The organism is Acetobacter pasteurianus (genome assembly GCF_009914215.2).
GTDB classification, from domain to species: Bacteria; Pseudomonadota; Alphaproteobacteria; order Acetobacterales; family Acetobacteraceae; genus Acetobacter; species Acetobacter pasteurianus.
Genome location: NZ_CP039846.2, coordinates 2,565,172 through 2,680,514 on the forward strand (window position 1 = coordinate 2,565,172; position 115,343 = coordinate 2,680,514).

92 protein-coding genes and 1 riboswitch (2 of these 93 only partly in view) are annotated in these 115,343 nt (G+C 50.3%); of the genes, 57 read left to right on the top strand and 35 right to left on the bottom strand.

The window, feature by feature from the left end; genetic code table 11:
* A protein-coding gene (araD, locus tag FCN51_RS25335; RefSeq protein WP_310256719.1) for an L-arabinonate dehydratase crosses the window boundary here: on the bottom strand, positions 1-7 show its beginning. It extends 1,781 nt beyond the left edge of the window; only the first 7 of its 1,788 coding nucleotides appear in the window; the start codon lies at positions 5-7; its stop codon lies beyond the left edge, outside the window.
* Between the two features lie 127 nt (positions 8-134).
* Between araD and FCN51_RS25340 the strand changes: the two genes are divergently transcribed.
* The 3 genes from FCN51_RS25340 (at position 135) to FCN51_RS25350 (ending at position 4,496) form a co-directional block, all read left to right on the top strand.
* Positions 135-1,043: a LysR substrate-binding domain-containing protein gene (locus FCN51_RS25340; protein WP_310256723.1), complete on the top strand. Its 909-nt coding sequence runs from the start codon at positions 135-137 to the stop codon at positions 1,041-1,043.
* A gap of 154 nt (positions 1,044-1,197) precedes the next feature.
* The gene (locus FCN51_RS25345; RefSeq protein ID WP_310256726.1) at positions 1,198-2,565 is read left to right on the top strand and encodes an MFS transporter; all 1,368 of its coding nucleotides are present in this window, start codon (positions 1,198-1,200) and stop codon (positions 2,563-2,565) included.
* 95 nt (positions 2,566-2,660) lie between these two features.
* The gene (locus tag FCN51_RS25350) at positions 2,661-4,496 is read left to right on the top strand and encodes an alginate export family protein (RefSeq protein ID WP_259330866.1); all 1,836 of its coding nucleotides are present in this window, start codon (positions 2,661-2,663) and stop codon (positions 4,494-4,496) included.
* A gap of 65 nt (positions 4,497-4,561) precedes the next feature.
* Here the strand turns inward: FCN51_RS25350 and FCN51_RS25355 are convergent, their stop codons facing one another.
* Positions 4,562-5,848 (bottom strand): MFS transporter, encoded by a 1,287-nt coding sequence (locus FCN51_RS25355; RefSeq protein ID WP_310256729.1) that lies wholly within the window; start codon positions 5,846-5,848, stop codon positions 4,562-4,564.
* A gap of 407 nt (positions 5,849-6,255) precedes the next feature.
* On the opposite strand from FCN51_RS25355, the gene FCN51_RS25360 reads away from it, so the two are divergent.
* From FCN51_RS25360 to FCN51_RS25445, 18 genes are all read left to right on the top strand, one after another.
* The gene (locus FCN51_RS25360; RefSeq protein ID WP_310256732.1) at positions 6,256-8,802 is read left to right on the top strand and encodes a TonB-dependent receptor; all 2,547 of its coding nucleotides are present in this window, start codon (positions 6,256-6,258) and stop codon (positions 8,800-8,802) included.
* 233 nt (positions 8,803-9,035) lie between these two features.
* Complete coding sequence (gene tauD / locus FCN51_RS25365; RefSeq protein WP_310256735.1) at positions 9,036-9,980, top strand: taurine dioxygenase; 945 nt, start codon at positions 9,036-9,038, stop codon at positions 9,978-9,980.
* A gap of 21 nt (positions 9,981-10,001) precedes the next feature.
* Positions 10,002-11,297, top strand: a complete 1,296-nt coding sequence (locus FCN51_RS25370) for a lipase family protein (protein ID WP_456304872.1) — start codon at positions 10,002-10,004, stop codon at positions 11,295-11,297.
* A gap of 30 nt (positions 11,298-11,327) precedes the next feature.
* The gene (locus FCN51_RS25375) at positions 11,328-12,104 is read left to right on the top strand and encodes an ABC transporter permease (protein WP_012812993.1); all 777 of its coding nucleotides are present in this window, start codon (positions 11,328-11,330) and stop codon (positions 12,102-12,104) included.
* The gene (locus FCN51_RS25380; protein WP_310256743.1) at positions 12,101-12,847 is read left to right on the top strand and encodes an ABC transporter ATP-binding protein; all 747 of its coding nucleotides are present in this window, start codon (positions 12,101-12,103) and stop codon (positions 12,845-12,847) included. The genes FCN51_RS25375 and FCN51_RS25380 overlap by 4 nt, the downstream gene beginning before the upstream one ends.
* A 51-nt stretch (positions 12,848-12,898) precedes the next feature.
* A complete protein-coding gene (locus tag FCN51_RS25385) occupies positions 12,899-13,849 on the top strand; it encodes an aliphatic sulfonate ABC transporter substrate-binding protein (RefSeq protein WP_310256746.1) in 951 nt (316 codons plus the stop codon).
* A gap of 178 nt (positions 13,850-14,027) precedes the next feature.
* Positions 14,028-14,534 (top strand): RNA polymerase sigma factor, encoded by a 507-nt coding sequence (locus tag FCN51_RS25390; RefSeq protein ID WP_081273965.1) that lies wholly within the window; start codon positions 14,028-14,030, stop codon positions 14,532-14,534.
* Between the two features lie 134 nt (positions 14,535-14,668).
* Entirely contained in the window at positions 14,669-15,646 is a 978-nt protein-coding gene (locus tag FCN51_RS25395) for a FecR family protein (protein ID WP_310256752.1), read from the top strand.
* A 125-nt stretch (positions 15,647-15,771) separates the two neighbouring features.
* Entirely contained in the window at positions 15,772-18,231 is a 2,460-nt protein-coding gene (locus FCN51_RS25400) for a TonB-dependent siderophore receptor (protein WP_310256755.1), read from the top strand.
* A gap of 195 nt (positions 18,232-18,426) precedes the next feature.
* Positions 18,427-18,960 carry an RNA polymerase sigma factor gene (locus FCN51_RS25405; protein ID WP_064776496.1) on the top strand — a complete coding sequence of 178 codons (534 nt, stop codon included), beginning with the start codon at positions 18,427-18,429 and terminating at the stop codon, positions 18,958-18,960.
* A 120-nt stretch (positions 18,961-19,080) separates the two neighbouring features.
* Complete coding sequence (locus FCN51_RS25410) at positions 19,081-20,055, top strand: FecR family protein (protein ID WP_310256757.1); 975 nt, start codon at positions 19,081-19,083, stop codon at positions 20,053-20,055.
* A 183-nt stretch (positions 20,056-20,238) separates the two neighbouring features.
* Positions 20,239-22,845, top strand: a complete 2,607-nt coding sequence (locus tag FCN51_RS25415) for a TonB-dependent siderophore receptor (protein ID WP_310256759.1) — start codon at positions 20,239-20,241, stop codon at positions 22,843-22,845.
* Between the two features lie 403 nt (positions 22,846-23,248).
* Positions 23,249-24,487: a PepSY-associated TM helix domain-containing protein gene (locus FCN51_RS25420; protein WP_310256761.1), complete on the top strand. Its 1,239-nt coding sequence runs from the start codon at positions 23,249-23,251 to the stop codon at positions 24,485-24,487.
* Positions 24,484-24,735, top strand: coding sequence for a hypothetical protein (locus FCN51_RS25425; RefSeq protein WP_310256764.1), 252 nt, complete (start codon positions 24,484-24,486; stop codon positions 24,733-24,735). Before FCN51_RS25420 ends, FCN51_RS25425 begins: the two co-directional genes overlap by 4 nt.
* Positions 24,732-25,481 (top strand): tonB-system energizer ExbB, encoded by a 750-nt coding sequence (gene exbB / locus FCN51_RS25430; protein ID WP_310256767.1) that lies wholly within the window; start codon positions 24,732-24,734, stop codon positions 25,479-25,481. Before FCN51_RS25425 ends, exbB begins: the two co-directional genes overlap by 4 nt.
* Positions 25,482-25,486: 5 nt before the next feature.
* Complete coding sequence (gene exbD, locus FCN51_RS25435; RefSeq protein WP_310256770.1) at positions 25,487-25,960, top strand: TonB system transport protein ExbD; 474 nt, start codon at positions 25,487-25,489, stop codon at positions 25,958-25,960.
* Entirely contained in the window at positions 25,957-26,814 is an 858-nt protein-coding gene (locus tag FCN51_RS25440; protein WP_004449406.1) for an energy transducer TonB family protein, read from the top strand. The genes exbD and FCN51_RS25440 overlap by 4 nt, the downstream gene beginning before the upstream one ends.
* A 48-nt stretch (positions 26,815-26,862) precedes the next feature.
* Positions 26,863-27,378: a Fur family transcriptional regulator gene (locus FCN51_RS25445; protein ID WP_004449411.1), complete on the top strand. Its 516-nt coding sequence runs from the start codon at positions 26,863-26,865 to the stop codon at positions 27,376-27,378.
* Positions 27,379-27,399: 21 nt separating this feature from the next.
* Here FCN51_RS25445 and FCN51_RS25450 read toward each other — a convergent pair whose 3' ends face one another.
* Positions 27,400-28,605 carry an MFS transporter gene (locus FCN51_RS25450; RefSeq protein ID WP_310256777.1) on the bottom strand — a complete coding sequence of 402 codons (1,206 nt, stop codon included), beginning with the start codon at positions 28,603-28,605 and terminating at the stop codon, positions 27,400-27,402.
* A 331-nt stretch (positions 28,606-28,936) separates the two neighbouring features.
* Between FCN51_RS25450 and FCN51_RS25455 the strand changes: the two genes are divergently transcribed.
* Positions 28,937-29,398: a YbaK/EbsC family protein gene (locus FCN51_RS25455; protein WP_310256780.1), complete on the top strand. Its 462-nt coding sequence runs from the start codon at positions 28,937-28,939 to the stop codon at positions 29,396-29,398.
* Between the two features lie 20 nt (positions 29,399-29,418).
* Here the strand turns inward: FCN51_RS25455 and FCN51_RS25460 are convergent, their stop codons facing one another.
* Positions 29,419-30,216: an AraC family transcriptional regulator gene (locus FCN51_RS25460; protein WP_310256783.1), complete on the bottom strand. Its 798-nt coding sequence runs from the start codon at positions 30,214-30,216 to the stop codon at positions 29,419-29,421.
* Between the two features lie 92 nt (positions 30,217-30,308).
* Here FCN51_RS25460 and FCN51_RS25465 point away from each other — a divergent pair, with 92 nt between their 5' ends.
* Entirely contained in the window at positions 30,309-30,695 is a 387-nt protein-coding gene (locus tag FCN51_RS25465; protein ID WP_310256786.1) for a nuclear transport factor 2 family protein, read from the top strand.
* Between the two features lie 60 nt (positions 30,696-30,755).
* Here the strand turns inward: FCN51_RS25465 and FCN51_RS25470 are convergent, their stop codons facing one another.
* Complete coding sequence (locus tag FCN51_RS25470) at positions 30,756-33,062, bottom strand: Hint domain-containing protein (RefSeq protein ID WP_310256789.1); 2,307 nt, start codon at positions 33,060-33,062, stop codon at positions 30,756-30,758.
* A 500-nt stretch (positions 33,063-33,562) separates the two neighbouring features.
* Here FCN51_RS25470 and FCN51_RS25475 point away from each other — a divergent pair, with 500 nt between their 5' ends.
* Both FCN51_RS25475 and FCN51_RS25480 read left to right on the top strand, forming a co-directional pair.
* Entirely contained in the window at positions 33,563-34,444 is an 882-nt protein-coding gene (locus tag FCN51_RS25475; protein WP_310256792.1) for an amidohydrolase family protein, read from the top strand.
* Between the two features lie 91 nt (positions 34,445-34,535).
* On the top strand, positions 34,536-35,756 hold the full coding sequence (locus FCN51_RS25480) for an MFS transporter (RefSeq protein WP_310256794.1): 1,221 nt from the start codon (positions 34,536-34,538) through the stop codon (positions 35,754-35,756).
* Between the two features lie 94 nt (positions 35,757-35,850).
* Here the strand turns inward: FCN51_RS25480 and FCN51_RS25485 are convergent, their stop codons facing one another.
* Complete coding sequence (locus FCN51_RS25485; RefSeq protein WP_310256797.1) at positions 35,851-37,998, bottom strand: AsmA family protein; 2,148 nt, start codon at positions 37,996-37,998, stop codon at positions 35,851-35,853.
* A 304-nt stretch (positions 37,999-38,302) separates the two neighbouring features.
* Here FCN51_RS25485 and FCN51_RS25490 point away from each other — a divergent pair, with 304 nt between their 5' ends.
* From FCN51_RS25490 to FCN51_RS25510, 5 genes are all read left to right on the top strand, one after another.
* Complete coding sequence (locus tag FCN51_RS25490) at positions 38,303-39,733, top strand: DUF2252 domain-containing protein (RefSeq protein WP_310256801.1); 1,431 nt, start codon at positions 38,303-38,305, stop codon at positions 39,731-39,733.
* A gap of 173 nt (positions 39,734-39,906) precedes the next feature.
* Positions 39,907-40,488 carry a TetR/AcrR family transcriptional regulator gene (locus FCN51_RS25495; protein ID WP_003624510.1) on the top strand — a complete coding sequence of 194 codons (582 nt, stop codon included), beginning with the start codon at positions 39,907-39,909 and terminating at the stop codon, positions 40,486-40,488.
* On the top strand, positions 40,485-40,814 hold the full coding sequence (locus tag FCN51_RS25500) for a DMT family transporter (protein ID WP_003624509.1): 330 nt from the start codon (positions 40,485-40,487) through the stop codon (positions 40,812-40,814). Before FCN51_RS25495 ends, FCN51_RS25500 begins: the two co-directional genes overlap by 4 nt.
* Before the next feature lie 47 nt (positions 40,815-40,861).
* Positions 40,862-41,956, top strand: coding sequence for an efflux RND transporter periplasmic adaptor subunit (locus tag FCN51_RS25505; RefSeq protein ID WP_310256810.1), 1,095 nt, complete (start codon positions 40,862-40,864; stop codon positions 41,954-41,956).
* Positions 41,953-43,461, top strand: coding sequence for an efflux RND transporter permease subunit (locus FCN51_RS25510; RefSeq protein ID WP_310256813.1), 1,509 nt, complete (start codon positions 41,953-41,955; stop codon positions 43,459-43,461). Before FCN51_RS25505 ends, FCN51_RS25510 begins: the two co-directional genes overlap by 4 nt.
* On the opposite strand, the gene FCN51_RS25515 is transcribed toward FCN51_RS25510, so the two are convergent.
* Positions 43,451-44,247 (bottom strand): IS5 family transposase gene (locus tag FCN51_RS25515; protein WP_197051022.1). Its coding sequence is split into 2 segments (ribosomal slippage): positions 43,451-43,908 and positions 43,908-44,247, totalling 798 coding nucleotides; the frame shifts between segments, so codons are not numbered across the junction. The genes FCN51_RS25510 and FCN51_RS25515 overlap by 11 nt on opposite strands.
* A 92-nt stretch (positions 44,248-44,339) precedes the next feature.
* On the opposite strand from FCN51_RS25515, the gene FCN51_RS25520 reads away from it, so the two are divergent.
* The gene (locus FCN51_RS25520; protein WP_310258511.1) at positions 44,340-45,842 is read left to right on the top strand and encodes an efflux RND transporter permease subunit; all 1,503 of its coding nucleotides are present in this window, start codon (positions 44,340-44,342) and stop codon (positions 45,840-45,842) included.
* 53 nt (positions 45,843-45,895) lie between these two features.
* The gene (locus FCN51_RS25525) at positions 45,896-47,290 is read left to right on the top strand and encodes an efflux transporter outer membrane subunit (protein ID WP_310258514.1); all 1,395 of its coding nucleotides are present in this window, start codon (positions 45,896-45,898) and stop codon (positions 47,288-47,290) included.
* A gap of 19 nt (positions 47,291-47,309) precedes the next feature.
* Here FCN51_RS25525 and FCN51_RS25530 read toward each other — a convergent pair whose 3' ends face one another.
* Genes FCN51_RS25530 through FCN51_RS25555 form a run of 6 tightly spaced genes read right to left on the bottom strand, consistent with a single transcriptional unit; the run spans position 47,310 to position 54,642 of the window.
* Positions 47,310-48,626 (bottom strand): Hsp70 family protein, encoded by a 1,317-nt coding sequence (locus FCN51_RS25530; protein WP_310256816.1) that lies wholly within the window; start codon positions 48,624-48,626, stop codon positions 47,310-47,312.
* A gap of 45 nt (positions 48,627-48,671) precedes the next feature.
* Positions 48,672-49,319 carry an SOS response-associated peptidase gene (locus tag FCN51_RS25535; RefSeq protein WP_310256819.1) on the bottom strand — a complete coding sequence of 216 codons (648 nt, stop codon included), beginning with the start codon at positions 49,317-49,319 and terminating at the stop codon, positions 48,672-48,674.
* Between the two features lie 20 nt (positions 49,320-49,339).
* Complete coding sequence (locus FCN51_RS25540; protein WP_310256822.1) at positions 49,340-50,095, bottom strand: DUF72 domain-containing protein; 756 nt, start codon at positions 50,093-50,095, stop codon at positions 49,340-49,342.
* Positions 50,096-50,124: 29 nt separating this feature from the next.
* Positions 50,125-51,885 carry an ABC transporter ATP-binding protein/permease gene (locus tag FCN51_RS25545; RefSeq protein WP_310256825.1) on the bottom strand — a complete coding sequence of 587 codons (1,761 nt, stop codon included), beginning with the start codon at positions 51,883-51,885 and terminating at the stop codon, positions 50,125-50,127.
* The gene (locus FCN51_RS25550; protein ID WP_310256827.1) at positions 51,815-54,142 is read right to left on the bottom strand and encodes a TonB-dependent siderophore receptor; all 2,328 of its coding nucleotides are present in this window, start codon (positions 54,140-54,142) and stop codon (positions 51,815-51,817) included. The genes FCN51_RS25545 and FCN51_RS25550 overlap by 71 nt, the downstream gene beginning before the upstream one ends.
* A gap of 59 nt (positions 54,143-54,201) precedes the next feature.
* Positions 54,202-54,642 carry a DUF2946 family protein gene (locus FCN51_RS25555; RefSeq protein WP_124306074.1) on the bottom strand — a complete coding sequence of 147 codons (441 nt, stop codon included), beginning with the start codon at positions 54,640-54,642 and terminating at the stop codon, positions 54,202-54,204.
* A gap of 327 nt (positions 54,643-54,969) precedes the next feature.
* Between FCN51_RS25555 and FCN51_RS25560 the strand changes: the two genes are divergently transcribed.
* On the top strand, positions 54,970-55,272 hold the full coding sequence (locus tag FCN51_RS25560; protein WP_087636268.1) for a hypothetical protein: 303 nt from the start codon (positions 54,970-54,972) through the stop codon (positions 55,270-55,272).
* Between the two features lie 51 nt (positions 55,273-55,323).
* Here FCN51_RS25560 and thiD read toward each other — a convergent pair whose 3' ends face one another.
* A complete protein-coding gene (thiD, locus tag FCN51_RS25565; protein WP_310256834.1) occupies positions 55,324-56,127 on the bottom strand; it encodes a bifunctional hydroxymethylpyrimidine kinase/phosphomethylpyrimidine kinase in 804 nt (267 codons plus the stop codon).
* A 61-nt stretch (positions 56,128-56,188) separates the two neighbouring features.
* A riboswitch (TPP riboswitch) is annotated at positions 56,189-56,308 on the bottom strand.
* A gap of 175 nt (positions 56,309-56,483) precedes the next feature.
* Between thiD and FCN51_RS25570 the strand changes: the two genes are divergently transcribed.
* Positions 56,484-57,026: a GNAT family N-acetyltransferase gene (locus FCN51_RS25570; protein ID WP_310256836.1), complete on the top strand. Its 543-nt coding sequence runs from the start codon at positions 56,484-56,486 to the stop codon at positions 57,024-57,026.
* 105 nt (positions 57,027-57,131) lie between these two features.
* Here FCN51_RS25570 and FCN51_RS25575 read toward each other — a convergent pair whose 3' ends face one another.
* The 4 genes from FCN51_RS25575 to arfB all read right to left on the bottom strand — a co-directional run bounded on the left by FCN51_RS25575 (position 57,132) and on the right by arfB (position 68,045).
* Positions 57,132-58,472 carry an amidohydrolase family protein gene (locus FCN51_RS25575; RefSeq protein WP_310256840.1) on the bottom strand — a complete coding sequence of 447 codons (1,341 nt, stop codon included), beginning with the start codon at positions 58,470-58,472 and terminating at the stop codon, positions 57,132-57,134.
* Positions 58,473-58,537: 65 nt separating this feature from the next.
* The gene (locus tag FCN51_RS25580; RefSeq protein WP_310256843.1) at positions 58,538-67,096 is read right to left on the bottom strand and encodes a GH36-type glycosyl hydrolase domain-containing protein; all 8,559 of its coding nucleotides are present in this window, start codon (positions 67,094-67,096) and stop codon (positions 58,538-58,540) included.
* 51 nt (positions 67,097-67,147) lie between these two features.
* Complete coding sequence (locus tag FCN51_RS25585; RefSeq protein WP_310256845.1) at positions 67,148-67,363, bottom strand: hypothetical protein; 216 nt, start codon at positions 67,361-67,363, stop codon at positions 67,148-67,150.
* 241 nt (positions 67,364-67,604) lie between these two features.
* Positions 67,605-68,045 carry an alternative ribosome rescue aminoacyl-tRNA hydrolase ArfB gene (gene arfB, locus FCN51_RS25590; RefSeq protein ID WP_012812954.1) on the bottom strand — a complete coding sequence of 147 codons (441 nt, stop codon included), beginning with the start codon at positions 68,043-68,045 and terminating at the stop codon, positions 67,605-67,607.
* A gap of 161 nt (positions 68,046-68,206) precedes the next feature.
* On the opposite strand from arfB, the gene katE reads away from it, so the two are divergent.
* Positions 68,207-70,342: a catalase gene (gene katE / locus FCN51_RS25595; protein WP_310256847.1), complete on the top strand. Its 2,136-nt coding sequence runs from the start codon at positions 68,207-68,209 to the stop codon at positions 70,340-70,342.
* 60 nt (positions 70,343-70,402) lie between these two features.
* Here the strand turns inward: katE and FCN51_RS25600 are convergent, their stop codons facing one another.
* Positions 70,403-70,759, bottom strand: coding sequence for a winged helix-turn-helix transcriptional regulator (locus FCN51_RS25600; protein ID WP_310256850.1), 357 nt, complete (start codon positions 70,757-70,759; stop codon positions 70,403-70,405).
* Between the two features lie 113 nt (positions 70,760-70,872).
* Here FCN51_RS25600 and FCN51_RS25605 point away from each other — a divergent pair, with 113 nt between their 5' ends.
* Together FCN51_RS25605 and FCN51_RS25610 are read left to right on the top strand one after the other, a co-directional pair.
* Complete coding sequence (locus tag FCN51_RS25605; RefSeq protein WP_310256853.1) at positions 70,873-72,009, top strand: alkene reductase; 1,137 nt, start codon at positions 70,873-70,875, stop codon at positions 72,007-72,009.
* Entirely contained in the window at positions 72,006-73,376 is a 1,371-nt protein-coding gene (locus FCN51_RS25610) for an NAD-dependent succinate-semialdehyde dehydrogenase (protein ID WP_310256858.1), read from the top strand. Before FCN51_RS25605 ends, FCN51_RS25610 begins: the two co-directional genes overlap by 4 nt.
* Before the next feature lie 71 nt (positions 73,377-73,447).
* On the opposite strand, the gene nhaA is transcribed toward FCN51_RS25610, so the two are convergent.
* Both nhaA and FCN51_RS25620 read right to left on the bottom strand, forming a co-directional pair.
* Entirely contained in the window at positions 73,448-74,680 is a 1,233-nt protein-coding gene (gene nhaA, locus FCN51_RS25615; protein ID WP_310256861.1) for a Na+/H+ antiporter NhaA, read from the bottom strand.
* 100 nt (positions 74,681-74,780) lie between these two features.
* A complete protein-coding gene (locus tag FCN51_RS25620; protein ID WP_310256863.1) occupies positions 74,781-75,965 on the bottom strand; it encodes a lipase family protein in 1,185 nt (394 codons plus the stop codon).
* Positions 75,966-76,101: 136 nt separating this feature from the next.
* Between FCN51_RS25620 and FCN51_RS25625 the strand changes: the two genes are divergently transcribed.
* The 3 genes from FCN51_RS25625 to shc all read left to right on the top strand — a co-directional run bounded on the left by FCN51_RS25625 (position 76,102) and on the right by shc (position 79,626).
* Entirely contained in the window at positions 76,102-76,683 is a 582-nt protein-coding gene (locus FCN51_RS25625; protein WP_310256866.1) for a TetR/AcrR family transcriptional regulator, read from the top strand.
* A gap of 170 nt (positions 76,684-76,853) precedes the next feature.
* Complete coding sequence (locus tag FCN51_RS25630) at positions 76,854-77,408, top strand: TetR/AcrR family transcriptional regulator (RefSeq protein WP_003624473.1); 555 nt, start codon at positions 76,854-76,856, stop codon at positions 77,406-77,408.
* A 55-nt stretch (positions 77,409-77,463) separates the two neighbouring features.
* Entirely contained in the window at positions 77,464-79,626 is a 2,163-nt protein-coding gene (gene shc, locus FCN51_RS25635; protein WP_310256875.1) for a squalene--hopene cyclase, read from the top strand.
* Between the two features lie 76 nt (positions 79,627-79,702).
* Here shc and FCN51_RS25640 read toward each other — a convergent pair whose 3' ends face one another.
* Together FCN51_RS25640 and FCN51_RS25645 are read right to left on the bottom strand one after the other, a co-directional pair.
* Complete coding sequence (locus FCN51_RS25640; RefSeq protein WP_185332840.1) at positions 79,703-80,401, bottom strand: hypothetical protein; 699 nt, start codon at positions 80,399-80,401, stop codon at positions 79,703-79,705.
* A 28-nt stretch (positions 80,402-80,429) separates the two neighbouring features.
* Complete coding sequence (locus FCN51_RS25645) at positions 80,430-81,527, bottom strand: YeiH family protein (RefSeq protein ID WP_310256881.1); 1,098 nt, start codon at positions 81,525-81,527, stop codon at positions 80,430-80,432.
* 54 nt (positions 81,528-81,581) lie between these two features.
* Here FCN51_RS25645 and FCN51_RS25650 point away from each other — a divergent pair, with 54 nt between their 5' ends.
* Positions 81,582-82,481: a LysR family transcriptional regulator gene (locus tag FCN51_RS25650; protein ID WP_310256884.1), complete on the top strand. Its 900-nt coding sequence runs from the start codon at positions 81,582-81,584 to the stop codon at positions 82,479-82,481.
* Positions 82,482-82,507: 26 nt separating this feature from the next.
* Here the strand turns inward: FCN51_RS25650 and FCN51_RS25655 are convergent, their stop codons facing one another.
* From FCN51_RS25655 to FCN51_RS25670, 4 genes are read right to left on the bottom strand one after another with little or no spacing between them, the layout of a single operon-like run.
* The gene (locus tag FCN51_RS25655) at positions 82,508-83,959 is read right to left on the bottom strand and encodes a TolC family protein (RefSeq protein ID WP_310256887.1); all 1,452 of its coding nucleotides are present in this window, start codon (positions 83,957-83,959) and stop codon (positions 82,508-82,510) included.
* On the bottom strand, positions 83,960-85,087 hold the full coding sequence (locus FCN51_RS25660; RefSeq protein ID WP_124306054.1) for an ABC transporter permease: 1,128 nt from the start codon (positions 85,085-85,087) through the stop codon (positions 83,960-83,962).
* Entirely contained in the window at positions 85,087-87,822 is a 2,736-nt protein-coding gene (rbbA, locus tag FCN51_RS25665; RefSeq protein ID WP_310258518.1) for a ribosome-associated ATPase/putative transporter RbbA, read from the bottom strand. The genes FCN51_RS25660 and rbbA overlap by 1 nt, the downstream gene beginning before the upstream one ends.
* A complete protein-coding gene (locus tag FCN51_RS25670) occupies positions 87,822-88,805 on the bottom strand; it encodes an HlyD family secretion protein (protein ID WP_310256890.1) in 984 nt (327 codons plus the stop codon). Before FCN51_RS25670 ends, rbbA begins: the two co-directional genes overlap by 1 nt.
* A 413-nt stretch (positions 88,806-89,218) precedes the next feature.
* Between FCN51_RS25670 and FCN51_RS25675 the strand changes: the two genes are divergently transcribed.
* From FCN51_RS25675 to FCN51_RS25700, 6 genes are all read left to right on the top strand, one after another.
* Complete coding sequence (locus tag FCN51_RS25675) at positions 89,219-89,494, top strand: SelT/SelW/SelH family protein (RefSeq protein ID WP_456304873.1); 276 nt, start codon at positions 89,219-89,221, stop codon at positions 89,492-89,494.
* A 583-nt stretch (positions 89,495-90,077) separates the two neighbouring features.
* Positions 90,078-90,788, top strand: a complete 711-nt coding sequence (locus tag FCN51_RS25680) for an energy transducer TonB (RefSeq protein WP_012812946.1) — start codon at positions 90,078-90,080, stop codon at positions 90,786-90,788.
* Positions 90,789-90,857: 69 nt separating this feature from the next.
* On the top strand, positions 90,858-91,871 hold the full coding sequence (locus FCN51_RS25685; RefSeq protein WP_014457254.1) for a MotA/TolQ/ExbB proton channel family protein: 1,014 nt from the start codon (positions 90,858-90,860) through the stop codon (positions 91,869-91,871).
* 33 nt (positions 91,872-91,904) lie between these two features.
* On the top strand, positions 91,905-92,324 hold the full coding sequence (locus FCN51_RS25690; RefSeq protein WP_003627566.1) for an ExbD/TolR family protein: 420 nt from the start codon (positions 91,905-91,907) through the stop codon (positions 92,322-92,324).
* A gap of 54 nt (positions 92,325-92,378) precedes the next feature.
* Positions 92,379-92,819 carry an ExbD/TolR family protein gene (locus FCN51_RS25695; RefSeq protein ID WP_012812288.1) on the top strand — a complete coding sequence of 147 codons (441 nt, stop codon included), beginning with the start codon at positions 92,379-92,381 and terminating at the stop codon, positions 92,817-92,819.
* Between the two features lie 88 nt (positions 92,820-92,907).
* Positions 92,908-94,500 carry a gamma-glutamyltransferase family protein gene (locus tag FCN51_RS25700; protein WP_310256905.1) on the top strand — a complete coding sequence of 531 codons (1,593 nt, stop codon included), beginning with the start codon at positions 92,908-92,910 and terminating at the stop codon, positions 94,498-94,500.
* Here FCN51_RS25700 and guaD read toward each other — a convergent pair.
* Positions 94,497-95,819 carry a guanine deaminase gene (guaD, locus tag FCN51_RS25705; RefSeq protein ID WP_310256908.1) on the bottom strand — a complete coding sequence of 441 codons (1,323 nt, stop codon included), beginning with the start codon at positions 95,817-95,819 and terminating at the stop codon, positions 94,497-94,499. The two genes, FCN51_RS25700 and guaD, sit on opposite strands and share 4 nt — an antisense overlap.
* A 4-nt stretch (positions 95,820-95,823) precedes the next feature.
* Positions 95,824-96,726: a LysR family transcriptional regulator gene (locus FCN51_RS25710; protein WP_003624361.1), complete on the bottom strand. Its 903-nt coding sequence runs from the start codon at positions 96,724-96,726 to the stop codon at positions 95,824-95,826.
* Between the two features lie 156 nt (positions 96,727-96,882).
* On the opposite strand from FCN51_RS25710, the gene FCN51_RS25715 reads away from it, so the two are divergent.
* Genes FCN51_RS25715 through xdhC form a run of 8 tightly spaced genes read left to right on the top strand, consistent with a single transcriptional unit; the run spans position 96,883 to position 106,206 of the window.
* Positions 96,883-98,301 (top strand): NAD(P)-binding domain-containing protein, encoded by a 1,419-nt coding sequence (locus FCN51_RS25715; protein ID WP_310256916.1) that lies wholly within the window; start codon positions 96,883-96,885, stop codon positions 98,299-98,301.
* 27 nt (positions 98,302-98,328) lie between these two features.
* Positions 98,329-99,222: an allantoinase PuuE gene (puuE, locus tag FCN51_RS25720; protein ID WP_310256919.1), complete on the top strand. Its 894-nt coding sequence runs from the start codon at positions 98,329-98,331 to the stop codon at positions 99,220-99,222.
* Complete coding sequence (uraD, locus tag FCN51_RS25725) at positions 99,219-99,728, top strand: 2-oxo-4-hydroxy-4-carboxy-5-ureidoimidazoline decarboxylase (protein WP_310256922.1); 510 nt, start codon at positions 99,219-99,221, stop codon at positions 99,726-99,728. Before puuE ends, uraD begins: the two co-directional genes overlap by 4 nt.
* On the top strand, positions 99,725-100,057 hold the full coding sequence (gene uraH / locus FCN51_RS25730; protein ID WP_003624352.1) for a hydroxyisourate hydrolase: 333 nt from the start codon (positions 99,725-99,727) through the stop codon (positions 100,055-100,057). The genes uraD and uraH overlap by 4 nt, the downstream gene beginning before the upstream one ends.
* Positions 100,058-100,060: 3 nt before the next feature.
* Positions 100,061-101,521, top strand: a complete 1,461-nt coding sequence (locus tag FCN51_RS25735) for a nucleobase:cation symporter-2 family protein (RefSeq protein WP_310256927.1) — start codon at positions 100,061-100,063, stop codon at positions 101,519-101,521.
* A gap of 36 nt (positions 101,522-101,557) precedes the next feature.
* The gene (gene xdhA, locus FCN51_RS25740) at positions 101,558-103,039 is read left to right on the top strand and encodes a xanthine dehydrogenase small subunit (protein WP_310256930.1); all 1,482 of its coding nucleotides are present in this window, start codon (positions 101,558-101,560) and stop codon (positions 103,037-103,039) included.
* Positions 103,032-105,377 carry a xanthine dehydrogenase molybdopterin binding subunit gene (gene xdhB / locus FCN51_RS25745; RefSeq protein WP_310256933.1) on the top strand — a complete coding sequence of 782 codons (2,346 nt, stop codon included), beginning with the start codon at positions 103,032-103,034 and terminating at the stop codon, positions 105,375-105,377. The genes xdhA and xdhB overlap by 8 nt, the downstream gene beginning before the upstream one ends.
* Before the next feature lie 13 nt (positions 105,378-105,390).
* Entirely contained in the window at positions 105,391-106,206 is an 816-nt protein-coding gene (xdhC, locus tag FCN51_RS25750) for a xanthine dehydrogenase accessory protein XdhC (RefSeq protein ID WP_310256936.1), read from the top strand.
* A gap of 4 nt (positions 106,207-106,210) precedes the next feature.
* On the opposite strand, the gene FCN51_RS25755 is transcribed toward xdhC, so the two are convergent.
* From FCN51_RS25755 to FCN51_RS25775, 5 genes are read right to left on the bottom strand one after another with little or no spacing between them, the layout of a single operon-like run.
* Positions 106,211-107,566, bottom strand: coding sequence for an AtzE family amidohydrolase (locus tag FCN51_RS25755; RefSeq protein WP_310256939.1), 1,356 nt, complete (start codon positions 107,564-107,566; stop codon positions 106,211-106,213).
* Entirely contained in the window at positions 107,563-107,751 is a 189-nt protein-coding gene (locus FCN51_RS25760) for a DUF4089 domain-containing protein (RefSeq protein WP_003624342.1), read from the bottom strand. The genes FCN51_RS25755 and FCN51_RS25760 overlap by 4 nt, the downstream gene beginning before the upstream one ends.
* Before the next feature lie 12 nt (positions 107,752-107,763).
* Positions 107,764-108,168, bottom strand: coding sequence for an oxalurate catabolism protein HpxZ (gene hpxZ, locus FCN51_RS25765; RefSeq protein WP_003624340.1), 405 nt, complete (start codon positions 108,166-108,168; stop codon positions 107,764-107,766).
* A gap of 17 nt (positions 108,169-108,185) precedes the next feature.
* Positions 108,186-109,427: a pyridoxal-phosphate-dependent aminotransferase family protein gene (locus FCN51_RS25770; RefSeq protein WP_310256948.1), complete on the bottom strand. Its 1,242-nt coding sequence runs from the start codon at positions 109,425-109,427 to the stop codon at positions 108,186-108,188.
* 2 nt (positions 109,428-109,429) lie between these two features.
* Complete coding sequence (locus tag FCN51_RS25775) at positions 109,430-110,755, bottom strand: allantoate amidohydrolase (RefSeq protein ID WP_310256951.1); 1,326 nt, start codon at positions 110,753-110,755, stop codon at positions 109,430-109,432.
* 329 nt (positions 110,756-111,084) lie between these two features.
* On the opposite strand from FCN51_RS25775, the gene FCN51_RS25780 reads away from it, so the two are divergent.
* Positions 111,085-113,424, top strand: coding sequence for a TonB-dependent receptor (locus tag FCN51_RS25780; RefSeq protein WP_012812932.1), 2,340 nt, complete (start codon positions 111,085-111,087; stop codon positions 113,422-113,424).
* A 62-nt stretch (positions 113,425-113,486) separates the two neighbouring features.
* Positions 113,487-114,860 (top strand): 8-oxoguanine deaminase, encoded by a 1,374-nt coding sequence (locus FCN51_RS25785; RefSeq protein ID WP_310256956.1) that lies wholly within the window; start codon positions 113,487-113,489, stop codon positions 114,858-114,860.
* Positions 114,861-114,880: 20 nt separating this feature from the next.
* Here the strand turns inward: FCN51_RS25785 and FCN51_RS25790 are convergent, their stop codons facing one another.
* Positions 114,881-115,343 carry the 3' portion of an isopenicillin N synthase family dioxygenase gene (locus FCN51_RS25790; protein WP_310256959.1) on the bottom strand. It continues 668 nt past the right edge of the window, so only the last 463 of its 1,131 coding nucleotides appear in the window; the start codon falls outside the window, past its right edge; its stop codon occupies positions 114,881-114,883.

The following is a 115,343-nucleotide window of genomic DNA, read 5'->3' on the forward strand; positions in this document are numbered from 1 at the left end:
TGCGCATGCTTCCTTATTGTTGATCTTGATGCCCATTGTGCTGGCGCGACAGGTATTTATTGTCGCAGTTAGGGCGCGCAGATCTCGGAATGTCCAGATTAGATACGGCATGGATTGAGACAGGATTGATATTGATGCTTCAGCTCACACAGGTTCGGTGCTTCGTAGCTGTTGCGGAAGAGCTTCATTTTGGGCGAGCTGCCGCGCGTCTGAACATGACGCAACCGCCACTTAGCCGACAAATCCAGCTTCTGGAGCATTCCTTGGGTGTTGAGTTACTGGAGCGTACCAGCCGCGTGGTAAGATTAACCCAAGCAGGTTCTGTCTTTTTGAAAGAAGGGCGGCGATTATTACGAAATGCCGAAGATGCAGCCCTGGCTACACGCCGTGCAGGACGCGGCGCATTGGGGCAGATTGCCATAGGTTTTACGCCCGGCTGTAGTTATGATTTTTTGCCACGCCTGATTGCGGCTTTGCGTCACCATTACCCTGATGTTGAGCTTATGCTTGAAGAAATGATTACGCGGGATCAGCTTTCAGCCCTTGCATCACGCCGGATTGATGTTGGTTTTATCCGCCCCCATTTTGATGCACCCGATATCGAACGACGCCGCATTATCAAGGAGCCTATGTTAGCGGCCATTCCTGAAGATCACCCGCTGGCTTTGCTGGATGTTATTATGCCTTCAGATTTGGAGGGACAGGAGATGATTATGTATTCTGTGCTCGGAGGGGGGTATTTTCACGACCTTGTGCACAGGCTTCTCATCAGCTCTGGTATCCAGCCCAAACTGATCCATCACCTGACGCAAATTCATGCCGTCATGTCTCTTGTTAAAACAGGCATGGGGGTGGCTTTGGTGCCCCAGTCAGCCTCGCGTTTGGGAATCAGCCGTGTGGTTTATCGGGAGCTTGGCTTTGGCAAGGACATATCTGCCGAACTTTTTATGGCATTCCGCTCTGATGATTCGAGCTTGGCTTTAGGCAATATCACCAACGTGGTGACGCATCTTGTTGAGGGGCAAGAACCCTCATCTTTCTAAACGATGCATGCCTTGTATTGATTTATTTACAGATTGTTTTTGACGTCTCCCCTGCATGAAGCGTTGTGTTTTGCTCAGGATAGTAGCGTTCCGACATGCCCTCAGCCGAAATTGGTGCTGAGTGTTCCGGACCTGCATCAAGGGAGGATACAGCGTGAATATAACAAAAGGGTCGTTAGAAACCCCACCTGCCGGATTCCCATCAGATATCGCCCGCAGTGAGCGGCGTACTGTGGTGCGTTACTTTGTTCTCGCATTTCTGTTTACCATCACCGCAATTAACTATGGTGATCGCGCAACACTGGGCATTGCAAGATCAAGCATTTCAGCAGATCTGGGCCTTAGCCCTGTTTCTATGGGGTATATTTTTTCTGCCTTTGGTTGGGCCTATGTGCTTAATCAGGTTCCTGGTGGGTGGTTGCTGGATCGTTATGGCTCCATCCGTGTATATGGTGGCAGCCTTTTGGCGTGGTCGCTTTGTACATTGGCCATTGCGGGTACCGGGCATGTGCCAAACAGTTGGGCATTTCCGGTATTATTCCTTCTATGGGCAGGGCTTGGGCTGGTGGAAGCTCCAGCATTCCCGGCCAATAGCCGTATTACATCAAGCTGGTTTCCTACAGCCGAAAGAGGGCTGGCAACATCCATCTTTAATTCGGCGCAATATGTTGCCGTTGCCTTCTTTGCACCTTTGATGGGATGGGTTACGCAGCGCCTGGGTTGGGAATACATCTTTGCCATGATGGGCCTTTTGGGCGTGCTGCTGGCCATACTCTGGCTTGTAACAATGCGGCCGCCTGCAAAGCATCCAGCCGTAAGCAATGCGGAGCTGACCTATATTCGGGAAGGGGGCGCACTTGTTGATATTGATGATAGAACCAAACAGACGAAACAAAAACTGACCGGCAAACAAATTCAGTTTATGCTAACTGACCGCACCTTGTTAGGTGTTTACGGTGGGCAGTATTGCATTAACGTTATTCTCTACTTCTTTCTAACATGGTTTCCATCCTATCTCCATCAGGCTCGCGGGTTGTCTCTTACCCAAACCGGTTTTGCAGCAAGTGTGCCAGCCTTATGTGGTTTGCTGGGGGCCATTATTGGAGGAGCCATGTCAGACAGACTGCTCCGTGCTGGGCGCTCGGCAAGCTTTGCTCGTAAAGCACCTTTTGTTATCGGTATGGGGCTGGCTTCAACCCTTTGTTTCTGTAATTTTGTTCAGTCACCACTTGTGATTGTTGCAATCATGTCGCTTGCTTTCTTTGGTAAAGGCGTGGCAGCAATTGGTTGGGCAGTTATTTCTGATATTGCCCCAAAGGAAGTGCCTGGTCTGGCGGCCGGAATTTTTAATGGCATCGGGAATGTTGCCGGTATCGTAACGCCAATTGCTATCGGCTACATTGTAGCACTTACGGCTTCTTATAACGGTGCATTACTGTTTGTTGCTGTGCATTGCTTGATAGCAATTCTGCTTTATCTGTTTGTTGTTGGAAAAATCCGACGTCTCATCTTGCCTGCCTAAAATAATACTCACAAAGCTTTCCCTTTCATGACTAAATTTATGTGCAAAGGGAAGGCGCATCTTGTCGACAAAAACAAAAATATAAGGATGTCGTCATGAGTGGTCGAGGAATCTTCTTTCGTGCTGGAAAGCTTTCCTATTTTACACCAGCAGTGTCCTTTCCTTGGGTGTTTTTTGCACCTTTTTGCCTCATCATAGGTGAGAGGTGTAGTTTGTTTCTTGATAGTGCTCTGGCAGAGACATCTCCCCCCAGCACACAACTTCTTCCCGCTGAAACACCAAAGGCCGAGGTTGCAAAACCAGTTGGCAGGAAAAGCAATTCCACATCTTCGAATGCTATTTCAAAGAACAAGGCTGCGTTATCACAGAACAGTCAAAACTCTGCTACTTCGCCTCGTAAACTGACGAAAAATCAATTACTGCCACCACTCACGTCTCGTCCTGAACTGTATGGGCAACCAGAAGCATTAGGGCTACATCCGTTACCTAGTGCCTTGCTACATCAAGGCCCGTGGGGTGTATTCAACACCAATTCCGGTGCCGCAGCGGGTTTTGGAACAGTTGCATACTATGCGGTCGCGCGATGGGCCGAAGATTGGTCGAACCTGCGCGATAAACGCAATCATATTGATGCAATGGATGCATTAAAATATATTCCCTTCAATGATCAAGGGGATATTTACCTTTCACTGAGTGGCAATTTCCGCCACCACGGTTTTTATGATCAGAACGCAGGATTGGGGGCTACAAAACGTTCTCCATCTTATCGCTCCAACTTACGTTTCAACCTTGGCGCAGATCTGCATTTAACAGAGCACGTTCGCCTTTATGGTGAATTGATGAGTGGTGAGGCTGGAGGGATCAATTATTATGGGTATACTGGCCGTTGGCGTAGTAAAATTGATCTACACCAAGCTTTTTTGGAAATAAAAGGGCGGATACTTGGCGCAAGAACCGGTGTTATGATTGGCCGTTATAAGTTTCTTGATGCGCCGGCCTATTTTACGGGCGGAAGCGTATATCCATCTATCCCGTTTTCCTGGAACGGTGTGAGAGGATATGCTTTTTGGAAGCGGTTTCGGGTTGATGTTTTCGATCTCACGCAGACGAATGAACTACCTCTTAAACCGTTTGCAGATACAGTCGGGTGGCGGAACCGGCTTTTTGGGGCCTACACGTCTTACGCTGTGCCCGAATTTCGTTTTTTAGATAAAAAAAGCCAAATTTTTGCAGATGCCTTCTATCTTGGCTTTATTGTTGATGATAGTTCTCTGGCTGCAGCGCACGGAAATACAACAGGTTCGACGCACCGTGATACACCTGGCACGCGTATCTGGGGAAATGCAGGCCCGATTGAGTTTTCCGTTGGGGGCATGTGGCAGGGGGGCACGTTCAAGCAGGCAAATAATGGGCCATCCCGTGGTGTGAATGCGTGGTCTGTTAACGCTCAGGTATCATGGCGCTTTAGCCGTTGGTGGGGAAAGCCATCATTTGGTGTACAGTTTGATGATGTTTCGGGTGGAGATTACCGCACAAGCTCTACCAGCACATGGGGCGGATTTCTCTCTCCTTACTCACCATCTGCCTCTTATCTTGATTTAAGCACCTATTTTAACATGCAGAACGTTATCAGTGCAGGCCCGCTTGTAACACTCACCCCCACCAGCAATACATCGCTGCAGCTAAAATCCCCTGTCATGTGGCGTAACAGTGCTTACGATGGCATATACCCACAATCTACAGTTGCCTTTCCATATCGCCCACATGGGCATTATACGGGAACACTGCCTCAGGCGAGTTTTAACTGGCGTCCCACACGGCATGTAAGCTTTAGCTTAGAAGGGGAATACGTTTTTCTTGGTCGCAACGTAAGACATTCAGGGGCGGCACAGGGGGCTTATGTTCAAAGTAACCTGGAACTAACATTTTAAAAATATATATCAAAGGAAAGTATGTATTAGATACTTTCCTTTGACTTTTCATCAAACATAAATATTCAAGTAATTTTTTCTGAGTAAATCATATTGAAAATCATAAAAAAGAGTAAAAAGCATGCTCCGGCAGGAATAAGCATGGGAAGATCAGCGCTTCCACTCCAATGACGAACCCACGCTACCAAGTTTTGTCCCAGAAATGCTCCAAATCCTCCCACAGATGTAATTGTAGCAATGCCTACGGCAGCCTTGGCATCTTTTAAAAATCTAGACGGGAGAACCCAAAGGCAGGGGAGTAGAACATAAATGCATGGTCCGCCCAAACTTAATAAAACAAAGCGATAGACGTTATTATGTAAAAAGACGGAAGATAGAAAACATGCCATGCCAATAACAGAGGCTGCCAGCATTGCATAAAGTGGACGGTCTCCTTTTCTCACGGCAGGGACTAAAAAAATCAACGCAAATGTTGCTAATAAATAGGGTATTGCATTTAAAAACCCATTTGCTGTGTATCCAACTCCAAATTCCTTTACCAAGGAAGGCAACCAGTAACTCAGCCCATAACTGGCTATAGAAATTAACATAAAACAAATAGAAAGTTTTATAACGCGAATATCAAATATAACACTAAGAGTATTTGTATTCTGGGGCGTATTGTGAACAACCTTTTCTCGTTCTGCCTCAAGTGTGTCAATAAGCCAGTTTTTTTCTTCTGGATTGAGAAATTTTTGCTTTTCAGGACGTTCTGGAAGAAAGAAAAACACTAAAATGGCTAAAATAATCGGGAAAATTCCTGTTACCAGAAAAATTATTTGCCATCCAGAAAGAGATGCCCAGCCATTCTGGCTCAGAAGCCAACCACAGATTGGCCCACTCAGCATATTACCGACACTGCTCGCCAGTGTGAAATATCCCATCATCCGAACGCGATGTTGGGAAGGGAACCATAATGAGAGGTAATATATTATTCCGGGGTATAGACCAGCTTCTGCTGCCCCCAAAAAGAACCTTAAAATATAAAACATTAATGTACTGCTTGTGAAGGCAAGTAATATTGTAATAATTCCCCAAGAAATTCCAATTCTGGCAATCCATTTGGATGCGCCAAATTTATGGAGCAATATATTGCTGGGGATTTCAAAAATCATATAACCAATAAAAAATAATGAAGCAGCCGATGCAAAAACTGTTTCACTCACATGTAAGTCCGTCATCATTTGTAATTTGGCAAATGCAATGTTCTGGCGGTCTATATATGCTCCCAGGTAGCATGCAGTAACCAATGGCAATATGCGCCATGCCACTTTATTTACAACAATGCTTTCAGTTATTGGTATATTGGGCATGCTTTCCTCTATTTTTATCTGGTTTCGAGGGGTCTCAACACATGCTGAACCAGCGTGGCTTGCGTTCATGCAACATTTCAACAAACGTATGATATTAAAAAGAGTTTTTAATATTATTGAAAATAAATAGGCAGAAAGAATTCTGGGTTATATCTTCCAAAAGGAAAGACTTTCACCAGATCCGCGATATTCCTGCCAAGGAAACAGAACAGACGACTTAGGCTGAAGATGCAACCACAATCACCTGCATCTTCAGCAAGAGCTGCTGTGCTTATAATTAAACTATTTATTTTAGTTGTTTATTAAAAATATTATTTCGAATCGTATTGACTCAAAAACAACGATATGACGGATATATAGTGGTTTGAATTAACAACTAAACAAAATAGTTATTTTTGGAGCCATTTATGAGCGCAGTCAGAACTCCGGCGTTTAAGTCCGTAGCAGACAGATCATCTCTTGATCTGCTTTCTCGCCGATTTCTGTTTTGTTCTGCCGTGCTTATTTTGGCATCAAGCTGGTTAGAAAAAACTGCATCCGCGCGTACAAATGCAGAAATGCAGAATGTTACAAGCAGTAAACTCCCCATGCCACGTGCTACTAAGCGGCAGGGGCCTACGCATGCCCATAAACCTGCGGCTGTTAGCCCGGTAGAATCTGTGCGTTCGGAAGCCGTGAGCGTGCATGGTGCCATCAGTACAAGCCGACGACAGATTTTGAAACGGCAAAATGATCCTGTATCTGTAACAACAGTAACAGAAAAAGATTTGCAAACGCATCAGATTACCAATCTGCCACAAGCTACAAAACTTTTGCCTTCCGTTTCACTTCAAGTGTCTAATCCCCGTAATACAGCCATAAATATCCGTGGGTTAGGTAATTTCAGTTCTACAGCCCAAGATGGGCTAGAGAATGGCACCGCAGTGTATATTGATGGCGTTTATCAGACACGCCCCGGTGCGGTGCTGGGAGATATTAGTGATCTAGCCGGAATAGAGGTGCTTAAAGGGCCACAGGCTACACGCGGTGGTATAGATAATGATAGTGGCATTATAAATATAACAACATTGGCACCATCTTTTAAAAGGCAATACACAGTAACGGGGGATTATGGCAGCTATAATACAGCTAATATCCGTGTGCGCGCCACTGGTGCGGTAGGAAATAGTGATAAGGTTGCCTATAGCCTGTCTGGTTTTTCTATGAACCGTGATGGTTACGTTAAAAACGTTACAACCAATAAATACTATCAGGATTATCATACGCTGGGGGCAAAAGCACAGCTTTTAGCTAAACCAATGGAAGGGTTAACCATCCGCCTGATAGGTGATTACACGCATCTGCGCGAAAGCTGCTGCATTACCCCCATGACAACCGCTTTAAGCACTTATTCCAACGGAGAGGCGATTTCCGGAAATTACTGGGACCGCGCAGCATATGCCGGAGCAGAGCCCGTGCCCAAACATGGTGTGCGCGATATGTTAGTGAGTGGCCCTGCAAGTGGCAGTCAGGCTGTGGACCAGGAAACATACGGCGTTTCCTTGAATGTTGGTTACCAACTTCCCAATCAGTGGAAGCTTGAAAATATTGCTTCGTGGCGTACGTGGTTTTGGTATCCACATAATGCTCTTTCTGATGGCGCGGGAAATACACCGGGCTTACAGCTTTGGTCTGCAGATAATAATCAGGTTTATGAACAGAATGCCACGGAAGAACTGCGCATTTCTTCCCCAGAAAACCGTCGTTATCAAGTCACTGGCGGCGTATTTTATATGTATGAGGAAGTGCCAGATTACATCCACAACACAATAACGGCGCAGGGGGCCAAATATCTTGGTTATGGATACAGCCCGGAAATTTACAACGCCGCATTAAACGGGGCGAGCCAGCTTGCACATGATAACCCTGTTACAAATGAAGTGGCAGGCTATGTGCGCAGCAAATACAAGATCACATCCAAACTGGAAGTGGAGGGAGGTTTTAGATACTCCTTTGTAAGCAAATCAGGCGGCTACTCCTCCCGTATTGTTAATTCTGCCATTCCGGCCATGGCGGCGGATGTGTTTGGGGCACCTGTTTCTTACCATGCCACGCACCGTGAACATGAACCGAGTGGGAGTTTGAGCATCGTTTATCGGGCAAATGAAAACCACATGCTTTATGCCACGTATAGTCGTGGCGTACGTAATGGCGGCATCAATCTGGTAAACTTAGATATTACAGAAGGCGCGAACCCCGACGTTAAACCAGAAATAAATGATATGTTTGAGTTTGGATTAAAAAATACATTTTTGCACAAGCGTCTGTTTGTAAATGCAACAGCTTTTTGGAACAATGTCCATAATTACATTACAAGTGCCTCTTACTATACATCCGGCGGCACAACCATTTCTTATCTCACAAATGCTAAGCACGTAATATCTCGTGGGTTTGAGCTGGATGCACGCGGTGTCATTATTCCTGGTTTGGAAGGAAGAGTTTCAGCTTCCTATACAGATGCTTTCTATGCCTCGTTTAACAATGCAACGCATCCATTGGAATCATCTAATATTGGTGGGCTATATAGCCTAACAGGCAATCAGGTTCCGCTAAATTCAAAATGGAATCTGTCAACAGGTTTGGAATATACTGTACCAATCAAGAATATTGGTGCCACAAATAACCCATTCTGGAGAAAACTACTGTTTTATGTTGGAGCAGATTATAGATATCGGTCACAATATTACGCAGAGCCTTCTGAATCTCGCTATACACGTATCAAGCCATACGGCATTTTGGATGCACATGTTGGCATCCGCCCAGAATCTGGCAAATGGGATTTGAGTTTCTGGGGACATAATATGCTGGATAAGCGATATTTTGTAACCATGACATCTCTCTCCGCCGGGGCTGTTTTTTATGGCCAGCTTGGAGATCCAGCCATGTTTGGTGGGGAATTCACTTACAGAATGTAGCACTTAAAAATTACGGGTTTGCGGTAAGCAAGCCCGTAATTTCCAATGTGTCGGAATAAGAGAGGGGATACACCCCTCATATAACACCATTTAACATAGTTTAATTTTCAATGATAATTTAAAAATAATCGTGATTTATAAATAATACAGTTTGACTAAGTTTATTTAGGCGCATAACCTCATAAATAACAACGCATCACGATAGTGGAATATACACCGCGCAGGAGGTTCCCATGTCACTTTCTTCTCATCATCTTGATATCAGTCGTATTTCATCTCCCGTGCTTCAGGGGGAAGGGCCAAATATCGAAGTAGAGCGGGTTCATGCAACGCCGCTTTCACCTGCCATTGGTGCTATTGTATCTGGTGTAAATCTTGCCCAATCACTTACCGCTAAAACAGAAAGCAGATTGCGTGAACTGCTGTTGCGGCATCAGGTTCTGTTCTTCAGAAATCAGAGTATAACGCCGCGTCAACAACGTGATTTTGCCCAACGTTTTGGGCCGTTACATCAGCATCCCATCTATCCTACTGTTGCGGATGTGCCCGAAATTATTGTGCTGGATACAGAGCAAAATGATCTTAAGGATAACGCGCTCTGGCATACGGACGTCACATTTAGCCAGACACCACCGCTGGGTGCGGTATTGGCCGCACGCCACCTTCCACCATCAGGGGGAGATACCTTATGGGCCAGTGCAACAGCCGCATATGATGCCCTTTCAGATGGGATGAAGTTGCGGCTGGAACATCTGACTGCCTTACATGACTTCACGCACTCTTTTCCGCTTTCGCGTTTTGGCCTTACCGAAACGGAGAAACAGAAATGGCTGCGTACGCGTGAGCAACTGCCCCCAGTAGAACACCCGGTTATACGTATTCATCCAGAAACCAATAAGCGGGCTATTTTTGTAAATGAAGGTTTCACTACGGAAGTATGCGGTCTGGAAATAGAAGAAAGTGCTGCTTTACTGCGCTTTTTATTCCAACACCTTAGTAAGCCGGAATTTAGTGTGCGTTGGACATGGCGGGAAGGGGATGTAGCTTTCTGGGATAACCGCGCCACACAGCATTATGCGGTGGATGATTATCGTCCACATCGTCGTGTCATGCATCGTGCGACAATTTTGGGCGATCGTCCGTTTGGCCCTGCCATTACACAACAGCAAAAACACTAAATAAAAAAGGGCTATACCGCTGTGGCTTGGCACTTGAGGAAATCTACATACAAGCAGAAACATTTTGCGCTGTATGCTGCGGGCATTATGGTATTTTACGTAAATGCCATAACAGCATCATGCGCATTTTCTGCGGAAGCTTTGTTGCCACAGCAAGAAGCTGATGTGGGTGATGGAGGTGTTTCTCATTTTTATGTATGGCAAGGGCCACTGGATGCAGCGCCAGGCACTGTACTGCGCACAGAACCAATGGAAGACGTTAAGCGTTTCCCTGATGCAAAAAGCCAATACCGTATTCTTTATATTTCCACGGACAGTATAACCCATCATAAAGTTGCCGTTTCTGGCCAGCTTTGGCTGCCAAAAGGAAAGCCGCCCCAGCATGGTTGGCCACTTTTACTTTGGGCGCATGGTACTGTTGGCTTGGCAGATCATTGCGCAATATCATGGGGTTCAACGGGCAAAAATTTTCCTGTTTATGCTGCCAGATGGTTGCAGAATGGTTTTGCCGTAGCGGCTAGCGATTATGCAGGCTTGGGCACTCCGGGGTTACACAACTATCTTGTACACACCACAGAAGCTTACAATACCTTGGATATTGCACGCGCTGTTGTTGGTAAAAACTATCAGATTGACAACAAGATTATTATTGATGGTCAATCTCAAGGGGGAGGCGCGGCATTTGCAGCCGGGGCAGAGGCCGCAACATATGCGCCTGAGCTGCAAGTAAGGGGTACTGTTGCAACAGGGCTTCCATACTTTTCACCCCATGTAGTTTTGGGTAACTCAACACCTCATCCTAATACTGTAGATCCTAATATTGCATATATGTTCTATGTAGCGCGTACCGCACAACAATTGGACCCAACCCTAAAGCCTGAAAGTCTTTTTACGCCGCGCGCGCGCTTAATTTATGCACAAGCAACCGATAGTTGCGTGGATGATCTGATCGCCAAGGTTTCTTCCGCAGGTTTGACAGATGCCAATACTCTGCTCCCCGGTGCAACCCGGCGTGTGCTGGCCGTTATGATGCCGTATTACATCTATCCACATCTAAAATTATCAGCACCATTATTTGTTGGCACAGGCTTAAAGGATCAAGATGTTAATCCGGTAGCGCAGCAAACCTTAGTGCAGGATAGTTGTGCCGCTGGGACTGTGGTGGAAAATCATATCTATCCGAATACAGATCATATCGAAACGTGGTTAACTTCTGGATCAGATGCCATTCACTTTGCCCATCAGCTTTTGAACGGTGAAAAAATTACATCCTCCTGTTTCTCGCATTTCACTTCAATGAAGATAAAACCTTCGTAAAATGCATGGAATAAGCATAGGATACGTAAAATGATACAAAAAATTCTGGGGTATTTTACACGCTACTTCTCTCTCATACTCTTGGTAGCTATCTGGCAAGGCGTCTGTTCTGCCGGGCTTATTTCCCCTCATGTTCTGGCTTCACCCGTTGCTGTCGTGCGTACAGCAGAAACGCTTGTCAGAGATGGCACTTTGCCTAAAAACCTGATGGTTTCTCTGGTGCGGGCTGCCAGCGGCCTTTCCCTGGCGGTTATTATGGGGGTGGTTCTTGCTCTGATTTCTGGTCTGTCCCGCATGGGAGAAGAAGTTGTTGACGGGCCTATGCAGATTTTTCGTACTTTGCCAGCTCTAGCCCTTGTGCCTTTGTTTATCCTTTGGTTTGGCATTGGGGAAACTCCCAAAATTCTGCTGGTAGCATTTGGTGCTGCTTTTCCAATTTATCTTAATTTGCACAAAGGCATCCGCGGTGTGGATGTGCGTCTTCTGGAAATGGGTAAAACCCTTGGTCTTTCCCATTCACAAGTGGTGCGTGACATTATTCTGCCAAGTGCACTGCCTGATTTTATAGTGGGCCTAAGGTTTGCTGTAGGCATTTCGTGGTTGATGTTGGTGGTGGCCGAGCAGGTAAATGCCGAAAGCGGGATTGGCCATATGATGATGGATGCAGAAGATTTTCTGAGAACAGACGTTATTCTTGTAGGGCTGGCGGTATATGGCTTTCTGGGGCTCATGTCTGATCAGATTGTGCGTTATGTAGAAAGATTTTTTCTGATCTGGTCTCTGGATAAGAATAGAGAAGTATCATGAATATCATGGCACCGGCACAAACGTTTTCCACCAAGAATACAGCACCTGTTGTGCAAGTGCGTGGTTTAAGCCGCAGATATGGGAAAGGCCCAGTTATTCTGGATCACCTTGATCTGAAAATAGGGGCTGGAGAGTTTATTGCGCTTCTTGGCCGCAGTGGCTCGGGTAAATCCACTTTACTGCGCACCTTGGCTGGCTTGGATGCCGTAACAGAGGGCACGGTTATTCGCCCCAAAGAAGTTGCCGTTGTTTTTCAGGAAAGTCGTCTGCTACCTTGGAAACGTGTTTGGCAGAATGTTCTGTTAGGTATGGGCAAAAATGCTGTTCGTGAAGAAGATGCCCATAAAGTGCTGCAAGAGGTAGGGCTTTCTCACCGTGCAACGGCATGGCCTCTTACTCTTTCCGGGGGTGAGGCGCAGCGTGCTGCTCTCGCGCGCGCCTTGGTGCGTAACCCAAGCTTTCTGATGCTGGATGAGCCTTTTGCGGCCTTGGACGCGTTAACGCGCATACGTATGCAGCAGTTGGTAGTCCGTTTGTGGGAAAAGCATAAAAGTGCGGTGTTATTGGTAACGCATGATGTGGATGAAGCCTTAATGCTGGCAGACCGCGTTGTTGTGTTGGAAGCAGGCCGTATTCACACAGAAATATCTGTGCCGCTAGAGCGCCCTCGGCGGCATGCAAATCCTGTATTTGAAGATCTTAGGCGTACTTTATTGTCCGCTTTGGGCGTAATGCCAGACTAAATAAGCCGCAGAAACCAGTAATCCGCAAAAATATCACAAGGGGAACAAACCATGCTTTCACGACGTAAGTTTGGGAAAAACATTTTATCTCAGTTGGTGGGCATATCACTTGCTTCTACACTTGGGGGCAGAGCATTTGCACAACAGCAGAGCATACGTATTGGTTACCAGAAATACGGTACACTCGCCTTACTTAAAGATCAGAAAATTTTAGAAAAAACATTAGACCCAAAAGGCATTTCTGTGCAGTGGGCCTTATTCCCTGCCGGGCCGCCACTTTTGCAGGCTCTTATTGCGGGGGCCTTGGATTTTGGGAGTGCAGGGGATCTTCCTCCCATTTTTGCTCAGGCCAGTTCTCCTGGGTCTATGGTATATGTCGGGCATGAAACCCCAGCGGGGGCAAGTGAGGCAATTATTGTGCCTCAGAATAGCGCAATCACCACTATAAAGGATCTGCAAGGTAAAAGTATTGCGGTTACTCGTGGTTCAGATGCCCATTGGCTCCTGTTAGCTGCGCTTAAAAACAATGGTCTAAGCCTGAATGATGTGAAGGTTTCTTACCTATTGCCTGCTGCCGCACGCCCTGCGTTTGAAGGGGGCAAAGTGGATGCATGGGCAATATGGGACCCATATCTCTCTGGTGTCAGCAGCCCAGTGCGCGTTTTGGCAACAGGAGAGGATGTTCAGGGGGGCACAGAATTTTACCTTGCCAGCAAGGAATTTTATCAAAAAAGCCCGGAGCTTTTACATGAAGTTACAAATGCCATAGCGCAGTGTGATATCTGGATGGAATCTCATAAAGCAGAAGTCGCTGCCATTTTGGCGCATAGCACGGGGTTGGAATTGGATGTTGTAACGCGCTCCATTGCCAAAATACATTATGGGTATCATCCCATCACACACCCGGTTATAGCCAGCCAGCAGCATATTGCTGATACGTTTGCCGCAGCCGGTTTATTGCCGTCTGCTCCGAATGTGCAGGATGCTGCACCTGAAATCTGATGAGCAGAATGGGGGCCCTTCATATGCTCTGCAGTGCTTTTCAGAAACAGGGCGGTGATACGTGTTATGGGGGAAGAGGTGCATATATTGCCCCCAGAAACACTTTACGGTATGAGTTGAGAAGTGTTCTTAACTCGTGATGGACGAGGCAAGGTAGGACGAGCCGAAGGAAACTACGTTGAAGTCCGACCCTCTATCGCATCGGTTATATGCGACACACAGAAATACGCTGATATCATATGCGCACCGATTGTGTGGCGATAAAGGGATAGCCGAAGATCTTGTGCATGATGCATGGCTTCTGTTCCACCGGCAGAATAGTGCGGAAATATTGGCGCCTCTCAGCTATCTTAAAACAATCATCCGCAATTTGCTGTTTGATCGTCGAAGGCGTAGTGCGTTTGAAAGTACGACAGAGGCCCCCTTCGAACAGGCCATAGGAAATGTCGAGGTCACTTCCGTATCTCCCGAGCGGGATGTTGCTGCGCGTCAGATTATGAACCGCGTGATGGACGCCATAGACGCCATGCCGGAAAGACAAGGTAAAGCCATCAGGATGTATCATTTTGACGGCATGAAACTTAGAGAGATTGCTCAAGAACTCGATATTTCTGTTGCTCTTGTTCATAAACTGATTGCCGATGGTGTAAAAATTTGCATGCAAATTCGTAAGGAAGAACCGTAGAGCTGTGTTCTTCATGTTTTTTATGAAAAATCTCCGCCTTCACACATCTATTCAGTATAACGCATACATCTCACGCATGTTTGATTGGTTGCTGTATGGATGCCATCTCGGTGTGAAAGGATGCCTATCAAGTTATGGATGAAAGTCAGAAGGCTGAGGCAGAAGCTATTGATTGGTCTCTCCTTTTGAACGAGGAGCCAGATGATCAGGCATTACGGCATGAATTTGAAAAATGGCTGAGTGAGAAGCCTGCACATGCCATAGCGTGGCAGCAGGTTACTGCTATTTCGGATATCATCCGCTCAGCTCCGCCTAACAGGCAGGTGGCCCCTGTCAGGCCGGTAGCGTTTCAGCCACGTATTCAGGCTTTATTGGTTTTTCTGCAAAAGCGATGGCGGCTCCTGTTGGGTAGCGGAGTGGCTGCAACCGCACTCTGCGCAGCTTTGCTTCTGATAATTCCTGATTTGATGACACGGTTTCTGGCAGATCAATATGCGCCAGCCGGCACAACCCGGACACTTCATCTTGCAGATGGCAGTGACGTTGTGCTTGCACCGCGTTCGACCATTTCAATCCAGATCTCTGCGCAGGAACGGCATATAGACCTCATACAAGGCGAGGCATTTTTTACTGTTCATCATGAGAACAGCCGTCCCTTCATCGTGCAAGCCGGAAAGGTGAGGGCGCAGGATATTGGCACTGCCTTCGATATCCAGATTGCTCACCATGAAACCACTGTACGGGTGCGCGATGGTGTGGTGCATATTGCGGCCACCACTCCACGTATATACGCGCGTGATCTGCATGGCGGAGAATGGGCAAGGGTATCGGATACCGATATTGAAGACGGCACACTCCCCCCTGAAACTGTGGGAGCATGGAAAGAAGGGGTGCTGATCGCACGGAACGATAAAGTAGGTGACATGATTACAGCTCTCAGGCCATGGAGCGAAAAACGGATTATAGTGATGAAGCATGCGTTGCTCGGCAAACGGGTGACCGGGGTTTACGATCTACGAAATCCAGATGCAGCCTTACGCCTGATTGTGAGCCCTCTAGGAGGCAAGATCATACATGTTACACCGTGGGCTAACCTTGTTGTTTCTCCGTAAAAACTCTTTCCAGAAAAATTTTCTGACATAATTTTTTGAAAAAACAGTGTCGTTATTTCTCTCTCTTTACAGGAAGTGATGCGAATGATTTTCATTTGCCCATTATGTAGGAGAGTGCTTTCACAATGGCACGGAATGGAAATTTGTCTGGCCGAGGCGTGGCGGCGCTCCTTTTTGTCGTCACAACCACGGCACTGACACCGTTGGCGTGCAAACCGGCAGAGGCTCAGGCAGAGCCATCTCAACACAAAATTCTTTTCCATATTGCTGCGGGTTCGCTGTCTGATGCACTCGTTGCCTTTAGCAGACAGTCTCATGTTCAGGTTACGTCTCAGGCATCATCGCTGGCTGGGCATACAACCCGCGGTTTGTCAGGAGATTTCACACCATCCGAGGGGCTGGGGCAGCTTTTACAAGGTAGTGGCCTGTCTTACATGCAAGCAGGAGACCACGCTTATCAGATTGCTCCCAGCACAAAAGCCTCCAGCATAGTGCTTGGCCCGGTACGTGTTGGCGGAACAGATTCAAAAGATACACAATCTGCCTATGGGCCGGGTGTTGGGTTTGTTGCCACACGCAGTGCATCCGCCACGCGCACGGATACCCCACTCATTCAGGTGCCTAAATCGGTATATGTTGTAACCCGTAAGCAAATGGATGATCTCCAACCCCTCACAATCGGTGCAGCCTTGCGCTATACGCCCGGCGTTGTTAGCGCGGATGCAAATGATAGCACGCCTTCAGCAAGCCTGTTTCAGCCTGTCCGCCAACGAGGTTTTGAATCCTATACATTTGTGGATGGTCTGCTCAATGGTACATCTGTAAGTGATCCTTTCTTTCTAGACCGGATTGAGGCACTCAGCGGACCATCTTCAGTTATGTATGGGCAATCCAACCCCGGCGGCCTGATCAACATGACACTCAAGCGGCCAACAGAAACAGCCCAGCGACAAGTGAATGTGGGTTTTGGCAATTATGGCCGTTATGAAGGCCAGATTGATTTAAGTGGTCCTTTAAACAAGAGCCATACCCTGTTGTACCGGCTGATTGGGCTTGGTATTACGCAAGGTTCACAAACAGATTTTAATCATTACAAACGTGTGGCTGCGCAAGGTGATATTGAATGGAAAATAGATGATCGCACCAATATCACCATTATAGGGCAGTTTGCCTATGATCCAGAAACATGGGATCCTTGGATTGGTGTTCCGGCATATGGCAGTTTGATCAAAACAGGATCTGGCCGCATCCCGGTTTCCAGATACTTTGGTGATCCGGCATTCAAGAATAACTGGGACCGTCAATATATGGTGGAGGCTATTTTCCACCATGAATTCACAAAAGACTTTCAGTTTAACGCAACCGCGCGTTTTGATGAACAGAGCCATAGTAGCTGCAGTCTCTCGTTAGATGGCGTGAACACCGTAAGTCAAACAATCAGCAGATCAGCGTTTTGCAGTGGCCAATACAAAGGGCGCTCATCGCAAATGACCGCTAATTTCAGTTATAAACTGCGCACAGGCCCGATTTCGCATTCTTTCCTTGTGGGCGTTGATTATCGTGGGCAGTGGGCTGATGGATATTGGGGGTTTGATTTTTCTACCGTGCCGGATGCAAGCATACTGCACCCACGGTATAATCAGTACACGTCTTCTGATTATGCGCGTGCAACAAACGGCCAGTTAACATGGACCAAATATCCATATTGGCAGGATGGCATTTATTTTCAGGATCAGATCAACTGGCGCCGTGTATACGTTACACTCGCCGGGCGTCAGGACTGGAACGGGTATGGAGGTAAAGACCTTTTTAACCGCCCGTTTACGTGGAATGTTGGTATAAATTATGTTTCCAGCATCGGTTTGGCACCTTACTTCAGTTACGCCAAATCGTTCATGCCCCAGACCGGGCAGGTTTATAGTGCAGGGGCTCTTACGCAACCTGATCCCTTGAACGGCCATCAATGGGAAGTGGGGGTGAAGTACCAGATCCCGCATGTTCAGTCATTTTTGTCCGCAGCTTATTATGATCTCGCAGAAAACAATGTTCTTGTTAATAATCCTCAACTTCCGCAATACAGCAGCGAAATCGGGCAGGTAAAATCCCGCGGGGTCGAACTCTCCGCACACGCCAACCTAGCCCCAGGGCTTGATCTTATTCTGAACTATACATGGAATAAGGTTTACAATTCACGCACAAACCTGACAGGCAAAACACTCACGGGTGAAACCGTATCTCTTCTTGGCAAGCAGCTTACGCAGCAGCCTGTCAATGCAGCCTCTGGTTTTATAGATTATCGTTTCCCCGCTGAAATTGCCCCCGGGTTATCCGTGAATTTTGGTGTGCGTTATCAGGGTAAAAGCTGGGCAGACCAAGCAAATTCCTTCCGCAATCCATCTTATGTTCTATTTGACAGCGGACTGAGTTGGGATGCGGGGCAAACATTCCCATCAGTCAAAGGCCTGAATATCCGGTTAAGCATGACCAATTCAGGTGATAAAACATATGTCCAATGTGGATCTGCCACGTTCTGCCATTATGGTGACCAGCGCATTACTTATGGAACAATTGGTTACCATTGGTAGAACAAATAATAAGGGGAGGGCATTCTCGACATCTCTCCCTGATAATGAAGACGACGGGAAATTATAAATTTCTAATGGACTGACAGACCTGCTTGCAAGATTGCTTGCGGCTTGTCTTAAAATCAGCAATGAGAGATTAAGAATGAGTTGCATATAAGTGAGTCCTATTCAGGAGGACAGCTTATTCGTGCCGATGTGTGGGAGAGGTATGAAAACTTGGAGCAGAAGGGCTCATTGCTGGTTCTGTATTCAGCCCATCGGCGTGATCTGCTGAAATACGCTAATGGGTTGGTGGCTGATCACTCGGAGGCCGAGGATATCGTGCAGGAGGCATGGCTTCGGTTAGATCGGGGGGCTGAAGCGGCAACAGTCAGCGAACCCTTACGTTATCTTTATCGGATTGTCCGAAATCTGGCGTTAGATCTACGCCGTAAAGGCACGCGTGACCGGGCCGTTTTTACGCCCACGGGCCTTGATGGCATGATAGATCAGCAGGCGGATGCGCAACCGGGTCCAGACCGAATTGCGCAGGACAAAGCGCAACTGGAGGCCATTCAAGCAGTACTGGCGGCCTTGCCCGAGAGAACGCGCATTGCTTTTGAGATGCATCGTTTTGGTGGATGCAAATTGCGTGAAATTGCAGCGCATCTGAATATTTCCACCCCGATGGCTCATGTGCTGGTTTCCGAAGCTGTGGATGCCTGCAAACAGCAGGTGGAATGGCCTTAATACGTAATAGGGCACAGAAAATTTAAAAAGGGCGCGGCAGATGCGTCAGGTAATAGTTAAGGGTGCCAAATGTCTCTCTCGCCAGACGCGGGCCCAACAGCTTTGCGTCGGAAGGCTTTTATGACGGTAATAGACGATCCAGTTAGGCAACGGGCTTCCAGAGAGGCCACACAATGGTTGATTCTTCTGCAAGAAGAACCTGATGATCCTGAAGTGCGCGCTGGATTTGAAGCCTGGTTGGGAGCGGCACCTGTGAACCGTGAGGCTTGGGCGCAAACCCAAACCGCTATGGGGCTTGTGAATTACCTATCTTCAGATAATACAGGCAACTGGCAGCAAAAAAAGCGTAATATCGTTCCGCTGCCATTGCGTCATCGGTTTTCTTCACGAGCAACAAGGGCCGGGTTTGCTCTGGCATTGGTAGCATGTCTCGCACTGTTTTTTGCGGGTCCGGATTTTATGCTGCATATGCAGGCAGATGCCATAACTGGCACGGCAGAAACGCGTGTCCTGTCCCTTTCTGATGGCAGTTCAATAACACTTGCCCCCGGAAGTGCCGTTAGCATCAATACGCAAGGGACCCATCGTAGCGTTACCCTTTTGGCGGGAGAAGCGCTATTTTCTATTGTTCATGATCCAGTACGTCCGTTCGTGGTGAAAGCTGGCGGTTTCACGACAACAGATATCGGTACCGTGTTTGATGTGCAGTGGGCACAAGGTGCGGTGAACGTGGCTGTGCGTACAGGCCGGGTGCGGGTAAATGGCGGAGCTATTCCGGCACAGGGTAGGGAACTTGGAACAGGGCAGGCACTGACTGCATCCGCAACAGAGATTTATAATAATAATCTTCCTGCCGAACAGGTAGGCGCATGGGCAGATGGTTTACTGGTTGCCAATGATGAACCACTTGAAGAAGTTGTTGCTAAACTGAAGCCTTATCTTCATGGCATGGTTATTGTATCGCCTCATTTGGCATCGCAGCGTGTCTCTGGGGTTTATAGCTTGTCCAATCCTGCACGCGCCTTAGAGGCAATAGCGCAGGCACGGCAACGTACCGTACGCCGCTATAGCCCGTGGGTAACAGTTTTGCGCTAACCCATAGCTGAACCACAATTTTTTCGTCCATCATCTACAAAAAAACGCTGAATTACGATTTTTATTAGAAAATTCATTCCTGGCATCGTTGTGTGATTAGATGGGCAATAATGCAATTCATTCTCAACAATAAGGTTGAAGCGAAGTGCATATCCCGAAATAAACATGATGGAGCACAGCAGGGTGACGTCAGAGACAGGTGCCCGGCCAACAATGGGCCGGAAAGATAATAACACTACCCCTTATACATGCCTGCTTCTGGCAACAACAGCAGCCACTTTTCTTACATTTGCCGGTTCTGCCCAAGCGCAATCAGACACAGCGATGATTGCAAGAAATGGGCCTGTGCAAAATGTGCGTATGTACAATATTCAAGCACAGCCCTTGGCATCTGCATTGATAAGCTTTGGAAAGCAGTCAGCTCTTCAGGTTACTGCCGGGGGTGAACTTCTTCGTGGTGTAAAAACGGCAGGGGTGCATGGGCAACTCACGCCCACACAGGCACTTGCCCAGCTTCTTTCTGGCACCGGTCTGGCTTATGTGCAGTCAGGAAACGGAACGGTAATTTTAACAAAATCTGCTGCCAATATCACCCTTGGGCCCGTTCGTGTTGGAGGCTCAGTTGTGCATCAAAATCCAACAGGCCCGGGGGTAGGTTATGTTGCAATAAATACGATGGCTGGCACAAAAATCGATACACCACTTACGGAAATTCCCAACTCAATTTATGTCATTACAAAACAGCAAATGGTTGATCTGCAACCACAAAATGTTCAGGAAGCTTTGCGTTATACTGCGGGGATTTATACGGAACAGCGCGGTAACTATAGTAATGGCTGCGCCAGTGCCGGAAGTTGTGGTGGTATTGTGCAACGAGGCTTCAGTACATCACAGTTTATCGATGGCTTGATGTCGGAATCCTACAGCGCGGGAGAGACTGCGTTTTTGGAACGGATTGAAGCTGTGAATGGCCCTGCTTCAGTGATGTACGGACAAACTACACCAGGTGGCATGATCAACATGTCTTTGAAAAAACCAACCGATACACCACTGCATCAGGTGAGTGTTGGTTTTGGTAACTGGAATCGTTATGAAGCGACATTTGATTACAGTGACAAAATTACAAAATCTGGAAACCTGCGTTATCGCGTTGCCGCTATGGGAACCACACAGGGCACTCAGGTCAACAATATCGACTATAAAAGAGTTGGCATCCTTCCTTCCATCACGTGGGATATAGATAAAAAAACATCTCTTACACTGCTTGGAAGTTATCTTTACACACCCGGCATGGGTACGAATTACATGCAGTTTCCCGTAGAAGGTACGCTGTATCGTAGCCCTTACGGGCAAATTCCAAGAAGTCGTTTTGTCGGGAACAAGAATTTCAACACGCAGGAAACGCGTGATGAAATGTTTGAATACCAATTCCAGCACCGCTTTAATCGTTTTTTAAACTTCAGTCAGGTTTTTCGCTGGGAGCAATCCACCAGAGATAACCAAACGATGATTCTTGATGGTATGTACACAGATAGAATTGCAGCACTTGATCCATGGGAAATGCGCAATAAAAATACTGTAGCTGGGTTGGATTCACGTCTTTATGGCAAGTTCAATATAGGCAAAGTAGAAAACACATGGGTTGTTGGCTCTGATTTCAGGCAGTACGATTATAAATGGAACGTTATTGCAGACAAAACCCCCGGCTATAATGGATACCCGGGAGAGGACGGGTATTATCTGGTAGATATTTTTAATCCTCATAACGACTATTCACGATGTGTCGATATCCATTCATCAAAATGCGAGACATGGAATGGCACCTATAATTACAGCTATTTTCAGGAAGGCGTTTATTTTCAGGATCAGATTAAATGGAAAGGGCTATCTGTTCTGCTGGGTGGGCGGCAAGACTGGGTGAATACACATTATCATGGCACTGTTTACTCTAACAGAACCGATGACCACAGCATTACACTCACAAGATTAAGCGATGCACCACGTCCACAAACAGCATTTACATGGCGGGCCGGGCTTATCTATAACTTCGCGTTCGGTTTATCTCCCTATTTCAGTTACTCCACATCCTTTATCCCACAAAGTGGGAGTGACTGGCAGGGCAGGCCTCAACCACCACTCAAAGGGCAACAAAAAGAAGTTGGCATTAAATACAAAGTTCCGGGCCGCGATATACTGATTACGGCTGCGGCTTACGACATTGATGAAACCAATTATCTGGTTACGGACTATCTGCATCCGGGCTATTCAGCCAATGCGGGTCGGGTGAATGCCAAGGGGTTCGAGGTTGCGGCTAATGCCAATATTACCCATGATCTCCGGCTGATTGCCTCCTATTCCTATAATTCCATGACATACGCCAGCACTAACCTTACAGCAGCAGCTCAGCTTCCAGATGGAGGGTACGGCCCGGCGGCATCGGAAAAAGGGAAATATGTTCAGGGTGTTCCCCGCAACATGTTCTCGTTCTTTCTCAATTACAGCATGCCCAAAAATATTATTCCGGGTTTGGCCGTAAATGGTGGCATGCGCTATGTGGGGTTCACTTATGATGATGCAGTAAATACCTTCAAGGTTCCCGCGTATTATTTGTTTGATATCGGCATGCATTACGATTTTGGACAAAAAATTCCGATGCTTAAAGGGTTGCAGGCGCAACTCGCTGTTTCAAACCTTACCAACAAATACTATGTGGCTTCCTGCGGCGGCAATTATGCCTGTTATATCGGCCAAGGGCGCCGAGTATATGGCAACCTGTCGTATAGTTGGTGAGCATTGAACAGACCCATTGCAGTTTTCTCACAACACCAAAGCTAAAGCACATGAGCCCCAAGAGCATAATCCCTGATGGTTGGTGCCATGGGTGCACTGTTTGGGGCCATGACCTTGCTTGCAGTGAACACATAAATGGTCGTTGCGCACATAAAACCTGCTCGGAATGCAAAATATTTAACCCGGTACCTAAAAAATTCTCAGCAAAGCCGAAAAAAACGAGCTGCCGATCGTCTTAATAAGCGAGGGGATCATTCTGTGCGCTGATTATATCAGGCGGTAAAAGTGGTTTCCTCTCTTTTCCAGCGTATCTGAGGGCACGCAACACAATGATTACGGCAGAATTTTACGCAAAACACAGTTGCGAATCACTCTTACACGCATTTGTGAGCGTGCTGTTTTCATGACCACTCGTGCTCTTCGTCGCTGGTTTGTGGTCCATAAATGGACTAGCCTGATTTGCACGCTGTTCTTGCTGATTGTGTGCATAACGGGTCTGCCGCTGCTATTCTCCGAACAAATCTGGGATACATTCGTGGGGGATGATGATCCGCCTTACGAGGTGCTACCACTGGGCACACCAAACGCCAGCCTTGATCTGATAGTAGAAAAGGCGAGGGCGCTTTATCCCGGTCAGATTATTACGAATCTTAATCCAGATGATGATGAACCTGCTGTGCTGGTTTCCATGGCTCCAAGCTGGCAGGCGTTAGAAGAAGATAAAAACTACCCAGATCGGAATTCCAGCCACTGGATCAAGTTTGATGCCCGCACAGCAAAAGTTCTCAAACAGTCACGCCCTACTGATGCCCCCAAAGAGCCACGGACATGGACCGGCATCATCATGGGTATCTGCAGTCAGCTCCACGTAAGCCTATTTGCCGGGCTTACGGGCCGCCTTTTCCTTGGGGGGATGGGGGGCGTTTTTGTTGCCTCACTAGTGTCTGGCACAGTGCTTTACGGAAGGTTTATGAAGCGCCTGCCATTCGGTTCCATTCGGCGTGGCCGCGCTACACGTCTGACGTGGCTAGACCTGCATAATCTGCTGGGTGTGGCTACGCTTATGTGGGCAACTGTGGTTGGGTTTACCGGCTTGGTTAACGAACTCCAAACCCCACTTTTTGGCCTGTGGCGCATAACGGATGTACGGCAGATTCTAAAGCCTTATGCCAAATTACCAACGCCTTCGCAGGATCATCTGGCCTCCGTGCAAGCAGCGTTTGATACGGCAGCTAAAGCGGCTCCCGGCAATGAAGTTACAGGCTTATCCTTCCCTGGCTCTTCCTTTGGCAGCCCGGTGCATTATGTGCTGTGGACGCGCGGGAGCACACCATTGCGTGCACGCTTGTTTACGCCGGTTTTGGTGGATGCCCGCACGGGTGAGCTAACCGGAGCTTACCCTATGCCGTGGTATCTGCGTTTTCTGGAAATTTCTCGCCCTCTGCACTTTGGGGATTACGGCGGCATGCCACTGCGCATTTTGTGGGCGCTGCTTGATGTTGTGGTTATTGGCGTGCTTGCCAGTGGTCTGGTGTTGTGGGCTGGCAAGCGGAAGCTCTCTATCGATACCCGCCTGCGGGCGCTTGGTTATGAACTGGACGCAGCCGAGGGAATGCCTGTTTTTACGGAGGGAGCGCGATGAACGCCGTCTCTCATCAGGCTCCTGTCATTTCTTCTCACAGCACAGATTCTCGTCCATCCGTGCCTGTCTGGCCATGGCCGGTTGCGTTGGGGCTGCTCACCATATTTGGGCTGTTATCAGCACTGCTGGGCCAGCACGGTATCTGGCTTGGCCTGTCCTGGGCTGCTCTTTCCATTCCCCTCATTGTTACGGTCGTCTGTCTGATCCGTGCGTGGAAGAGACCGTCTTTTAAAGGAGGTCTTTCATGACCGATCTTGCACCAATTTCCTTCTCTCCGTGGGAGATGTTTCTCAACGCAGGCCCTGTAGTGCGCTGTGTAATGGTTCTGCTGGCCGTGGCGGCACTACTGACATGGACCATTTTCATCGCCAAATCAGTTGAACTGCTGCGCGTGCGGGCCAAACTTACCAAGGCCGAACACACGCTGGAGCAGGCCGGCACGCTGGATCTGGGTGAAGAAGAGACACGCAAAAACGGTATTGCCCATACGCTTGTTATGGCCGCCGAGACAGAACGCACACGCTCGCAGGATATTCCTGATGATAGCGAGGGCCTGAAAGAACGGATTGTCCTGCATCTTGAACGGTTGGAAGCTGCCGAAGGGCGCAGGCTGATGCGCGGCACCGGCGTGCTGGCTACTATTGGCGCAACATCTCCGTTCATTGGCCTGTTTGGCACGGTGTGGGGGATCATGACTTCGTTTACCGGCATTGCCGCCAGCAAGGCCACCAGCCTTGCTGTCGTAGCTCCCGGTATTGCAGAAGCACTACTGGCAACGGCCCTTGGGCTGGTAGCGGCCATTCCTGCGGTAGTCATTTACAACCACCTTGCCCGCCAGACAGCATCCTGCCGCGCACAGGTGGCTGATCTTACATCCCTTGTTATGCGTCTGGTCTCGCGCGATCTGGGGCGCAGCCAGATGCTTATGGCACAGGGTAATATCGTTCGTCTGGGGCAGCAAAGCCGTGATGCCCTTACGGTGGCGGGGGAGTAAGCGGTATGATCCGTATCCGCCATACCGATGAAAGCCCACATGAGGCGAGCGAGATCAATGTCACGCCGTTCATCGACGTGATGCTGGTCCTACTGGTGATCTTCATGGTCACGGCACCGCTTACTACAGTGAACGTGCCCGTGGATCTGCCATCCTCAACAGAAAAACCAACACCACGCCCAGATGACCCTGTGTTTCTAACAGTAAAGGCCGATCATGGTTTGGCATTGGGTGAAGATAACATCACTACCGATGCCTTACCCGGTGCATTGGAAACAGCAACCAAAAGCAATAAGGACCAGCGCATTTTTTTGCGTGCAGATAAAACCGTCGATTACGGTACGCTGATGGGAGTGATGGATAAGCTGCGCTCCGCTGGCTACCTCAAAGTGGCACTCGTCAACCTTCAGGGGCAGGAAGAAGGGAGCGAAACAGGAAGTCCGGCTGTTCCAGCAGATAGCTCTGGAGCTGCACCATGAGTGGAATTGCAGATATGGCGCAGCCAACAGAAGGAGCCATTTCCTTTGCTGACTGGCAGCGCAGTGAGTTGCGCCGTGCACAACGAGATGATGCCCTGCGGTGGGGGCTATCATTGCTTGCGGTGCTTACCGTAAGTGGCGCTGCTGTTTGGTGGATTATGCGCCTGCCACCACCGGCTGTTGCTGTGCCAGAACCACCTCCAGCGGCTATTGCGATCGACATGGCACCCGAACCAGTTTCAACCCCCACGCCGCCAACAGATGCCCCCATAGGCCCACAGCAAACCCAGTCCGTTCCTGATCCAGCCCCGGTAGAGCCGCCAAAGGTGACTGCTCCGCCATCACCAGCGCCCAACCCGCCGGTTCCGGTTCCCAAGCCGGAAAAGCCGCATAAAATTGTTAAAAAACACAAGCCTGTGCCGCATCTTAAAAAACCGATCCCGGATAAAACACCACCAGCCGAGGCAACAACTGCGCCGCCTTCATCAGAAGCACCGCCAGCTCCGGCACAGGCTGCTCCGGCACCCGGTGCGTCTTCTTCCAAGGCATCGCATGATCCGGTAACATGGCAGGGCGCATTGCTGGCGCAGTTGGAAAAGTTCAAGCGCTATCCAGCTGATGCCATGGCCGATCATCAGGAAGGCGTACCCACTGTAACATTTTCCATGGATCGTAAGGGGCACGTAGTTGCGGTTACGCTAGCCAGCAGTTCCGGCCATGCGTTGCTTGATCAGGAAGCAGTGGCTTTGCCCAAGCGTGCCCAACCATTGCCTATCCCGCCAGATAGCGTAGCGGGAGACCCCATTACACTCACCGTACCCGTCGAATTTTATATTCACGGTGGCGAAAACTAAGTTTTTCCCACCATCCCCTTTTTTTAGATCGTGACAGGATCAAAACCTATGCTTGCATTTTCCGGATATCGCCGTTCTCCCCCCGCATTGAAGCAAATCCGCCCTGGTATGGGGGCTAACCGCAGTGCGGTAAGGCGGCTGGAAGAACGTTGCGAAAATGCGGGTATCAGAATGACCGATTTACGCCGCGTGCTTCTGCATGGCGTGCTGGAAGTTGAACCACACGCCACAGCGGTGGAAATATGGAAAGCGCTGAGCATCATGACAAATGGTCATGCGCCTTCTCAGGGTTCCATCCAACGCAATCTGAACTTGCTGGTGGCGCATGATATCTTGCGTCGGGATGTTACTCCCAACCGGCTGTGGCGCTACAGTGTGGCCCCAGAACCGAAAGTGCTGCCATCTGTTCTTTTTGTTGAAGTGGGAACAGGCCGGAAAATTCCGTGCCATGCACCGGAGGTTGTTATTTTACTGCGGCGGGTGGCGGCTGAGCACGGTTTGGCCGTGCAGGGCGCCTCTATTACCGTAATATCTTCGATCAAACATGATATGGAAGCCCGATAAAAGAACAATTAAGATGTTTGCCTACGCATTCGCCTCATTTTTTCTGGGAATAGCTTCTTGCCATGCGGCTTGTGCAAGCACTGTGCTGGCAAGGGCAACCAAACAAATCAGGGCCGCACAACCAAACCACCCATGATGTGCATAGAAAGGGGCGGGGGCAATGGCTCCGATACTGCCACCAAGATAATAGCAGGTAAGGTAAAGACCCGTTGCCGCAGATCGGCCCGTTTTGGCGTGTTGTGCCGTATAACCTGTGGCGCAGGATTGCCCAGAAAAAACTGCCATGCAGGACAGAGCCAACCCGACCACAATAGAAGCAAGATGGAAGGAAAGTGTCAGGCCTATTCCCGCAATCCCGATAATCTGAGACAGCAAAAAGGCCCGTGTCCGGCCGATCTTATTAATAAGACGCCCGAAGAAAGGCGTAACTGTGACCGGCAATAAAAAAACTACAAACAGGCTCCCCACTTCTAAAGAAGTCAGGCTGAATGGTGGTGCCCCCAGCCGCAAGCTTAAATAGGTGAAGGACGTAACCTGCTGAAATAGCAGGCTGGCACCAATAAAGCAAGTGGCCAACAGCCGCCAATCCTGCACCCCTTTGGCGATACTTTTTAAACTGCCCGCAAGGGAAGCGCTGGGTTTGAACTGGCGCTCTGTAGGCAAGCAAAATATGGTAAGGACAAGCACCAAAAACAATAAAACTGCAAAAACCAGAAAAGTGGAAAGCCATCCTGTAAAGGTAGCTGCGGCACCGGCAAGAAATCGTCCACAAAATCCACCAAACGCCGTGCCCGCCACATACACACCGTTCATGGTGGTTGCAGTACTTCCCGACCATTCCTCGGTAATATAGGCGAGAGCTGCGGTAAAGACGAATGGAACAAGTAACCCTTGTGCAAATCGCAAGGAAAAAAGAGCCATAAAGTTCCATGCCAGAGCGCAGGAAGCGGTTGTTACAATTAGCCCGATAAGAGCCATTACCATAATACACTTGCGCCCGAAGCGATCCGAGATAGCACCTGCCAGCGGGGCCGCAACAGCCACACCCAGTGTGGAGGCACTGATTGTCCATGCGCTGGTGCCTAAGCTCACACCAAATTGCCGCGCAATATCGGACAGGATGGGCTGAGTGGCATAGATATTCAGAAGTGCACAACTGCCCAAGAAAAACAGAGCTACTATTTCACAAAGTGGAACCTTTGTGTTTGCTATTGTTTCATTTTTCATTGCAGGCCCCAAGAGCAATTACACGACTGACCTTGTGAGAGAAGGCCAATGCAATAAGGCCACTGGCACAGGCTCTGAGCATTGTTATTATTCATAACAACAGGTTTATGAATAAAAGAGTAAATGTAAGAGACGGTTTCTTTTACGCGATATTGTGATGATTGAGTTGATGCCATCGGTAACAGATTTGTTCACATGAAGTCATGAAGTCATGAAGTCATGAAGTCATGAAGTCATGAAGTCGACTTGCTGATTTTATGTTCTGCTATGATAGAATTTAGAGTTTAAGGTGCGTAGTTTTCAGATCTGTTGATATTTTGGGGGAATAGAAATGAGCCGTGAGTCTGTGCAGGCATTTTTCAAAACTCATGCGCCCGATATTGAACCGGTTGTACTGGCAGACAGCACCGCAACAGTTGCAGAAGCCGCGCAAGTATTAGGTGTGCAGGAAGGACAGATTGCCAAAACATTGGCGCTGAAAGTCGGTGATGAGCGCATTCTAGTTGTTATGGCCGGGACGGAGCGGCTCGATAACCGCAAGACAAAGGATACGTTTGGAAATCGCCCCCGTATGCTGCCAGCAGAAGAAGTTCTGGAATTAACAAGCCATCCCGTAGGTGGTGTATGCCCTTTTGGGTTGCCGCAGCCAGTTCGGGTATTCTGTGATGCCTCATTGCGCTCATTCAACAAGGTCTGGCCCGCAGCGGGTGATAGAAACAGTTCCGTATGCATGACACCAGACAGATTGGCAGAACTCGTCGGTGCAAAGTGGGTGGATATTAGTCAAGGGTAACGCCTGCCAGTTCTTACCAATCAACGTGTCATGCAGCGTTGTGCATAGGCGCTGGGGCTGTATCCGGTGTTCTTTTTAAAGGCTGCTGCAAATGCCCCTAAGCTTTCGTAACCCACAGCAGCAGCAACATGGGTGACATTTTCCCCTCGAGCCAGTTTTTCCTGAGCATTGAGAATACGCAAACGCTGGCGCCATGCTGAAAACTGTATTCCCGTATCGGCTGTGAAATACCTGACGAATGATCGTAAAGACATTCCCGCCATATCGGCCCAATCCTGTTGCCCTCGTGAATCAGCCGGATTGGCGCATAAGGCATCAGCCACCCGCTTTAACCGAACGTCACCGGGAAAAGGCAATGAGACAGACTGATGAGGAATGGATAGAAATTCATCCCAAAAACTCTCGGCCAAGCATGCTGTGCGAGCGTCCCACGTTGTATTCTGGGTATTTTCTGACAGACGCTCAACCTGAGCACTTAGTAGGCGAGTGCTGTCTGCTACAAACGGTTTACTGGCAAGAAAAGCGCACCGATCTCCTGCAATATACAGGCTCCAGCCCGTAATAGCACCATGAGAACGCGCCTCATGCGCCAAACGTGGCGGTAACCAAAGAAGCTGTTCTGGCCCAATCAGCCAGTAGGCATCTTGTGTCTTCACAGCCATAACACCGCTTTCCACCACAAATATTTGTCCATTGTTATGCACATGCGGTACGGTGGTTCGGCGCGCAGTTTGTCTTACACGCCTCCCAAACAGCCAAGATGAATGGGCCGTGAAATAAGGCTTTGCAGATGAGTCATGAGAGAAATTGGCGTGCATGAGTCGTATTATGGCCTATCAACGAGAGAACGCCAAAAAGATATTTTGTAAAGTCTTCTGATCCATTCAGCAGGAAGATCAAAGGACGCTTTATGACTCATGAACAGATTATTCGAGATATGTTCGCTACATTCACAAACTTTGATGCAGATCTCGACGCACTGCTGGGTTTCATGACCCCTGATTATCGGCAATGTGTTGATGGACACGAAATGACATTAAGCGCCTTTCAAACTCATACACGCGCCTTGCGTGCCAATCTCAGCCGATTGGAAATCGATATCCAGCACATTGTATGTGAGGGAGACAAAGCCGCCACCGTGCATCTGGCACGTGTTACACGCCTTTCTGGTGAAGAAAGTCTGATCAAGGTTGTCGCTTTTTATCAGTTCAGGGAAGGGCGCATCTGCCTTGTTGATGAACTGACTCACCTTTTAAAAGGGACCGAAAAAGACCAAGATCTTGGGGCGCTACAATAAACAAAACAGGCTTCATTCGCATGAATGAAGCCTGTTTATCAGTATGATTATAAAAGATAATCAGGCAGAGCGTAATTGAGCTTCTGCTGTTTTATGGTTTTGAACGGTGTATGGCCCCGCAGCACGAATAGTCATGGACAGAAGGCCCATTTTGCCTTTGGTATAACCGCCCAGCGGCAGCATGGCATTGCCATTTGTCCATGCACAATCTGCCCAATCCGTATCATGCCAGCCTTCGGGCTTTTCAGCCTGAAGATGAGATGTGATATCGTATAGCTGTTGAGCGCAGAGCAAATGCACGTCTGCTACCGCAACCCCCATGAAGCGACGGTCATCAACAAACGGTCCGATCACGTCGGCAGGACGGCTGGCCCGTGAGACGATACGCACATAAGCCGTATTGGCCGGTAGCATGAAGCTGTAATGCTGCCCATCCTGCCGGAAGGGGCGGATAGGAGCACCACTTTCCGTTATCAGATGTAAATCCACGTCCGTCACCAGTTTTGCATGTTCAGCCCCAATACTGTTGCTGTTCCGTGCGTTTAGTTTGCGGAACAGAGGCTCAACAAAAGCACGTTCCACGCATAAAGGTGCAGCTGAATGATCTGCCCAGCTTTGGATTGTGCGACGCAATGCTGCAATCTTACCTTCCTGACGGAATGCGCGGCGGTTGCCCGTATCCAGATAGCTTTCTGTCAGCATGCCATCGGCAGTAATAACGGAGTGTTGCTCTGTTTCCACATGGTAGTAATCGTAAGACGTAATGGAGGTATCATAAAAGATGGACACACCATTCACCAGCATACGCACGGGCACAAACTTGCCTTCAAAGAACAGGCAATGTTCTGCGGTAATCAGCATATCCTTATAGGGCACGCCATTAGCAATGGCATCCTTGCGAACACGCACAGGATATCCTGCTTCGTCATGCGGTAGGTCAGAGCGAACTGTTGCATGTGTTTTGCCAACCCAGATCACCGGGCGGCAAACGGTTTTGTTGCTTTTCCAATCAAAAGTAACAACCTGATCACCAATCTGGATATCTTCAACAGCCACATCACCATCCGATGTGCGGATCATGCTGCCAGACAAGAAGCACACTTCGTATATCAGATCTCCATTAGCATCAGAAACAAGCGTATAGCCTGCTTTTTCTGCGCCTGCGATGCTCAAGGTAACGGTCTTGCCGTTTGTAAGGAGAAGATTAACCTGATCAGCACTTGGATATGTAACACTTGTCACATCTGCGGCTTTCAGCCCGGCAAGTTGAATTCCATCGGAAGCTCCAGCGGAAGTGCCGTTAAAGCCGCTGATCACTGTTGTAACAGTGCCACCGGATGTCAGGCCGGAAATGACCACACCGGTATTGCTGCTTCCAGCCACATCAATAGTGCCACCTGTTCCTGCCTGAATGGTGGCGCTTCCTCCATCCTGCAAAGTAACAGTGCCAGTTAATGTTGCATTATTTTCAAAAGTTATACTGCCACCACTATCAACTGTAACGGTATCTGCGGTTGCGGCATCATAAAGCGTGGCTTCACCACCGTTTGTAATAGTTGTGTCAACAATTGTTCCACCAGACACCAATAAATGACCATTGGCTGATACTGTTGTGCCTGTTGCCGAACCACCCGTAGAAACAGTTAAACTTGCCCCAGATGCTACCTGCGTTCCACTTGCAGAGCCGCCACCCTGAACTGTTTCCGCTGTGCCTGAATCGCTTAGAATTGTCCCGGTGGTAGAGCCACCGTTTGATACATAAACCTGGCCTCCTGATGTGGCATTGATACCAGATATTGCAACGCCACTTTCAATTTGAAGGGTACCGCTATCTGTAACGGAGGCGTTTGTAACTTGGCCTCCGGAAATATCGCCGTACGTATTTTGCCCGGTTACTGTAAAACCATCTAATGAAGCACCACTGTATATACCTACCCAGCCGCCATCTTCTGTGGTCCAGTTTGTGCCAGTTCCTCCATCATGCAAATAGGCGTGCGTATTATTTCCAGAAATGATCAGGTTGTTTGCCGTTCCCCATACGGCTTCCTGACCATTGGCTTTAATCAAATCATTATCGCTTGAGCCACCAGCGGAAACAATAATATTGCCTCCATCCGTTACAGATGTGTTGGAAGTCTTGCCACCATTTGAGACATTTAAAACAGCACTGGCTCCAGACACCAATGCACTTATAGCTGTTCCGCTGTTATAAACATCTATATATCCGCCAGAACCCACAGTAACATTGCTGGCAATGCCGCCGGAACTTACAAAAAGCCCAACACCGCTCAGAACTGTTCCGCCATTCAGTTCTGTGGCATTACCGCTGCCACCACCTATAGTGGTATCTTGAGAAATATCTGACATAATTATTTACCTTTTCTAAGAAGCTTCTTGTAATGCTTGGGGGTGAGTTAAGCATTTAAACGGACGTGGCAGACTTATTAGCTGCAGGCACCGCGAACCATTGTGATGGTTGAAACCAGATATTACGAAACGCACCGTTTCAGCCGAACATGATGGACTTAAGCTGCTCACGATGAAAAACGGGACAGACTTTAACCATTGTGCACGTTCTGCCGTGAGATGATTTTTGGCATATACATCTGCCTGTTCGGTAACTGAGGTTGCTTCTGTTTTCTCAATCATGATAAGTGATACCGAGATGTTTTGTTATGAATAACTTTTTTATGTTCACACGTCTGGATTTTCTTAACTCTAAAATCATTAAAAAACAAACATGAGCCCATGAAAAGGAAAATTATGGAAAATAAAAATGCAGCATCGGGAAACGTTTGATACGTTGTTGTGTCATAACCCCGGAAAGCGGTTTAAAGCCGCTCAATTATTTTGAGTGAAGCTGCCTTATGTCTATTTCCGCCTTGCCTGTAACGGCAAACTGTCCTGCGCCATTCAGCACTTTGCATCATCCCAACTTTGTAGTGCCGGATTTTGCGTGTGATACGCACGCCCATGTTATTGCAGAGGATACAGCCCGTTATCCATTTACACCCAACCGTAGCTATACACCGCCACCTGCGCCGGAAAAGGCCTATCTGGCCATGTTGGATGCCTTGGGAGTACAGCGTGGCGTGCTTGTGCAACCAAGTATTTATGGCACAGACAACAGGTATATGTGCCACGTGCTGGCACGCCATACCGACCGCTTGCGAGGGGTAGCTGTGATTGATGCAACAGTTAGCAATGCGGAGTTGGAACTGATGCATGCGCAAGGTGTGCGCGGCGTGCGTATTAACGCCCTGTTTCGTGGGGGCGTTGCGTTAGACAGTATGGAACAGATTGCCGCACGCATTGCACCTTTTGGCTGGCATATGCAGTTTCTTATAGATGTAGCCCATGGAGTGGACCTTCTGCCGCGCATTGCGCGCCTTGGGTGCGAGGTGGTGATAGACCACATGGGTTATCTTACCCCCGCAGCAGACAGTACGGATGCATTAAAGGCTCTGGAAAAATACGTTGCAGAAGAGGGATGGTGGGTGAAACTCTCAGGGGCGTACCGTCTGGTGAAAAAACTTGAGGACATGTGGCAAGTTACCCGGCTTGCACAGGCACTCATCCGCGCCAATCCTCAACGTATGGTATGGGGAAGTGATTGGCCGCATGTTGCTGTGCACGATATGCCAAACACAACAGACTTGCTTTCCATGCTGGCAGAATGGGCGCCAGATGACATCATGCGCCAACGCATTTTGGCACAAAACCCTGCAATGCTCTACGGGTTTTCATAAGTATTGCAAGACCGAACGCAATAACAAACTTCTTTCCAAACAGTCTGTTCCAATAACCTATTCCAAATAACAAGAAAAACTGGAAAATAGTATGGCGTGGCTGACCGGACTTTCTCGTGCGGAAAAGGCAACCTGCCTTTCCGCCTTTGGTGGCTGGATGCTTGATGCATTCGACTACATGATTTTCACCTTTGTCATCACAACACTTATTGGGTTGTGGCACATCAGCCCAGCCTCTGCAGGAGCTTTGGTAACGGTCACGCTCTTGTTTTCCTCCTTTGGCGGGTGGGGAGCAGGTATTCTGGCGGATCGGTTTGGCCGTGTAAGGCTCCTTCAAGCCAGTATTCTGTGGTTTTCCATATGCACGTGTCTCATTGGGTTTTGTCAGAATTTCACCCAGCTTTTTATTGTCCGCACCCTTCAAGGCATTGGTTTTGGGGGAGAATGGGCTGTCGGTTCCGTTCTGGTAGGCGAAATTGTGCGGGCCGAGCATAGAGGAAAAGCTGTAGGCATTATCCAGAGCGGTTGGGCCGTAGGATGGGGAGCAGCGGCCATATTTTATACTCTGGCTTTTAGTATGCTGCCACCTCATCTGGCATGGCGCACCTTGTTCTGGATAGGTATTTTACCGGCTTTTCTGGTGCTATACGTCAGGCGCCATGTGCCTGAACCTACGAGCTTTAAGGAGCAGAAAAAGGCTCCCCCTCAGCCGTTCTGGGCCATATTTGGGCCCGATCTGTTTAAAACGACTATGCTTTCAGCATTGCTGTGCTTGGGTATTCAAGGCGGATATTACGCCATTACAACATGGCTACCTACTTATCTGGAAAAAGAACATGGGCTTTCAGTCATTCACACGGGTGAATATCTGATGGTTGTGATTATGGGTTCTTTTTTGGGGTATGTATGCGGGGCGTTTCTGGCCGACTTATGGGGCAGAAAGCCTACGTTTTCCTTTTTTGCTGTGCTTTCCCTATGCAGCGTTATTACTTATTTACTTCTGCCATTAACAGGCACGGAAATGTTGATTGCAGGCTTTCCTCTTGGTTTTTCCGCATCGGGTATTTACAGCGGATTGGGCGCATATTTATCAGAACTCTTCCCACAAGCCTTACGAGCAAACGGGCAGGGGTTTGCCTATAACTTCGGGCGTGCCATGGGGGCGCTTTTTCCGGGCATTATCGGTTTTCTAAGCCAGAGCATGGGGCTGGGTAGGGTCATCTGCCTGTTTGCAACATGTGCTTATGGCGCGGTGTTGCTGATTGTATTTTGCCTGCCGGAAACAAAAGGCAAGATCCTGAAAAACTTCTGATTGTAAAACACTATATGACGTAAATCAGTGTATCTTCTTGCATTGGTTGTGGGTGAGCAAATTTGCTCACTCACAACCAATATAAACCGATTGCTTATTTCTTGTTCTTAAGTTTTGCTTCCCATGCGGCCCGCACTTCAGCGGGTGTCATTTGCTTTTGTCCCTTTTTCTGATTTTGAGCTGCCGCCAGTTTCTTGCTTTTTGTAGTCTGATTTTTGGAAGAAACGGGCTTCTGTTTACCCATCGAACCACGCGCGTGAGAGAGTGCTCCCGGCGCAATGCCCGCTGCGGGGTTGCTGTTTACTTCCTGAACAGCACGGCTGCACAGCGATTTATCACCTACACCGATCTGAATAGTTGGAAGCAAAGCAAGTGGAGGAAAAACAAACCCAAGCCCGGCAGCAGCAGCGGCACGACCAAGAATTTCGGCACCGGGCAGAACCATAGGAGACTTGATGGGGCCGGTAATATGAAACGCACCGGGCAGGGAGGCGATGGTCGGGTTCTGTGAGCGTGTAGTCAGCTCGTAATCCAGCTTGTTCGTGCGGAAATTGATGGTGCCTTTGCCCAATGTGCGTGCTTCGCCGGTTTCAAGCAGCAGCGTATTGGTTGAGACAATCCCGTTCTTCAGCGGCATATCGGCAATAAAACAACGAATATCGGTATGAGATGGCAGACCAATGGCACTCAGAACGGCATTCGCCAATTGCAGCCCCAACACACTCGGCAAAATAGCGGTAATATCTCCCCCTTGGTCTAGAACCAACGTCAGGCCGCCATTGCCAGCCGCCATCAGAGAGGCAATGGAATTGCCTTTTGCCCTAAGTGTCATGTGGCCACCAATAATGCCTTGGGCTTTTGAATCTGTGGTGGCCTGCATGATGCGTGAGAGGTCAATACGGGCAAAATCAATACGCGCGGTTGTATCAAAGAGCTTGCCATCTGGTTTTAGGGTGGCGGAACTGGCCAAAGTGCCATTCCCAACCGCAAAATTCAGACGTTTCAGATCAATCGCGCCATCTGTCACAAAAAATTCGGCATCAATATTATCCAGCGGGACTTTCTGGTTCTCGATATGCGCTCCATGATACGTGACATGTGCGTTTACGGCATTCAGTTTGGGTATGTTGATAGGAGTATCAGGCAGCACCGTATTGCTTTTGGCTTCTGCTTTTTCTTCGGCTTTTGTCTTGTCAGGCTTGGCACCAATAAAGCCGCCCAGATCAACAAGGTTCACTTGCTTGGAATGTAGGTCTGCCTGCACGAATATGGGTTTTTCATGAGGGTTCACCTCAATGGTGCCACCAATATCACTGGTGCCCATTTTGCCTTCAAAATCTTTAAAAACAACATGTTCACGAGTATAATCCAAAGCGCCTGTAATGCTGTAAGCAGGTGTGCGTGGAATAGGCACACCGGTGAGTGGATACAGCAAAGACATATCCGGCCCAGCAAAGTGCAATTTAAGGCGCGCCCCACCAAGTGTGAGCGGGTGAACAACGTCTCCTTTCAGCGTGGCTGTTGTGGGGCCATTTTGCACAAACAGATCAACCGGATAAGGCTCCTTATCAGCAACAAAGGAGAGAACGGTGCCGCCTACAAAGCGGGCTGTAATAGGTTGCTGAGCATAACGACCTTTGGCTGTAAGGCGCAAAGTGCCGCGATTATTGCCTTCTGGTGGTGTGGTTTCCACCCCCATCTGCATATCAGCCTGTAGCGGATCATACCGCACATGCAGCGCACCATCGGTAATGCGTAGCTCTCCAATATCAGGCAGATTGCTGGCTTGATCGGTCTTGTTTTTATCTGTTGGAGCAGGTTTTCCGTCAGCGGTGAAAGTGTAATTGTTTTCACCATTCTTGCGGGCAAAAATATCTGCTTTGGGGTCTGTAAGAGCTATAAGCGGAATATGCAGTGCCCGATGCCACAGGTAGGACCAGACATCCACAGAAACAGCCAGTTCCTTGGATTCAGCAAATAGGCTTTTTTCCTGAGCAAAGGTTTTGGGCTGCTCAATCCGCAGATTTTCCACCCGAATGGTTATTACTCGCCCAAGAGCAACATGCAGGTGCTCAATGGTGGTTTTACGGTGCAAGATTGCCGTGGCGCGGGAATTGACCAACGGCACAAACCAATCCCATGACCAAAATACAATCAGCAGAATAACGGCCAACAGGAAGGAGCCAAACCCTACCAGCACCGGGTGCGATTTTGCGGGTGTCTGAGGGGGTGTTTCTGTCATAGGGCAAGCTCCTTGAAGGCATGAGGCCAGAAAAAGATAAGGCTTTAAAATATCACAGGGTTAGAAAAGTTTATCCTGGCATTACATCTATATAACAAGGCAAACGCTACCTTTGGTTGCGAAGTTCCTACCCATCACCAATCTGGCATGCTGCGCGCGTGAGAGAGCGGCGGACAGGGGAGGTGTGTTCCTAAATAAAGACACAGGACTTAAATATGGCCAGAGATGTAAGCATAGCGCATACCTGTAGTGCGTTGCGTTTGGATTGTTGGCGCAATCTGCCAGCTATGCCTACAAATACCTTATGACATCTGCTCATTCGGCACTGGTTGCCAGCCTCATCCCTCGCGCCCTTCGCCATGCCCAGGGTGTAAAACTGCGTAAGATTGCTCCGCGTACCCAGCAGGCAGAATGGCACCCTCCCAAAAAGAGGATGGACCCAGTATCTATCCTTGTTACACAAGGAGAGCAGCGGATTAGCGCCTTGTTGCCTGTGCGTTATGCACGCATGGCGGCTTCTCCCTTTGCTTTTTTACGCGGGGCAGCGGCTGTCATGGCGGCTGATTTGGCCGGAACACTTTCTGCAGGTCCCAAAGTGCAGAGCTGTGGAGATTGCCACCTCGCCAATTTTGGTAGCTATGCCTCAGCAGAGGGAACGGCCATTTTTGATATCAATGATTTTGATGAAACACTTTCAGCCCCATTTGAATGGGATATCAAACGCTTAGGTACCTCTTTGGTTCTGGCAGGGCGAGAGTCTGGCCTTTCCGAAGCATCTGCACGCACTCTGGCGCGTAGCATGGCGCAATCCTATGTGCAGGAAATGGTGCGTTTGGCCCCCATGAGCCCATTGGAAATTTGGGCAGAACGCATTGATCTTTCTGCCGCTATTGCAGGATTTCAGGACAAGCAGGCGCGCAAAAAAGTCCAGAGCCTGCTTGATGCACGACTGGAAAGTGCACGTAAACATTTTGGCCTTGTGGCGGAAGATTGCGGCACACCGCGCCTGACAGAAAAACCACCCCTGGTAGTGCGGTTGCCAGAACAGGATGCAGCAATACGCGCAGCTTTTGCCCGATATATTGCCACACAACCGCCTGAGCGTGCCATTCTGCTTTCTCGCTACACGTTGCAAGATGTTATTTTCAAGGTTGTGGGGGTGGGCAGTGTTGGCACGTTTTGCGCCATAGGTCTGTTTTCGACACCAGATAATGAAGTTTTACTGCTTCAGATTAAGGAAGCGCAGGCTTCTGTCTTGGCTCCACATCTTCAACCTTCACCGTTCCATAATCAGGGTGAGCGCGTTGTGGTGGGGCAGCGTATTATGCAAACAGCATCCGATGCGTTTTTAGGTTGGACGCATAGTAGCGGCACAGATGAAGTAGATGGCGAAACCGGAAGCCTTGCTGTCGGGCAACGCCAGTTTTACGTGCGTAGGCTAAAAGACCAGCGCTTAGCGGCTATTGGGGCAGAATTTGCACAGATTGGTCTGCCCGATTATGCGCTTTTATGTGGACGTACACTTGCACGTGCCCATGCACGCTCTGGTGATGTTGCCACTCTGGCGGGGTATTTGGGTGGTGGGCGCGCCTTTGCAGATGCCATTGCTGGATTTTCTGTTGCTTATGCTGACCAAACAAAAGCCGATTGGAAAACCTTTTGCGCAGCCATTAAAGCAGGCCGAATTTCTGTTTCAACGCCAAAAGAAAATGTAATTCCAAAAAAGAAATCTTAGCCCAAGCTTATGTTCTGATGAGAGGTGCAACGCTTATATGTGCCTTTCATCAGGAAGCATAAATTATTGGATAATCGGTAGATTTAGACGCCGAAAACCCTGAATTTTCACCCTTTTTCAAAATGCATAAATTTTGAGTTTACATAAAACCGTCCGGACGGTATGTTTTACGCATGACAAGCCATAAAACACGCACAAACAATCCGGAATCTGTAAAAAGCAATCTTTTGGATGCTGCGGCCGAAATACTGATTCATGAAAGCGCTCAAAAGCTCACATTGAATCTGGTTGCCAAAAAAGCTGGGGTTAGCAAAGGCGGCTTGCTCCATCATTTTCCTTCCAAGGAGAAGCTTCTTGATGGATTGTTCCATCGGGAACTCAATCTCTTCCGGGATGAAATACTAGCCGCAATGGAAAAAGACCCTGTTGAAACAGGGCGTGCTGCGCGTGCCTATATTGGTTTGGGTAATCCTTCTAACCCGCAAGACAAAAGCTATATTATTCTTCGCCAGCTATTGTCTATTATGCTTTCAGATAGTGCGCTGTCTGAGGAATGGACACGTATTTATTGGCAAACCATAAAATCTACAGGGCTTTTTGAAGAAAGCTCACCTTTAATGATTTTATGCTGCCTGGCAGCAGATGGATTATCATTATGGGAAATATTGGGTGCTGATAGAGTGGATAACATTCATTACGAAGATATTCACAATATTATTGAAAAAATTACATATTCCAAACAGACAGACAAATGAAGGGCTTTTTATACATCTTCTTTACAGTGATTTCCGAAGTAGTAGGCACGGCAGCGCTCAAGGAAACACAAAATTTTACAAAACCTCTACCAATTTGTGTGATGAGTATTGGATATGTGCTTTCTTTCCTCTTTCTGTCCCTTGCCTTAAAAATTACACCGATGAGTGTGGTTTATAGTGTATCTTCTGGGTTAGGGATTGTTTTTTCATGCCTTATTAGCCGGTTTTATTTTAATCAAAGTTTAGATTATTCGCAAATACTAGGTATTGTGCTGATATTTTTTGGTGTCTTGCTGTCAAACGGCACCAATATCCACAATACGTAAAATCCCTGAAATGCTCAAAGTAGAGCAAGTGCATAGTTGTAAGTATTATGTATTACCAGATCAAAAAAACAAATGCGCTTTATAAATCTCTCTTGGTCGTCTCTTTTCTATTTATAAATGGCTGCAAGGCTAAACACCCGGAGGCTGTAGTTTTACAACAGAAACCTATCGAGGCTGTTCAAGTTGTGCAGGCAGATGACAATTCGCCTCAATATGTGGGTTTCTATACTGCTCAGCGTATTATATCTGTGTCTTCATTGCGGGAAGGAAAAATTAAAACTATTCCTGTACATGAAGGTGAAATCATACATAAAAATGATATTTTAGCTATTCTGAACAATACAGACTCAAAACTGCTTTTAGCTCAAGCTCAGAATGAGTTTGAAGCAGCACGCGCCAACACGCTTCAACTTTCTGATCTTGTAAAACGTAGTAACGGTTTGGATGCCATTGGCGCGTTATCAACCAGTGCAATAAAAGACAGACAATCAGCTCTTTCTGTGGCTCGCGCAAAGGAAAAAGTTGCAAAAGAAGCTGAAAAACTGGCCGAAAGCCAAGAACAGCAAAGTATGATCCGGGCTCCAGAAGATGGAACAATCCTCAAAATTTCTACTCAGGCTGGTACATTAGCAGGGGTGGGGAGTGAGATTGCTGTAATGGCAGCAGGCAATCCTGAAATTGACGTGGAATTATACGATTCAAAGTCTGTGAACATTGGCGAAAAAGTTGAAATTAAGTTCATGGAAGATACCCACACCTCTGTTGCGCATGGAAAGGTTGTGCGTATCAGCCCATATTTTGATCCTGATACAAAAGTAAGGCATGCACGGGTTTCATTAGAAACGCCGTTGCCAATACCATTTAATTCTTCTGTTTTTGTTAAGTTATTACCAGATCAAGCAAAAAACCTTGTTCGCATCCCTCTTACTGCACTGTTTTACAAACAAAATATGCCTTGTGTGTGGGTAATTGATGAAGACAGACAACATATTAAAGAACAACATATCGCTATTGTAAATTTAAGTGGTCAAGATGCTATTGTTGTCGGGCTTTTACCTGAACAACTTGTTGTCTCCACTGGTCCAGATGTTCTTCGGCATGAAGACATCGTGAAAATTGTGCAAATGGATGATCATTCATGATGCCTAAAAAATTTAATCCCTCTCGTTGGGCTGTGGAACATCCGCAACTTATCGGCTTCTTGATGGTCATCTCCCTCATTGCCGGGGGATGGCAATTTGCCAATCTAGGGCGTGCTGAAGATCCTAACTTCACATTAAAAAGCATGACAATTTCGGCCCAATGGGCTGGTGCAAGCCCAGATGCCTTGCAGGCACAAATAATAGATCCGCTTGAGCAGGAACTACGTGGTATAGAATATTTAGATACTCTTTCCACTTACTGTAACCAGTCCTTTTGTGTCACGCAGGTTTCATTAAATGACAACGCACCTAAAGAGCAGGTTTCGCAGATATGGCAGAAGGTGCGCAATAAAGTAGCTGATGTTTCTCCCTCTTTACCAGAAGGAGGCGCTTTATCTGTAAATGATGATTTTGCAGATGTTTATGGCTATACATTTGCACTGACTGGCCCAGAAGTATCCAGTCTTTCTCCTATAGCCAAGAAAATAAAAATTGGTTTTCAGAGAATTCCTGATGTTGGAAAAGTGCAAATTATTGGTGAAATACCAGCAACCTTTAATATAGACATAGACCCTGTTCGGCTAAAAAGTGCAGGTATAGGGCTGGCACAGTTTTCTGAAGCCATACAGCAACACAGCCTTATTGCATCAGGCGGCATGCAGGATTTTGGTATTGATGTGCCGGTTGATGTTTCTGGTGGTGTTTACAATCAGGAATCCATAGAACAGACCACATTACCTTCAAAATCTGGCAATTTGCGTGTCAAAGACATTGCGACTGTTAGTCGTGGCTATGTTGATCCGCCATCCAGCATTGTGCGGTATCATGGTCAATCAGCATTAATTATAGCTGTATCAATGGCAAAAGATGGTGATGGCCTTGCCTTGGGTAAAAAACTCAACACAGAACTAGATAAAATAAATAGTGAGCTCCCAGCCGGTCTGAAATTTGTTCAGGTTGAAGATCAAAGTAAGGTTATCAAGGAAGCTGTAAATACATTCCTTTTGAAGTTCTTTTTTGCACTTCTGGTTGTATTGATTGTGGCATTTGGAACGCTCGGGTTTAAAAGCGGAATGGTGGTGGCCTTTTCCGTGCCACTTACCTTATCTTTTGTCGCATTATACATGAAAATATCAGGTATCGGGTTAGAGCGTATTTCTCTTGGTGCCTTAATACTGTCTCTTGGGCTCCTTGTTGATGATGCAATTATTAGTATAGAAGCCATGATTGTGCAGTTATCCAACGGAGCGAGCAGGGAGGATGCTGCCTCCTACGCATGGTCACATACTGCATTTCCTATGCTTACGGGCACTTTAATAACAATTATAAGTTTTTTACCTGTTGGAATAGCAAAGTCTACAACAGGTGAGTATGCCGGTGAAATTTTCTGGGTAAGTGCTGCCGCATTACTTTGCAGCTGGGTTGTGGCTGTGCTGTTTATACCTTTGCTTGGCGTATGGTTTTTACCTCAACCAAAACATGCATTAGGGCCTGTTAGAGCTTGATCCAGTCTGCTGCGGCAGCGATGTGGATGACCGCGAGGAACGACGTTGCTGTTTTTTCATATCTGGTTGCGACAGCGCGCCACTCCTTGAGGCGAGCCCAGAGGTTCTCAACGAGATGCCGACACCGATAGGCCCATTTGGGGCAGGCGACCGGGCCATCGCGTCGTTTCGCAGGAATGGCTGGCCGTGCTCCCATGTCCCATATCCGTTCACGCATGGCGTTCGACGCGTAGCCCTTGTCCGCTACTACCCACAGGGGAGTGGCGGGAAGGCTGTCGAGCATGGCTGGTGCCAGAGGCAGTTCATGAGCCTGTCCAGGGGCCAGCGCAAAACCGAAGGCTTTTCCATGTCCATCAGCGATCACGCAGACTTTTGTGCCATAGCCACCGCGAGAGCGGCCAAGTGCTTCACGATGGTCTCGCTCTTCGAAAGAGGCCCCTTTTTTTGGGCTCCCGCCGCTTTGTGGTGAGCCCTGATGTTTGTGCCATCCAGAAAAGTCATTCCGAATGCCACTCCCTGTTGTTCCTGAACCAGTGCGAGCAGCCGCTCCCATACGCCGAGCTTCGCCCAGCGGATGAAAAGCTGCGCAGCCCGCCACCACGGACCCAGTTCAGCGGGGATACTCCGCCATTTCGCGCCATTCTCATGACGCCAGAAAATCGCTGCTATCGTCCGCCGCAGATCATGTGGCGGCGTCTTGCCCCTCGGGCGAACCTCCTCAATCAGAGGTTCCCAGATCGCCCATGTCTCGTCCGTAAAGGTGCCTGTTCTGTCTCCTTCTTCCATCCCTACAATATGGGAAGAAATTCAAGATCTAACAGGCCCTAGAAAATACACCATCTTTAGAAACAAAAAGCATTCTTGCCTTACGTAAAGTTCTGAAATGGGTTGTTGTTAAAAGAAAAACCGTTTGTGCCATAACTATTGCTCTTCTTATTATGGCAATTCTGGGTACAAATTTGGTGAATCAACAGTTTTTCCCCGTATCAGATCGTCCGGAATTGATTGTTGATGTTGCATTGCCTGCAGGCAGTTCACTCAGTAAAACCAATAAAGTTGTAAGTAATATTGAAAGCAGAATTTTACCCTTACCCTCTGTAGTCCATATTGAAACACATATAGGGGACGGTGCGCCCAGATTTTACCTGCCTTATATACCAGCAAGCCCCAGTGCATCGCATGCAACATTACTTTTAGTTGCCAAGGACCTGACTGCTCGGGAAGAACTTTTCAAGACGATTAAAGAATTTGCCAATGACATTCCCGCAAGCCTTCATGTACAAAGGCTTTCTTTGGGGCCAACGGCTGATTTTCCTGTGCAATATCGCATTATTGGGCCAAATGTAGATGAAATTATAAATACTTCTCATGAAATAAGAGATATTCTTAAAAATACACATGGCACATCTGATGTGCAGATTGATTGGGGCAACCGTACGCTTTCTGAATCATTCAAGCTGGATGCAGAAAAGGTTGTTCATTTTGGCAGTAATCGTATTGCTATTGCACAACAAATGCAGGCTTTTCTTTCTGGAGAAGTGGTCGGCACCATTTTTAATGCAGATACCCACCGTAGTTTGGTGGTGCGTGCAGAAGACAAATTCCGTCATAACCCGCAATTATGGGCACTGCTTCCAATACAAACGCAGATGGGCAATGTATTCTTGGGCCAATTAGGCGCTTTGGAGATTAAGCAGGTTTTTCCTGTTATATGGAGAAGAAATGGCGAACCATGCATAACAGTTCAATCTGATGTTATGCCCGGTGTTGAAGCGCTGGAAATTGTAGAGCACATAAAGCCAGAAATAGATAACATACAAAAGCATCTTCCATACGGTTATAGAATAGAAGTAGGGGGAGACGCTGAACTTTCTCAAACAGCTAATGATGCCATATTTGCTCTATTGCCCCCAACAGTGGGCATTATGTTGCTTATTTTAATGCTGCAACTGCAAAAATTCAGCCGTGTCGTGCTGGTTTTGTGCTCCAGCTTTTTAGGTCTGATCGGGGCTGTATTGGGCTTGCTTGTTTTTAATGCGCCATTTGGTTTTGTTGCTTTGCTAGGCTTAATTGCTCTAGCTGGAATGATCATGCGCAACACCATATTATTGGTCGATCAAATAGAATATAATAAACACAATGGTTCAACACTTAACGCATCTGTTATTGATGCCACTATATTGCGTGCACGGCCTGTTATACTTACAGCCTTGGCCTCTGTTTTTGCTTTCATTCCTTTAGCATTCAATATCTTTTGGGGACCTATGGCCATTGTTATGATTGGGGGGTTGAGTGTTGCGACATTTCTTACACTTCTTTCTCTGCCAGCTTTTTACTTGGTCATATTCAGTGAAAAGAAAAAAGATAAGGCTGTGCAATGATGTTTATATTTTCTACATCACAGAAAAACAGAATTGCACTCTTGCTGTCCGCAATGTTGTTGGGTGCATGTTCCTTGCAGCCCAAAACATCACTCCCTACAGTTGCGTTACCACAAACATGGGAAAACGCACCGGCTCAACAATCTTATGGTAAAACACAAAAGCAATGGTGGCAGAATTTTAATCAGCCAAAGTTGAATGACCTAATAAGTGTTGGGTTGCAGGAAAATATTGATATCAATCTTGCTTATGAAAAACTGCAAGCATCTCGTATCGAAACAAAAATAGCCTATGCGGCAAATATGCCCGAAATTAACGGTACAGCAGGATACAGCAGAAATTATACATCTACTGCAGGTATAGGTGATGTATTGCGGCCTCTGCTCGGGCTAGATCAGGGTGGATCTTACCTGGAACCTAAAGGGGTTTCGTATAGCAATTTTAACACGGGCATGTTTGCCTCGTGGGAACTGGATTTATGGGGCCGCTATAAGCTGATGCGCAAAGTGGCAGACGCCAACCGTCAGGCCTTTCAAGATGATATTGATGCAGTATCCCTTTCATTTGAGGCAGAAATCTGCCGCCTCTACTTTATGTGGGTCAATCTTACCCAAATGGTGGAGGTGGAAAAAAAGGCTTCCGATATTTTAAAGGAAGTAGAAAATATAAATAATGTCTCGTATCAACAGGGGCTTATTTCACAAACAGTGCTTCTCGAACAAAGCAACCAGTTCCAGAAAGTTTTTATGAAGTATCAGGAACTGGATAACGCACAACAGGCCGTGCGTCGGGCGCTTTCCATGCTGGTATATAATCGCCCAGATGCATTATCTGTCATGGATCAAAGTTTTTCACCTATTGATTATACTCAGATCACACCAGCACCTTTAAAAATTCCATCTGTATTGGTGAAAAGCCGACCAGATATTCGTGTAGCTGAACAGAGATTGCATGCAGCTTCAGCCATGGTTGGTATTGCCAGGGCTGATTTTTACCCACGGATTACATTTTCCGGAGAACTGTCGATAGATGCGTTAACCTTAACCGAGTTTGGGTGGGGAGCACGAAATACCCAATTTGGCCCAACGCTCACATTGCCTATTTTTGAAGGCGGCAAAATTGCGCGGCAAGTGGAATTACGCAAATCCGAACTTAAAAGTGCCGGACTGGAATATAAGCGAACAGTGCTGAATGCCTGGAAAGAAACAGAAGATGCGCTTGCCAATTACAATATGACACGCGCACAGTATGGAAATGCTGTGCAGATGGCTGAAAATGCAAAAACCAGCGCAAAAAGGGTAGGGGCTTCCTACCGCCGTGGTGATGAATCTAAAGTAGAATTTCTGCTCAGCCAGCTTGCAAGCCTGGATGGTGAGGTTGAACTCCTGAACATGCAGCAACGTTTAATGGAGAATTACATTCGCCTCTATGTGGTTTCTGGTGGGTAAAGTGTAGGTTTCCCAAAACCTACACGGAGGCCAACGCTAACCCCTCAGCAACCGATACAAATTCTCCACCCAATTCAACCCGATCTTCTCCAAACCGAGAGGTAAAGAGCTGCCGCACGGCGGGCACGAAAGATGTGCCCCCTGTTAGAAACACTCGGTCAATCTGCTCTGGCGCAAGAGAGGCTTGGCTAAGTGCCTGATCAATACCGGCACCAAGTTTGGCAATATCTGGGGCAATCCAGCGGTCAAAATCTGCGCGTGAAACGGTTGTTTTAATATCCAGACCGGGTTGTGAGAAAGAAAGCTCAGCACTTTCCGCAGAGGATAAAGCCCGCTTGGTGGCAGAAACCGCATTGTAAAGCTCCTGCCCATGCTGCTCTCGAATAAGCTCGATCAGGCTTTTCAGTTTTTCCGGTTCAGAAGCCGTTCGGGCAACATCTGCAATCTCATTAAGAATACGCGGGGTGCGCATCAAAGAAAGACGATGCCAACGTGCCAGAGAGTGGTACCATTCAATAGGCACCGGAAGGGGCTCCCCTCCCATAATGCGGAATGTGCAATCACGCCCAAGGTAAGGGGCCACAACATTATCAATAATACGGAAATCGAACTGGTCCCCAGCCAGCCCTACACCTGTATGGCCAAGTAATTGTGCCCCTTGATTGCTGGCAGGGTCAAACCGCATGATCGAAAAGTCACTCGTGCCACCGCCAAAGTCTCCAACCAGCACTGTTGCGGGCTGGTTCAGCCGCTGCATAAAGCGCCAGCCCGCAGCTTCTGGCTCCATCATAACGGCCACATTTGCAAAGCCTGCCTGCGTAAAGGCCGCGCGTAACCGTGCTTCCCCCAGAGCGTTATCTGCGTTTTCGCCTACAAAATGAACCGGCCGCCCAACCGTAACGTGGCATTCTGCTGGGGTAATATCTGTAAGTGCCATCAATTCCCGCAGGAAAGTGGCAATCAGATTTTCTAACGAAAGGCGCTGGCTAAAAACCTGTGTCTCACGAAAGCTGGCTTGAGCCAGATAAGACTTCATGGACATGATAAGCCGCGTTTCAGACGGATCATCAAGATGCGCCTCAACCGCATAAGCGCCCACGGCCCGCTGGAGCAGCCGCCTGCCTCCTTCCATTTCCTGCCACAAGGCAAGAAGTGTGGGGCAGGTTTGGGAGGAACCACCGTCCGGCAAGGGGAAAGAAATGGTCTGGATGGTACGATCAGGGCGCGCGATCACGATGACGCTATTGGTCGTACCGAAATCAATGCCGATCTGGATAGGGCGGGCTGAAATAGTCATGGCCGGCGGAAAATAGTGTCCACTTGCCATGCTGTCCATGCCTCTGATGCTCTCCTGCACCAGATATCTGCATTTTAGGCGGGATTACTCCGGGGCGTTAGCTGGAGCAATCACTTTCAACATACCATCTGGTAGGGGCCTTTGTAGCTGAAGAGCTTCTTCCGCTGGCGCATTCATCCATATATCCAGCTCTTCCGGCTGCGTGAGAATAACTGGCATGGCTTTTGGGTGAATGGCTCCAACTTCTCGGTTGGCTTCTGTGGTCAGAAACCCAAAGAGGTTATCCGTTGTTTCTCCATCTGCCAGTTTGCGCACAGATGTCCACTGGCACCAGATACCGGCAAAAAATGCCAGAGGTTCACCATCACTACGGGCAAACCATACGGGTTGTGACTTGCCATCCGGCAGGCGCGTGGGTTCTGAAAAAGCCGTTAGCGGCACAAGGCAGCGATGCCCCACATGCTCCCAACGCTTCCACCACATGGAGGATGGGTGGCGGATATTTGTAACACCCCGGTCTACCTTGTGCCCCTTAAGATAGTTGGGAGGAGTTGGCATGCCCCAGCGCGCCATCATCAATTCCCGGCCTTGCACAGTATTACGCACAATGGGCGCCATGGTGTTGGGGTAGATATCTGGCAACGGCTGCAGATTGCCTGTGTTATCAACCACCACCTTTGCAGCCTTACGAATGGCCTGTGGGTTGGATGTCATGGAATAGAGGTTACACATCAGCTTGCTCCAAAGGCGCGTTAATCCGTAATCGTGCTGGGTGAATGCTTTAACGCCTGCAATGCCGCTATCAGTTCAAGTGCGTTCTGTGTGGCAGCACCAAAGGTAGTGTTATCATAGATTGTCCAAACACCCGTCCCACATGCGCTTAATGCAGCAACGCTGTTTGCATGTGCCTGTACAGCCTCTGCACTATACGGCGATTCATAAATGCGCGGAGAGCCATGTAGCCGAAAATAGGCAAGACCACCCCAGCCTCCGGGCTGTAAGGCAGAAGTAAATCTAGCCGGATCCGCCGCAACCCGTGAGACATGCTGTCTTTTCAGCATCAGATCAACTTCAGGTTGAAACCAGCTCACATGCCTAGGCTCCAGCACAACCGGACCGTTGATGGCAACCTTCAGATCATGCAAAAACTGTTCTGCAATGTCTCCGGGATAAGCAAAGCTTGGAGGTAATTGCACCAAAATAGGGCCGCGCTTATCACCCAAACCGCTGGTTTCCGCAGCAAAGCGCGCAACAAGATCCTGACACCCTATAAAGCGCTGCTCATGCGTAATTATCTTGGGAAGTTTGACGGAAAAACGGAAATCCGGCGGTACGCTTGCTGCCCAGCGCACGTAAGTTTTGTGCTGATGAGGGCGATAAAAACTGCTGTTAATTTCCACGGCAGAAAAACGCGTCCCGTAGCGCTCAAGATGCGTACCGGTTGAAGGAAACTCTGCGGCAAGTTGGGTAGGAACCGACCAGCCAGCAACGCCGATGCGAACAGGCATAAGCGGTTTCTCCTCTATTTTGCTAAGGATTAAAAGAAAGCTTGCCCATTTTGTAAAACAATTTGTTTCTGATGATAATCTTGCAGCGCTTTGCGGTGTGTCACGCTGATAATTGTGCAATTGGGCAAGAGTGTTAGCAGCGCATCATACAAGCAACGCTCATTGGTTTCATCCAGTGCAGAGGTGGCTTCATCCAGAAACAGGATGGAAGGTTGAAATAGAAAAACCCGTGCCAAGGCTAGACGCTGCTGCTCCCCACCAGACAGGATATTCCTCCATACTTGCTCTTCATCCAGACGAGACACGTAACCATCCAGATTTGCGGCATGAAGGGCGGCTTCATACGCATGCTGGTTATGCTGTTCTAGTGATAACGGGTAGGAAAGGGCTTGCCGTAAAGACCCCGATGGCACGTAGCTTTGCTGCGGAACAAACATGGCTTTTGCGCTGTTAAGGCACACTTCTCCACTGCCATAAGGCCATAACCCAGCTAAACTACGTAAAAATGTGCTCTTTCCACTGCCGGATGCACCGTAAATGGCCCACCGCTCACCGGCTTGAAATGTCAGGCTGCCAAAGTCCAGCAATGTCTGCCCGGAAGGCAGATTAAGAACCAGATTATGGATTGAAACTGTATTTTGGTTTGTCGGTTTACAAACAATACCTTGTATCGGCTTTTGCTGTATGATGCGTTCAAATTCAGCCAGACGTTGCAATGTGGAACGCAGGCCTGCCAGATCTGTGTAATTATCAATAAACCATTGCAAACTTCTTCGAACCTGCATGAAGGCAGCATTGATACGCGCATAAGCGCCAAACGTAAGCGCATGCACCATAATTTTGGGCACCAATAAAACCCATAAAATAATGGAAGCTGTTTGGTTATAAAAGGTGCCTACAAAGTTGGCGCGCCACGTGTAATGCACAACCTTACGCCAATTTCTGGCAATATGAGCAAGATGGGTGGAAAAGCGCAGATGCTCGGCATCTTCTCCTTTATAAAAAGCAACCTGTTCAGAATTACGCCGCAAATCAAGCAGGCTTGCACGTAAATCTGCATCATAATGTTGTTGCTGATAATCAGCGTTTATTAAGGGCCCACCTGCTTTTTCTATAACAAAGGAAACCGATACAGAAACAATAACTGTTCCAAAAAACAGATAGCCGGGAATATGATAGATATGCCCCCAAAGTGGCACCGATAACGCCCCGCCGATTTCCCATAAAACAATAGAGAAGGACAGCAACGTCATTACTGCTTGAATAGCATCCAACCCTAGTTTGAGAACAAGGGTTGTCATTTGTGCAAGGTCATCTGCAATACGCTGGTCTGGGTTATCTGCCTGCGCGGCATCATGCTCCAAACGGTAATAGGTTGTGTTTTGCAGGTAATGTTGCAGATAGACTTTTGTGTTCCATAAGCGCCAACGCATGGAAAGGATCTGAGTCAAATAGGTTTGCAGCACATAAATACCGGCTGAAAAGGCGCAAGCTGCAATATAAACCGGCAGCATGCCTAGCGCCTGGCCAACATGGAACGCAAAAAAGGCATCAAAAAACTTTTGGTCCCAAATGCCAAACCATACGGCGGTGCGCACATACAGCAGTGAAAGCCCGATAATAAGCCCCAGCAGGCCCAAGGCTTTCCACTTTTCTGCAGATACCCAAAAAGGAAACAGGATTTTCCAGTCTGAAAGGGAATGGGAAGAAGAGGGTTTATCAGTACGTAGCACGAAGCGTTGCCATGAAATTGCGAGGAGCCGCGGGAAAGTTGAACTGCCATATACCACTGGCGCGTTCGTAATAATGGCGGTTGGTCAGGTTATAAGCATTCAGTTGCAGGCGCAGGTTACGGTTGATCTTGTAACCAATCATACCGTCCATCGTCATATACCCACCTTGCACGGTGGTGGCATAACTCCCGCGCAGATTGCTGTTGGCATCTATCCCAACCCCTATGTTTAGGTCTTTCAGCCGTCCATCAGGCACAGTGTAATGCACCCAGGATTTGAACATGTGGTGCGGGGAGTAAACGCCGCCAAAATCGCTGACACGGGAATTGGAAACTTTGGTGTCCAGATACGTGTAGCCAATGGAAACATCCAGATTAGGCAGAATTTGCCCATCTATCTGCATTTCCCACCCTTGGCGGCGAATAGGCCCGGTGGTGACGTAAAACTGTGCATGCAGCGGGTCCTGCACCGGCTGGTTCACGCTCTCCATCCGGAACAGGGCGGAAGAAACATTTAACCGACCATGAAAATATTCCGCCTTAAATCCTGTTTCAATCTGGTTGCCACGCTGGGGCGTTAGCCCGCCACCGTGATACGTTTCCTTGCCCACAGAAGGGGTGAAAATACTGGAGTAACTGGCATACCAGGAGATATGCGGTGTAATCTGGTAAACAGATCCCAGATAAGGCGTAAGCTCCCCATGTATGTTGGATGTTGTCTGCCATTGTGTGGCTGGTGCGGGGGCAATATCGCGCAGTTTCTCGTAATAGCGTGAGGCACGGCCGCCCAGAATAAGGGAGAGCTTTTTGGTGAGTTCAAACCGCAGCTGGCCATAAAAGCCCCATTGATAGGCATAGTCATCCGTACCCCAGCCATTAGCGTTTGTGGCATAGTTAAAACAGCTTGCTGCGGGTTTTTTAACAACATCCGTATTGTTTATGCTCACATCATTATAGATGGCGTTACAATTATTGTTGGCATACTGCGTAACCTGTTCGTACGAATTATAGTTGAACCCAAAAAGCGCATGATGTGTGCGGTTTAAAAAATGAAAACTGCCTTGGGCATAAATATCCGCAGAGCGTGATGAATTCGTGCCCTTAAAAGCGGCAATGCCTTGGTCCCGATACTGCAAGGTGCCTGTGCTGGGGTCTATCTGGTTCCAGGACTCGTTATAAAGTGTGTTGTAGCTTTGATCGTAAAATGTGCCGCGCGCAGTTGCAGACCAATCCCCCCAGAGTTTCTGGTTAAGTGAAGCTATGGTCTGTTGGGTCATGTAATTGGAATATCCCCAGCTCTGGCTAGGGTTTGCCGAGCGGCTGCCAGACCACAGCGTATTGGCCGTTGTAAGCGGCAATCCGTAATAGGGGGCCTGATTATCCTGCTGTTGCGCTGCGTGGGAAACCATAAAGGTGGTGCGCGGGGTTATATCCCACTCCAGCACCCCATAGGCCTGCCATTTGCGGGTATGGGCGTATTTGTAAAAGTAATCATTATCTTCAAACAGATCAGCCGTGCGGAAGCGAAGGGTTTTGGATTTGTTCAGTGCTACCGTCATATCCACATCAGCACGGTAATTGTTAAAACTTCCCACACTGGCGGCACCGCTTAGCGCAAAATCCTGCCCCGGTTTTTTGGTGACTTCATTTACAACGCCACCCGCTCCACCAGCACCCTGCAACAGGCCCGAAGACCCACGCAGCACCTCAATACGATCATACATGGAAAGATCAAAACTGGCGTTATTCAGCGTTCCGGAAGCGTTTGGCGTGCCATCCACAGAAGTTGTGAGCTGATACCCTCGTGAGTAGAAATTTGAATTGGCCGTAGAGGCCGGCATAACGCGAATGCCATTAATCTGGCGCATGGCGTCGGTCATTGTCAGCATGTTGGAATCTTCCATACGCTGCTGCGTAATGACAGATACAGACTGGGGAATATCCTTCAGTGCAACCGGCGTTTTCCCCCACGCTTCTATTGTTGGCACAGTGTAGGAATGTCGGGAGCCTGATCCATATACCGTAATATTCTGATGGGTTGTTTGAGCAGATGCGTGATTTGCCGAAGAGGAACACGCGCAAGAAGGCCCAGAGACGCTACATTTTTTAGGCGCACTGGCAGAGGTTGGCGTGCAGTAGGTGGGGGACGAAGCAGCCGAAGCTGGCCCACAGATAAGCGTAAGACCGCCTATCATAACCCCAAAACATGGGAGTGTTCGAAAAATACGAGACATACCTATCTGTCCTGACAGCGTCACACATAAAGGCTGACAGGGCAGGTTAATGTATCCAGCCCTTATGGCTGGTTCCCGCATAAGGCGGGAATTACAGATGCTATTATATTACAGATAGCAGCCGCAAAAACGTGTTCCTGTCAGTAAAGACATGACAGGGAAGAAGGCGGCCCACGTGTATGGGGAAGACCCGTAAAAACGCCAGCAGGCGGGGCCCGTGGGGCGCGGTCATGATAGATCTGCCGCTTGGCCAGCAGCATAATGCTTAGGGCAACAAAAATTCCGATAAAGGCGATATCAGGCAGTTGCAGCAGCGGGCAGAGAGGGCAGAACCCGTTGTTGTCATCATGCGAATGATGAGCCGGGTCATGCCCTTCATCATCCGCAGACATCACCATGGCATCATCCATATCAGGACATGCAGGGCTTTTAAGCGCTGGGCCAATATGAAGGCCGGTAAGGCGTTCAAGCGTGGCGCGGGGCATTTCCCCAAGCTGCGCATGGCTTTGGAGGAAAAGCTGCCCAACAAGCCCCACCATCACACAAATGGCCACCAGCCATCGGCTGGCAAACAGGCGCATTTTTGCGTGCGTGGTGGCTGATCTAGACAAAAATCCTCTCCAAATTGTGCTCTTGTTAAAGGAAGATTATTTGCCTTTTGTCAAGAAAGAGTAAGTGGCGCACAAATACCACGCGCACACAAAGGGCTGAAGAAAGGCACATGCCAAAGATCAGCAGGGCTGTTCTGTTGTGGGGGCAGGTATAGCTGCTCCTATCTCAACCCTCTCGCTTTTGTGGGGGAAGGGGCGTAACCCCGTAGAAGACCTGCATGAAGCTTTTGTCAGCTTCCAGCGTTATCTAAGCCGCATGCGGGTTGGACGGTTATCCCTGCAAAGAGGAAACAAACCATGTCAGCTTACAGCATTTTACGTACTGCTATTGAACAGAAAAAAGCCGTAGCTTTTACGCTTCATGATAAACCGCAGGTTGGCTCTCCGCACGCTCTGGGCAAAGGAGATGGCGTAGAAAAGGTGCTGATGTATCGTGGTGTGGATGCACATGAAAAGCGTGTGCCAGCGCAGGGGCAGTGGGATTGCATTGCTGTATCTGAGTTAAGCGATGTGAAGCTGCTTGCAGACGAGCCATTCCACCAAGGTCACCCGGATGCCGCACAGCGCGCTGGCATTCGTGAAGTAGATATTGAACTCTGATATATCCCTGTTTATCGGCATCACGCTATGTGATGCCGATAAAACTGCACGTTATGTCCAAAGGTGATGGAAATGATGCAGCGGGCCATGGCCACGCCCGACATCAAGCGTATCACTCGCGGCAAGGGCGCCGTGTAGATACGCTTTTGCCTCACGCACGCTTTCTTCCACCGATTTGGAAGGTAGAAGCGCCGCTATTGCAGCAGACAATGTGCAGCCGGTACCGTGGTCATTACGTGTGTGAATACGGGGCGCTGCAAACTCAATAATTTTTCCATCCGGGCCGTAAAGCAGATCAACACTCTGGGGTGATCCTTCAAGGTGGCCGCCTTTTAGCAAAACCCATTCCGAGCCCAGCCTGGCTAACTCTTTTACCCGCAAGCGCATTTCATCCAGCGTCCATACAGGGTTAACATTCAGCAAAACGCCTGCTTCTGGCAGGTTGGGGGTAATAAGCGTTGCAAGTGACACCAGAAGGTCTCTGATAGTGCTGACTGCATTACTTTCCAGAAGATGGTCTCCACTTTTGGCCACCATAACCGGATCAAGCACAATATTTTTTGCACCATGATGATGCAGCCGTTCTGCAATAACCTTGGCAATGCCGATATTGGGCACCATCCCAATTTTAACGGCATCTACCCGCACATCATCAAACACACTGTCAATCTGCTCGCCTACAAATTGCGGGTCTAGCGCCACAAAGGACCGCACGCCTTGAGTGTTCTGGGCCACCACGGCCGTAATGGCGGCCATGCCATAAGCCCCCATGGCCGAAAATGCTTTAATATCGGCATGAATTCCTGCACCACCTGTGGGGTCGGTGCCAGCAATACTCAAGACATTGGCGATCATGGTCGGGCAATTCCCTTTCCGCAAGAACATGGCTCCCTGCCGCGCAATTCCAGCAAAAAGGATAGGGTGGTCAAACCTGTCCCTTCGCCGGCATAACCCGGATCAGGTTCAAAGGGTCATTGCGCTGCCTGTTGGCTCTGCAATATCTCAGCCCCATGTCGGAGCTCCCCTCGGTAAGGCCTAACGTATCAGGGCAAGGCCCTTTATGCACGCCATATTAAAGATAGGTTTGGTAGAATGCTTTAAGCGTTACCACGGTCTGCGCCACATCATACGTAAAGTATGTCTGGTAAGGTGGAGAGGCTTATGCATGGTTGCCTTATGAATTTGTGGCGTAATACATTGCAGATGGAAAAATGAATAAATCCGATTTCATCATACGTAAGACGTGCATTGAAGATGTGCCTGTTCTTGCACTTATTGAGCAATCCGCTGCGCAGATTTTCCGGCAGATCCCTTCATTAAGCTGGATAGCCGATCATACTGTTTTGCCGGTAGATATACATCTTTCTGCCATAACCGCTGGCACAAGTTGGGTTGCTGTTGATCATAATGGTCAACCTGTCGCTTTTCTCTGTGCGCGAATATACGCACAGGAGTTTCATATTCTTGAAATGTCCGTTTGTAAGAAAGAGCAGAAGCGGGGAATAGGAACAGCGCTTCTTTACACGGCATGTAGTTGGGCAAAAGCATACCAGCTTAGCGCAGTCACTCTGACGACTTTTCGGGAACTGCCATGGAATGCGCCTTTTTATACGCGTCTTGGGTTTAAAATCCTTCCTGAAAGCTTGATAAATCCAAGATTAGCGACCGTATTACAAGATGAGGTAGAGAGTGGTTTTCCTCCACAAACCCGTTGCGCTATGCAATTAAACCTTAGCCACTTTAATGCAGCATAACGCGGCTTAAAGTGGCCACAGTAAGTAGTAATGCCCTCCATAAACCATAAGGCTCCGACTTTTGCCCTAAACGCTGAAAAGATAGGGGAAGTTAAAGTCTGCTTTTTATTTTTGCAGCACAGGGGGAGAAATGGCTACACCGTTTTCCCATGTTTCAATAATCTTGTCGGCGTTTTCTATATTGGCGGCAGGGTTTCCGGAAACCACCAGTACATCTGCCCGTTTACCCGGTGCCAATACGCCCCGATCAGAAAGATTCAGCAAATCTGCAGCGTTCTGGGTGGCGATATGAATGGTCTCCAAAGGTGTCAGACCTGCCTGCACTGTAAGGGCCAGTTCCCGATGTTCTGCCACTCCGGGCACGCGCAAAGGGGTAGCGCCGCTATCTGTGCCAAAGCCTATTTTTACACCAGCATCATGCAGTGTTTTTAGGTTTTGCAGGTTCATCTCTAAAGAGGAGCGGGCAAAATCAGCCTGTTTGCCGGCTTTGTGCTGCTCCTGCCATGCGGGATCATTAATCTGTTTCTGTAACGAGCCAGAAAGCCCTGCTATTGCAAATGGAGTTTGCGTCCACGGCGCGCGATCAGCCCATGCTGTTGTGGCTTCATCCAGTTGAAGGGTGGCAATATACCAGATGCCGCGGGATTTCAGCGCCGCAACCAGCTCTGGCGTAACGGGTTTATCCCGCACACCATGAGCAAGAATATCCACTCCAGCGGCCACAACGTGTTGGGCATCTTCCAGATCATGAATATGCGCTGCCACACGTAATTTGCGTTTGTGGGATTCCTCTACAACGGCAGCAATAATATCCGGGCTCATTTTAACGGGAAGCGTGCCATCAAAATCATCAACCCAGATTTTAACCAGATCCGTGCCCTCATCTGCCATTGTATCTACGGCTTCTCGGGCTTGATTGGCTGTTTTGGGGCGGAAAAGCTGGTTAGGTGCAACATTTACAGGCGGCGCACCATTGGGAACGCCAATGCCTTGATCAACCCCGAACAGATCAGCCGGTGTTTTTCCTGCATGTGCCTCCTTCCGGAGCGGATCAAACACATCTGGCACGTTATTACCCAACGCCGTAACCGTGGTGACACCGTAACGTCGATACTGCCCAAGTGCCGCCATGATATTGGCACGTGTATAAAACTGGGAACCCGTGGTCACACCCTCATATTGCCCAACATGGCTGTGATCGGAAATAATGCCGGGTAGGGCAGTATCTCCTGAACGATCCAGCACTTTGGCATCTTTGGGTATGTCCACATCCTTGCCAACTGCAAGAATATGATCTCCCTGCATCACAAGAGTTGCATCTTCTATAGGGGGTGCGCCGGTGCCATCCACAATACGCACATGTGTAAGGGCAACAGGAGGGGCAGAGGCTGCAAGCGCCGGTGTTGTCATGAACAGAGCGGTTGTGATGAAAAACATACGGCGCATATTGATCCCCCTAATAGCGGCATGAACGGGAAGAAATTGGTATTCGTTCTATGTTTAGCAGATATTCATGAGCCAAGGATCACTTCTACTTTATGTAAAAGCCCATCATCTTGCATGTTCACTTCATGCATCATGTAACTTTGCACGCCATCTACGGTAATCTTTCTGACACCACGGCAAACATGATCCGGATTTTTCACCAGAATACTGTAACGCGCTGTTTTCCATTGCAATGTTACCTCAAATTCCGGCCAATGCTGTGGAATGCACGGGTCTATTAAAAGCTTATCAGCATGAATGCGCACGCCAAGAATGGTTTCGGTACCCACCCGTTGCATCCAACCGGCAGACCCGGTGTACCAAGACCACCCACCACGCCCAACATGCGGGGCTTCGGAATACACATCGGCGGCAATAACGTAGGGTTCCAGCTTGTAACGGGCCGCCTGTTCCGGTGTCTGGCTATGAGTAATGGGGTTGAGCATATGGAACAACGTTTGGGCCAAATTACCATCACCCAAGGCCGCTATGGCCATAACCGTCCATAAAGCTGCGTGGGTGTACTGTCCGCCATTTTCACGTATGCCGGGTGGGTACCCACGGATATAGCCGGGGTCTGGCATGGCTTTATCAAATGGTGGCGTAAGCACCAGAATAAGCCCATCCTGCTGCCGCACCAACCGATGGATGGCAGAGCGCATGGCATGGTTGGCCCGTTCCGGCATGGCTGCCCCAGACAGTACAGACCATGATTGGGAAATGGCATCTATCTGACATTCCGGCATGGTGTGGGAGCCAAGAGGCGTGCCATCATCAAAATACGCCCGCAGGTACCAATCTCCATCCCATGTGTGTTCCAGCGCTTTGGCCAGTTTGCGGGTATGCTGTTGCCATTTATCTGCCCGCATATCTTCATTACGGGCACGAGCGATGGGGATAAATATCTCCAGCGTGGTGTAGAGGAACCAACCAAGCCACACGCTTTCTCCACGGCCCTGTTCCCCCACACGGTTCATGCCATCGTTCCAGTCCCCCGTGCCCATAAGGGGAAGGCCATGCACACCCACGGCAAGGCTCCGATCAAGCGCGCGGGCACAATGTTCAAAAAGCGTCGCGCTTTCGGCCGAGTGTGCGGGAACCATGAAGTTATCGTGCTCGGTTATGGGCAGCGGAGGGGCTTCCAGAAAACCGATATTTTCATCCAGAACAGCAAGGTCACCCGTTGTGGTGACATAGTGTGCCACTGTGTAACCAAGCCATGTGCAGTCATCCGAAATATGGGTGCGCACGCCTGCACCAGTTTGAGGCAGCCACCAATGCTGCACATCACCTTCCACAAACTGGCGGGAAGCCGCGCGAACAAGATGCTCCCGCACTAAAGCGGGGCAGGAGGCTGCAAGGGCCATGCCATCCTGCAACTGATCCCTGAACCCATAAGCCCCACTGGCCTGATAAAAACCTGCACGGGCACGCACACGGCTGGAAAGTGTTTGGTACAACAGCCAGCCATTCAGCATAATGTCCATGCTGCGATCTGGTGTTTTAACCTGAATGGACCCACAAATATGCTGCCATTGCTGTTTGACCTCGTCCAGAACGGTATCCAGATCAACCGTCCGGTAATGGGCAATCATCTGCCTGGCTTCAGCCTCGTTTTCTGCTTCTCCTAGCAGGAAAACAATTTCCACCCGTCCATCTGCTGGCAGGGTAACTATGGTTTGCAAAACACCGCATGGATCAAGCCCGGCACCGGTGCTTCCTTGCACAGTATCTGCCAAGGTAAGAGCATACGGGCTATCCAGTGTGCCATTTCTACCTACAAAGGACGTGCGATCTCCCGAACTGGCTGTGACGTAACCGCCAATATCGGCAAAGGCAACGCGACCACCATAAACGGCACTCCACCGATTGTGGGCAAATAGCGCCCCTGTGGCATCATCTATTTCCGTTGTAATGAAAGACGCTGTTTTGGCGCGCGCTGTGCCAAGCACCCATTCAACATATCCGGTAAGAGAAAGTGTGCGAGCTTGGCCAGAAAGATTATGCAGTTGCAGACGGGAAATCTTGATGGGGTCTTTTACCGGCGTATATTGCAACAGCGTGCTGCCTATACCGTGCGCAATACGGTCATATTGCGTATAGCCGTGCCCGTGGTGGCTAACGTAGGTTGCATCCACATCGCGGCGAATAGCTGCTGTGGGGCTCCATAATACCTTTGTATCTTCATCCCGCAGGTAGAAAATTTCGCCCGGCTGATTGCTGACTGGATCATTCGACCACGGGGTTATCTGGTGTTCACGGCTATTTAGTGCCCATGTGTAGCCGCTTCCTTCGGCAGAAGCCTGAAAACCCGCAGTATCATTGGCAATCACGTTAATCCATGGGGCCGGGGTTGTGTGGCCGGGTGGCAGCACAACCACATATTCCTGTCCGTTATGAGCAAATCCACCATGCCCATTAAAAAATTCAAGTTCGGGAATATCAGGCACCTTGAAAACACTGGGCGCGAACACATGCGGCGTTTGAAACAGAACAGATTTTGGGGCCATTGCCACATCGGCCTGATCAAGCTGTTCTGCCAAACCCTTATCTGCCGTAAGAACAACACGGGCTGCCGCCAGTAACAGGTTCTTAACTGGAGCGGATATCAGATCAGCCCGTAAAATGCAGATAGAGCCAGCCACGGTTGCCATTCTGGGCATAGAGCGAACAAGGTTTTCAAGAGTGTTCTGTAAATCCTGCAGATAGGACGATGGGTGTTCATTTATCAGCACCAGATCCACAGCAACCTGCTTAAGCCGCAAGTATTCATGCGCCAGCAGTACCTGCCGGACAATATCTGTATCTGGCGTATCCTTTACGCGCAAAACAACCAGGGGCAGATCACCAGAAATACCTTGTTCCCATAGCGTTGGCTGGGCGGCCATACCTTGCATGATAACTGCGGATGGTGCCCGTAAAGCCGCATTGGCAAACAGAATATGGCCTGCCAGACGCTGGAACAGATCGGCTTCTGCCGGGGTAATATCAAAATGCCGGAACTGAATTTGCGCCTGTGTCCAGGCCAGTGTGCGTGCACGATCCAACGCAGTATCATCCTGATGCACTTCAATCAGCCGTTCCAGCTCCTGACGGGATGAAGCAACCATTGTCCAGAACGTGATCCGCGCTGTAGCTCCGGGCTTGATGCTGACACGGCTGCGCATGGCAAAGCAAGGGTCTAGCACTGTGCCTGTTTGCCCAGAAAGTTGTGTTTTGCCCGCCAGTGCTGCAGGAAACCGGGCTGTATGGCCGCGCCCAATAAACTGCGCACGGTTTGTTTCCACCATAATGGGGGTGGAACACACAGCCACATGTGCGGCCCAGATTTCAGGCTCATTAGGGGTGCGCCGCCTGCGGGTTGCTATAAGGGCTTTGGCTTCTGGCAGGTAATCTGTTTCTACAAACAGTTTGGTAAAAGCCGGATGCGCAAGATCTGAATCTGGTGCAAGCAAAGCCAGTTCTGCATAAGATGTAATATCTATTTCAACACTATCATAGCCACCATTAAAAACACTCAGGTAGCGCACATCGGCATCATCCTCCGCAGAAACCATGACTTCGACTGTTGTGGTCAGAGAGCCATCGCGGCGTGTGAACTCTGCGCGATCTTCATGGAAAACACTTACGTAATCATCCGGTTCTTCCCCACAGGGTTGGATGCCGGCAGACCAGACTTTCCCGGTCTTTACGTTTTTCAGATAAAGATATGATCCAAAATTATCCAGCGTTGGATCTTCCCGCCAGCGCGTAACAGCCAATCCCTGCCACATGGTATAGCCAGCCCCCGCAGCCGTGAGCATAACTGTATAACGGCCATTGGAAAGAAGATGCGTAACAGGAGCGAGCGTATAATCCGTACCGTAGTAGCGGCCAGATGTCGCTTGCGGCAATTCCGAGCGCGGAAGAGGGTATTCTTCTATTGGCAGGGGGTGGGCTACCGCACCTGTGCGGGGTGCGCGTTCCTGCAACAGCAGTTCGGCCGAGGCTATGACAGGGTCATCATGAAAGCGTTTTCTCATGATGCCATCCAGAACGGCGTCTGCCACGGAAAGAATGGACATGCCCTGATGGTGCGCCATGTAAGCCTGCACAATGGCCATTTCCTGCCCATCCGGCACGCGTTCTGGGGTGTAATCCAGAGCTTCGTAAAAACCGTATCGACCATGTGCGCCTGTTTTTTCCAGAACAGACAAATTGGCCACAGCTTTTTGCGGATCAACCATAGAGGCCAGCAAGGTGGCATAGGGCGCCACCACTCTATCCTGCCCAAGGCCACGTTTTAACCCTAGCCCCGGAATACCAAAGTTGGAGTATTGATAGGTGTAATCTACATCCCGCACATTATAGGCGGATTCCGAAATCCCCCATGGAATATTGTGAGATTGCCCATAAGCAATCTGGCGCTGCACAATAAGCGCGTTGGTTTGCTGGAGCAGGCTGCCTATAGGCGCACGCATCACCAGAGAAGGCATAAGATATTCAAACATTGAGCCAGACCACGATACCAGTGCGGCGCCACTGCCAGCAGAGGTTAGGGCACGCCCCAAGCGGAACCAGTCCCGTGCGGGAATGTCTCCTTTTGCGATGGCAAAAAAGACCGCCAACCGGGATTCAGAGGCTAGCAGATCATAACAATTACTATCTGGGGTATCTTCGGTAACAACAAACCCGATAGAGAGAAGTTTGCGTGCAGGATCTCGCAAAAAGGCAAAATCCATGCCGTATGCAAGCAAGGTAGCTTTGGTCTGTAGTGCTTTCAGCCGGGCTTCAAAAGTTGCGCTTTGTACATGATCCAAATCACGCAGATGGCTTTCAATCGCCTTTAATGGCGCCAGAGACCAGAAAAGCGGGTCTGACACTGCCTGTTCTTCTGCCCCATTGGTTTCTGCATAAAGATGAACTGCGTGTTCTGCTATGGTTTGTGCCTGTTTCTGTAACAACAGCAAACTGGCCTCTGTTTTTACTTCAGAAGCACTCAGAACAGAGGTTTTTAACCGCGCGAGTGATCGGATCAAAACTTTTTGCTGTTTTGTGTTCTGCAACCGTTCACCATTACGGAAAGTAAGATCTGTAATGGCAAGGGTAATGGCATCTGCTATACCTTCACGCCACATAGAGGGTTGGGCTGTATTTTTAATCCACTCCCGGCAAGCGCGTGCCAGAGCAACAAGGTGGCCCGCAAAATTACCGCTATCTACGGTGGAAACATATAAAGGCGCTAGCGGCTCCAAATCAGCCGTGCTGTACCAGTTATACAAATGCCCTTTATATTTTTCCAATTCATCTAGTGTTTTGAAAGTATTTTCAAGCCGTTCTATTGTATCAGCCAGACCATTCCAGCCAAAATCATAGGCACTGACCGTGCATAAAAGATAAAGCCCTATATTGGTGGGAGATGTACGTCTGGCGATAACGGGAGAGGGCACTTCCTGAAAATTGTCTGGCGGAAGCATGTGATCATCCGCGGTGACAAATTCTTCAAAAAAGCGCCACGTATTGCGGGCAGTCAGACGCAAAGTGCGAATATCTGTGCGGGAAGGACGGGATTGAGCCGTTAAAACTGCAACCCGGCTTGTCCATAACCCAATAGCAGGAGAAAACGCCCATAGAACAGCCAGTGGGCCAATAAAAATCAGGTTTCCCACATCCTGCATGGTCACCTGTATGACAAGAATGACCGCAATAAGTGGGGCAGAAAGCATTTTCAGGTAATATTGCAGCAAGCCAGACTGCAAAAGATCTGCCGTTTGCGCCGCGGGCACCCACTGCAACAAATATCGCCGTGTTACAAAAACTCGCCCAAGAGTGCGAATAATTGCATCACCCAATAGGCAGGCCTGATGCACCAGAAACGTGATGTTAAGTGCCGTCATAATAACGGCATTGGAAATGGATGCCCCCAACACATTAAAATAGCTGCGAAAACTAATCCATTCCCGGCGTGGCGCAATATCGGGAATAACAGGCAGAAAAGCGGGCAGAGCCATAATCAGAAGGATAAACAGTGTCCAGATACCAGCGTTTTCTGGCAACAAAATCCAACTGATAATCAGCGCCAACAAAGTAAAGGGCGCACATAGGGTGCGGCGGAGGTTATCCACCATTTTCCAACGCGCAATTCCGGATAAGCTGTTGCGTGGGGAAGGGGTGCGAAATATGCCAGAAACAATCCAGGGAAGCAGTTGCCAGTCTCCCCGTGTCCAGCGATGGAGCCTTTGGGCCGCAACCAGGTAATCTGTCGGAAATTCCTCTATCACCTCAATGTCAGAAACCAATCCGGCGCGTGCAAAAATACCTTCAAACAGATCATGGCTTAAAAGCGTTGCTTCTGGCACACGCCCGGCCAAGGCAGCTTCAAACGCATCAATTTCGTAAATGCCTTTGCCCGCGTAAGATCCCTCTCCAAACATATCCTGATAAAGATCTGATATTGCAGAGGAATAGGCATCTATCCCGCTAGATGCAGAGAAAATACGCTGGAACAAAGTGCTCTGATGCCCGATAGGCAAAGAGGGCGTAACACGAGGTTGCAGAACAGCATAACCCTGCTGCACACGCCCGGTTGTTGCATTAAATTGCGGTGCATTAAGAGGATGCGCCAGTTTGCCCACCAGTTTTTTGACTGTTTCAAGGGGCAAGCGTGTATCGGCATCCAGTGTGACGATATATTTTACAGCTTGGGGAATATTCTGGCTGCATTCAGCCAGAAAAGTGGTGTCTGTTGCGCCGCGCAATAGGCGGTTCAACTCATGCAGCTTTCCCCGTTTGCGCTCCCACCCCATCCATACGCCTTCACTCTCGCTCCAAACCCTGTGGCGGTGCAGAAGGAGAAACCTGTTGCCATCCGGCACAGACCCGTATTTTTCGTTAAGATGATGAATACCGGCAGAAGCTAACTGAAAAAGTGTATCATCTTCTGGGGCAGAGGCCTCTGAATGATCAGACCAATCTGTTAAAAGCGCAAAATAAACACCGCTATCATGAGTGGCCAGATAGTGGATTTCTAACCGAGATAAAAGCTCATCCACCGTTTTTACGTTGGTAAGTAGGGCAGGAATAACCACCATTGTGCGCAGTTTTACCGGAATACCGCCTAAAAGCTCCAACCCCGGCAATGCCGTTACCTTGGTAACACGCAAAGCCAGCCAGTTAATGCACGCAACGGCGGCCTCCAATGCGGGGGCAAGTGCCAACGCAGCTACCAACAGAACCCATGGAAACCATGCGTTTTCCTGAAAGGAAAGCCACACAGGCCCCGCCACAAAGATGAGTGCCAGTATAAAAACAACCACGGCATAGCCTGTAATGCCACTTTGGCAAAATGCTTGTGCCAGTTTTCTGGAAAGGCTGGGACGAAAACCTATGGAAGCTTCCAGAATGGAACGACCTTCCATCACCAGATAATAACCGGGATCACTCTTGCGCTGGTCAAACCCACTGGAAGAAGCTGCGTCTTGCGCTAAAAAAACAGCCTTCTTGGCAATCTCAATTTCATCAACGGTACTACCATAAGCCAAATCCTCAATAGCTTTGCGGTAAAGGTCTCGGCTGGCAAAATCGGCAGATGTAAAACTTGCATATTCTGCAAATACTGTATCCACCAAGCACACTTGCTCGAAAGTTTCTGTCCAATCAGATTCTGCAATATGCCGCAAACTGGTAATGATATTTCGAATAGTTGCGTTAAAAGCACCCTGCGTCTGTAAATATTCCTGAATGCCTTGCTCGATATTTGTTTTTTTGTCTGCCAGACGCTGCTCCAACCATATAAGCACGGGGTCTTTTTCTGGATCTATTCCTCTTGAACGATGCGCAAGCTGCGCCGTAAACGCAGGTGTAATTATACGTGGGTCTATTTGAGATAATATGGTAGACAATTTAGGCGCATCGTTCTTGCGGGCCGCTGCAAGTTGATCAGCCAAAATATCCGCCGCCTGTTGGCTTGCGTGGCTATCTATAATGGCGCTTACAATACGGCGCAGGTTTTCTATTAAAACAATGCGCAAGGTAATGGGAACAGCCCAAAGCTCACCTATCGTAAGTGGTGTAACCGTTTGGTAAGCAAGCAGAAACCGCCGTAAAAAATCAGGCTGAAGATAGCTGTCTGTATGCGCAACAAAAGCCCATGTAATGCCAAAAACGCGCGGCAAACCAACAAAAGGGCCATTCGCAAGCTTGGGCAGGCGCGTGTAATACCCACTTGGCAGATCCAGACTGGTTTCTCTAATCTGCATATCAATAAGGGCATAGTTATCTGCCAGCCACTGAGCTGCTGGCGGTAATAATCGGCCCCTTTGGCTGGCCTTGGTCACTGTTTCATTGGCTGCTGCAAGCACTGCGGCATTTTCTGCCAACCTGCGCTTGAGGGGCTGCCCACGCCGATTATGCCTTGCGGGCACAATGGCCTGTGCTACGGCCAAGCTTCTGGCATGCGCCTCCAGACGTTCAATGCCAAAAATTTCGCTTTTTATGGGGAAATGATCATCCTGTATGTTAACGGGACCATGACTCCCAAACAAACCGCGTAAAAATGAACGACTGGCACTTTTGGGGCCGGTATCTGATGGGTGTTCTGTACGCATGCACCAACTCCCTCATAAGGGCCATACAAAGCTGAATGCGGCCTTTATTTGTTATTTCCGAAACAGACTTTTTCTTGTTCTTAGAGCGGTCGAAAGCGCTTTTTCTTCTAACAACGTTTTATTTTTCACCATTTTATTTTGTGATTTTTTGTTTTCTGGCAAAGAATCTTCACCAACTGCTTTGTCATCAGCCACATTCTGCCCCACCTTCTTTTCTGTTTTTGAAACATCAGAAGAAGCCTGATTTTTTACAAAAGGGGTGCGCATTTTCGTTCTCCATCCAAGAGAAACCAGCCGCAAACATTTCGATTGTGCTTTAAGTAGATTTCAAGAAAGGCAATAAAGCACTCGGACAAATAGAATATTCTTCTAATCGCCAAGTATTCAGCCGTCATTCAACGCTGGAACGGGGTAAACGTTCCTGAGCGGATTATCTCTTAAAAGAAGAAACCAAAAATAATTTTCAAAGGAACACAGTAAGCCATTCCTATTGGCTTATTTGGCAATATCAATCATCAAGCCGCACTGTGCGCCCTTGTTTAATACGTGCGCGATGTGCTTTTCCCTGCAACCGCCGTTGGCGCGCAGCGCGGCTAGGTCGCGTAGCAACACGAAAAGCCGGGCGGTGTGCAGCTTCACGTATCAAGGCAGCCAGACGCTCTATTGCATCCTCACGGTTGCGCTGCTGCGTGCGAAAACGTCGTGCTGTAATAACAATAACACCGTCACGCGTGGCACGACTGCCTGCAAGTTCCAGCAAGCGTGCACGCACCCGATCTGGCAAGGAAGAAGAATGCGCTGCATCGAACCGTAATTGAGCAGCCGTGGCAACCTTGTTGACATTCTGCCCCCCTGGACCAGATGCCAAAATATAAGAGACCTCCAGTTCGGAATCGGCCAAAGAAATATTGGGAAGGATAGAAATTGCCATAAGCCCGACATAACACATTTTGTGTTGTGATGCTTGTGCAGCCAAAATCTGCCATTGGAACCATTTTGCCCCCCACACGTAAGAACTAGAATACGGGGAGCGACGAAACCTTAGAGACGCAAGATTTAAGACATGTAAAGGGACGACGCTCCCGCCGAAACACTGGCGAGGAGAAGATCATGGTTGTCAAAAAAAACACGCCCAGCAAAGCTGCCAAAAACGGTTTAAAGGCAAATAAAGATAAAATTGAACCAAGCTATACCGAGCAACAGGGAAATGGGGGAGAAACACACCAGCAGGCTGGCGGTGATGTTGCAACACTTACCTCTGCTCAGGGTATTCCCGTAGCGGATGATCAGAACACGCTGCGTTACGGTGCACGCGGCCCGGCGTTGATGGAGGATTTCCATTTCCGGGAAAAGATTTTCCATTTTGACCACGAACGTATTCCCGAACGTGTTGTGCACGCCCGTGGCTATGGTGCCCATGGTTATTTTGAACTGACAGACAGCCTGCAAGACGTAACGCGCGCAGCTATTTTTCAGAACGTAGGAGAGCGCACGCCTGCTTTTGTACGGTTTTCCACGGTAGCGGGATCTAAAGGCTCGTTCGATGTTGCGCGCGATGTCCGTGGATTTGCCGTTAAACTCTATACCAAGGAAGGTAACTGGGATCTGGTTGGCAACAATATCCCGGTATTCTTCATTCAGGATGCCATCAAGTTTCCTGATATGGTGCACTCCGTAAAACCAGCGCCAGACCGCGATTTTCCGCAGGCTCAATCTGCGCATGATAACTTCTGGGATTTCATTTCACTCACCCCGGAAAGCTTTCATATGATCATGTGGGTGATGTCAGACCGGGGTATCCCACGCTCCTTCCGTTTTATGGAGGGGTTTGGGGTGCATACATTCCGTTTTCTGGACAGCAATGACCGTTCAACCTTTGTGAAGTTTCATTGGAAGCCCAAGCAGGGCCTGCAGTCTGTTGTCTGGAATGAAGCGGTCAAGATCAATGGGGCAGACCCTGATTTTCATCGGCGAGATCTCTGGAGCGCAATTTCCAGCGGGGACTTTCCCGAATGGGAACTGGGCGTGCAGCTTTTTGACGAAGAATTTGCCGAAAAATTCGATTTCGATGTGCTGGACCCCACCAAACTTATTCCTGAAGAACTGGTGCCCGTAAGAATAGTGGGCCGTCTGGTGCTGGACCGCGTTGTTGATAACTTTTTTGCCGAAACAGAGCAGGTTGCGTTCTGCACCCAGAACGTGCCGCCAGGCATTGATTTCTCAAACGATCCACTGCTTCAGGGCCGAAATTTCTCATATCTGGATACACAGGTAAAACGGCTTGGTAGCCCCAATTTTACGCATATCCCCATCAATGCTCCCAAATGCCCCATGGCGCATTTTCAGCAGGATGGGCATATGGCCATGCACAACCCGGTAGGCCGCGCCAATTACGAGCCGAACAGTTGGGGGGCAGCAGGTGGCCCGCGTGAAAACCCAAAACAGGGCTTCCGCAGTTTTGCAAGCGAGGAAACAGGCCCCAAGCGGCGCCTACGGCCCGAAAGTTTTTCCGACCACTACAGCCAGGCGCGACAGTTTTACATCAGCCAGACGCCCATTGAGCAGAAGCATATTGCAGATGGCATTACGTTTGAACTGAGCAAGGTAGAACGGCCCGATATTCGCTCCCGCGTTGTCTCCCATCTGCTGCATATTGATGAGGATCTGGCAACAACGGTAGCTGATGGTCTGGGCTTGCCATTGCCTGATCCCGCAGAAACAACTCAGCCTACGCGTACTGATCTGCCAGCGTCTGATGCGCTCAGCATCCTCAAAAATGGGCCAAAAACATTTGCAGGCCGAAAAATGGGTATTCTGGCAACAGATGGCGTGGATGCAGACCTTTTTGTTGCGCTTATTGCTGCTCTTCAGGCAGAAAAAGCCAATTATGAAGTGGTGGCCCCCAAAATTGGCGGCATTACACTTTCAGATGGTACCAAGGTGGCTGCGCAGCAGAAGATAGATGGAGGCCCATCGGTATTATACGATGCCGTAGCCATTCTGGCTTCCAAGGAAGGTACAAAAGTTCTGGCCAGCAATCCTGCGGCCAAGGATTTCCTTACAGACGCCTTCACGCACTGCAAATTTATTGGGTATTCGGCAGAGGCCTGCACGTTGTTCAAAAAGGCGGGTTTGGCTGACGATGTGGATAAAGGCTGCATCAAGCTTGGTAGCAAAAACGATGCCAATGCATTTGTAAAAACCTGCGGCGCACTTCGCTTCTGGCAGCGTGAAAAGCTGGATTGAAATTAAAGCCCCTCTCACGCTCGTTTAGATAACGTGGGTGAGGGGGCTTTCACTCACCACCTATTCTTTTTTCTGCTTCAGGCTATGGGCGTATTTATCGCCCCATTCCTTGAGTGCATGGATGACCGGCTTGAGGGTTTTGCCTAGGTCGGTCAGTTCATATTCCACCCGTGGTGGCACTTCGGGAAAAACCGTGCGGGAAATCAGGCCATCAGCTTCCAGTTCTCGCAACTGGTTCGTCAGCATACGCTGCGTCACATTTGGCATACGCCTACGGAATTCGCTAAAGCGCAGCACGCCATCTTCAAACAGATGATACAGAATAAGCGCCTTCCATTTGCCCCCAAACAACTCCAGCGTGGCTTCTACGGTGCAGCCGGAGCTGCATGTTAGCGTGGTGTGGCGAATACGGGGCATGGTATCATTCCTGACACTATAGGCGGTTTATGTGCGTTCTTGCGCCTTAAACCTAATAGGCCAATGTTTACGAGCAGACCAGAGACTATTCCTGCTTCTGAACAAGGCTGATCATGACTTCAATTTCTCTTTTTGACCCCATAACACTGGGTGATCTGCCCCTAGAAAACCGGATTTTTCTGCCGCCGTTAACCCGCTGCCGCAGCACCCAGCCGGGTGATATCCCCAATGCGCTTATGGCAGAATACTATGCCCAGCGTACGCAGGCAGGTTTTTTGCTTACCGAAGGCACACAAATAGAACCACGCGGGCAGGGCTATGCCTGGACACCCGGCATTTACTCCCCTGAACAGATTGCGGGCTGGAAACTGGTAACAGATGCCGTGCACGCCAAAAAGCGCCCCATTTTTGCGCAGCTTTGGCATGTTGGTCGTGTTTCGCACCATCTTTTGCAACCCAATCACCAACCACCTATTGCACCATCTGCTGTAGCCGCAACGGGTGTGAATGTTTTTATCCCAACCGGCCCGGGCACCGGAAAACTGGTGCCGCCCGATACCCCTCGTGCATTAACCATTCCCGAAATTCACGAACTAGTAGAGCTTTATGCGCAGGCGGCCAGAAACGCTCTGCAAGCCGGATTTGATGGCGTAGAAATTCACGCTGCCAATGGGTATCTGGTCAACCAGTTTATTTCCGAACGCGCCAATTTTCGCACAGATGCCTATGGCGGTTCGCTCTCCAACCGGCTGAGATTTTTGCGTGAAGTGGTAGAGGCTGTTTCTGCCGTGGTTTCTCCTGAAAGGCTGGGCGTCAGGTTTTCTCCACTGTTCAGTACAACCAAGGAAGAACGCGTTTATCTCGGCTTGTTGGAAAGCAATCCGGCAGAAACCTACACCCAAGCGGTACGTGTTTTGGCCGATGCAGGCATTGCATATCTCTCCCTGGCAGAAGCGGACTGGGATAACGCGCCAGACATGCCGGATTCATTCCGTGCTGCCGTGCGCGATATCTTTCCGGGCCGCATTTTGTGCGCGGGCCGTTACGATAAAGCCAAAGCAGACCACGTTTTGCAAAATGGCTGGGCAGACATGATCGGGTTTGGCCGCAAATTCATCGCCAACCCGGATTTACCGGCACGTTTGCAGCACGGATGGCCCCTTAACGCCCTAGACCCCACAACCATGTATGGCGGCAGCGCGCACGGATACACCGATTACCCTTTTTATAATCAGGATGAGAAAAAATGATTACGTATCAGACAATTAACCCCACCACCGAAAGTGTTGAACGCACGTTTGAACTGCATACCCCTGAACAGATGCAGGCGATCATAGACAGGGCGGACCATATCTGGCGCACAGATTGGAAAAAACGCAGCATTGCCGAGCGTAAAATCATTATGTCAAAGGCGGCTGATCTGCTGCGTAAGGACCGGCAAGCCCATGCGCGCCTGATTGCCACGGAAATGGGCAAAGCACTGCCAGATGCGCTGGAAGAAATTGATATCACGGCAGATATTCTTTCCTTCTACGCCAATGGGGCAGAGGAGTTTCTGGCTCCCACGCCGCTCAAGGTAAAAGATGGCAGCGCAAAAATAATCAATCAGCCACTAGGGGTTATTTATTGCATCGAGCCTTGGAACTTTCCCTATTACCAACTGGCACGGGTAGCAGGCCCCAACCTGATGGCGGGCAATGTGGTGATCGCCAAACATGCCCCCAACGTGCCGCAATGCGCCTTGGCGTTTGAAAAACTGTTTCATGATGCCGGAGCGCCAGCTGGCGTTTATACCAATATTTTCCTAAGCAATGATCAATCTGCCGAGCTGATCAAGGATGTCCGTATTCGTGGTGTGGCGCTTACTGGTAGTGAACGGGCAGGGCAGGCCGTAGCGGCAGAAGCTGGAGCCGCACTTAAGAAGGACACGATGGAACTTGGCGGCAGTGATGCCTTTATTGTGCTGGATGATGCCGATCTGGAACTTGCCATCAAATGGGCTACATGGGGCCGCTTTGCCAATAACGGACAAGTATGCACTGCGGCCAAACGCATGATTGTGCATGAAAAAATTTATGATGCATTTCTGGATGGGTTGAAAAAGGCCATCACCCAATTCCGTATCGGGGACCCATTGGCAGAAGGCACTACACATGGTCCCATGAGCAGCAAACGCGCGCTGGATCTGGTGCTGGAACAAATTGATGAAGCTGTAAAAGCCGGCGCAACACTGGTTGCTGGTGGCAAGCGGATAAACCGTAAAGGGTTCTTTATGGAACCCACAATTCTGACCAATGTGAAAAAAGATAACCCTGTTTTTTATCAGGAAATCTTTGGCCCGGTTGCGGTTGTTCATAAGGTTTCATCTGAACAGGAAGCCGTTGATCTGGCAAATGACTCACCATATGGCCTTGGTGGTTCCGTATTCTCGCGCGATATCGGGCGGGCAGAAAAGGTGGCCGAGCAGGTTGAAACCGGTATGATGTTTATTAATACAGCCACCGCTGCTGCACCCGAACTGCCATTTGGGGGCATTAAAAATTCTGGCTTTGGCCGGGAGCTTTCTTTCCTCGGGATTGAGGAATTCATTAACCGCAAGCTTATTCGTATAGGGTAAAAACTTACAGTTCTGCTTTGTGTCTGCCCTTAACAAACTATGCAGACACAAAGCAAACTAGCACGCCAACCTTATTTGCTGCTCATAGTCGCAAGGTTGGCAGAACACTGGCTTGGTTGTTCGACAGGCAAGCAGCGCAGCCAACTCCATCCGGCCAATGCTGCAACAACAGATCCCGCAAATATCCCCAGTTTTGCAGATACAATTGTGTCTGCATCTTTGAATGCCAGACCGGCAATAAACAGACTGATGGTAAAGCCAATACCGCACAGCAAAGAAAGCCCGAAAAGCATTTTTATTGATGTTGCGGCTGGAGCAGACGCTATGCGTAGTTGGAACGACAATATGGTTGCTCCAAACACACCCACGGGCTTTCCTATAATCAACCCCAGCATGATGCCCAGAGGAACGGGAGCAAGAACTGCATCCATATGCATACCAGCAAGAGAAACCCCAACATTCATAAAGCCAAATAGGGGCAGCACCAGCCATGTTACGAAAGGCGTTAACGCGGATGATACTTTTTCAAGCGGCGTCATCTGTTCTGTATCTGTTGCAGGTGGTTGAGCTGGCAGGCAAAGGCCAGTAATCACCCCGGCAAGCGTTGGGTGCAGGCCGGAAGATAAAAGCATGCCCCAAAGCAGCAGGCATCCGGCAGAATAAATCCACAAAGATCTGCATCCCAACCAGTTTGCAGCAATCATGCCCACGGTTACACACAGCACGCCAGCCAGTGCAGGCCAGTAAAGGGCAGAACCGTAAAACAGGGCAATAACAACAATGCCCAACACATCATCAAAAATGGCAAGGGCCATAAGCCATGCCCGCGCCCCGGCAGAAACACGCGCCCCCAGCGCCATAATAACGGGCAATGTAAATGCGGCATCGGTGGCCACAGGAATGGCCCATCCATGAACCGCTTCTGCATGCTTGTACGTTACCAGAAGATAGGTAAGCGCTGGCACAGCCATACCACCCAATGCGCCAATCAATGGCAAGGCAATCTGACGCATGGATGAAAGATGGCCCGAAACCATCTCTTTCTTGATTTCCAGAATAATCAGCAGGAAAAAAAGCGTCATCAACCCATCAGATACCCATGCCTCAAGCGTATCTGGCGTGTGCGGTCCTAAAATAGAAAGCCGCATGGGTGTTGTAATCAGGGCTTCGTAACTACCACACCAAGCCGAGTTTGCCAGAGCAAACCCCGTAAGTGAGGCCAGAAGCAGGGCTGTTGCACCTCCTGCCGGAGACTGCAAAAAACGATGGATGCGATAAACGCACGCAGCAGGGGTATCTGTCATGCGTGAATATTGAAGGCGTTATATACCCCGCACAAGGGAGGAAAAACGTAAAGCCGCCGCTTTCCCTCCCGCAATCAAGCCTGAATATGTGTAAGTGCTTTTATTCCGGCGTTGGGGTGCACTGAGGCGTAACAGTTTGCCCGTTCATGACGGCCTGCGTGAAAGAAGCTGAATCCGGTAATGAGGCATTTACCGTCTGATCATGGTTCAGACCTTTATAAACATGCGCCTGCACAACTGTGCCAGCAGCACAGGCGGCCTTTACCAACCCGTACTGAAGCGGCGGAGGCACATCCTTATCAAGCTCTCCGGTGCCCATAAACAGCGGTTGAGCCAGATGCATGGTGGGGTATTGCATTGCCTGTAAAGCCGGAGCCAGATTTTTTGCAAAATCGGGCTTAAGAGAGTTGCTGAAATTCAGGCCATCCTCCTTCACCTTATCTGTCAGTTCATACACACACAAATTGGCTGCGGCACGGTAGGCTGGCATGGCTTTTGCCGTAAAAACACTTTCCGGCTTAAAGGCCGTATCGTAACCAGAAAGCCCCTGTGCCAGATAAAGCGCATAAACAATAACGGGGTTATATGGCGCATTGTCCGGCGCAGTTGCCATCTGCTTGAGCAGTTCCGGCGTAATATAAGGCGCACCCGTGGCCACCGTGCCCCGAATATTCAGTTCTGGCGCATAGATTGGGGCAAAAGCAGCCGAAGCAAAAGCAGCCCCACCACCTTGAGACTGCCCGACAATCATGATCTTGTTCTGCAAATCGGGCACCGAGGCCAAAGCTGCCTTCACGCCGTCCAGCAGGCTATAGGCTTCCACTCGCGTGTTCAGATACGGGTGAGTGCCGGGGGTGCCTAAGCCCTGATAATCCGTGCCCACTACGGCAAAGCCACGCTTCATCCATTCAGAAAGATAACGCTTGTTCCGTGCGCTCCACGGGTTGTTAGAGGGTGCGCAGCGGTCTGCAACGCCTACCGTGCCATGTGCCCAGGCAACAATAGGCCACCCACCAGCAGGCGGCTTACCTGTGGGCAGAATCACTTCAGCCGTAACCGGCACAAGCCCTTTGCCTGTAATGCCATTGGTGGAAAGGTACGTAATGCGCAGGGAACGCCCAGCATCTGGCAACGTAAAAGCATCTGGTAAGGATTGAGACGATGTCAGCGTACCAGCCGTGCCGGAAGGAGAGGCTGTTGCTGCAATGGCGCCAGAACTCACCCCCATCAGGCAAAAACCAGCAACCAGACGAGAAACATGATAAACAGAGGGGAGAAAACGCAAGAGGGATCCTTCCTCAGGCTATTGGTCTTGTGTTTGACCGCCCGACAAGTTGAAACTTAACAATGTTAAGAATGGAACATGGGGATAGAATGTCAAGTGTTCTGATGGTCATCGTGAATATTCTGGAAAATATGTAATGGCCCAGCCTGTTCAGCCTAAAAAATCCTATCATCATGGAGACTTGCGTGCCGCTCTGTTGCGTTCCGCACGCACCATTCTGGAGGAGCAGGGCATTGCTGCGCTGGGGCTTCGGGCCATTACGCGCCATACGGGTGTTTCACAAACCGCAGCAATTCCGCATTTTGGAAATCTCACAGGCCTGCTCAGCGCACTGGCAACCATTGGGTATGAAGAACTGGCCGCAACGCTTACGCCGCTGCTTGATAAAGGGCCATACGCTGTAGGCGTAGCCTATGTGCAGTTTGCCATGCAGCATCCCGGCCTGTTTACACTTATGTTCCGCAGCGATGTGATTGATAGGAAAAACCCGCATCTGGATGCCGCCGCAGCCAAAACATCTGCCATGCTCACACAATTGGTGGGAGAGCTGAAAGGCCAGCATTCTGCCCATACACGTGCCGGTGCGCGCGCAGCCTTGTGGGCCAAGGTGCATGGCTTGGCTGTATTGGCCATAGACGGCCTTTTGGAAGCCTTGCTGACGCGAGAAGGTGAGAAGATGACACTGAACGCCCTTATTGAAGATGCGCTAAGGCCGTAAGAAGGGAAAATTATTTTTTATTATCATGCTATTATGTAAATTTTCTTACTTGTATCTAGCTGCTTTCTGCCATTCTAAAAATGCATCCGTGTATTCCAATAATATGGTTGCACAATCATCGCTCTCATTTTAATTCCATCCGGACGGATTGAAATAATAGAGGACGGTGCATGGGCCGCCGCAGAACCATTGATCGGGAGAGCGTTCTGGACAGCGCAGAGCTGCTTGTTCAGAAGGGCGGCGCAACCGCTTTAACGCTTGATGCCGTGGCCAAAGCCGCAGGAATTACCAAAGGTGGCCTGCAATACTGCTTTGGCAACAAGGATGACCTGATTACCGCCATGATTGATCGCTGGATAGCAGCTTTTGATCTGGAAATAGAAAAACATGCGGGGCCCAAGGCATCACTGGCAGAGCGGGCGCGCGCCTATGTTCTGGCATGCCGCCAGATAGATGCCGCTACGCAAGCCAGAATGGTAGGCATGCTGATTACCCTGCTGCAATCCCCCAAATACCTCAATCGGATACGAGAATGGTACGCCGGATGGTTTGGGGATTGTAACGTCACCGCAGAAGATGCGCGGCAGGCGCGTACGGCAATTTTTGCAGCCGAAGGGGCTTTCCTTCTCAGAAGCTTCGGCTTTATCGCTATGGATCAGTCTGGATGGGATTCAGTGTTTACAGATTGCCTGCGGCTTATTACGCCCCAAGCAGAAACACCATGATCTTTAAAACAGGAACCAATGAGTCTTTCATGATATTTCGCGCAGGTATAACACAATGAATATGGCAAGCCGTTTTTCATTAAAGAAGATTTTGCGTTCCGGTTCAGACACACAGGGAACAAACGTTAACACCCTTATTCAGTCTGGAACCTCGGATATTGTGCGTCAAAAACCTGCTCCACAGGTTCCGGCAGATCTGTCAGCCCTGAAAGCAATGGGGAACAGCCTGACACACACACTGTCTTCCGCCTGTGAATGGCTGATGAAGCAGCAGAAGCCCGATGGCCATTGGGTCGGTTCTGTTGGGTCCAATGCCTCCATGGAAGCTGAATGGTGTTTGGCTCTGTGGTTCCTGGGGCTGGAAGATCATCCCCTGCGCCCGCGCTTGGGCAAGGCTCTGCTTGAAATGCAGCGGCCCGATGGCTCCTGGGGCACATATTATGGTGCTGGCAGCGGTGATATCAACGCGACTGTGGAATCTTATGCCGCTCTCAGATCTTTGGGCTACGCAGAAGATGACCCGGCCGTTAGCAAAGCTGCTGCATGGATTATCAGCAAAGGCGGCCTAAAGAACGTACGTGTATTTACCCGCTACTGGCTGGCCCTGATTGGGGAATGGCCGTGGGAGAAAACACCTAATCTTCCGCCAGAAATTATCTGGTTCCCCGATAATTTTGTTTTTTCCATTTACAATTTTGCACAATGGGCCCGCGCCACCATGATGCCGCTGGCTATTTTGTCTGCGCGCCGTCCATCCCGTCCGCTGCGTCCGCAAGATCGGCTGGATGCCCTTTTCCCGGGTGGCCGTGCGAACTTTGATTATGAACTGCCCACCAAAGAGGGCAGGGATGTTATTGCTGACTTCTTCCGTCTGGCAGATAAAGGCCTGCATTGGCTGCAGTCTTCTTTCCTCAAGCGTGCGCCTTCGCGGGAAGCTGCCATTAAATACGTGCTGGAATGGATTATCTGGCATCAGGATGCAGATGGTGGCTGGGGCGGCATTCAGCCGCCATGGGTGTACGGGCTGATGGCTCTGCACGGTGAGGGCTATCAATTCCACCACCCCGTTATGGCAAAGGCATTGGATGCGCTAAACGATCCGGGTTGGCGGCATGATAAAGGTGATGCCAGCTGGATTCAGGCCACAAACAGCCCGGTATGGGACACCATGCTGTCCCTCATGGCGCTGCATGATGCTAATGCCGAAGAACGCTTTACGCCAGAAATGGATAAGGCACTGGACTGGCTGCTTTCCCGCCAAGTGCGCGTGAAAGGGGATTGGTCTGTTAAACTCCCCAATACAGAACCCGGTGGCTGGGCGTTTGAATACGCCAATGACAGATACCCAGATACAGATGATACCGCCGTTGCGCTGATTGCCATTGCATCTTGCCGCAACCGGCCAGAGTGGCAAGCAAAAGGCGTAGAAGAAGCCATCGGCCGTGGTGTGCGGTGGCTGGTAGCCATGCAAAGTTCCTGCGGTGGCTGGGGCGCTTTTGATAAGGACAACAACAAGAGCATTCTTGCCAAAATTCCGTTCTGCGATTTTGGGGAAGCGCTTGATCCGCCATCGGTGGACGTTACGGCGCACGTTCTGGAAGCTTTTGGCCTGTTGGGCTTGCCGCGTGATCTGCCCTGTATCCAGCGTGGGCTGGCTTACATTCGTAAGGAGCAAGACCCAACAGGGCCTTGGTTTGGCCGCTGGGGCGTAAATTACCTGTATGGCACCGGGGCTGTTCTACCCGCTCTGGCTGCCTTGGGTGAGGACATGACACAGCCTTACATCTCCAAGGCTTGTGACTGGCTTATTAACTGCCAGCAGGAAAATGGCGGTTGGGGTGAAAGCTGTGCGTCCTACATGGAAGTCTCTTCCATTGGCCATGGCGCCACCACGCCATCTCAAACGGCTTGGGCCCTTATGGGGCTTATAGCAGCCAACCGTCCGCAGGATTATGAGGCCATAGCCAAAGGCTGCCGCTACCTGATTGACTTGCAGGAAGAAGACGGAAGCTGGAATGAAGAAGAGTTCACCGGTACGGGCTTCCCCGGCTACGGTGTGGGCCAGACCATCAAGCTGGATGACCCGGCCATTTCAAAGCGTCTGATGCAGGGGGCCGAGCTCTCACGCGCCTTCATGCTGCGCTATGATCTCTACCGCCAGCTTTTCCCGATTATCGCACTCAGCCGTGCGTCCCGTTTACTCAAACCCGGAAACTAACTTACGATAAGGATGCAGAGGGAAACTTCTGCATCCTTTATAATTGAGGCATTACGTCATCTGGCGTGGCAGTATTTTAATGCCCGGAAGGGGTGATTGAGTCCTGATTATCCGCAGTATGGCTGCCGGTCATGGCCATATCACCACCACCCTGCATACCGCCACCTCCACCATTGCCACCCCCGCCGCCACCGGCTTTTTCTGCTCCGCCATCTTTCCCTTTACCGCCAGAAGCCTGCACACGGGTTGGGCCTTGTATGGGAATACTCAGATCAGACGGAATAGGGGCAAGATCCAGCGCCTGCCTTACAAAATTACGCAAGGATACAACCAGATCATGCGTATGCACCCGCTGGCCTGCCACCAGTTCGCGCGCTGCATGTTCTGCTAAACGTACATGTTCTTCCGTACCCAAAAGAATGATATCGGATAGCGCAGCCTCTACAGCATCACGAATACGACGTGCCCGGTCGGATGCATTGGCGTCTTCCAATATGGACGTGGTTGTTGGGGCATCCGTATCCGCCATAACACGGAAATCTCGCTTATGCCTTGGGTCTACTGCCAGATCTCCGGTAAAAGAGCCCCCCAATGTGCGGTAAGCTGCAATCAATGTGCGCAAACGCTCATTAATCTGGCGGTTCATACGCTCCCGCCGCTGCTGGATCAGCACCATCATCAAAAGTCTGATGCCCACACCAATCAAGGTAATGAGCGAGAGCCCAATCATGGTGAACAGAAAGCTGTGCCATGAACTAAAGTCTAGATTACGCAATATGGGCTCCCAATGCTGATGGCTTTGCCTAGAACATGACCTTAAGCAGTAGCATACTGGCACAAATCAGCCCGAGCAGAGAAAACCCTTCCGTAAGAAGCAGTGGACGACCTGCGCGAAAAACCGAACGTATGTCTATGCACAAACCCAACGCAGCCATGGCCAGAATGGTTAAAAAATTGGCTGTAAAGCTTAAAGGCGCGATAAGTTCATGCGGAATAACGTTCATGGAACGCGCAATCATCATGATGATAAAGCCAACAATATACCAAGGCACCATCTGCGGCGCACGATGCGCGTGCTGAACTTTCCCTCGGTTTAAGCGGGCATAAAGTATGGACAATACAATACAGACTGGCCCCAACATCAACACACGCATCAGCTTAACCAGCATGCCAATATGTCCGGCGTTTCCGCCAAAAGCCGAGGCCGCAGCCGCAACCTGAGGCACAGCATAAACCGTTAGCCCGGCAAGGGCCCCGCCAGTGCGGCTATCCAGCGGCAGAAAGGGGGCCACAAGCGGTAAGCCTACAACCAGTATCAGGCCACCCGCTGCCGTAAAGGCAATTGTTGCACCAATATCTTCATCTTTGGCATGAATGGTAGGGGCCGCTGCCATAATGGCCGAATTCCCGCAAATGGAATTCCCGCAAGCCACCAGCAGAGTTTGGGGCAAAGGCAGGCCCATCATGCAGCCAATGCAACTGGTAAATATCAGGCTAAACGCAACCAGCCCCATAACGCCGACCAAAAGCCACGGCCCAGTAGAAAAAGCCGCATCAATGCTAAAAGAAGCCCCAAGCAGCACAATCCCTATATTCAAAAGCGTTTTCGAACATGTTCGGATACCCGGCTGCCACAGATGGTCTGGCTTATGCACAGCCCGCACCACAACACCTGCAATAAGCGCCAGATTGAGCATTTCCAGCCAGATTTTCCCGCACAGAAATTCTTCAATCTGCTGGCAAAAATAGGCAATGCCCGTAATACCCAAGCACAATAAAATACCGGGAAAATTATGGCTGATAACATCCAATATACGTTGTTTGAATAATGGCTGCGCCTGAGATGTGGTGAGCATGGCAATGTCCCTTTCTTTGCAAAACATAAGGGCAAGCCATTTCATCACTCCAACTCATTATTCTGTTTATTCCAATCGGAAATCATGATTGATTGAAGTATGAAATCAGGCATGACACTGGAACAACTTCGCTTCTTTATTGCTGTTGCTGAGCGCGAGCACGTTACAGCGGCCAGCAAGGCTCTACATGTTACGCAATCCGCCGTATCCGCTGCCATTGCCACGCTGGAAGAACAGCATGCGGTCAAGCTGTTTCATCGTGTGGGGCGCGGTATTTGCCTTACAGAGGCAGGCCACCTGTTTTTACCTGAGGCACGCGCAGTTCTGGCGCAGGCTGAAGCCGCCGAGAACATGCTGGAAGCTTTTAGCGGGCTGAAGCAGGGCACATTACGCGTTGTTGCCAGCCAGACTATTGCTGCCTATTGGCTGCCAGCACTTTTGGTGAAATTCTGCCAGCAATATCCGCAAATTGTTATGGATATTGCCATCAGCAACACAGAAGAAGCAGCACACCGCGTTAAAAACGGTGAAGTTGATCTGGGTATTGTGGAAGGGCAGGTGGATGATCCCGCCTTGGCGCAATGGCCCGTTGCAACAGATAGCCTGAGCATTGTGCAAGCCGATGCGCATGTGCCTGACACTATAGATGCCACATGGCTACGATCTGCCAAATGGGTCATGCGTGAACCGGGTTCTGGCACCCGTACCACACTGGAACACGCTTTGCGGCAGCACGGCATAGACCCGGCAGAATTGAATGTAACGCTTGTGCTGCCTTCCAACGAGAGTGTGCGCACGGCCATTGAGGCAGGGGCAGGTATTGGTGCCCTTTCTGCTTTAGTGATTGCACCCGCCGTACAGGCGGGTACGTTGCATGCCGTGCCCCAAGCTTTGGGAACACGCTTCTTCTACGGCTTGCGGCATAAGGAGCGTTATCGCAGCCCGGCAGCAGAAGCTCTGTTGGAGTTAATTGCCCAATCCAGCAAAGTGCAGACCTAAAAGCGCAGCAAATAGGTGCTAGATTTTTACTGCTTGGTTGTTTGCGTATCCCAGCCACCGCCCAAAGCCCGCGCAAGGCGCACTGTTGCCAAAGCCTGCCGGGTTTGGGCACTTACCAATTCATCCTGCGCGGAAATCTTTTTTATCCGAGTTGTCAGAATATCCTGCATGGTAAACTGCCCGCCTTCATAAAGTCCTTGCGCCTGAGTTGTGGCGAGAGAGAGGGATGAAACTTCTCCGCTCAGGCTGGCAACATTCTGGTCTGCGCTAGAACGGCTTTCATAGGCATCTTCCACCTCTGCCAAAGCTGTCAGAACCGTTTGATCATACGATGCCACAGCCTGCTTTAGCTGAGAGTCCGCAGCGCGTATCTTGGCCTGTATGCGCCCAGCCGTAAAAATAGGCAGGTAGGCATTCACAGCCATAAGACCGCCAGAGCCGGATACACCCGGAATACCATCAAACCGCAAGCGCCCATCGCCACCAAAAAACTCTAACCCAAAACGTGGTAGCAAATCTGTTTTTGTGCTGATCAACCGCTCCAGATTGGCTTGCACAATGTTCTTTTGCAGCAGCACATCTGGCCTACGATCCAGCACTGTAGAGGGCAGTTCTGTAGCAGGGGGCGCTGGCACCCGATATTGAGCTGGTGCTGATAGATCCGGCGCCTGTTCCGGCGGCTGGCCGGATAGAATAGCCAGCCGATGCCGGCATGCATCAAACGCAGCAACCAGTAATGGCCGTTGTGCCTGCACCTGATTGATCTGGGCCGTTATGGTTTCCAGATCAGCTCGTGTTGTCTGGCCTGCATCAAACCTCGCTGTGGCATACCGCAAAAGCTCCTGCAGCGTGCGGGCAGATTGATCAAGCAACGCAATGCGTTGTTGCAGCCCACGCGCCGTAAGGTAATTGGCAGCCACATCTGCCGCAATGGCCATGTGTGTGCCATGCAGCACATCTGCCGCAGCCAAGGCCATATGTTGCGCTGCCCGCTTACGGGCACGGTTGCGGCCCCAGATATCTGGCTCCCACGCCATGGTTATGCCAGCCAGATGCCCATCTGTTGCCGGATCCTGAATATCAGGGTCTGCCATTTTCATAAGGGGCGGCACCGGGTGCCGCCAATCTACACCACCACCCATCATGCCGCCTGTGGCACCAATGGTAGGATACAGGGCGGATTTGGCCATTTGGGTATAAGCGCGAGATTCCTGCACGCGCTCTTGCGCCATGCGTATTTCCGGGTTGGCAGCCAGCGCATTTTGCACAAGCTGATCAAGCAACGGATCCTGCCATGCTGTCCACCAGTTTGTCAGGTCCGTAGGTTGTGCATCCTGCGGTGTAGCGCTGAACTGCGCCGGAACAGCCACCTGGGAAGGCGGCAGTTTGGTATGGAAAGGAGAGCACGCCACCAAGCCAGTGCAAAGAAGAGTGCTGAACAATAAGCGCGTAGAAGAGGAAGAAAGGGACATCAGCATTCAATCCTGGCGGGCAAGCATGGAACGGAAGCGAAGCAGCGCCATGGCAAGAAAGAGAGTGGAAGAGAACACAATAGCCAGCAGCGAAGGCCAGATGCTTTCCAGCCCCGCACCGCGATATAGAATGGATTGTGAGATTTTGACGAATTGTGTGGTGGGGAAAAACCGCACCAAGGATTGCACAGCCTCTGGCATACTTTCCACTGGAGTAGCCGCGCCAGAAAGCAGATAGGCCACGGCATAAACCGGCACGACCAAAAGCCCGAACTGCGGCATGGTGGGCGCAATGGTGGCCAGCATCATCCCCAGAGATGTTACCGAAAACAGGTATAAAATAAGGCAGGCAGCAAATAATAAAGGCGAACCAGAAATAGGCACCGCCAGCCCGATATGCACAATAACCCAAAGGGAAAGCATGCTGGCTACAAAGATAACAGCACCATTTGCCAGAATTTTCCCAATAGCAATCTGGCTGGCGGAAACTGGCAGAACAAGCAGGTGTTCAATGGTACCGTGCTCACGCTCACGAATAACGGCAGCCCCAACCAGCACAATGGAAAGAATTGTTGCGTTGGTGACAACCTGCATAACAGACGTAAACCATGCAGATTCACTATTCGGGTTAAACCGAATGCGGCTTTCTGGGTGAAACGGCATCAGCTTGTTGATATCGGGGGAGTGAAGCTGCGCTTCTACTTCACCCAGAAAAATCTGTTGCAGATAAACACTGCCAAGCCCGGCCTGCGTCATGGCCGTGGCATCAATCAGTTCCTGTATCTGTGGCGTGCGGCCTGCCAGTACATCGGCTTCAAAACGCGGTGGAATATCAATAACGAAATTGTAGCTTCCGTTATCCATACCCGTTTTACCGTCAATACGGTTGGTCAGGGTAGGGGGCTTGAAATAAGGCGGCAGCACAACAGAACGTAACTGGCGCGAAAGGGCTGAGTGGTCTTCATCAATAAACGCAACTGTTGCGTTTGCAACATCCACACGCACCCCATGTGCCACAAGAACAATGGCTGCAGAAAATGCAAAAACAATCAGGCCCATCAGCACAAAATCGCGCATCAGGCTGTGGAATTCCTTGCGGCATAGCAGGCCGACATTTATGAGCCAGCGCAGCATCACGTATCCTGCTTTTTCAAGAAAAGACGGGCCCCCACCATGTAAAGCGCGGCAAAACCACCCAATGCCAGATACATGGAAAGAAAGGACTTGATACCCAATCCCTTGGTAAAACTGCCAAGGCTAATAAGCTGAAACCACGAAGCCGGAAAAGCTTTGCCCAAATAGTAAGTAAAGCCGGTAAGCGTTGAAACCGGGTACAGCAAACCCGAAAAATTGGCAGACATAATCAGGCAAATAATGGCCGTGCCAAAAATAGCCGCCACCTGAGAACTGACAAAAGTTGAAATCAGTAACCCCAACCCGGTGCTTGCCAGAATATACAGCGTGGCCCCAATGCTCAGCCCAATAAAGGAGCCCTTAAGCGGCACCCCCAGAACGGTAACAGAAAGCGCCACCAGCACCAGATACGCCATACCGGCCAACGCCACATAAGGCAGTTGCTTGCCCACCAGATACTGCCCCGAACTGGCGGGGGAGGCATATAGATTCATAATGGAACCAATTTCTTTTTCCCGCACAACACCAAGTGCTGTGAGCATGGTGGGAACAAGAATAAGCGCCAGCATGATGGTGCCGGGGGTCATGGCAAAAATGCTGCGGAATTCCTGATTATACACAAAGCGCGGCACAATGCTTACGGGTATCAGGCTGGATGTTACGGATGCCGGCAGCGTTTTCTGCATGTTTGCAATATAGGTTAACAGCACGGCGTCTGTGTAAGAGCGCACATTGGCGCTTAAAAAGGGCATGGAGCCATCAATAACCACACCAATGGCCGGGTTACGCCCTGCGGCAACATCTCGCCCAAAACCGGGCGGAATATCCAGCCCCATTGCAACCTGCCCATGGCGTATGCGTGTTTCCAGCGTTTCGCGATCTGGCGAGAATGCGGTTTCCTGAAAATAGCGAGAGCCCCGAAACTGCTCCACAAGCTCTCGGCTGGCATGGGTATGATCGTAATCCACCACAGTGTAGCGAATGGTGTTGATATCGAACGAGATACTATAAGCCGAAATAAGCAGCAGAATGGTCGGGCCAAGAATAGCGAACATCAGGCGCAGGCGGTCACGCATCAGTTCCACAGCTTCACGCCGGGCAAAGGCCCAGCAGCGCGAAAACCAGCGGATGTAGGGCGGGATTGTCCGCATTGCGCCCGTTGCTACTGAGGCAGCCTGCTGGGGCTTGGCAACGGCTATGGAATTCCCGGCCTTTTCCAGGCACGAAATAAACGCATCTTCCAGAGTGGCAGCGCCTTCCTCCTGCGTAATTTCGGCAGGGGTGCCCATGGCCAACACCTTCCCCTTATCCATCAGGGAGATGCGGTCACATCGGGCGGCTTCATTCATAAAATGCGTAGAAACAAAAATGGTCACATGCTTCTGGCGTGAGAGCGCGACAAGATGTTTCCAGAACATGTCTCGCGCAGCCGGGTCTACGCCAGAAGTTGGCTCATCCAGAATAAGAATATCCGGGTTGTTAATGCAAGCTGCCGCAAGTTGCAGCCGTTGCCTAAACCCCAAGGGCAGGCCCGTTGGGCGGCTATCGGCCTCATCCGCCAACTGAAAGCTTTGCAGCATGTTTTCAACACGCTGTTTGGCCTCGGTTGATGAAAGCTGAAAAAGCTCGGCCTGCAACATCAGGTTCTGGCGTACCGTCAGTTCTTCATACAAAGAAAAACCCTGAGACATGTAGCCAATACGCATACGCGTTTTCATGTCTCCCGGTGTTATCGGGCGGCCAAACAGGGTTGCTGTGCCGCTGGTAATATCCAACAGCCCTGTCAGCATTTTCATGGTGGTGGATTTACCGCAGCCGTTAGAACCCAGAAACCCGAAGATCTCACCACGGCGGATACGGAAGCTTACATGGTCAACTGCCGTGAAATATCCAAATTTGCGCGTCAGGTTTTCAGCATCAATAACCGGGGGGCTGCCATCATCCTGATAAGGTGGAATTGCAAAATCAGAAATTTCCTTCTGATCCGCCGCAGGCAGCAGTGAGATGTAAGCCGCTTCCACCGTTGTGGTATGAGTCTGCTTCTTCACCTCATCTGTGGGGCCAGAGGCCAGAATACGCCCGTCATTCATGGCCACCAACCACGAAAAACGCTCGGCTTCATCCATATAAGCGGTTGAAACAATAACGGTCATGGAGGGGCGTTCAGCCCGCATTTGCTCCACCAACGCCCAGAACTGACGCCGAGAGAGTGGGTCCACCCCCGTTGTAGGCTCATCCAGAATGAGCAGGTCTGGCTCATGCACCAAGGAGCAGCACAAGCTGACCTTTTGCTTCATCCCACCAGAAAGGTGGCCTGCAGGCCTATCAGGGAAAGGCGCAAGACCTGTGGCATCCAGCAGATGCGTAATACGGTTGGCGCGGGTTGTGGCATCCAGCGCAAACAGTCGGCCAAAAAAGTCGATATTTTCACGCACGGAAAGGGTGGGGTAGAGGTTCTTGCCCAACCCTTGCGGCATAAAGGCCAAGCGGGAAAGAAAAGCCTCCCGCTCGGCTCTGTTGCTGATATCCACCCCAAGTGTGTGAATGGCCCCGCGCTGAAGATGCCGAACTCCGGCAATCAGCCCCAGAAGTGTTGATTTACCAACACCATCCGGGCCGATAAACGCAATGGTTTGCCCAGCAGGAAGGGTGAGAGAAATATCGTGCAGAACATCACGCCCACCATAAGCATGGCTTACGCCTTCAACACGAATTTCAGAAGCCGATACCCCCATTATCTGGCATCGCCAGACAGTGCTGCTTTGGGCCATGCCGCATCTGGCCGTTGCTTGATATAACCTTCACCTGTCATTCCGGCTTTTAGCAGTGTGCCCAGTCGTTTTTGCTCATTTGCGGTTACGCGCAGTTTAACGCGGTATACAAGCTGCTCTCGCTCGGTGGCTGTTTCCACATATTTGGGGGTAAACTGGGCCTGACTATCAATAAAGGAAACAGCGGCAGCAACCGGCGTATCCATTCCATCAAATCGGATGCGCGCTTCATCACCTATTTTTAGGTTGCTGATGGATGCTGTTGGGAAAAACAGCGTCATGTAAGGGTCCACCGGATCCAGCATGGAGTACACCCGCCCACCCGGCGGCAGAACACTGCCGGTTTCAATAACACGGTATTCAATCCGGCCAGAAACAGGGGCGCGGATAGTCATATCATCCAGCACGGTTTGAACCTGATTGACCTGCGCTGCGGCACCTTCCTTGGCGTGTAAGGCCTCCTGCACCGCCTGAGAAGCTGCGTTTACTGCGGCCAGTGCTGTTTCAACCTGCGTGCGCCGTTGCGTAACCTCCATATCGGAAACGAGGTTTTGCTGCCGCATCTTCTGGGCATGGCGCAGCTCATCACGCGCAAGTTGCAAGGCCGACTGCCGCGCCACAAGTTCAGCCGAGGCCCGACCAGCTGCGCTTGCTGCGCGATTTTGTTGCGCACTTGCCTGATCGTATTGTGCCTGAACAGCCGCTTTATCTTCCTGCGCAAGAATTTGGCCGGAGGTTACGTTATCACCTTCCTGCGCCAGCAACTGCGTAATGCGCCCCGGATATTTAACAGCCACATCCACACGGGTAAATTCCAACCGCCCATTGCCGTAAATGATACCATCAGGAACACTTTGAGCCACTTGATGCTCATGCCATGCGAACGCTCCGCCCGCGACCGCAAAGAGAGAAAGAGCGATAATTGCAATTTTGGCAGGAGCTTTCACAATAAACCTTGCTAAAAAAACGGATCACAACACATCAAAGCGCAGAATGCAGACGAGGCAATATGATTAAATTATGACATAATGGTCAAGTTATTATTTTCCACACACAAACTCTCTCCAAAAAACCTGCATAGACCATGATTTTCCAAAGCTATACAGAGTAAAAGAGAGCTAAAAATACCTCAATGATCTTGATCAAAACAGCCACAAAACGCACTGAATCTTACAGAACACAAATTGACATTCCGTTCATTTTTAAAAGCGCATTTGCACCGTATGTACTCCAATAAACTCTAACAAAGTTATTACATAAAAACGTCTATATCGCTTTAAAAATAGACCTTGCTGTAGCAACTCTATAATGCGCTCATTCGTCTTTAAAAATTATCCGCGCAAAAAAATGGAATATGCTCATGCCCTTGCCTCGCGTTTCTATTTACTACTGCACACAGTGCAACTGGCTTTTACGTGCAGCATGGATGGCGCAGGAACTTCTTTCCACTTTTGGAAATCAGCTTGGTGAGGTTGCTCTCTGCCCGGACACAGGTGGAAAATTTGAAATTCGCGTAGATCATGAAGTGATATGGGAACGCAAGAAAGACGGGGGCTTCCCCAACCCCAAAGAACTCAAGCAGAGAGTCAGGAACATTATCGATCCAGAAAAAGATCTCGGCCATATAGATCGATAAAAGTGAGCACATTCACGGTAAGGTTGGAGAGATATTTTTATCTCTCTCATCCATATTCAAACTATTCTTTCAATATCTTAAAGCATAATTGAGTTTTTAAATTTCAGAAGCAGAGAACGATTACAAACACCTTATTTTAACCCACATAAGCAATAACTCAGCATTACTCCCAAACTCCCTAGAAATTTCGTTTGCTGAGCACGTATTTCGTCATGCGTCTTGGTATTCTTTTTACAAAATAACACCTCCAGAGAAGAGCGCATCTTTTATCGTGAATATCGCAACACTCTAAAAATAACTATTTTAATAGTGATTTTATAATTGACTCATTTTTTTATGTCATATTTAAATATAAATCGTATCGTTTCGTTATTTTAAGTGAGAGCTGACATGCGCTGCTATGATTCTGACAGCTACGCCTTTCCCGATCACTATTTGGCAACGAGGAAGTGCTTTTTTTGTTTTTGGTAAGAAACGAAAATTTATCTTACCTTCAGAAAGTAACTATTTATCAGGAATAATATTTTTCTAGAGTTGCTTTTTCAAAAGTTTCTCAAAAAAGCAACGGAGGGAAACTGGCGTAATGCAGGATAACTCTCAACAGACAGAGGGGAAGGAGCGTTATGTTCTTCGCGCTGGCGGTGCGGTTGGAGCTGGAGCGCTTATAGCGGTTCTTCTTTTGCATGGAGCTGGTGTGTGGGGGCTGATGTATGGGATGGGCACGAAGGCGAGCGTGCCTGTCGAGCATCCGCCGATCAAGGCTGAGATGCTGCCACCACCTCAGCCGCCACCGCCGCCACCTCCACCGCCGCCACCACCACCGGTGATGGCCGAGCCGCCGCCGCCATTTATTCCGCCACCCAAAATCAAGGTGCCACCGCCACCCAAGCCGCCCATCAAGCACGTGGCCAAGGCGCCGCCCAAACACCCGGCGCCCCCACAAACCAAAACGGCGAAGGCCCCACCAGCCAACACCGAGCCCGCAGCCAGCGCACCCCCATCCGATGCGCCGGACACCACGGCCGGCACCGCGCCGCTCAACCACGTGCAGCCGGTCTATCCGCCAGAAATGGAGGAAGACAACATTGAAGGCCGCGTGACAGTAGCCTGCGATGTGGAGCCTACGGGCATGACCAGCAACTGCCAGGTGCAGTCGGTCTCCGGTGGTCAGGCCTTTGCGCAGGCGGCGTTGGATTACGTGCACAAGGCCCGCTATCGCCCGGCCACACGCAATGGCGCACCGGTGAAGGAACTGCACAAGGTCTACGTCATTCGCTTTAGGCTGGATGACTGAGATCAGCTTACGAACATACTAACGGATTGCCCGGCCCATAACGGCCACACCCCGCCGGATCGGGCCCTGATGATGAGGATTATGAGGAAGATGACCAGACTGCCCCGTTCTTTTGTGTCAGGTCTTGCGGCTCCGGCTCTGGCGCTGCTGATGAGCACTGCAGCCCCAGTGGCAGCCTTTGCCCAGGATGCGGCCCCCGCAGCGCCTGCGGCCACGGCACCGGCTCCTGATGCGGCGCCATCTTCCGCACCGGCACCTGCCGCCACACCGGATGCAGCCCCTGCGGCTCCAGCACCCGCCGCCAGCGCTCCGGCCGAACAGGCCCCACCTGCGGCAGACACCAAGGAAGAAGCCAACCCCTACGGTCTGGGGGCCCTGTGGTCCAATGGGGATATCATTGCCCGCGGCGTGCTGCTGATCATGCTCACCATGTCTCTGGGCACATGGTATATCATGATCACCAAGTTCATTGAGCAGGCCCGCCTGTTTGCGGCCGCCAAGGAAGCCACCAAAAGCTTCTGGACCAAGCACAGCATTCAGGAAGGGGCTTCCGCTCTGACCTCCACATCCCCGTTCCGCTACATCGCCGATACCGGTATTGTGGCTGCCGAGCACCATGAAGGCACGATGCAGGAAAGCATCGACCTGCATAGCTGGACGGGCATGTCCATCCAGCGCGCGGTGAACAACATCCAGAACAGCCTGCAAAAGGGTCTGGCGTTTCTGGGCACCGTGGGCTCCACCTCTCCGTTCATCGGTCTGTTCGGCACGGTGTGGGGGATCTACCATGCGCTGACAGCCATCGGCATTGCCGGTCAGGCCTCCATCGACAAGGTGGCAGGTCCGGTGGGTGAATCCCTGATCATGACGGCCATTGGTCTGGCCACCGCTGTGCCGGCCGTTCTGGGCTACAACCTGCTGGTGCGCCGCAACAAGACCGCCATGGATCTGGTGCGCGACTTTGCCTCTGACCTGCAGTCCATCCTCATCGGGGGTGTGCGTCATGGCGCTGCGGTAGACCAGATTGTGGTGCGCCCGGACAACTCCCCCACCACGGCCACGGTGTCCAACCGCGTCGGATAATCAACGGGTCAGGTCAAGGCAAGGAGAACGCTTATGGGCATGCAGGTTGGCGATAGCGGCGGGGAAGACGACGTCGTCTCCGCCATCAACACCACACCGCTTGTGGATGTGATGCTGGTGCTGCTGATCATCTTTCTGATCACCATTCCGGTGGCGACACATACCGTGAAGGTGCAGCTGCCCAAGGACATGAACCAGCCCACCCAGACCAAGCTGAGCAATGTGGTTCTGGCAGTCACGGCGGATGGTCAGACCTTCTGGGATGAAACGCCGATCAAGGACCGGGCCGACCTTCTGGCCCGGCTGGAGAAGGCGGCGGTGCAAAAGCCGCAGCCGCAGATCCAGATCCGCGGGGATGTGACCACACGCTATGAGAGTGTGGGCCGTCTGGTGGCGACGTGTCAGGAAGCGGGCATCAGCCATATCGATTTCATTACGGAAAAGCCGAAATAGGCAGGGGCGGGTGGCGCAGCACGCCACCCCATCCTGTGGGGGAGAGCACAGGCCATGGGCATGAATGTTGGCTCGGAGAGCACAACGGAAGATGAAGGCATTGTCGACATCAACACCACGCCGCTGATTGACGTGATGCTGGTGTTGCTGATCATGCTGATCATCACCATCCCGTTGCAGACGCAGGCGGTCTCGATTGATCTGCCGCAGGGCAACCCGCCGCCCAGCACGGAAGAAACACCTGTGGTGACGCTGGTTGTGGATTTTGACAACTCGCTGACCTGGAATGGCCAGCCCATCAATGGCGAGGCCGATCTGCAGGCGCATCTGCGTGAGATCGCCAGCGGGCCAGAGGCCTCCCGCCCGGAGTTCCACCTCCAGCCCAACCGTCTGGCCGACTACAAGACCGTCATCCACGTCATGGCCGACGCACAGCGCCTCGGCGTCACAAAACTCGGAATCGTCGGACAGGAACAGTTCGCTGACGGTAAGTAAAGGGGGGAGGAGTTTGACCTGCTGGTGTGGCCAAGTATCTGATACGTAGTATTATCTTATTCCCATTCATGAAAAACGGTTGATTGTCATGCAGCATACATTCCAGTCGGGACGCGGGATGGTGACATCACCGCATCATCTGGCCAGCCAGAGCGGCCTTTCCATACTGAAACAGGGCGGCACAGCCCTAGAGGCTGTTGTGGCAATGGCCTCTACCTTATGTGCCGTTTACCCACATATGACCGGTATTGGAGGCGATGCTTTCTGGCTGGTTTCCTACCCAGATGGCCGGGTAGAAGTTATAGAAGCCTGCGGTGCCGGTGCTTTACAAAGTTCCATAGAGGCATACCGGAACGCGGGCCACACCACTGTGCCATGGCGTGGGGGCTGGGCCGCCAACACAATGGCTGGCACAGTATCTGGCTGGCAGCTTGCGTTGCAGCAGAGTGCATCTATTAAAAATTCTCTTCCAATAAATGTGCTTTTGGAAGATGCCATCTGGTACGCTGAAAACGGCTATGTTGTTTCAGAAAGTGAAGCAGCACTTCTGGCTTCCAAGCAAAATGAGCTTTTGCAAAATAAGGATTTTGCGCAGTCTTATGCGCCAGATGGCAAATTGTTTCAGCATGGCATGGTGCGTAAGAACCCGGCATTAGGGCATACGCTACGCCAACTAGCCCAAGATGGACTGCAAAGCTTTTATACAGGTGCTACCGCACAAGACCTTTTGCAGGATCTACAACGAATAGACAGCCCCTTAAGCTCTGAAGATTTTTCATCACATGAAGCTGTCTTCAAAAAGCCGCTTTCTGCAAAGCTAAAGCATGCTCAAGTTTACAATGCGCCACCTCCAACACAGGGTGTGGCGTCTTTGGCTATTCTACAGCTATTTGAAAAACTGGGCGTGCAGGAAGGCGAGGGGTTTGCCCACATACATGGGCTGGTAGAAGCCACAAAACAGGCTTTTCTGTTCCGCAATGCGCATGTGGGTGACCCGCAATGGATGACAGAAGATGCTCAGGCTTTTCTAGACAATGAAGAACTCTTTTCCGAACTGGCGCATAAAATTGACATGCGGCATGCTTCCCCTTGGCCTCAGCCCTCACAGGCTGGAGATACGACGTGGATGGGGGCTATAGATTCCTCTGGCGTTGCTGTCAGCATGATACAGAGCCTGTATTTTGAGTTTGGATCTGGCGTTTTTCTGCCGCAAACGGGTATTCTATGGCAAAATCGCGGGGCTTCCTTCCAACTGGAGGAAGGCGCATGGAATGCCTTTGTACCGGGACGTAAGCCTTTCCATACCCTTAACCCAGCTCTCGCGCATTTTGATGATGGCCGCGTGATGGTTTACGGCACAATGGGGGGCGAGGGCCAACCCCAAACACAAGCTGCAATTTTTACGAGATATGCAGAATTTGGCACCCCCTTGCAGCAGGCGGTTACAGCTCCACGTTGGCTTTTGGGCCGCACATGGGGCAGTGAAAGCCAATCCTTGAAAGTGGAAAGCAATATGGATGCGGGCGTGGTCGCCAAACTGGAAAAAGCAGGTCACCCTGTAGAACGTGTTGCTCCTTTTTCCGATATGATGGGGCATGCAGGCGCCATTGTGCGGCATACAAATGGTGTGCTGGAAGGTGCTGCTGACCCACGTAGTGATGGATGTGTGGCGGCTTTTTAAGGCCGCTCATACACAGCTTGCCCATTCACCAACGTTGCTTTTACGCTGCGGTCATCCCCCAAGATCATCAACGGAAAAAGCATGTCCTGCACTGTCTGGCAGTGGGCTGTTCTTTGCGCAAGCAGAGGTGTGGCAGCCGGGTCCAATATACAAAGATCCGCCTCCATACCGGGTGCGATGCGGCCGATTTTTGTATCCAGTTTAAGAGCTTCTGCCGCTCCAGCCGTTGCAAGCCAGAAAGCCTGAATGGCTTGCAACCGTTCTCCTCCAGCCATGAGAGAAACTTTATAGGCTTCTCCCATTGTGCCGAGCATAGACAGAGTTGTGCCAGCACCAACATCTGTCCCCAGCCCGACATGAACGGGTCGATCTGACCGAACAGCATCAAACAGCTTAAATAAGCCGCTACCCAAGAACAGATTGGATGTGGGGCAATGCGCAAGCGTGCATCCGGCATGATGGCAGTGCTGAAAATCTGTTTCCTGCAAATAAATGCCATGCCCAAAAATGGAACGCGCACCAACCAGACCAGCTTGTGCATACACATCCAGATACGAAGCAGAGTCTGGAAACAAGCTGGAAACGGCTTTCATTTCATCCATATTTTCCGCCAGATGTGTTTGCATAAACACATCGGGGTGGCACGTAAGCAGATCCCCCGCCATTTCCAGCTGTTCTGGCGTGCTGGTAATGGCAAAGCGCGGTGTTACCGCATAAAGTTGGCGGCCTTTATTGTGCCAGCGCTGAATTAAAGCGGTTGAATCATCATACCCAGTTTTGGCGGTATCACGTAGATTGTCTGGTGCATTGCGATCCATCAGCACCTTGCCTGCAATCATACGGGTTCCGCGTTTTTCTGATTGCCTGAAAAATGCATCAACCGATTGCGCATGCACAGTGCAATATACAGCAGCCGTAGTTGTTCCATTCCGCAAAAGCTCGTCCAGAAATGCGCTGGCAACAGCTTCTGCGTAGGCGGAATTATCAAACTTGGCTTCAGTTGGAAAAATATACTGCTCCAACCACGGCAAAAGCTGCTGCCCCCACGAAGCGATAGCTGGCATTTGCGGATAATGGACGTGCGTATCAATAAACCCGGCGGAAATAATGCTATCCGGGTAATGCGTAACCGGAACAGCCTTATCCAGCTTGGGAGCAAGGGCCGCATAAGGCCCACAGTCCGTTATGCGGCCAGCTTCCATTATAATCAGGCCGTCTTCTTCAATGCTCAAACTTTCTTCTGGAGCCACCATAAAAGGGTTGTCCTTGAAAGTGATATAGCAACCCCGAATAGCCGTTTTTGCTGAAGAGACTGGCATGATTTTATAGCTGTTCCAGAAAGAAATTTTCAATTTCGCTAATAATAAACCGTGCTGCCGTAGAAAGCTGGCGAGAACGATCTACACACAAAGCCAAGGACAGTGGCGTAAGTTTTTTATGGACAATAGGGGTGAAAGCAAGCTGCTTTTTTTGCACCTCATCATAGGCATCCAGATAACTTAAAATCCCTATTCCCGTACCTTCCAGCACCAGAGATTTGATCATCTGGATATTATCTGCACGTGCAACAGCGGCAATTTCTATCCCTGTTTCGGCTTCCAAAAGCCCGATGGGCCGCCAAAGCGCAAGAGGCGGCGAGGGCACAATAACCGGGTATTCCGCTGCCACACTAAAGCGTGCCTCGCTCAACGCCGCAACAGGATGAGAGGGCAGAGAAATAAACCCTAGCGGGATTTCCTTATGTGCCCGCACGGTCAATTCCCGCATGTGGCTTGGGTTGAACATTAGGGCAAAATCTGCGTGCCCCTTTACCAGAAGCTCTCCCATATTCTGGCTTTTGCGCACATGCACACTCACCAGAATACCTGGGTGACTTTCACGCAACCGCCCCAGAAGAACTGGCAGAAAACCTTTGGTGAGCGCATCTGGGATAAGAATATCCGCCGTGCCCTGCCGCAAGCCTTTAAGGTTATCAAGCTGGATTTTAAGCGTATTTAAATCGCGCGACCAATGGCGGCAGGATGTTAGCAATAACTCTCCGGCAGTTGTCAGGCGCAGGCCTGTTGGCAGGCGCTCAAACAACAGCGTGCCCAGCAATTTTTCACCCTGAAGGATCTGCCTATCAATAGCAGAAGCGGCAATATGCAGTTCGTCCGAAGCCTTACGGATTGAGCCATGCTGAGCAACAGCCATGAAGTAACGAAGAAAACGGGAAAAAACTGGCATTTGCTTTTGCTCTCATTTTGCGAACGCACCATGCTGAATTATGTCATATACAAGAACGATGCGAATGTGAAACATTATGCTTGATTTTATCGTCGTTGTCAGGGGCATGAATCAGATTGTTTTCGGGCAACGCATATTTCGGACTGATATGCAGGCATGGAACAGCTTAATAAACGTGTGCGTGATGATCTCGCAAAAATTCAGTATGCAACAGGTAATTGGTGCATTCCCCACAAGCATGATGGCGAAGATGTTCTGGATGTTGCTATTATTGGCGGCGGGCAAGGTGGTCTGGCCACCTGCTTTGGGCTGAAGCGGCGCGGCATTACGAACACCTGTATTTTTGATACCGCCCCCAAAGGGGGAGAAGGCCCGTGGATTACGTTTGCACGTATGCTAACACTGCGTACGCCCAAATATGTTACCGGCCCGGACCTGGGCATCCCCAGCCTGACACCTCAATCATGGTACGAAGCCCGCTACGGTGCCGCGGCATGGCACACGCTGGATAAAATCTCCCGTCAGGATTGGCAGACTTATCTGGATTGGGTGCGTGATGTACTGGAGCTACCCGTAAAAAATGAACACGAACTGATAGATATTGATTGGCAGGACAACCTGCTGAAACTTACATTTTCATGCGCCGGCGGCGTGAAAAAACAGGTTTGGGCACGCAAAATTGTGCTGGCAACAGGGATTGAAGGTGGTGGGGCATGGCATGTGCCAGACTTCATTACCAAAGTGCTGCCCAAAACACGTTATGCACATACGTGCGAGCAGATTGATTTTGAAAAACTGCGTGGCAAACGCATTGGCGTTCTTGGTGCCGGGGCCTCAGCCTTTGATAACGCTGCAACAGCTTTGGAACATGGCGCCAAACAGGTTGACCTATGCTTGCGCCGCAAAAAAATTCCATCTGTAAATCCCTATCGCTGGATGGAAAATGCCGGGTTCCTCAGCTATTTTTCAGAACTGGATGACCTGGTGCGCTGGCGCTTCATGCGGCGGATTTATGATCTCAACCAGCCGCCCCCGCAGGATACATTCTGGCGCTGCCGGAGCCATAAAAACTTTGCCTTCCACACGGGCACTCCGTGGCTTTCCGTGAAGGAGGAAGGGAAGGAAGTGGTTGTAACCACACCACATGGTGAAATGCGGTTTGACTTCCTGATTATTGGCACCGGTTTTGTAATTGATCTGGCCCAGCGGCCGGAAATGGCCAAACTGGCACCGCATATTGCCCTCTGGCGGGATTGCTTTGCCCCACCGGAAGATGAGCAGAGCACACTTCTGGGCAGTCACCCTTATCTGGGTGAACGCTTCCAATTTCTGCCGCGCAATGCGTCTGATCCGCTGGCACCCATGCTTGCGGCCATCCATAACTTTACATTTTCCGCCACACCCAGCATGGGGCTTTCTGGTTCCTCCATCAGTGCCATGCGCTTTGGGGTGGAAAAACTAACCTTTGGTATTGGGCGTGATCTGTTTGTGCAGGACGGTGAAAAACATCTGCAAAGCCTGCTGGATTACAACGTAGATGAATTGGTTAGTCTGGAACCTCCTCAGTGTGTTTGATGATGTGTTCTGGAAGGTAGGAAAATAATGCAGAATTACCCGCGCGATATGGTTGGATACGGCGCTTGCCCGCCGGATCCTCACTGGCCGAATGCGGCCCGTATAGCCGTGCAGTTTGTGGTGAATTACGAAGAAGGTGCCGAAAACTCTGTCCTGCATGGAGATAAAGGATCCGAGGCCTTTCTTTCGGAAATGATCGGCACAACATCTATCGTAGGCGAACGCTGCATGCAGATGGAAAGTCTGTATGAATACGGCAGCCGCGCGGGGTTCTGGCGCTTACACAGATTGTTTGAAAAAGCAGGCATAAAGCCCACCGTATTTGGTGTGGCAACAGCCATGGCGCGTAACCCCGCAGCCGTTGCCGCCATGCAGAAAAGCGGGTGGGAAATTGCCTCGCATGGCCTGCGCTGGATTGATTATCAGCATATTCCCGAAGATGTTGAGCGCGAGCATATTCGGCAGGCCATAGCGCTGCATACGCAGGTTACGGGGGAACGCCCCTTAGGCTGGTATCAGGGGCGCACAAGCCCCAACACAGCGCGCCTTGTGGCTGAAGAAGGTGGCTTTGTTTACGATGCAGATTCCTATGCGGATGACCTTCCGTATTATGACAGAACACACGGTAAGCAGCAGCTGATTGTGCCTTACACATTAGACGTAAACGATATGAAGTTTGCGGCCCTGAACGGCTTTACAGAAGGGGAACAGTTCTTCCACTATCTGCGAGACTGCTTTGACATGCTGTATCAGGAAGGCGGGCGCATGATGTCCGTTGGCCTGCATTGCCGTCTGGCAGGCAAACCTGCGCGGGCATTGGCCGTTGCCAAGTTCATACAACATATCCAGCAATATGAAGATGTGTGGACACCAACCCGCCTGGAAATAGCCCGGCATTGGCAAAAGGTGCACCCAGCATGATGCGCTTGCAGGATGTAAACACGCTTTCTCCCCAACAGTTTGTTGAAACATTTGGGGGCATTTACGAGCATTCTCCATGGGTGGCAGAAGCGGCTGCAAAACAGCGCCCCTTTGCCTCCATGCAGCAGATGAAGCAGGCTTTTTCTCAAGCTGTGCAGCAGGCTCCAGAAAGCCAGAAGCTGGCTTTGGTGCGCGCTCACCCGGAACTCGGCCACCGTATGGGCATAGACCCGGACCTAAGTGCTGAATCAACGCAGGAGCAGGGAAGTGCCGGGTTAGATCGGCTTTCTCCCGCAGAATACAGGCAACTGCGTGATCTGAATGATGCGTACCAGAAAAAGTTTGGCATGCCGTTTGTTATTTGTGTTCGGCAAGCCACCAAAGCCGTTATTCTGGAAGCCATGGAACAACGTCTGACAAGTTCTTTTACGGAAGAACTTGCAGAGGCGCTAAAGCAGATTGATGCAATAGCGGCCCTGAGATTGCAGGATAAGGTGCAGGCATGAGCTCTCTTTCCACACATGTACTCAATACAGTTTCCGGCCGCCCGGCCAGCGCTGTGCAGATCCGCCTTTTTGCGGGCGATACCCTTATGTTTACAGGGCTAACAAATGCCGATGGCCGTTGCGCGGAGCTTAGAAGTCTTGAGCTCAAACCCGGAAAGTATAGGCTGGAATTTGAAATAGGCGCCTATTTCCAGCAACAGGGCATGAACCTGCCAGAACCTCTTTTTCTGGATGTCGTGCCAATTGTTTTTGGGTTGGGTGAGGCCATGCACGCCCATGTGCCGCTGCTTGCCGCGCCTTATGGTTATTCCACTTACAGGGGAAGCTGAAAGATGAAAGCTGCCAGAAATGTTCCGCAAGCGGTTCATCCTGTAGATGAATTCCTGCCTTTCTGGCAGTTGGGTGTTTATGGGTTACAGCATGTGCTCACATTCTATGCTGCATCCGTTATTGTACCCATTCTGCTTGCCAGTGCTCTTGGGCTTTCACATGATGCCCTGGAACACCTTATTGAAGCCGATCTTTTTACCTGCGGCATTGCCTCCCTTATTCAGGCCGTAGGTATTGGCCCGCTTGGGGTCAAACTGCCGCTTTTGCAGGGGGTTACGTTTGTTTCCGTTACCCCCATGATCGCCATTGGCACGGCTGCCGGGGGCGGGATTGAAGGGCTGCATCAGATTTTTGGTGCAGTTATTGTGGCGGGCATTTTTTCCTACTTTGTGGCGCCTTTTTTCTCGCGCCTGATCCGCTTTTTCCCACCTGTTGTAACTGGGTCTGTCATTCTGGTTATCGGGCTGGCTCTGCTGCCAGTTGCGGCCAATGATATTGTTAATGGCCAAGGCACAGGTGCCATGCAAAACCCTGTCAGCCTGCGTAATGTTGCGTATGGCTTGGGCACGCTGCTGTGCATTCTGGCTGTTCAGCGTTTCTTCAAAGGTTTTATTGGCACCATTGCTGTGCTGGTTGGGCTGATTATGGGCACACTGGTGGCATGGATTTTGGGAGACGCGCATTTTGGAGATGTGTCATCCGCGCCATTACTAACCATTGTGCGCCCGCTTTATTTTGGCATGCCCAGCTTTCATATCGTGCCCATTCTCTCACTGATTATCGTGATGATGATTTCCATGCTGGAAACAACGGGCGATGTATTTGCCACCGGCGCGATTGTGGAAAAAAAGATCACTCCGCGTGATATCACCCGTGCCATTCGGGCAGATGGGGCAGCTACAATGCTGGGGGGTATTTTTAACTCCTTTCCCTATACCTGTTTTGCTGAAAACGTAGGCCTTGTGCGGCTTACGGGCGTAAAAAGCCGGTGGGTTGTGGCCGCCGCAGCTCTTATCATGATGGTTATGGGCTGCCTGCCCAAACTGGCTGTGCTTATGGCCTGTGTGCCTCTGCCTGTTCTGGGTGGAGCAGCTTTGGCCATGTTTGCCGCTGTGGCCGTTGTGGGTATTCAAACTTTGGCACAGGTTGATTTTGATAACCAGAATAACGGCATTATTGTTGGCACCAGTGTTGGCTTGGGCATGCTGGCTACGGCGCAGCCCCATATTGCAGACCACTTTCCGGCATGGGCCCAGATCATCTTTGGCAGTGGTATCACGCTAGGGGCCATGTCCGCCATTATCCTGCATCTTATTTTCAACCACGGCACGCATGATGCGGTTGTGGAAGACATAGAAGCCGCCCCACAGCCAGCAACCACTCACCCGGAAATGTGGAAGAATGTTGTTGTGATCTCGGAAGACAAACTGGGCTCTCGGCCTCCCAAATCCCTCTCCAGATAAATCCTGACCACATAATTCTTCTACAGAGACCAAAAAATGCGACACCATATAAGGTTTTATCTGGGTCAGACTTTGCACGAAGTGTCTGATCTTTCTCCCACTCACACGGTATTGAACTGGCTGCGTGACCAGAAAGGGCTAACCGGCACCAAGGAAGGCTGCAATGAAGGAGACTGCGGGGCCTGCACCGTTATGGTTGTGCGCCTTGAAAACGGCCAACTGACATGGCGCAGCGTAAACGCCTGTATCCAGTTTTTGTGGATGCTGGACGGTGCCCAGCTTTTTACCGTTGAGCATTTGCAAAACCCCGATGGCTCCCTGCACCCGGTGCAGCAGGCCATGGTGGATCTGCACGGCTCTCAATGCGGGTTTTGTACGCCGGGTTTTGTAATGTCCATGGTGGCTTATGTGCAAAACGGCGGGGGGGATGACCCTAAAGCCATCAATACGGCTCTGGCTGGCAATTTGTGCCGCTGCACAGGGTATGCCCCCATTATACGCGCCATGCAGCAGGCGCGCCGCATTATGGTGCAGCAGGGCAACCGATTTGATGTGGAGAAACAGGACATAATCCTGCGCCTTTCTGCCTTACAGGATGGCAGCAGTGTAGATATTCAAAACACCCGTGGCCGCATCACTCTGCCTGCCAATTCCGATGTGCTTGCCATCGTTTATCAGGAAAACCCCAAGGCCACACTTGTTGCAGGCGCTACAGATGTTGGCCTGTGGGTTACCAAGCATTTGCGAGATCTGCCGCATGTTATTGCCGTAAGATCCGCCAAGGATCTGCATAAACTGGAACAACGTGATGGCGGTTTGTGGATAGGCGCAGCCGTAACATACACACAGGCTCTGCCTGCCTTGGCAACACATCTGCCAGATGCGCTGGAAACCATAAAACGCATTGGTTCTACGCAGGTAAGAAACGCCGCCACTGTTTGCGGCAACATTGGCAATGCCTCACCCATTGGGGATGGGCCACCCTTATTTATAGCCGCCGGTGCCGTGCTGCATTTGCGCCAAGGCGATACACGGCGGCAGCTCCCGTTAGAAAACTACTTTGTAGAATACGGAAAACAGGACCGGCAGCCTGCTGAATTTATAGAAGGTATTTTTATACCGAACCAATCCGCGCAAACAGTTATGCGGGCTTACAAGGTTTCCAAACGGTTTGATCAGGATATTTCCGCCATTATGGCTGCGTTTGCAGTTTCCATAAATGCTGATGGAGAGATAACAGAAGCGCGTCTGGTTTTTGGCGGAATGGCGGGCATTCCCTGCCGCGCCAAAATGGCGGAAAAGGCTTTGGTTGGCCAAAAGTGGGATATTGCTGCGTTAGAAGCCGCACGCAAAGCCATACAGGATGACTTTACGCCCCTAACGGATATGCGCGGCAGTGCGTGGTATCGCTCCACAGTATCCGCCAACCTGTTAACGCGCTTTTTTGAAGAAACAGCTCCTCAAGGAAGCGCTCAACCTATCTGTCTGGAAGGTTGGAGGGAGATTTCCCATGCTTAAAAAGCATATCAACGCACCCACAACAGTTCCCGGTGGCGCAACACAAAGCCTGAAGCACGAAAGTGGGCGTCTACACGTTTCCGGCAAGGCAACGTATATTGATGATATTCCCACACCCGCAAATGTTGTGCATGTGGTGCCTGGGTTAAGCACCAAGGCCCATGCTCGCATAGTTTCTATGGATCTGGAGCCCGTTAAGAATTTTCCCGGCGTTTTGTGCGTGCTTACTGCCCAAGATGTGCTGGGAGAAAACCAGATCAGCCCCGTAGGCGCGGGGGATGAACCTCTTTTAGCTACAGATGAGGTTTTTTATTACGGCCAGCCCATTTTTGCGGTTGTGGCTGAAACACGTCTGGCAGCCCGCAAAGCCGCACGCCAAGCCAAGATTGTTTATGAAGACCTGCCAGCAGTTCTTTGTGTTGAAGAAGCCCGCCAAAAAGGCGGAGACATGGTGTGCCGTCCACTCGAAATGGTACGCGGCAACGCTGAAAATGCCCTAGAAAACGCTCCCAAACGGCTGTCCGGGCGCATTACAGTTGGGGGGCAGGAACAGTTTTATCTGGAAGGGCAAGCCGCACTCGCTACACCGGGTGAAGAAGGGGAGATGCGTATATGCTCCTCCACCCAACACCCTACAGAAACCCAGCACATGGTGGCGCATATTCTTGACCGCCCCAGCAACCTGGTAACAGTGGAAGTACGCCGTATGGGCGGCGGCTTTGGGGGCAAGGAAACACAGGCAAATGCTCCCGCCTGCCTAGCAGCCTTGGCCGCAGAAATAACCCAGCGTCCAGCAAAATGTCGCCTTGATCGTGATGACGATATGATCATGACAGGCAAGCGGCATGACTTTGTGATTGATTATGATGTTGGCTTTGATGCGCAAGGGCATATTCAGGGTGTAGATATGCTGCTAGCCGCACGATGCGGATGGTCTGCTGATTTATCTGGCCCAGTAACGGATAGAGCGCTGTTTCATGCAGATAACGCCTATTACTACCCGGATGTGCGGCTGCGCTCAGAACCCTTTCGCACCAATACGCAGTCCAACACAGCATTTCGGGGCTTTGGTGGCCCACAAGGCATTGCTGCCGCCGAACGGGTTATAGAAGAAATTGCCTTTGCCACGGGGCTAGACCCGCTGGATGTGCGTTTGCGCAACACTTACGGCACGCAAGACAAAAACATCACGCCGTATTTCATGACCGTGGAAGATTCCATTTCCCGGGAAATCATGGAACAGCTTGCTGAGGAATGCGATTACCGCAAACGGCGTGAGGAACTCCGCGCCTTTAACCGCAGCAGTAAATACATCCGCCGTGGCATAGCCCTTACGCCCGTTAAATTTGGCATTTCCTTTACCGCCACGCATTTCAATCAGGCAGGCGCTCTGGTGCATGTCTATACGGATGGTTCCGTGCAGGTAAATCACGGCGGCACGGAAATGGGGCAGGGGCTACATACCAAAATGGTGCAAATTGCCATGCGGGAATTTGGCCTACCCGAAAACCGCGTGCGCATTACCGCTACAACCACAGGCAAGGTGCCCAACACATCTGCTACAGCGGCATCCAGCGGGGCAGATCTAAACGGCATGGCTGTGCTGGATGCCATCAGCAAAATTAAGGAACGGCTCATCAGCTTTGCCGCCACACATTGGCAGGTACCAGAAAGCACCGTGCATTTTGGAGCCAATGGCGTGCAGGTGGGAGAAAACTGTATTCCGTTCGTGGATGTGGTGAAGGCCGCCTATATGGCCCGTGTTTCGCTTTCCTCATCCGGTTTTTACAAAACACCCAAAATTTCGTGGGACCCAAAAACCGGACGCGGTCGCCCATTTTATTATTTTGCCTATGGGGCCGCCTGCGCAGAAGTTGCGGTTGACCTACTGACTGGTGAAAACCGTATGGAGCGCGTGGATATCCTGCACGATGCCGGGCAATCCCTAAACCCAATTCTGGATATTGGCCAAATTGAAGGGGGCTTCATACAAGGGGCAGGGTGGCTGACAATGGAAGAGCTGGTGTGGGACCAAACAGGCCGGCTGCGCACACATGCCCCCAGCACCTATAAGATTCCGGCCTGCTCGGACCGGCCGCCGATTTTTAATGTGAAGCTGCTTGAGAACTCCCCCAACCAGGAAGAAACCATCTTCCGTTCCAAAGCTGTGGGGGAACCACCTTTTGTGCACGGGCTGGCGGTATTGCATGCCATCTCGGACGCCATAGCGAGCATTGCGGACTACAGCATCTGCCCTCAGCTAGATGCGCCTGCCACACCAGAGCAGATTTTACGCACAGTGGAACGGCTTAAAAAACAAAAGGACATGCCTCACTAATACGGAGCTGATCATGCGAGAGGTTGCAAGGGTTCTTCAACACTGGCACCGCCATCCAGAACAGCTCATTCTTGTGCGTGTTACGGAAGCCAAAGGCTCCACCCCGCGCGAAACAGGTGCCTTCATGCTGGTGGGCACCTCTTTGCTGGCCGGAACAGTGGGTGGAGGCGCATTGGAGCATGAATGCGTAGCACAGGCACGCCAGATGCTGTGCCAGCATGAAAAGCTGCGTGAACATGAATTTATTCTGGGTGGGCAAAATACCAACCAGTGTTGCGGAGGTTGGGCTCGTGTGCGGCTGGAGCGTGTAACACCAGACATTGTGCGCGAACTAGAAAACAACATACGGCAAGAACTGGAAGCACGCCCGGTGCTGCTTATGTTTGGAGCTGGCCATGTTGGGCGTGCCTTGGCTTATGCGTTGGCACCGTTACCCCTAAGGTTGATCTGGATAGACCCCAGAAAACAGGAATTTGGCGCTGTTCCCGCAGGCGTAGAAACACGCATAACAGACCAATGGGAGCCAATATTGCACGCCGCACCAGCCAAAGCTGGCGTGCTGGTGCTTACACCCAGCCACACGTTGGATGCGTTAATTATAGAATCTGCTCTTTTACGGGATGATCTCTCTTATGTGGGGCTCATTGGCTCTGCCACCAAACGCAGGCGGTTTGAACACAGTTTCCGCCAGCTTGGTATGGAAGAACAGCGCTTACAGTCCCTCATCTGCCCCATAGGAGAGCGCGGAATCAGGGATAAAAGGCCAGAAGTTATTGCTGCTCTGGTTGCGGCGGAAGTGGTGGAGCATGTGCTCCACCCATCCCTATAACTTTTTAAGCCATTTCCTTTTCTGGCAGGGGCACGCACCCTGCCAAGCCGCTTTTCTTCAGCGCCCGCGCAACACTAAACAGCGCGGCTTCCTGCCCCGGAGCAGCAACAAGCTGTAAACCAAGCGGCAAAGAACCTGTATTTTTCAACGGCAAGCACAATACAGGCAAACCCGGCAGGCTAAGCGGTTGCGTAAACAGGCCCAGATTAGCTCTAGCAGATACAGGTTTACCGTCCACCATAATGGTTGGCGCATCCAGAAGAGGCGCTTCCCCCATAACCGCAGGTGCTATGAGAACATCTGTTTTCTGGAAAAGTTCGTGGATTTTCGTGCGGAACCAGTTTCTAAAACGCTGAGCCTGCAAATAGGTGGATGATGGCAACAAGGCTCCAGCAATCAGGCGGTCCCGCGTGGCAGGGTCATACTCTTCTGCCTGTTTGCGCAGGCGGGGCAGGTGCAGGTTTCCGCCTTCTGCCGCTGTTATCAAGAAAGATGCCGCACGTGCGCTTGCCACTTCTGGCAACTCAACCGTGCTGGTGGTTTGCAGGCTGGCACAAACACGGTCCAGCGCAGCCACAAGCTCAGGCGCCAGATTGGATGCAAACCATCCCCCTAATTTGGAAACCCGCAGCGTATCGGCTGCCGGTTCTGGCGCTGGTGTGCTGCCATCCATCACGTAAAATGTTGTAATCAGATCATCCAGAGAGGATGCAAAACTGCCCACCACATCCAAACTGGCAGAAAACGGATAAGCTCCCGCGCGGGGCAGGCGGCCAAAAGTGGGCTTTATTCCCCACACACCGCATAATGATGCCGGAATGCGAATAGACCCATTGGTATCGGACCCAAGGGCAAAAGGCAGAAAACCCGCAGCAACCGCCGCAGCAGACCCACCGGAAGACCCACCAGCCATACGGGCCAGATCATGCGGGTTATGGGTGGTGCCATAATGCGCATTTACGGTTGCAAACCCGTAAGCAAATTCATCCATGTTCAATGTTGCAACGGGAATGGCCCCGGCAGCTTTAAGCCGCTGTACAATGGCAGCATCTTTTTGCGCAGGTGGCATATTGCGTAGCACAATAGAGCCAGCCGTGGTCACATGGCCTGCAATATCAAACAGATCCTTCACGCCAAACGGCACACCCGCCAAAGGGGGCAAAGTTTGGCCCGCCTGCCGCATGGCATCTATTTTTTGTGCCTGCAGCAAAGCCTCATCTGCAAAAAGATGCGTAACACTCTGGATGCCATGATCCTGTGTACGCAACGTATTTAATGTTTCCTGAATGGTGGAAACTGCACTTTTTTTACCAGAGCGAATAGCCTCCGCAATGGCATGCGCGCTGGAAAAACGGGTCATGGAATATACTCGTATGCTGGTTCACACGTATCGGGCAGAGTGTGCTGTTCAACCAGTTTGGCATAGTGCGCCAAAAGGGCGGAATTGCTGATAACCCCCGGCAGACATGTGGGAGAAAGATCGAGCCCTATGGTTGTAGCGCGTGCGCGCACAAGATTTTCCTGATCAGAGGAAGGGGCGGTCATGGGCCTATTTCCTTATAAAGCAGGTCTTTCGGTTTCTGGACGTGCCGCCATGAGCGACACATGGGCTGCCAGAATTTTCCATCCATTGTCAGTCCGTATCCATGTCTGCATCTGGCGGCCTATGCGGTCCGAGCCTTCACGCTGGAATTCCAGACTGACAACAGCACTTTCATTACCAATGGCGGTAATGGTGCGCCGCAGGTTACGGCGTGGGGGGCTTCCTCCTTTTCTAGAGCGGCGAAAAGCTGCTATTTCTTCCGCCCCATACAGGTTTTCCCCCACGCCGTAGCGCACCACTTCCGGGCCATTCCAGAACAGATCATCCAGAACTTGCACATCATTTTCGGCCAGAGCGCGTTCATAAAGGTCTGAACATGCCTCAACCTGCCGGAGTGTTTCTGGATTATTCAGTTCCATTATGCTTCTCCCAACGGTTACGGCCAGGATGCCATAGCGGCATCTACAGCAGCGCCACGCGGGGGCTTAAACCCTTCAGCAGCCAAAGCTGCTTCCAATGCGCCCAATGTCAGCAACACTTTGTGTTTGACGGCATTGTAGCCCATGGTGCCAATGCGCCAGATTTTGCCAGTAAGCGGGCCAAAAGCCGTGCCAATTTCAATGCCAAAATCATCACGCATACGCATGCGCACTTTGTCTCCATCCACACTGGCTGGAATCCATACGCCGGTTACGTTCGCCATACGGTGTGCATCATCACCAAAAATGGTCAGCCCCATTGCGCGTAGGCCCGCAATAAGCGCCGTGCTGGCCGTTTTGTGGCGGGCAAAGCGGTTTTCCAGCCCTTCTTCCAGCACAATACAGGCGGCCTCTCTGGCGCCGTACAGCATGGTTGTTGCTTCGGTATGGTGGTTCAGCCGCTTTTCAGACCAGTAATCCATCACCATGGCCAGATCGAAATAGTTGGATGGAATACGCGGGCGCTGCCCATCCATAAGGCTTGCACTGCGGATACCGGCTTCTACATGGCGGCGAGCCATAATGTGCTCGGCAGCCCGATCCGAAATGGTAATGGGAGCAGAACCCGGCGGCCCGCCCATGCATTTCTGCAAACCACCGGAGATCACATCAATGCCCCATTGGTCTGTGCAAACCGGCACGCCACCCAATGTGGCCGTAACATCTGCATAGGAAAGAACATTGTATTTTTTACACAATGCCCCCACGCCATCCAAAGGCTGCGCCATTGTGGTGGAGGTATCTCCATGAATACAGGCCAGAACCTGCGGCTTATGTTCCTGCAATGCCGCTTCTATCTGCTCTAATGAGGCCACTTCACCCCACGGCAGATCCAGCGTGCAGATTTCTGCCCCTATGCGCTCGGCAATTTCTGAAAGCAGCAAACCAAAGCGGCCAGCACGCACAATAAGAATTTTTGCGCCCGGTTCCACCAAGGAAACAAGAGCCGCTTCAATACCGGCCCGGGCCGTGCCATCTACCAGAAATGTCCACTGGTTCTCTGTCATGAATACCTGACGGTACAGCGCCATGGTTTCATTCATGTATTCCGTCATTTCCGGGTCAAACTGCCCCAGCATATCGGCAGACATGGCACGCAAAACACGTGGGTGGGCGTTAATGGGGCCGGGGCCCATCAGAAACCGTTGGGGCGGATCAATCTGTTTGAACATTGGTGAAATCATACGGGTTTGCTCCATGATTAAGCGGCTTTTTCTGATGGAATATTCTGGATGAAATCGCACATGACACGTAAAGCCGTTTCTACATCCTCATCCTGCACAGCTTCGGCAGGGTTGTGGCTTATGCCTTTTTCACAGCGAATAAACAGCATGCATACAGGGGTAAGGGCAGCCATGATCATGGCATCATGCCCAGCCCCACTTACCAGCTTATAAGCAGGTTGCCCCGTGACGGCTTGAATGGATGCAGCCAGAACGTTGCTGAGTTGCGGGTTGCATGGCGTGGCGGAAAGATCGTGCTGAAGTGCAAGTTCCATTTCCACGCCGCGTTTTTGACTGATCTCGTGCAGGACTTGGGTTATTGTTTCTGCTGCTTTGTTGCGCACATTTTCCGTGCCAGCACGCACATCAATACTAAACTCTACCCAGCCCGGCACGATATTGGGCGCACCGGGCTTTACGTTCATTTGCCCAACGGTTGCCACCAGATCATCCGGGCCTGACTGCGCAATTTTTTCTATGCAGGAAATGGCTTCTGCCGCGGCGGCCAGGGCATCCTGGCGCAAATGCATGGGCAATGTGCCCGCATGCCCGGCCATGCCTTTCATTGTCACCTTAAACCGATATTGCGCGGCAATGGATGTGACCAAGCCTACTGCATGATCCTTACTTTCCAGAACAGGCCCTTGCTCTATATGCGCTTCAAAATACGCCAGAACCTGAGAGGGCTTATAGCTGGCCTCCAGATAGTGTGCAGGGTCTAGCCCACTTTCTAGGAGTGCCTGCCGGATGCTGGTGCCTTGGGCATCCAGCACGTTTGGCAACGTATCCAAAGAACCAGCCACAGCGCGGGATGTCAGCATAGAAACTGGAAAGCGGGACCCTTCTTCATCCCCAAACCCAATTACCTCTATGGCGAAGGGAAAACGCTTTTGCTGTGCATGAAAGCTGGCAACGGCTTCTATGCCCAGAATAACGCCTAATGTGCCATCGTACTTGCCTGCGTTTTTGACACTATCAAGATGAGAGCCAATGAGCAGGGCAGGAGCGTTGGGGGTAAGGCCTTCATATCGGCCAATCAGATTACCTGCGGCGTCTATCCGGCAGTGCATGCCGGCTTCTTCCATCCATTCACGCACCTGCTTTACTGTCGCGGTATAGGCGGGGGAAAGATAGGAGCGGAACAGACCATCCGATGTGTCTGAAAAAGGAGGGTGCGCTAAAAAGTCACACCGTTGTACTGCCCTTTTCCCGGACGCATCTGCAACACACAAAACATTGGGCTGGGTTTGCATACGGGCCTCTAGGGTTAGGAGGTCAATCAAAAACGCTACATCTCGCACCATATCAAGGGCGAAACAAACTATACGCAGGTTTTTTCCGTTCTCTCAAAAGCAAAAAAAGCAATGTTGCATTGCCAAATTCAGATCAGGCGGTGCTCTTAAAACGGCAACAAGAAAATGCCTTTTTTGTTTTTGTGCGTTCACTTATAAGCCTATATATATCGATATCGTATCGTTTTATCGCCCGCTGCCCGGAGCCTTAATCTTATGTCGGAAGCTTACTCAAAGATCTCTGCCGATTTCCAAATTACGGCTCTTACACAGGCCAATTTGAAGAAAAAGGCCTTCTGTTCCTGCATCGTTGTTAAGCTTCCCTGCTGAGGAATTTTCTCATGTCCTTTCGGATTATTGCGCCAGCCCGCCCAGTTCTGTCCCGACTGACATACCGCCAACACCTTGCAACGTTGTCCTGCCTTGTCAGTGCTGTTGGGTTCTGCGCCAGCCTTTCTACGGCGGAAGCGCAAACGGCTACGGCAGCCAAAAAATCATCCCAACTCACTCGGGCATCTGCAACCTCTTCTGCTGCACATGTGCGCCCGCGCTCCACAAAAGCGATTGAGGCACACGGGACAGAAGAAGTTTCGGTGGGGTCCACACGCCGCAAGCGCAATGGCGGCGGCGGCATGATGCGGCTTGAAACAGCCCCCCATGCGGTACAGACGGTCACCAAAGAATACATTGATATGCGCAGCCCCGTTTCCACATCTCTGGATCTGGTTAAAAACCTGCCAAGTGTGAACGTGACCACCCCGGATACATCGGGCATGCAGGGCGGCCAGGTGCAGACACGCGGCCTGACAGACCGTGACATGGCCATTATGGTGGATGGCATTTCTGCCGGGCAGGCGAAATATCTGGCTGAAATTATTGATTCAGAAAACGTGGATGAAGTGAGCATCACACCCGGCAGTGCGGCGCGTGATCTGCCCGTTATGTCTGCTGCTGGTGGGGTGATGAACTCCAAATCCCATATCGCGTCCCACAAGTTTGGCGGTATGACGGATTTCTCCTACGGCACCAACAACCTCTCGCGTGAGTTTATTCGCCTTGATTCCGGTGATATCGGCAATAGCGGTATCCGGGGCTACTTCTCCTTTTCCAACACGCATGCACGTAGCTGGATGGGTTCTGGCATTAACGAGCGTAAGCATATTGATTTTGGCGCCCGCAAGGATTGGGAAAACGGGTCTAACGCCAACCTGTTTATCTCATGGAACTCTGCTGACTGGACAATTGATAACTACCCCACAGAAGACCAGTTCATGCTGTATAAGCACACGGGGCAAGGTTGGGATCGCTCATCCCATCCGGGTAACGCGAACTATTGGAAGAACAATGCTGACCACTGGAACCAGATCTTCCTGAGTGCGCCTATCCACACCGTTATTACGGACAAGCTGTCCTTCGATCTGCACCCATACCTCACCTATGGGCAGGGCTGGAGCGCCAAGCCTAATGGTGCGGAAGCCAACTCTGCGGGTGATATGCAGAACACGATTGGCTACTTTCAGGAACATGGTGACCGCGTAGTGGGTGCCACGGCATCGCTCGGCTATGATATTGACAAGCACAACCACCTGACCTTCGGTTACTGGTATAACAACAGCCAATCAGACCGCAGCTACCCTACCAGCTTTGCCATGCCCGCAGGCGGTGCACCCAGCCCGAACTGGTCTCAGTATCGCATTGATAAAGGTGATCGGCAGGTTGCGGGGTATGAAATCCACTCGCTGTTTATTCAGGACACAGCCAAGTATCTGCATGACAAACTGCTGATTAACGGTGGCTTTAAATTTGTTATGTCCAACGCATGGAACAAGGATTACTACGGCAGGCAGGGGCGCAACAGCACGGCACCATTGCCGCAGCTTTCCATTAGCTACAACATCAATGATCAGAACCAGATCTATGTAAACGCGGAAGGGGATTACCGTCAGCCAACAGAAAACGATATGGGCTGGCTGTACACGGATGTGCCGATCCTGAAGAACCAGTATTCCATCAAGGAAGAACTGGGGTACCGTTACCACAACCGCTACATGATGATGGATCTGTCATTCTTCAACTACAACGTCACCAACCGTGTGGTTGACCAGTATTTGGGCATGAACAACTACCGTCCATTCTCCATCGGCAGCCAGACCATGCGCGGGCTGGACTTCATGATCGCCGGGCGTGAGATCCACGGTTTCAGCCCTTATGCCTCTGTGGAGTATCTGCACGCCACGCAGGATAGCAACGTGTTCGACCCGTACCAGAACATTATGCTGCATTCCAAGGGCACGCAGGCCATTATGGCACCACGGGTTATGGCCAACTTTGGTTTGACCTATAAGTATAAAGGCTTCTTTGCCAACGGCTCCGTGCATTACACCGGCCCGCAATCCGTCAGTGTGGCTGGGGATCAGAGAATACCGGGTTACGTGACCAACAGCCTGACGGTTGGGTACCACTTCAAGCCATTTGGCTTTGTAAAGTCTCCCACTTTCCGGTTGAACTTCACCAACCTTACGGGTTCCATTGTGCGCACGGGTGCCATGGGCGCTGTTTACAGCAAGCATGATGCCGGCACGGTTTATAGCGGTAGCTCCGCAGCTTACACAGGTTACGGCAATACCTTCATGGTGGAACCACGCTTCTCCATGACAGGCACAATCTCTACCTCTTTCTAAGACCGTCCTGAACCAACTTAACGCCCCTCTCTTTAATACAAAGGGAGGGGCTAGGTGTTTTTATGATGTCACGTAGATACTTGCTGAAAAATGCCCTGTGCCTCGTCACGATGGATGATGCCAGGCAAGAGCTGAAAAACGGGTGGATCGTGACAGAAGGGCGGCAGATTGTCGCCCTTGGTGGTATGGAGGACCCGCATCCTCCTACGGATGAAGTGCTGGATATGTCCGGCCATGTGGTTATGCCCGGTATGGTGAATACTCACCACCACATGTACCAGTCCTTAACACGGGTTATTCCGCAGGCTCAGGACGCCTCCCTGTTTCAATGGCTGCAAACACTTTACCCCATTTGGGCACGCCTTACGCCAGAAATGATAAAGGCCTCCACGCGCACGGCCATGGCGGAACTGCTGATGTCTGGTTGCACCACAACCAGTGATCATCTTTACCTTTTCCCCAACGGTTGCCGCCTTGATGATGAAATTGAGGCCGGGCTTGAAATGGGTATGCGCTTTCATGCCTGCCGCGGCAGCATGAGTGTTGGAGAAAGCGCAGGGGGGCTGCCGCCGGATAGTTTGGTAGAAAAAGAGCTCGACATCCTGCGTGATACGCTGCGCGTGATTGAAACGTACCATGACCCGGAACCTCTGGCGATGCTAACCGTAGGCGGCGCACCGTGTTCTCCTTTTTCTGTCAGCCCTGAACTTATGCGTGATATGGCAGAGTTGGCGCGCAATACGGGCACCCGGCTGCATACACATCTGGCCGAAAACCAACATGACGTGGCCTACAGCAAGGAACGCTTTGGCCAGACACCCGCAGAATATGCAGAAGATGTTGGCTGGGTTGGTGCCGATGTATGGCATGCCCATTGCGTTAAACTAGACACCGCAGGCATGGCCCGCTTTGGCCAAACGGGCACGGGAATAGCCCATTGCCCCTGTTCCAACATGCGCTTGGCCTCTGGCATTGCTCCTGTTGGGGCCATGCAGCAGCACAGTATTCCTGTTGGGTTGGGGGTTGATGGCTCTGCCTCTAATGATGGTGCAAGCATTCTGGCAGAAGCACGGCAAGCCATGCTGGTTTCCCGCCTGTTATCTGCGCGGGATGAACAGGCCATGATGCTCAAAGCGCGTGATGTATTGGCGTTAGCTACACGCGGAGGGGCCAGAGTTCTGGGCCGCACAGATATTGGCCAGTTAGCGGTAGGCAAAGCGGCCGATATTATTGCGTTTGATATGCGCAAGCTGGAATATACCGGCGCATTAAGTGATCCGGTAGCCGCCTTGGTGTTTTGTACCCCATCTTCCGTTGCCTTTAGCATGGTAAACGGCAAGGTCCTAATACAGGACGGCCATTTTACAAAGCTGGATGTGGGTATGGTTATAGAACAGCATAACCATCTGGCACAAAAACTGTATGAGGGAAGTTAAGCTTCCCCCATACGCACCCATTACTTGTGCTTTTGCACAAAGTTGGCATGTAGACGCTGGTAGATGTAGTCTTCCGCTGTAATTGGCGGGTATTTACCTTCAGGCCCTTCAATAACAGCCTCCCGGTTTGCCTGACAGAAAAAGGGAACAGACAAACGCGGGCCAAGATATTCGCCCGGTTGCGGCATACGCACACGGTGGAGGGTGGATTTTAGCTTATCATCACTCCAACGCATCAGCATATCACCAATATTGCAGGTAACAGCACCGGCCACAGGGGTCACTTCTGTCCATGCATTGGATGAAATTTCGTTACCTGGGCAAAGCTGTAGGCCACCTTCACCTTCACGCAGATGCAGGAGTGTCAGACAATCAAAGTCTGAATGTGCACCAGCACGCCATTGCTTGAAATCTTCCGGTTTGGCGTTTTCCATGCTCATGTAATGGATAAGACGCAAGGTGCACTGATACCCCGGAGAAGAT

Coding starts and splice junctions, on each gene's coding strand:
- FCN51_RS25550 (WP_310256827.1), bottom strand. CDS start 54,142: ATGCGGGAACCAGCCATAAGGGCTGGATACATTAACCTGCCCTGTCAG.
- FCN51_RS25675 (WP_456304873.1), top strand. CDS start 89,219: ATGCCCTTGCCTCGCGTTTCTATTTACTACTGCACACAGTGCAACTGG.
- FCN51_RS25680 (WP_012812946.1), top strand. CDS start 90,078: ATGCAGGATAACTCTCAACAGACAGAGGGGAAGGAGCGTTATGTTCTT.
- FCN51_RS25510 (WP_310256813.1), top strand. CDS start 41,953: ATGATGCCTAAAAAATTTAATCCCTCTCGTTGGGCTGTGGAACATCCG.
- FCN51_RS25355 (WP_310256729.1), bottom strand. CDS start 5,848: ATGCCCAATATACCAATAACTGAAAGCATTGTTGTAAATAAAGTGGCA.
- FCN51_RS25535 (WP_310256819.1), bottom strand. CDS start 49,319: ATGTGTAACCTCTATTCCATGACATCCAACCCACAGGCCATTCGTAAG.
- FCN51_RS25490 (WP_310256801.1), top strand. CDS start 38,303: ATGACATCTGCTCATTCGGCACTGGTTGCCAGCCTCATCCCTCGCGCC.
- FCN51_RS25385 (WP_310256746.1), top strand. CDS start 12,899: ATGCTTTCACGACGTAAGTTTGGGAAAAACATTTTATCTCAGTTGGTG.
- FCN51_RS25570 (WP_310256836.1), top strand. CDS start 56,484: ATGAATAAATCCGATTTCATCATACGTAAGACGTGCATTGAAGATGTG.
- FCN51_RS25440 (WP_004449406.1), top strand. CDS start 25,957: ATGAGTGGAATTGCAGATATGGCGCAGCCAACAGAAGGAGCCATTTCC.
- rbbA (WP_310258518.1), bottom strand. CDS start 87,822: ATGGGGGTATCGGCTTCTGAAATTCGTGTTGAAGGCGTAAGCCATGCT.
- FCN51_RS25610 (WP_310256858.1), top strand. CDS start 72,006: ATGATTACGTATCAGACAATTAACCCCACCACCGAAAGTGTTGAACGC.
- FCN51_RS25455 (WP_310256780.1), top strand. CDS start 28,937: ATGAGCCGTGAGTCTGTGCAGGCATTTTTCAAAACTCATGCGCCCGAT.
- xdhB (WP_310256933.1), top strand. CDS start 103,032: ATGCTTAAAAAGCATATCAACGCACCCACAACAGTTCCCGGTGGCGCA.
- FCN51_RS25395 (WP_310256752.1), top strand. CDS start 14,669: ATGGATGAAAGTCAGAAGGCTGAGGCAGAAGCTATTGATTGGTCTCTC.
- FCN51_RS25735 (WP_310256927.1), top strand. CDS start 100,061: ATGAAAGCTGCCAGAAATGTTCCGCAAGCGGTTCATCCTGTAGATGAA.
- FCN51_RS25425 (WP_310256764.1), top strand. CDS start 24,484: ATGAACGCCGTCTCTCATCAGGCTCCTGTCATTTCTTCTCACAGCACA.
- FCN51_RS25500 (WP_003624509.1), top strand. CDS start 40,485: ATGAAGGGCTTTTTATACATCTTCTTTACAGTGATTTCCGAAGTAGTA.
- FCN51_RS25340 (WP_310256723.1), top strand. CDS start 135: ATGCTTCAGCTCACACAGGTTCGGTGCTTCGTAGCTGTTGCGGAAGAG.
- FCN51_RS25655 (WP_310256887.1), bottom strand. CDS start 83,959: ATGCTGATGTCCCTTTCTTCCTCTTCTACGCGCTTATTGTTCAGCACT.
- shc (WP_310256875.1), top strand. CDS start 77,464: ATGAATATGGCAAGCCGTTTTTCATTAAAGAAGATTTTGCGTTCCGGT.
- FCN51_RS25460 (WP_310256783.1), bottom strand. CDS start 30,216: ATGCACGCCAATTTCTCTCATGACTCATCTGCAAAGCCTTATTTCACG.
- FCN51_RS25605 (WP_310256853.1), top strand. CDS start 70,873: ATGACTTCAATTTCTCTTTTTGACCCCATAACACTGGGTGATCTGCCC.
- FCN51_RS25630 (WP_003624473.1), top strand. CDS start 76,854: ATGGGCCGCCGCAGAACCATTGATCGGGAGAGCGTTCTGGACAGCGCA.
- FCN51_RS25770 (WP_310256948.1), bottom strand. CDS start 109,427: ATGGAGCAAACCCGTATGATTTCACCAATGTTCAAACAGATTGATCCG.
- FCN51_RS25580 (WP_310256843.1), bottom strand. CDS start 67,096: ATGCGTACAGAACACCCATCAGATACCGGCCCCAAAAGTGCCAGTCGT.
- FCN51_RS25350 (WP_259330866.1), top strand. CDS start 2,661: ATGAGTGGTCGAGGAATCTTCTTTCGTGCTGGAAAGCTTTCCTATTTT.
- FCN51_RS25685 (WP_014457254.1), top strand. CDS start 90,858: ATGATGAGGATTATGAGGAAGATGACCAGACTGCCCCGTTCTTTTGTG.
- hpxZ (WP_003624340.1), bottom strand. CDS start 108,168: ATGGAACTGAATAATCCAGAAACACTCCGGCAGGTTGAGGCATGTTCA.
- uraD (WP_310256922.1), top strand. CDS start 99,219: ATGATGCGCTTGCAGGATGTAAACACGCTTTCTCCCCAACAGTTTGTT.
- FCN51_RS25775 (WP_310256951.1), bottom strand. CDS start 110,755: ATGGTGCGAGATGTAGCGTTTTTGATTGACCTCCTAACCCTAGAGGCC.
- FCN51_RS25540 (WP_310256822.1), bottom strand. CDS start 50,095: ATGCCTGTTCGCATCGGCGTTGCTGGCTGGTCGGTTCCTACCCAACTT.
- uraH (WP_003624352.1), top strand. CDS start 99,725: ATGAGCTCTCTTTCCACACATGTACTCAATACAGTTTCCGGCCGCCCG.
- FCN51_RS25400 (WP_310256755.1), top strand. CDS start 15,772: ATGGCACGGAATGGAAATTTGTCTGGCCGAGGCGTGGCGGCGCTCCTT.
- FCN51_RS25465 (WP_310256786.1), top strand. CDS start 30,309: ATGACTCATGAACAGATTATTCGAGATATGTTCGCTACATTCACAAAC.
- xdhA (WP_310256930.1), top strand. CDS start 101,558: ATGCGACACCATATAAGGTTTTATCTGGGTCAGACTTTGCACGAAGTG.
- FCN51_RS25780 (WP_012812932.1), top strand. CDS start 111,085: ATGTCCTTTCGGATTATTGCGCCAGCCCGCCCAGTTCTGTCCCGACTG.
- FCN51_RS25480 (WP_310256794.1), top strand. CDS start 34,536: ATGGCGTGGCTGACCGGACTTTCTCGTGCGGAAAAGGCAACCTGCCTT.
- puuE (WP_310256919.1), top strand. CDS start 98,329: ATGCAGAATTACCCGCGCGATATGGTTGGATACGGCGCTTGCCCGCCG.
- FCN51_RS25625 (WP_310256866.1), top strand. CDS start 76,102: ATGGCCCAGCCTGTTCAGCCTAAAAAATCCTATCATCATGGAGACTTG.
- FCN51_RS25410 (WP_310256757.1), top strand. CDS start 19,081: ATGACGGTAATAGACGATCCAGTTAGGCAACGGGCTTCCAGAGAGGCC.
- FCN51_RS25710 (WP_003624361.1), bottom strand. CDS start 96,726: ATGCCAGTTTTTTCCCGTTTTCTTCGTTACTTCATGGCTGTTGCTCAG.
- FCN51_RS25360 (WP_310256732.1), top strand. CDS start 6,256: ATGAGCGCAGTCAGAACTCCGGCGTTTAAGTCCGTAGCAGACAGATCA.
- tauD (WP_310256735.1), top strand. CDS start 9,036: ATGTCACTTTCTTCTCATCATCTTGATATCAGTCGTATTTCATCTCCC.
- FCN51_RS25450 (WP_310256777.1), bottom strand. CDS start 28,605: ATGAAAAATGAAACAATAGCAAACACAAAGGTTCCACTTTGTGAAATA.
- FCN51_RS25585 (WP_310256845.1), bottom strand. CDS start 67,363: ATGCGCACCCCTTTTGTAAAAAATCAGGCTTCTTCTGATGTTTCAAAA.
- FCN51_RS25375 (WP_012812993.1), top strand. CDS start 11,328: ATGATACAAAAAATTCTGGGGTATTTTACACGCTACTTCTCTCTCATA.
- FCN51_RS25380 (WP_310256743.1), top strand. CDS start 12,101: ATGAATATCATGGCACCGGCACAAACGTTTTCCACCAAGAATACAGCA.
- xdhC (WP_310256936.1), top strand. CDS start 105,391: ATGCGAGAGGTTGCAAGGGTTCTTCAACACTGGCACCGCCATCCAGAA.
- exbB (WP_310256767.1), top strand. CDS start 24,732: ATGACCGATCTTGCACCAATTTCCTTCTCTCCGTGGGAGATGTTTCTC.
- exbD (WP_310256770.1), top strand. CDS start 25,487: ATGATCCGTATCCGCCATACCGATGAAAGCCCACATGAGGCGAGCGAG.
- FCN51_RS25700 (WP_310256905.1), top strand. CDS start 92,908: ATGCAGCATACATTCCAGTCGGGACGCGGGATGGTGACATCACCGCAT.
- FCN51_RS25715 (WP_310256916.1), top strand. CDS start 96,883: ATGGAACAGCTTAATAAACGTGTGCGTGATGATCTCGCAAAAATTCAG.
- FCN51_RS25485 (WP_310256797.1), bottom strand. CDS start 37,998: ATGACAGAAACACCCCCTCAGACACCCGCAAAATCGCACCCGGTGCTG.
- FCN51_RS25445 (WP_004449411.1), top strand. CDS start 26,863: ATGCTTGCATTTTCCGGATATCGCCGTTCTCCCCCCGCATTGAAGCAA.
- FCN51_RS25575 (WP_310256840.1), bottom strand. CDS start 58,472: ATGCGCCGTATGTTTTTCATCACAACCGCTCTGTTCATGACAACACCG.
- FCN51_RS25755 (WP_310256939.1), bottom strand. CDS start 107,566: ATGACCCGTTTTTCCAGCGCGCATGCCATTGCGGAGGCTATTCGCTCT.
- FCN51_RS25560 (WP_087636268.1), top strand. CDS start 54,970: ATGTCAGCTTACAGCATTTTACGTACTGCTATTGAACAGAAAAAAGCC.
- FCN51_RS25645 (WP_310256881.1), bottom strand. CDS start 81,527: ATGAAATGGCTTGCCCTTATGTTTTGCAAAGAAAGGGACATTGCCATG.
- FCN51_RS25785 (WP_310256956.1), top strand. CDS start 113,487: ATGATGTCACGTAGATACTTGCTGAAAAATGCCCTGTGCCTCGTCACG.
- FCN51_RS25690 (WP_003627566.1), top strand. CDS start 91,905: ATGGGCATGCAGGTTGGCGATAGCGGCGGGGAAGACGACGTCGTCTCC.
- FCN51_RS25760 (WP_003624342.1), bottom strand. CDS start 107,751: ATGACCGCCCCTTCCTCTGATCAGGAAAATCTTGTGCGCGCACGCGCT.
- katE (WP_310256847.1), top strand. CDS start 68,207: ATGGTTGTCAAAAAAAACACGCCCAGCAAAGCTGCCAAAAACGGTTTA.
- guaD (WP_310256908.1), bottom strand. CDS start 95,819: ATGCCAGTCTCTTCAGCAAAAACGGCTATTCGGGGTTGCTATATCACT.
- FCN51_RS25660 (WP_124306054.1), bottom strand. CDS start 85,087: ATGCTGCGCTGGCTCATAAATGTCGGCCTGCTATGCCGCAAGGAATTC.
- FCN51_RS25525 (WP_310258514.1), top strand. CDS start 45,896: ATGTTGTTGGGTGCATGTTCCTTGCAGCCCAAAACATCACTCCCTACA.
- FCN51_RS25555 (WP_124306074.1), bottom strand. CDS start 54,642: ATGCGCCTGTTTGCCAGCCGATGGCTGGTGGCCATTTGTGTGATGGTG.
- FCN51_RS25420 (WP_310256761.1), top strand. CDS start 23,249: ATGACCACTCGTGCTCTTCGTCGCTGGTTTGTGGTCCATAAATGGACT.
- arfB (WP_012812954.1), bottom strand. CDS start 68,045: ATGTGTTATGTCGGGCTTATGGCAATTTCTATCCTTCCCAATATTTCT.
- thiD (WP_310256834.1), bottom strand. CDS start 56,127: ATGATCGCCAATGTCTTGAGTATTGCTGGCACCGACCCCACAGGTGGT.
- FCN51_RS25695 (WP_012812288.1), top strand. CDS start 92,379: ATGGGCATGAATGTTGGCTCGGAGAGCACAACGGAAGATGAAGGCATT.
- nhaA (WP_310256861.1), bottom strand. CDS start 74,680: ATGACAGATACCCCTGCTGCGTGCGTTTATCGCATCCATCGTTTTTTG.
- FCN51_RS25475 (WP_310256792.1), top strand. CDS start 33,563: ATGTCTATTTCCGCCTTGCCTGTAACGGCAAACTGTCCTGCGCCATTC.
- FCN51_RS25470 (WP_310256789.1), bottom strand. CDS start 33,062: ATGTCAGATATTTCTCAAGATACCACTATAGGTGGTGGCAGCGGTAAT.
- FCN51_RS25650 (WP_310256884.1), top strand. CDS start 81,582: ATGAAATCAGGCATGACACTGGAACAACTTCGCTTCTTTATTGCTGTT.
- FCN51_RS25530 (WP_310256816.1), bottom strand. CDS start 48,626: ATGGACAGCATGGCAAGTGGACACTATTTTCCGCCGGCCATGACTATT.
- FCN51_RS25495 (WP_003624510.1), top strand. CDS start 39,907: ATGACAAGCCATAAAACACGCACAAACAATCCGGAATCTGTAAAAAGC.
- FCN51_RS25600 (WP_310256850.1), bottom strand. CDS start 70,759: ATGCCCCGTATTCGCCACACCACGCTAACATGCAGCTCCGGCTGCACC.
- FCN51_RS25505 (WP_310256810.1), top strand. CDS start 40,862: ATGTATTACCAGATCAAAAAAACAAATGCGCTTTATAAATCTCTCTTG.